Source organism: Pseudomonas sp. DrBHI1 (assembly GCF_002205115.1).
Classification (GTDB): domain Bacteria; phylum Pseudomonadota; class Gammaproteobacteria; order Pseudomonadales; family Pseudomonadaceae; genus Aquipseudomonas; species Aquipseudomonas mosselii.
The window spans coordinates 107,581-196,726 of sequence record NZ_NIBE01000143.1 but is presented as its reverse complement, the minus strand read 5'-3'; the positions used below and the strand labels follow the sequence as shown (position 1 = coordinate 196,726).

Below are 89,146 nucleotides of genomic sequence, written 5' to 3'. Positions count from 1 at the left end.
ACGGGGAGGCGATTATAGGGGGTGGATTTTGCAGCTCGACAGGCGGGCGGCTTGATAGTAATCATCAGTGGGATCGATGGGTGGCCTGGGATAGAGCGTTTGGCCATCCCTCTCAAAGTTTTTCACCTGCACAGAAGGGCATATGACAGAGGCATACCAAGGAAGCTGCCTGTGCGCAGCGGTCAGCTACGAGCTGCTCACGCCACCCAAGGCCGTGAGTCATTGTCACTGCAGCCAGTGCCGCAAAGGGCACGGGGCTGCATTCGCGTCATATGGCAGCGTGCCGCGCAGCGCACTTCGCCTACTTCGTGGGGCCGACAGCATCAAGGCCTACGCCTCTTCGCAGACAGTGTTACGCGAGTTCTGCGGGGCGTGTGGCTCGACGTTGTTCTGGTCACGAACCGAAGGTGAGTTCGCCGGCTGGATCTCGATCGCGCTGGGTACACTTGATACACCGTTCCAGCCACGCAAGCAAAAGCACGTTTACATCGATTCTGCGGTGCCCTGGTATACGCCATCCAGTAATTGTCCCGAGGCCGACTGACGGCTGGCATCGCCGGAATGGGGTATGTTCTTGCCTCTGCGCTTGCTTACTGGCCTGTCATGACTGCTTGAGTATTCGATGCTGATTTCCACGTTATCCAACGGTCGATTCATTACGCCATCGCTCCAGGCCGAACCCTGTGTGCCATGGTGGAGTTTCACCAAGACGGTGTTGGCCGCGACCGCCCTGACTCTGGTGCGCGACCGACGACTCGCCCTGGATGCCGCGCTTCCTGAAACCACGTGCACCTTGCGTCAGCTACTGCGTCACGAAGCGGGCCTCGCGGATTATGGCGAGCTACCCGAGTACCACGCGGCGGTTGCCAATCATGAAGCCGCGTGGTCCGTGGACGAGATGATGCAGCGCCTGGATGGCGCTCGGCTTCGCTATGACCCTGGAGCGGGGTGGCGTTACTCGAATGTGGGCTACATGTTGGTCGCCAGGCTTATCGAACGTGCCACAGGCCTACCGCTTGAAGATGCGATCAGCCAGCAAGTCCTGGCTCCACTCGGTATCTCGGCGGTTCGCTTGGCAACCCAACGCGCAGATCTGAACGGGGATTACCTCGGCCATTCGTTGAACTACGACCCTGGCTGGGTCTATCACGGATTGCTGATCGGCCCTGTTTCGCAGGCTGCCCTTTTCCTGGAAAGCCTGCTCGCCGGGACACTGCTTCCGGCCGACCTGCTCCAGGAAATGCAGGCAACAAAGGTGTTGGGCGGGCCAATGACTGGCCGACCGTGGATTGCGCCTGGGTATGCCCTGGGCCTGATGCGCGGGACGATCGAGGGCGGCTTGACGCTGGCCGGGCATACCGGGTGTGGCCCCGGCAGTGTGGTGGCGGTCTATCGATGCGCGGTTGGGGAGGCCGTCGCGTGTTGCGCGGTATTTTCGACGGCCTCAGATGAGGGACGTATTGAGGCGCTGGTCGCTCAGGAGGTACGCAAGGCGCTTGAGGCTGCCTGTTAATTGTTCCGCCTTGGATTCTCACAAGATCGGCGGTGCATAGACAACTTGGTCGCGCCCTCCCTGTTTGGCTGCATAAAGTGCGCTGTCGGCGCGCCGTAGTGCATCATCGATCTGCTCGCTATCGGCGACCAAAGTACATCCCACACTGAGACTCACCCTCAGCGGACCGCTGGAGAGTTGCATCGGTCTGCTGCCAACGATCAGGCGCACGCGCTCCGCGATCCGCACCAGCTCGTCACGGTCCTTTACCCGCAGCAATGCGACGAACTCCTCACCGCCCTGGCGTACCAGCAAATCCTCCGGGCGAAGGGCAGCTCGCAGACGACGCGCACACTCGCAAAGCACCTGGTCACCGTCAGCATGACCGTACTTGTCGTTTACAGACTTGAAGTGGTCAAGGTCCGCATACAGAGTACCCAACTGCAGATCTTTCTCTTTTGCCAAACGGCGTTCACGATCCTGGAAGGCGGCCAACGCGCCGCGGTTCCATAGCTGTGTTAGCGGATCAAGCAAAGCCTTGCGTTGCTCACGGTCCATTTCAAGGCGTAAGTCGTGGTTGGCCTGTATCATGCTGCGCAGTTGCAGATAACCCTCCGCGAGCGTGGCCAAGTCTCTGAAGTTGGCCTGCTGGGCCTCACTTAGCAGGCGTGGGCGAGGGTCGAACATGCATAGCGTTCCGATCGCTTTGCCGTTTCCGGCACGCAAGGGGTGACCGGCGTAGAAGCGGATGTAGGGTGCGCCAAGTACCAGCGGATTGTCGGCGAATCGAGAATCGCACTCGGCGTCGGCCACCAGCAGGGTGCCCTCACCCAGAATGGCGTAGCCGCAGAAGGACACATTGCGCGGAGTCTCGTTTACGTCTAGCCCGATCCTGGCCTTGAACCATTGCCGATCGTGATCAATCAGGCTGATCAGCACAGTATCCACGTGCGCCACTTCTTGAGTGAGCCGCACCAGCGTATCGAGGTAATGCTCAGCCGGTGTATCCAGCACATTCATTTCATCGAGGGTGCGCTGGCGCAACGTTTCGTCAGTCGGTATGGGACAAGCCGGCATGTCGTTTCTCCAGTCCATGGGGTAGCGTCTCCCAAAAGGTAAGGTTTGACGCCGAGACTGAATCTACTCTAGACAGTTGAACGGATAAGGTCGAAACCATCAGTCGCCAAGGGTTATCCCGTTTGGTACTTGTCCCAGAGCTTGTTCCGGAGTCGCCCCTCTGGATCGACTTGCGCTTTGAGTGCTAACAGACGGCGCGCGTTTGGGTAGGCCCTTGAAAACTGTTCCTGCGTTGCATGCAGTTGGTAGGGAAGATAGTAGGTACCGCCAAGCAACAGCGCAGCGTTGATGAGTTCGCGTGTCCACACGCCAACTGCCTCGCGATCATCCACCCCGACGCGCTGCCAATAATAGAGCACGAATGAAAAGACTTCTTCGCGTGCCCAGGACAGAAACGAGTCGGGGTCGGCCGGAGCGTGTCGGATGGAGATATTGACGGCGTCAACGCTGTGCGTCTGAAGGATGGCGGCCATTTGCTTCACGAACGCATTGAATTGTGTCACTGGCACAAAATATTCTTGCAACGCATAGGTACTGTTTCGGGTTGCAATGGGGCCAAGCGAAGCGACATCCGCACTGGCCTCGTAGTTGCGCCGTACGACCGGTTGATTGAGATAGCGCAGTGGATCGACCACATCCTTGCGAATCATTGGACCACCGGGAAGCTTGGTCACACTCCACATGACGGTCTGGTTGATTTTGTACGACTGCCCCGGTGCCACCAGTCGTTCTTCGACGGTCAGCGCTTTGTCCGAGGCACGCCAAGTGACGGAAGTAGCCATGTCGAAATAAGGGGGGGCCAAATCGGCATTATGCAGGATAGCCTGTTCGTTCTCGCGGACTTGGTCATTGAAAAAACGCGGGTAATCAGCAACTGGCATGCGGCGGGTCTGACGTTCAATTGTGATGTTGGACGCGAGGTCCAGCTCGACCTCAGTGATCACCCACATTGCACCATAGCCACCGATAGCAGCGTAGAACAGGTCGGAATTTGCGCTGCGGGAAGCTTCTACTACCGAACCGTCCGCAAGCACCAGTTGCAGAGAACGCACCGAGTTGATGACCGGACCTGCGCCGACATAGCGTCCATGACCATTGACTGACAGCGAACCGCCGACGGTGAAGTTGGCATAACTCTGCATGATTTTTATCGAGAGATCGTCCGGGTCTATGACCGACTGCAGGTCACGCCAACGCATCCCTGTTTGCACGCGTATGACTCTGCTCTCAGGCGAATATCGGATCACCTGATTAAACTGACGCATATCGAGGTGCAGGCTGTTTTCGGTAGCGATCTGCCCCCCCATGCTATAGCGGCCACCACCGATGCTGACTGGGCCTGACGACATCGCGAGCGCCCGCTGTATTTCGCGCGTGGTGCGAGGTGCGAGCAAACGATTGACCCAAATCGGATTGAGCATCGTCACATCGTTCACCAGGACGCCCGATGGTGCCGCCCATGATGACCACGGTGAAAGCACACTAACGGCAATCCCGGTCATCCCAGCCTGGAGTAGATGGCGCCGAGTGAGATTAGGCGACGATTCTGAAACGGCATGCTGTTGTGTACTGTCGATCAATTGCGCTCCCTCGCGGTGAATCAAAATTAACCTGCGCCTTCGGACTTCAAAGCAGACTAGTGTCCTGTCTCGGAAATACGTTCTCTTTTGGCGAGTGGCTTGGGTGTCCGGCCAAGGCGCCGCCAGAAGTGAACAGCTTAATTCCGAGACAGGACACTCGGAGCAGGCCTGGCCCACTGCGCCAGAAACTCGGCAATTCTGCGCTCAATACCACTCTCCACCGTCCGCAGCCGCAGAATGGGAAGGCCACTGGCCGCTAGAATCTCATTCTTCCTGGCGTCCCTAGCGGCCTGCACGGGGTGGTCGTGATACCCGCCATCGACCTCGATCACCCCAACCGGGGTCTTGCCTACTTTGAAATAGATGACGAAATCGCAACTGGCGCGCCTCATGAACGCCCGCTGGGTTTGCGTCCACTCGGGCTTGCTCGGCGATGCGAGCTTATCCAGGTGGATTTGCGTGTGGAACGTCAACGCATGGCACGCCGGGGCCAAGAGCGCTTCGCGCAGCAACTGCGCCACGATCTGCTCGGACTTGTAGCGTGAATCCTCGGGCCGCAGTCGGGCCTTCAGGCGTTCCAGGGACTGATCGTACTCGTGGTACAACAAGTCGAATGCCGACACCACTGGTGCACGCACGATCTGCTCGTCCTGTGCGTAATAGCTGATGTAGCGGATCAGCGCGGCAATGTGGCCATTGTTCTCGGTGAACACCTCGTCACCGGTCACCAGGGTGAAACGATGTTTGGCCCGCGACACTGCCACGTTGATCATGCGCGGGTCGTCGACGAAATCCAGGCGTCCTTGCGTCTGGTTGTAGCGCTTCTTGTCTAGCACGGTGGAAAAGACGATCTCGTCGCACTCGCGCCCTTGGAACTTGTGCACTGTGTCTTTGACGAAGTCCGCCGGCAGGTGCTTGTCGCAAAGGTTGACCTGTGCCCGGAACGGGGCGATGTAGCCGCGTCCTTCACCGTCCACTACAACAGATTGCCTCTCGTCTTCGAGCACCTTGAGCAAGGAATCCAGCTCCCGAAGGTTGGTGTTCTTGCGTGCGTGGTTTCCCTTGGCGGTCACCACCAGGCGCAGGGGCTCCTCGCCGTTGTCCACGGTCATCGGCACCAGTGCGTTGTCATAGAACTGCTGGTTGCAGAATTGGATGATCCTGGGGTGGCAGCGGTAATGCTCCTTCAGCAAGGTCCTTGGCAGTGCGTTCTGGAACACGGCAATGCACGAATCCAGCAGGCTGTAGTGCTCGCAATCGTAGGCCTCGACCGGCGCCTGCAGCCCCAGTTTCACGGGGATGTGCGGCAACTGGCGGTTGTCGCCGACGACGATCAGATTCTTGGCGCAACCCAGCGGCAGGATGCCCGGCACGATGTCCTGCAAGGAAGCTTCGTCGATGATCACGTAGTCGAGGATCGCCCCCGGCGCGATCGAGTTGACGATCGAGTGCGTGCCGCTGCCCAGGATAGGGAAACGCTGCACGAAGGCATCAAAGTCCCTGCGGTAGGTCTTGACATCGAAGCTGTCTCGCGGGGGAACCTTACCTTGTAGATGCTGCTTCAGATGGTGCATTGATGCGGTTGTCAGCTCTTTGAGCAACGCCGTGAAATTTGCGCGCGCCAAGGATTCACGGCACGCCCGCAGCTCGGTTTCCTTATCCTGCAGCGACTTGTCGTAGTAATGCATCTGCAGGGCATGGAATGCGGCCATGCGCGTCTCGCCCTCGGCGAACGGCTTGGTGCGAAAGACTCTGAATTGGAGCAGCAGCTCGATGCGGTCCTTGAGCTTCACGCGCTGCTCGCCCAAATGCGCCAGGTAGGCCATGAGGTCGGCAGTCTTGCGAGGGGTCAGCCCGTACTTGTCCAACGAGCCTGTGGCCTGCACACCGTTTTCTAGCTGCCACTGCTGCAGGTAGCGCCGCTCGATGACCAGCTCGTCCAGTTCGATCTGCAGTTGTGCCGCCCGGTTGTGGTCGTGCAGGTGCTGCTTCAGGCGGGTAAGCAAGCCCTGGATTTCTTCCTGGGACGGTGCCGGCCCGGGTGCGCTGGAGGGCCATGCAGGCATGTCGTCGAAGAAGGCTTCGCGGTTTTCCTTGTTGCCAAGCTTTGCGACCAGGTAGCCCAGGCCGCATTTCTCAAGCTTTTCGTAGACGTTTGCCACGGCCGCATTGTTGTTGGACAGCACCGCAACCGTCTGCCCGCGCAATAGGATATTGGCGAGGATGTTGAGGATGGTCTGGGTCTTGCCGGTTCCCGGTGGGCCTTCGATCACGCTGATTTGCGCGCTGAATGCCCGCTCGACGGCCTGGTACTGGCTTTCGTTCAACCCGAACGGATAAATGAGTCCCTGACCCGGGGCGAGCGTGCCGTTGCGCCCGGTGCAATAGGCTTGCAAGGCAGTGCTGGCGATGGCGGGCAGTTTTCCAAGCTGAGTTACGACATTGCTGGCTATGTCACGATCAGCCTTCGAATGCGCTTGAGCGTGTCGGGCACTCGCGACCGCAGTGAAATAACCGAAGACCGGCGTGTCCTTGATCGAGGTAGGGGCGGTGAAGACGATGCCGTCCATCTTGTGGACATAGGGCCTGGTGCCGCCCGGATAGTGCACCACGGCATATCGCTCGCCGTAGATCACCGCTTTGTCGATGGGTTTGACGATCGTGCTGCCAGGTTTAGTCAGCAGTACATTGCTCAACTCGCGGGAAGGTGATACTCGGCAGTTACTGAGCGGGCGGGTGTATTTTTTACTGGAGGGGAAATGACAGGTCAGTTCCAGTGCTTCGTACTTTTCGCTCCAGTGAATCGCCCAGTCGCTGATCTTTGCGGTCTTGTCCTCACCATCCACCTGAATCGAAGCCATATTCCCTTATTCCTGTGCGCAGGACATTCGGTTACGTCGTGTACCGGATACTGCTTTCCCTGATTGGTGCCATAGTGCCATTATTGGGTGCAGGTTCGATAGCTGGTGTGTGCGTTTTCCTGCGGGCATTGAGGTCGATGACGCCTTGGAGATGGCGGAGCAGACTGAGGTCTGAAGCGATGCGTCGCCGATTGAAGCATGACCGTCGTTATCCAATCCATGGCGGTCCCTCAACATAAGTGCCTATCGGTCAGAAGCGCTCGGTTGCTTTCATAGATGCATGAGTCTATTACGGCGGTTCACCTCTGGCTGTTTGCTGCTCTCAGCGCAGGACCGCTATGGGTCGATAGCAGCCGTTCCCGGATGACCGCTTTCGACCCATAGCGGACATTCAGCGGAAATGGATTGGGTGTCCGCGCAAATCTGAAATAGGATGGGCCATCCTCATCCACCATTGCGCACTAGCAGCAAGCTTATCCATGGAACGAAAAGCAAGCCCGTCCTGCGCTGATTGGGTCATACGCAGTGCCACGCCTGGCAGCGTGGAGCGTATTGAGGCGTGGTTTGGCGGCCATGGCTACGACCCCCATCGGCACGATACCTACTCGATAGGCCGTACCCTTGCCGGCGTGCAGAGCTTTCACTACAAAGGGGCGCTGTGCCACGGCGTGCCGGGCAACACCCTGGTGCTGCACCCGGACGAACTCCATGACGGCATGGCCGGCACGGATATCGGCTTTCGCTACCGGATGGCCTACATCGATCCTTCGCTGATCCAGAGCGTGCTCGGCGGCGAACCGTTGCCGTTCATTGCCGGCGGGCTGTCCAGCGACTCGCGCCTCTATCGCGCCAGCGAGGCCTTACTGATCGAGCAGCAGTGGAGCCCAAGGGTGGTCGCGGAAATGAACGACTACCAATTCAAGGTCGTGCGCATCGAAGGGGAATTCATCTGGCACTCGCACCCGGAGACGGATGAAGCGTTCCTGGTGCTTGCAGGCACCTTGCGTATCGATCTGCCAGAGGGCAGCGTGTATGTGCGGCCGGGTGAGCTGTATGTCGTGCCGCGTGGTGTAGCGCACAGAACAGCGGCCCAGGCGGAAACGAAACTGATGATGATCGAGCCGCGAGGCGTTCTGAATACCGGTCATGAAGGAGGGGGGCGAACTGCGGTGAATGACGTCTGGATCTGAGTTGACGATGCAGGCGATGAGGCCGGTACTCACTAAATGGCCTTGGATCGATGTGCGCCTTGAGTCGGAAGCGGGAGCTCACGAGCGGTCGTTTTCGAGCCATAGCTGCCATTCACCAACGGCAGGATTTCTAGCTTTGGCCGCTGGATGCCGCGCACTGAAACGGCCCCAGAGCAGCCTGAGCAGTTGACTCTCCCGTTATGGTCAGGCTTTACCCTGCACGCTTCATGTTCAGGATGAAGTGATGATGAGCAAACGAGTACTGGTGGTGCTGGGGCACCCGTCAAGCGAGAGTTTCTGCGCAGCGCTGACCGAGAGCTATGTCGAGGCGGCCAGAAGTGCCGGCCATGATGTCAGGGTGTTACGGCTTGATGCTTTGAGCTTTGACCCGGTATTACGCAGCGGCTACCGGCAAGCGCAGCCACTGGAACCCGATCTGCTCAGGGCCCAGGCCGACATCACCTGGGCCGAGCACCTAGTCTTTATCTACCCCATTTGGTGGGGCGGTATCCCTGCACTGATGAAAGGCTTTTTCGACCGCGTGTTCCTGCCCGGTTTCGCGTTTCAGTATAGGGCAGGCAAGGCTTTCCCCGAGCAACTGCTCAAGGGTCGTACAGCGCATCTGCTGGTGACGATGGATACACCGCCGTGGTACTACCGCTGGGTGTATCGCATGCCTGGCCTTCACCAAGTGCGCAAGACCACGTTGCAGTTCTGCGGTATCAGAACGCTGCGTACCCTGATGTTCGGGCCACTGCTCGGCTCCAGCGCGCTGCGGCGTGGAGCCTGGCTCGAACAGGCACGAGGCATCGCCAGCTGACCTGCGGCTACGTGGTTCCAGAACCGCTGGCGCCATGCAATGATGCCCCGCTCCCTGATGAAAAGGACATTCATGTATATCGGCAAAGCCGCCCAACTGTCGGGCACCACGGTCAAGACCATCCGCCACTACGAAGCGATTGGCCTGCTGCCACCGCCCAAGCGCCAAGGGCAGTACCGCGTTTACAATCAGCAGAGTGTCGAGTTGCTGACGTTCATCAAATGCGCGCAGCAGTTGGGTTTCAAACTGAAAGAACTGCAGGCCATTCTGCTGAGGCATCAGGGTGCTGATTTGCCGTGGGACTTGGCGGGCAAGGTCATTGCCGACAAGAAACGCGAAGTGCTGGGGCAAATCACTGGGCTGCAGAAGATATACGCAGGGCTCGAAGCGTTTGAAGCAAGCCTTGCAGGTGCCAGGTATCAGTGCGGGCTTAAACGTCTGCCATAAGCTCCGTGAGAGCGGCAGGGAACAGAATACGGGACCTGCGTCCAAACGGCTTCGAGAGTGTGCTTGCGGTTGACCATGTCGGCCATTGCCGTAAAATCGCGCGCCCAAAATCCAGCCGGCAGGGCGCTTCAATGCAACGGGTGATGATCATTGGCCAGCCAGGTTCTGGGAAAAGTACCTTGGCGCGCAAGCTCGGTGAGCGCACGGGCTTGCCGGTCGTGCATATCGACACGATTCACTGGCAGCCAGGGTGGGTCGAACGCAGCCGGGACGAGAAGACGCGTCTTTGCCATGAGGTCGAGGCCCGTGAGCGCTGGATTTTCGAAGGTGGGCACTCGACCACATGGAACAATCGGCTGGCCCGCGCTGACATGCTGATATGGATCGATCGCTCGGCGCCACTTCGATTCTGGCGCGTGTTCCTCAGAACGATGCTGAACCGCGGCCGATCCCGGCCTGACCTGCCGGACGACTGCCCGGAACTGCTGGCCAACTTGCCGGAGTTTCTCGGCTTCATGTGGCGGACGAAAACCTCGTCCCGGGAGGCAATCAAGCGATTCGTGGCGACAGTCCCGTCGGGATTTCGCGTGGTCTGCCTGCGGTCCAACCGGGATACCGAGGTATTTCTCGCGAGTCTGGGCACAGGCTGATCAGGCTGCGCAAGGTTATTAGATCTCGTGGCGGCAGGCGCCTGCCGTGAAGGCGTGTCAGAACGTTTTAACCTGCGCAAGGATAGCCCATGGCGCTGACCAGCAAGATCACGACCTACAACCCTGAATGGCCACAACGGTACGAGGCGGACAAAATGCTGCTCGTCTCGGCATTCGGTGATGAGCTTATCGCCATGCACCATGTGGGCAGCACGGCTGTCCCGCAACTCGCCGCCAAGCCCGAGATCGATGTGCTGATCGAGGTTTCAGAGCATTGCAATGCAGCAGCCCGAGACGAGGTGTTGCTTAGCTTGGGGTATGTACGCGGCAGTGACCTGTCCGAAGGGCACCACTTCTATCGCCGCAATATTGGCGAGGTGCGCACCCACAAGGTCCACATCTGCAGATGTGGTCACCCTTCAATCATCCAGATGCTGACCTTCAGGGAACTGCTCAGGAACGACACCTCTTTGCGCCAGCGATATCAAGACCTCAAGATCGAGCTGGAGGCCACCAATACCGGGGGGATGGCTGAATATCTGGAGAAGAAGGGGCCATTTATCATCACGGCGTTGCTTGAGGTGGGCATCAGACGGTGATGAGGGCGATTCGTTGACTCAAGCGGGGTTTACGCCCTGATCGCCTCAAGCAGCCCTGCGATGCCGAAGATGCTCATCATTCGCTTGAGGTTGTAGGTGAGCACGTGAAGGCTCATTTCAGTGCTTACCCTCGGCAGGGTTTTACTCAGGATGCGTTGCGCCATGCCCCTGTACAGGAAGGTGAGGAATAGTTTGCCCGAGGGCAATGGCACTGGTTTCAAGCTTCACACGCTCTGCTTCCAGAAAAACATACGTGGCTTGCAAGGTGGTGATCTTCGTCTGAATTTCGGCCATCTTGCTGGCGACCAAGGCCGCGCCTTGCGCGCAATTGATCGTATTACCCCGCTTGGCAGCAAGAATGTCGCCAATCTCGGCGAGCGAAAAGCCCACGCCCTGGGCACTCTGAATGAAGGCCAGGTCAACAACGGCCTGATCGCTGTAGCTGCGATAGTTGTTGGCTTGTCGATGGGCCACGATAAGCCCGAGTTGTTCGTAATAGCGCAATGCATGGCGGCCAACTCCACTACGGCGCTCCAACTCTCCAATGTTCACAGTAAAAATTCCTTGACTGTAGAGCAGACTCTACACCTTAGCCTGCCCCCATCATCCAAACAAGGATTCAGGCATGAGCGCGGAATGTTTCGTCACAGGCGGCAGTGGGTTTATCGGTCAGCATTTACTGGCTCGTCTTACTGCGACAGGGCACAAGGTCTGGGTGCTTATGCGCACCCCTGCAAACCTTGAGCGCCTCAGGGAGCAGGTAAGCCGACTGGGTGGTAACCCTGCCTGTATCCATGCCGTTGAGGGCGATATCAGCAGAGAGGGGCTTGGGCTCAGCGAGGCAGACAAGCAGCGCGTGTCGTCGGCCTCTGTGGCCTTCCACCTCGCGGCACAATTTTCCTGGGGGCTGACAATGGAGCGCGCCCGCGAAGTCAATGTGCAAGGGGCGCTGCGAGTCGCCAGGCTTGCGGCGAGCCAGCGCATCCGCTTGCTGATGGTGGGTGGCTTCATGCTGCAAAACCTTTGCCACCTGGCCAGTATCGGGGTGGACAATGAGCGCCCTGAAAACACGAACTGGCCCTCCGTCTACGCCCGTGCAGGTGGCTACGAAGGCAGCAAGCTCGAGGCTCATTTTGCGGTCATCCGTTACATGCAGGAGGTGGGCGCGGATTACACAATCGTTCACCCGGCTACGGTGTGTGGCCACAGCGAGAGCGGGCACATTGTCGAAGGACAACCTTTGGCCGAACTCATTCGAAATCTGGCACAAGGCCGGTTCAAGGCTGTCCCCGGCTCCACCAGGCACTGGTTGCCCTTAGTCAGCGTCGATTACCTGGTGACCATGATAACTTGCGCGGCGTTCGACCCCTCGATGGCCAACCAGCAGGTCCTGGCGCTTTATGAACATACACCGAACTTGCAGGAGATGCTGGGGCAGATAGCCAAAACGCTGAATATAAAGGCACCCCGTCGCCATGTAGCGATAGGGTTGCTGAGATGGCTTTTGACAATTCCCGGACTGGCGTCCCGATTCGCGATCAGCGCCGAGTCATTGAACTTTATTCAGACGCAACGCTTTGACATGCGTCATAGCCGGCAACTGGAACTGAAGTATCAGTTGACACATCCGGACATGGCGCGAGCTTTGGAAAAGACAGTGCGCTACGTCAATGGTTACTTGACCCATTGAAACACCCCCCCTCAGGCAATAGGCTGGGCCACGCCCACGCCCACGCCCACGCCCACGCCCACGCCCACGCCCATGCCATGACGCTCGCCATGCTGCCGATTACGGCCTATGGCTGCTCTTCACCAAAGGCAGCCATGGGGCGAAAACTGTCGGTTGCATCTGACCGCTATCGACCCAGGCGTATTTTCTCCAGGTGATGCTGACGCTACTGCTTCGTCATGGTGTGGTTCAAGGGCTGCGCTGGATTGAAACCGATGGCCCTGCTTCAGCACGGCGCGTGCGAACGTCAGAAGGTGTACTTGATACCCGTCATGATGTTCCTTGGAGCACCGTACATACCGTGGTCGCCGGCATAGCTGAGGTATTCGCGGTCGAACACGTTGTTCAGGTTGACTGACGCACTCAGGTGCTGGTTGAAGTCGTAGCGAGCCAGGAGGTTGGTGACGGCGTAGCTGCCCTGGGTGAAGGTGTGCAGGTCGGCACCGGTCTTGCTCTGCCAGTTCACACCACCGCCGAGGGTGACCTTGTCCAGAATGCCCGGCAGGCGATAGCTGGTGAAGGTCTTCAGACTGTGGCGGGGCAGGGTGGTAACGATACGCTGGTCGTCAGCGTCGGTGCTCACCGCATAGGCATAACCGGCGGAGGCCTGCCAGCCTTCGGCCAGCTCTCCGTCCAGGGTGAATTCAGCGCCCTTGGTGGTGGTGCCCTGTTCCGACTTGTAGGTATTGCCGCCTGGGGTATCGATCCAGATCGCCAGGTTGTCCTGCTCGATCTTGAACAGCGCGATGCTGGAGTTCAGCTTGCCGTCGAAGTGGCTGCCCTTGACACCGACTTCATAGCCGGTGCCTTCCATCGGATCCAGTGGCTTGTTGTTGATGTCGCGAACCCAGGACGACTGAGGGTTGAAGATTTTCGTATAGCTGGCATACAGCGACCACGTATCGTTGACGTCATACACCACGCCGGCATATGGAATGTAGACGCCGGTTTCCGATTCCTTGGTCTTGGTGTGTTCAGCGTTGTAGGGTTTATCCTCGATCTCGCGATGCCAGTCGATCACGCGGCTACCCAGCAAGATACTGAGATCGTCGGTGGCGTGCAGGCGCGTGGCGAGGTAGGCGGCATATTGGGTTTCGTCGACAGTGGACTTGCCCGTGACGTCGAATTGCGGTTTCACCGAGGCGCCGTTCCAGTTCAGCAGGTTGTCGATTGCGCCGGCCGGGGAGCCGGAATAGTCGTATTTCCAGCCGCCGTAGCTTGGCACATTCTCGTAATAGTTGGACAAGGTCACGCCGGCGATCAGCTCGTGCTCGCGACCCAACAGATCGAATGGGCCGGTCAGGTAGGCATCGATGTTGTTCTGGCGGGGAACACCGGAGAAGCGCACTGGCAACTGCGTGGTGCCACTTCCGTCCGGGTTGAGGCTGCCGTTGACGTAGTTGAAGACTTCGTCAAACTTGTTTTCGGAGTGGGTCAGTTCGATCTTCCCGCTCCAGCCATTGGCAAACTGCTGTTCGATCGAGGTGAAAAAGCTGGTTTGTTCATGGTCGTTGTAGGACCAGGTCTGTGCCGAATTGAGCGAGCGTTTGAGGTTGCTGCGAGAGCCGTCGGTGAAACGGGTCGGCAGTCCGGAGCGCATGGGCGAGTCGACGTCTGTGCGTTGATAACTGAAGCCCATGGTCAACAGGGTGTCCTCGGTCAGGTCGAACTCGGTAATGCCGTAGATCAGTTGCGAGTCCTGCTTGTAGCGGTCGATCCAGGACTGCTCGGTCTTGAAGTCGGCGACCAGGCGACCGCGTACGTTGCCGGTTTCGGTCAGCGGGCCAGACACATCAAAGCCGGTACCGTAGCGGTCCCAGCTGCCGGCTTCAGCGCTGACGCTGGCCTGAGCCTCGGCGGTCGGACGCTTGCGGATCAGGTTGATCGTCGCTGAAGGGCTGCCCAGGCCGCTGATCAGGCCGGTAGCACCGCGTACCACCTCCACACGGTCGTACATCGCCATGCTCTGGGTGTAATTGTCCATGCGCTTGACGGTGGGCACGCCATCGATTTCAAAGTTCTGGATCTCGAAGCCCCGGGAGAAGTAACCGTCGGATTCGGCACCCTGTCCGTCGCGCAGCACGATGATGCCCGGTGTGGCATCGAGGGTATCGCTGAGATTGGTCAGGCGCTGGTCATCCAGGCGCTGGCGGGTCATGACGGTCAGCGACTGCGGGGTTTCCTTGGGGGTCAGGTTCAAGCGGGTCGAGCTGCTGGATGAATAGGTGGTATAGAGCCCAGTGCCTTCTGTAGTCGACCCGGGAGCCTTGCCCGAAATGGAAATGCTCTGAAGCTCCAGGACGGCAGAGGCCGGTGCACGCTGGAGGGTGTATCGCCCATCCGGCTGGCGAACCGCAAGGAGTTGGCTGCCCTCAAGTAGCGCCTGTAAGGCACCGTCGACCGTGTAATCGCCACTCAAGCCAGGGCTGTTTTGCCCGGCAATCAACTCATTGGGGAACGACAACAACAAATGGGCTTGCTGGCCCAGCTGATTGAGCGCAGCGCCCAGTGGCGCCGGGGCAATTTCGTAGTGCTGCACGCGGCTATCGGTGGCTGCCCAGGCTGGCGATGAGGTGGCGAGCAGAACCGCTGCGGTGCAACCCAGGGTAGTGGCGAGCGAGGTAACGGAGTACGAGGAAAAACTGCGGTGGTGCATGTGAAGTTTCCCGATGATTTTTGATGTATGGCCTATGAGTCTCGCCAGAAATCAAAACGGCTCATCGAGGACGAAAAAATTTCAAACGTTAGCGGGCAGGGGACGCAAGTTGACCCACAGGCGAGTGAAACGCTGTACATCCAGTTTCAGTGTGTGGGCGACGGCATCGATGATTCGATCGCTGTCTGCCAGCGGGTAGGTGCCCCATACGCGCAGGTTGGCCAGGGCGGCGTCGCACCCAAGATGCCCATGGCGATACCGGCCAAGTTCGTCGAGAAACGCCTTGAGCGGTTGGCCGTTGGCGACGATCATGCCTTCGGCCCAGGCGGGAGAGGATGCTTGCATTGCCCCCTGATCGAGTATCCCGAACGGCCCGAAACGCGCCAGCTGCCCGGCTTGCAGAGTGGTCCAGAGGTTGGCTTGGGTCGGGCTTATTTCAAGCGAGCCATGATAGATCGCCAGCTGGGTTGAGCCATTGTCAAACTGCCGCATTGTGAAGCGCGCCGAGGACGCCTGCGCCCGAACCTGTGCGGTTTCGATAAACAGCGCCGGGTTCAAGGCGGTGTTGATCAGGACCTCGCCGCTGAGTAATCGAAGGTGCCAGCGCTGGTCAGCCGTGCGAGCATTTATTGCGCTACGGGTATTGAGTTCAAGCGACAGATCCGAGGCCAGCGCAACACGTCGGCGCTCGCCCACGCCCGTGGTGTAGTCGGCACTCATGCGCGACATCAACTCGCTGTCTCGACCCAGCCAGGCACCGGTACCTGCAGCCAACATCAAGGCCAGGCCCTTTATTGCCCGACGCCTGCTCAGCCCTTCCTGGGAGGGAAGCAACAGGGCCTGTCGGGCGAGGTCTGGATCGCCTTGGGTGCGCAATGAATCGAGCTGCGCCCCCAACTCCAAGGCTTTTTCCCAGGCCAGTTCATGCAAGGGGTGTTCACTACGCCATGCCATGAATGCGGCCTGTGCGGGTGAATCGAAATTGGCCTCCTGCATATCGAGCCACCACTCCATCGCCTCCTCACACATTTTCGGCGATAGCGAGGGTTCTCGGCCAAAGGCGTTTGCGGTGATAGTCATTACAGTGCTTCCGTCACCAGCATGCATCGCGCACCTGCCTTGATGATATGGCGTTTGACGGTAGCGATTGAAATACCCAGTCGCTCGGCAATATCTGCGTGGCTGAGCCCATCGAGTTGCGACCAGAGAAAAGCCTTTTTGACGGCGACATCCAGTTCGCACAGCGCTTCGTCGAGTCGAACCAGCGTCTCGAAAATAATCAGTTGGGTCGCCAGGTCCGGCAGCACGCTTTTGTCTTCGGTCTGGAGCGCATCCAGATAGGCTTTTTCCAGGCGTGCGCGGCGGTAGTGGTTGGACAGGACACTGCGTGCCACCTTGGCCAGGAAAGGCCGAGGCTGGCGGATCTCAAGCGCCTCGTTGCTGGCCAACAGGCGCATGAAGGTGTCCTGCATCAAATCAGCGGCGCGGTGTGAGCAGCTCAATTGCCGATACAGCCAACTACGCAACCAGCGGTGTTGCTGTTGGTAAAGAGCAGTGAGCTGAGCGGTATCGATAGATGCCATGAGCTGTCACGAAATTGGTGCAAATGAGACTTAGTATCATATGAGATTAATTGGGTAGCGACAAGAATGCAGGAGGGCGCGGGGCATGATTGGCCTGATGGATGAGGGGCATTTGCTTGCTTTCAACGCCGTGCGGAAAGTTGTTGCGGCGCCAGGAATGCATCGTGGAAGTAATGGTGGAACGCGTGCATCGCCGGGCTGAATTCCCGCTCGCGATGCCAGGCCAGGCCGACGCTCATGGGGGTGACCTTGTCGGTGATGGTCACCGTTTCGATGCGTTTACCTTCCAGCGACCAGGGACGGTGTACCAGGTCGGAGAGGATCGCCACGCCGCTGCCGTTGGCCACCATGCTGCGCACTGCCTCCACAGAGCTGGTGCGGATTCGCACGTTGGGCTGCTGCTGGGCATGTTCCCAGTAGCGCATGGCGCTTTGTTCGGCTTCGTCGACGGTAAGCAGGATGAACGGCTCCTGTGTGACGTCGGCAAGGCTCACAGCCGAGCGCTCGCACAGCGGGTGATGGCTGGGCAGCCACAGCCGGCGCTCGGAATTGAACAGGGTTTTCGAGACGATGTCCGGGTGGGTCAGGTTCGAGGTCAGCACCACCGCCATGTCGAATTCGCCTTCGAGCAGGCCTTGCTCGATGGCCTGGCGCTCCCGTTCGTGCACTTCGATGGCCACGTCCGGGTGCCAGTGTTCCAGGCGTTGCAGGTGATGGGGCAGGAAGTAACCGATCACCGTGTAACTGGCCGCTACCCGCAACAGGCCGGTGGCGCGAACGTCCGGCAGTGGGCTGTTGAGGGCGTCCTCGACGCTGCGCAAGATCACGTAGGCCCGATTGAGAAAGTGCCGTCCGGCATCGGTCAGGCTCATGCCCTGGGCCGAGCGCTGGAACAGTAGCGTGCCGAGCATGCCCTCCAGTTCCTTGATTGCAGTGGTCACCGCCGACTGGGAAATATTCAGATGAATCGCAGCTTGGGAGATTTGCCCGATCTCGGCCGTGGCGACGAAGTAGCGAACCTGGCGCAGGGTCAGTGACATGAACACTCCGCTTGATGAGGTATCTGATTTTCAGAAGACGCCCCCTCAGATAATAGATCTTCCCAAGGGGGTGGCTGGAACTTAACGTGCTCTGCATGAAGTCACAAGCGTCAGGAGCACGTGTCATGCAGGCAGTAGATTTCAATTCGGACATGGGCGAAGGCTTCGGTCCGTGGACGATCGGCGACGGGGTCGACAACGAACTGATGGGCTTCATCAGCTCGGCCAACATCGCCACCGGTTTCCATGCCGGCGACCCCGGCACCATGCGCCGCACGGTCGAGCAGGCCAAGCGCCTGGGCGTGGCCGTCGGTGCCCATCCGGGCTTTCGCGACCTGGTCGGGTTCGGCCGCCGCCACATCCATGCATCGGCCCAGGAGCTGGTGGACGACATGCTGTACCAGCTGGGGGCCCTGCGTGAGCTCGCCCGAGCGCAAGGCGTGGCCCTGCAGCACATCAAACCGCACGGTGCGCTGTACATGCACCTGGCCCGGGACGAAGAAGCGGCGCGCTTGCTGGTGGAAAACCTGCAGCGCCTGGAGCCTGAACTGCTGCTGTATTGCATGCCCGACTCGACGATCTGGCGTATCGCCACTGAGCTCGGCCAGCCAGTGATCCGCGAGTTCTATGCCGACCGCGAATACGACATCAGCGGCTCCATCGTCTTCACCCGCAATGTGCGTGCCTACGACCCCGCGCAGGTCGCTGCGCGGGTCCTGCGTGCCTGTCAGGAGGGCGTGGTGCGCACGGTGGAAGGTGAAGACCTGGCGATCGAGTTCGACTCCATCTGCTTGCACAGCGATACACCCGGAGCCCTGGCTCTGGTCGAGGCCACCCGCAAAGCGCTCGATGGCGCGGGGATCGAGGTGCGCGCACCGCGATAACGCCACCGAAGACACCTGGCGCACAGACGCCAGGGTTTGCTCGACACACAGATTTTTTGCCTGCCTTTCTACAACTATTCCAAGAGGAACAGACATGGCGCAGCACACCGTCATCACCCCGTTGCCGGGGACTTTCTACCGCAAAGCCACCCCGGAATCGCCGAACTACGTCGAGGCCGGTGCCAACGTCAGTGCCGACACGGTGATTGGCCTGATCGAGGTCATGAAGCAGTTTTCCGAACTGACCGCGGGTACGGCAGGGCGTCTGGACGCGTTTCTGGTCGAAGACGGTGATCCGGTGGAGCCGGGTCAGGTCATCGCGACACTCGAAGACGCGTGAGGGCACAACCATGACCCAAGGCATTGGTAAACTGCTGATCGCCAACCGTGGCGAGATCGCCGTGCGGATCATCCGTGCCGCGAAAGCGCTCGGGATTCCAACCGTGGCAGCGTGCAGCGAAGCAGACGTCGATTCCCAGGCCGCGCGCATGGCCGACGAAGTACACATCCTTGGCCCGGCCCGCGCTGACAAGAGCTACCTGAATGTCGAGGCCTTGCTCGGTGCCCTGAAGGCCACCGGGGCCACTGCGGTACACCCCGGTTACGGTTTTCTTTCGGAAAACGCCGAATTCGCCGAAGCGGTACTCGCGGCTGGGGCGATTTTCGTCGGCCCAAGCCCCGAGACCATCCGCCGCATGGGTGACAAGGCCGAAGCCCGGCGCACCGCGCAAGCGGCGGGCGTGCCGGTGGTGCCCGGTTCTGCCGATGAACTGTTCGATGTGGAGTCGGCGGTCGAGGCCGCCAAATCCGTCGGTTTCCCGTTGCTGATCAAGGCCTCGGCCGGAGGCGGTGGACGCGGCATTCGTCTGGCGGAAAACCCGCAACAGTTGCGCGAAGAATTCCCCCGTTCCCAGCGCGAAGCCCAGGCCGCCTTTGGCAATGGCGCGGTGTATCTGGAGCGCTTCATCGGCAAGGCCCGGCATATCGAAGTGCAGGTGCTGGGCGACGGCAAGCAGGCGGTGCACCTGTTCGAGCGCGAATGTTCGCTGCAACGCCGCCGCCAGAAGATCTTCGAAGAAGCGCCGTCACCGATCCTCGATGCCCAGCAGCGCGAGTCTCTGTGCGCGAGCGCCGTGCGCCTGACCGAGGCGCTGGGATACAAGGGCGCCGGCACCCTTGAGTATCTGTACGATGACGCCACCGGCGAGTTTTTCTTCATCGAGATGAACACACGGATCCAGGTAGAACACCCGGTCAGCGAGCTGATCACCGGTATCGATCTGCTCCAGGCCATGCTGCGCATTGCCGGTGGCGAGCCACTGGGACTCAAGCAGAGCGATATCGCAATCAACGGCGCGGCCCTGCAGATGCGCCTGAACGCCGAAGACCCCGCGCGGGATTTCTTCCCAAGCCCAGGGCTTGTGCAAGCGCTGAACTGGCCACAAGGCGAGGGCGTGCGGGTCGACAGTCATCTGTATGAAGGCTACCGGGTGCCGCCCTACTATGACTCGCTGCTGGCCAAGCTGATTGTTCATGGCCGTGACCGCGCCGAAGCCCTGGCCCGCGCGCGACTGGCGGTCGAGCAGACCACGCTCACCGGCATGGCCAGCACCTTGTCGTTGCATGGGGAACTGCTGGAGCAACCCTGGTTGCACACCGCCGATTTCCACACCGGCACGTTGGAAACCTGGCTGGCCGAGCGCCGCAGTGGAGGTGCAGCATGAGCAGTCCGATTCGCTACAGCTTTGGCGCCGACGAACATCTGTTTGCCGAAGTCAGCGACAGCATGTCCCTTGAGGCCTTCTTCAAGGGCATGGCGGTCACCCGCGCGGTGGAGCGTCTGGCCCTCGATGGCGTGCTCGACGTGTGCTTGGCCAACGCCTCGTTCCAGATCCGCTTTGACCCGGATCGCATCGCGCCGGCAGATCTGCTTGAAGCAGTGAAGGGGGCCGAGGCCCAGGCCGTGGCCGAGCGCACCCTGCACACCCGGATCATCGAGATCCCGGTGCTCTACAACGATCCCTGGACCCACGAAACCCTGATGCGCTTTCGCGACCGCCACCAGGACCCGAATGCCACGGACTTGGAGTACGCTGCGCGCATCAATGGCTTGGCCGACGTCGAGGCGTTCATCGCCGCCCACAGTGGCGCGCCGTGGTTCGTTTCGATGGTGGGCTTCGTGGCGGGCCTGCCGTTCATGTTCCAGATGGTCGAGCGCGAACGGCAATTGCAGGTGCCCAAGTACCTGCGACCCCGCACCGACACACCGAAACTGACCCTGGGCCATGGCGGCTGCTTCGGTTGCATTTACTCGGTACGTGGCGCCGGTGGCTACCAGATGTTTGGCGTCACTCCGGCACCGATCTACGACCCGCAGCAGAACCTGGCGTACCTGAAGGAACACATGGTGTTCTTCCGCCCCGGCGACATCGTGCAGTTCAAGCCAATGGACCGCGATGCCTATGATCACGCCGTGGCCGAGGTCGAAGCCGGGCGTTTTGATCTGCGCATCCGTCCAGTGGAGTTCTCGCTCGATGCGTTCCTCGCCGACCCGATCGGTTATCCCAAGTCTCTGCAGGAGGTGCTGGCATGATCAAAGTGCTCAAACCCGGTCTGGCCACCTCGGTGCAGGACCTCGGCCGCGAAGGCTACTACCACCTGGGTATACCGCCTTCCGGGGCGCTGGACCAGTACGCCCTGAGCGCGGCCAACCAGTTGGTGGGCAACCCGGCCAATTCGTCGGCGCTGGAGTGCACGTTACTGGGGCCGGAGCTGGAGTTTCAGCAGGACACCCTGGTGGCGGTATGTGGCGCGCAGATGACGCCGAAGGTCGATGGCGTGGACATGCACTTGGACACCGCCTTCGAAGTGAAGGCCGGACAAGTGCTGCGTTTCGATTTTCCCAAGGCTGGCGCGCGGGCTTATCTGGCGGTGGCCGGCGGTATCGATGTGCCGGTGGTGCTCGGCAGTCGTTCCACCTACGCACTGGGGGCGCTGGGTGGTTTTCAGGGGCGCAGGCTGGTGATGGGTGATGAACTGCCGATCGGCACCGCCAGCGGCAAGGGGCGTGCCGGGGCGAGTCTGCCCATGGCGTTGCGTCAGTCTCTGGGAGGGGAGATCACCCTGCGGGTGGTGCCGGGGCTGTACTACGACCGCCTGACCCTGGCGGCGGCGGACAGCTTTTTTGCCGAAGCCTGGACCGTCGGTTCGGAGGCAGATCGCATCGGCTACCGCTTCAAGGGTGGCAGCCCGCTGAGCTTCCAGCCTCGCGAGCAGCCGTTCGGCGCTGGCTCCGACCCTTCGAACATCGTCGACAGCTGCTACCCGATCGGCTCGATCCAGGTGCCGGCAGGGCTCGAGCCGATCATCCTGCACCGCGATGCGGTGTCCGGTGGCGGCTACGCGATGATCGGCACGGTGATCAGCGCCGACCTCGACCTGGTCGGCCAGATGCAACCCAACCAGAAGGCCCGCTTCGTTGCGGTGACGCTGGAAGAGGCGCTGCAAGCCCGACGTTCCTATAAGAAAAAGTTCAACTGTCTGAGCAAGCTGTTCCCTTCCTGAAAAGCCAAAAAGGCAAGCCAACGCCGCACTTCGGTGCGGGGGCGGCTGCCCGCGCTTCAACCTCTGACGTAAAGCACTAGCGACTGGCAGTCGATCTTTCTAACCAGTCAGCACGAGTCATCTCCCATACTTCGACCTCCATCCGTCCAGATACGAAATCTCCTGCCCGCACCTCTACCAAGCGCATACCCTCATGTTTCGAGACCTTGCGAGATGCGTCGTTGGCAACAGCTTTGGGAACCTGCATGACCGGACGCGACAGTGTCTCGAACCAATAGGCATTGATAATCCGGCATGCCTCGCGCATGTAGCCCTTTCCCCACCACTGTGGTGCGAGCCAGAAGCCCCTGTTGTTTCCAGGCTGATCATACAAACTGATGCTACCCAGGGTGCAGCTAGCTTCGTCGCGCATGCGGATCATCCAGTGCCATTCACGACCTGCTGCCATGGCAGGCAGGGCGATATCTCGGACATAGATCAGCGCCCCGTCTTCTGGATACGGCCATGGGACACGACGATCCAGATAGCGAACCACCTCCCAGCAGGGGAACAGCTCCTGAATAATGGGTGAATCCTCTAACTGAAGGGGGGTGAGAACCAGCCGGTCAGTGATAAGCGTCGAAAGACAGTCCATGACATTCGTTCCCGGGCATCCCTGTGAGACGTTGATTATCTGTACCGGGCTGGTTTGTGTCGACCGCTGCTGGCTGTTATCTGTGCTCCGCCAAGGGCAGCTATGGGACGAGAGCAGTTATCCGTGTCTGGCTGCTTTCGACCCGAAGCGGCCGTTCACCGAGGTCGGCAAACGGCCAATAGCAATCATTCTGGCTTCTACTCACTTATAGGCTATTCAGGTACAGTCATAGCCCCAAAAATGTGAAAAAGGACGTTCCCAGTGGTAAAGGCTTCCCTAAAGAGTTTTTTCACTATTTGTTCTGTTTTCTTAATAACGCTCGCAAACGCAAACAGCCTGAGTATATCCACCGAAGGCGATGCACTGTACTTTAAAGCACTTCCCTATCTGGAAAAGATCGACGAAATAAACAACGACATCTTCAATATTCGAAATCAGTTATCTGCCAACGAGACATTCCCTGATCAGAAAAAGAAAAAATACAGAGATGACATACAGGCGCTTGTCAAAGAGGGAGTGCCCTTACTCCAACGTTCAGCCGAGGCAGGTAATCCAGCGGCACAGTATCGTCTAGCACTGATAATGTCGACTTTTGAATCTCGTGATCAAGCCGTCGAAAACGTCTGCACCCTCCTTAGGTCCAGTCTGAGCAATGGATTCACTCCGGCGGGTTTACAAATGACCTACTACTGCTTCGACGAGGTCAAAACACCTGAATTCCGAGCACTTATCGACGCATTGCCTGAAAATGATACCCTGTATAGTAAGTACTACCCTCAACCAACGATGATGCCGAGTTGCGATCACGTCAGTCACTCTCGCAGTAATACAATCGTATTGCTCGACGAAAAAAGCTTTCGCGCCAATCTTTATATGAGTTTTTCGACTCAACTGTCGACGCGAAACCTTAGACAAGAACAGCTCTCCTATCTCAATAAAGCCGCCGAACATGGATGTGCTCGGGCAATAGAAAGGCTAAAGCTCAGCGCTGGGAGTTGAGGTACAGTTGCTTTTTTTGCGTAGCACTCCATTTCGCCCGTTTCAGTCTATCTCCAGCGTCCGCTTTGGGTCGGAAGCGGCCGGTCACGAAATGCCGCTAACGACCCATAGTTGGCCTTCGCCGCACTGTCAGAAAACGGGCAACAGCGGAAATTCGCTGGAGCGGCCTTGCATCTGTTTCAGCCAATCACTGGCGCATGCTCGGCCATCAATTCGATTATCCAGTCGATAAATACCCGAACCTTGGCGCTGACATGGCGATTCGGCGGGAAAGCCAGGTACATCGGCATTGGCGACATATGCCAGTCTTCAAACAGCGGCAGTAGCTCCCCACTGTTAAGGTGCGGTTTGGCCATGTACTGCGGCAGCCAGAGCATCCCCAAGCCAGCCAGACCGGCGGCAAGGTACGCATTGCCGTCATCGACCGTCAGTTGCGGACGGGGCTGGACCTCTATGCGCTCCTCAGCTCGCTGCATCACGTAGGGCAAGGTTTTGCCTGTTCGAAACCAGAGAAAGCCGATGGTTTTGTGCTGGCCTTCCGCTAACTCACGCGGGTGTGCCGGTGTCCCGAAGCGCTGCAAGTACCCGGGCGTGGCATAGATACCGAGTTTCAAATCGCCCACATGCCTTGCCACCAGGGACTGATCGGTGATCTCGCCGCCACGTACCACGCAGTCGATGTTTTCACCAATGATGTCGACGATGCGATCGCTCACGCCCACGGTCAGCTGGATTTCCGGATAACGTGCAAAGAATTCCGGCAAGGCGGGTATGAGCAGCATTCGCGCCAGCGGGCTGGGGACATCCACCCGCAGCCGTCCGCGTGGTGTCGTGGACGCGCTGGACAAGCTGGTCTCGGCGTCGTCCATGTCGATCAGTAGCCGAACCACGCGTTCGTAGTAGGCCGCGCCATCGGCGGTGACATTGACCTTGCGTGTGGTGCGGTTGAGCAGGCGCACGCGCAGCCTCGCTTCCAGCTGCTGAATGAGCTGCGTCACGGTGGTCTTGCTCATGTGCAGGGTGGCGGCCGCCTTGGTGAAACTGCCGGTTTCCACCACTCGGGCAAACGCCTGCATTGCATCGAATCGGTCCATTCCACGCCTCGTTCGCACCTGGATTGTTTGGAGTATACAAACAGTCCTGGCCAGAACTGCCCGTTTATCCAGGTAGGTGGCCTTTTTATAGTGGTCTCACCGTAAACACCGGGCCGCGATGACCCAGAACGAGGTAGGCAATGTCCAGTAAACGTGATGTCGGTTTTTCCACCCGATCGCCATGCTTTGTACGAGCTGCACCGCTACTCGCCGGCGATTCGCTCCAACGGGTTTCTGTTCGTATCCGGTCAGGTCGGCAGCCGTAAGGACGGCTCGGCCGAGCCTGACCTCGCTGAGCAGGTTCGCCTGGCCTTCGCCAACCTCAACGCGATCCTGGCCGAGGCCGGCAGTAGTTTCGAGGATGTGGTTGATACGACCATCTTCATGGTCGATCCCGACTCGAAGTTTGAAACCATCTGGGAAGTGGCGGCCGAGTATTGGGGCGAAGCGCCTTATCCTACGGTGACCGCTCTTGGCGTGACCTGGTTGTCCGGCTTCGATTTCGAGATCAAGGTGATCGCGAAACTACCGCAATAGAGGCGGTCAAGCTCCTGCTTCCGGTTCAAATCGAAGGGAGCGTTCGTGCTATTTCGCTGCACTCGGTATGCCCCCGCTTACCCGTCGGCCAGACGGTAATGGCGGTTCGCCTTGCGGGGGCTATCGTTGCTTGTCTGGGCGACGACTACCGACCGAGGGCGGTGCGATGAACACGAGTGATCTACTGGAACAGTTGCTCCGGGCCGGGCAGGGTTCGCAAGCACAACAAGGGCGCGGCGGCATGTCAGCGCAGGATGGCCTGGGCGGCTTGCTGGGAGGGCTGCTTGGCGGCGGCATTACCGCAGGTGGCAGTGGTGGCCTTGGTGGTTTACTGGGCGGCCTTTTGGGTGGCGGTGGTGGCAACGCCGGCGCTTCCGCTCAGGGACGCTCTGCTGGCGGCGTCAATTACGCGGCTCTGGCGTCATTGGGCATGATGGCGTTCCAGGCCTATCAAAGTTGGCAGCGCAGCCAGGCGGCCGCGCCGCAACAGGCCGTGCGTACCGTGGATCAACTGTCCGGCCCCGAGGCCGAAGATCACAGCCATGCGATCTTGCGTGCGCTGATTGCGGCAGCCAAGGCTGATGGTCGCATCGACCCGCAGGAAGAACAGTTGATCTATGCCGAAATCAAACGTCACACCAGCGACCCGCAATTGCAGCAATGGCTGGATGAGGAAGTCAGCAAACCCCTCGATGCTGCCGAAGTGGCACAGTCGGCCCAGGACTCGGGCATGGCTGCGGAAATGTATCTGGCCAGTGTGATGCTGGTGGATGACCAGCAGGATGCGGAGCGGGCCTACCTTGATGAATTGGCCAGTGCGTTGGGGATCGATCCGACGTTGCAGGTACATCTGGAACAGCAGGCGAAGGGGGCTGCCTGATCGATCCGAAGTGGACATTGACCCAAGGCGCTGTTCTCAATGCAATCTGGTTGTTGGGCTGCGTGGGAGCGGGCTGGCCCCGCGATCACCGGTAATGCCGGTGCCATACGCCGCATCGCGGGGCAAGCCCGCTCCCACGTTGGTAATGCTTGTAACGTTGTTTCCTGCACGACTGTGTAGCCCATAGGGCACGGCGATCTCCTGCAAGAGCTTGACCTGGGCTTCAGCCCACCTCCGTGAACCGACGCCGCGTCACGAACAGCCCCACGCCCAACGGCACGGCTGGGTAGAGGGGCAGGGGAGAGACCCCGCGTCGCGTCCTACAGGGATTAATCAGATTTTCCCTATTTCGAGTAGTCCGTTTCCGAAGCATGCTTTAGCCGCTTTTACGCCTTCCAACAGAGGTCTAGTCTCGCTGGGTCGCTGCAAAAAGTAGCGGCCGGGTCTGCAAGCCTGAGCGGGACAACTAGATCAGCGCCACCTATTGCCATTGGTCTCAAGCCACTGGCAGTGCGTTATGGTGGCTGCGTACGGGTGGCCTTCGGGTCAGCCGGGCTTACTCTAGTTGCCCCGGTCTTGCAGGCCCGTACGTAGCCGCCACCCTATCGCCTGCAAGCGATGGGCTGCGGTCCGATCAGCGCAACTAGAGAATTTCATCATGCTCAAGATCGTCCCGGACCCACCCCCGTCCACCGAATCCCCCCATCTCCTCGAGGACACCCTCGTCCAAGCCACCGAGTACGTCATGTGCGCGCTGGCCGTCGCCCATCAGTCGTTCAGCCACCTGCCCAAATCACCGGCCACTTTGGTGATGCTGACGATGATGCACGAGCTTGATGCCACCCGCACGCTGCTGGAGTCGGCACTGGCCCAGCTCCAGATGAGTGCGCGACCGCTGTCATACACATTGCACTGATAGAGCTGCCACAGGCCCCAGGTTCCGCGCCGCAATCAAAATTGCCGGGGCCGCTGCGCAGCCCTTTCGCGACACAAGGCCGCTCCACAGGGGTTAGCTAAATCAATGAGTCACGGTTTGTTCTACGAGAGAGGATTTCGCAAATGGACAACGAAACCCCAGCAGACCACGGCCAACTCGGCTGGACCGTCGGCAGCTGCACCTGCCTGGAAGGCGCCACCAAAGGTATGCGTCTGTTCCGCGTCGAGCCCGGCAACTGCGCAAGCCACGCCATGGAGCAGGCTTCCGTGCTGCTCGACAGCGCCCGCCGGGCTTCCTTCATTGGTGTGATGGACAACGAACCGGTGCTGGTCTGGGCATCGCACTACCTGAGCGATATGGCCAAGGCCTTGATGGATGATGCGCATATGGGGATATTGAAGAAGGTGTGAAACAGAGGCCGGTGGTCTGGGTGGGCAGCCGCGCCGACCCAGACCATGCTCGAGTGCCCTCAACGCCTTCTATCGTGGCGACAAGTCCGTATAGTGCCTAGCTCTCATCAGTCAAAGGAGTGGCCATGAATCAAGCAGCACATCGTCTGGAGAGGGGAGTCCGATGCGTATCGCAATGATCCTCGCGGCAGTCGGGACCACCTTGTCGTTGATGTCGGTGTCGCTATCGGCGTCACCCGGCCAGCCATCGTCTCCATTACCCACTGATCAGCAGCGTATCTCGGTCCAGGTCGAAGGCGAGGGCAGGGATGTGATCCTGATTCCGGGACTGGCATCGTCTCGTGAGGTATGGGCTGACCTGGCGACTCGGTTACGCCAGGACCACCGCCTTCACCTCGTGCAGCTCGCAGGCTTTGCCGGTTCGCCTGCGGTGACCGATAGCGAAGGGAAAGTGCTCGCTCCAGTGGCCGAGGCAATTGCTGATTACATCCGCACCCAGCATATCGAGGCCCCCGTGATCATCGGGCATTCGCTGGGGGGAGAGGTTGCATTGATGCTGGGGGCTCGTCATCCCGATCAGGTTGGGCGCTTGATGATCGTCGATGCGTTGCCGTTCTATACGTTGCTGATTGACCCTTTGGCCACCAGCGAAACTGCTACCGTGCAGGCTGCAGCAATGCGCAGTTCGCTGTTGGCGGCATCGCCGGAGCAGAGTGAAGCGATGCAGAAGGCATCCATCGCCCGACTCGCCAAGACCGAGGCGGTCAGACCAGGGCTGGTTTCTGCGGGGATCAGCTCCGATCGCAAGACTGTGGCGGACGCCGTATATGAATTGATGATCACCGATCTGCGTCCCGAACTCGGTCGCATCAGCGCGCCGGTCGAAGTCGTGTATGCCTACGACGCTTTTTACGGTGTGCCTGCATCCAGCGTCGATGCAACGTTCCGTCGGGCCTATGCCTCGACACCTGATATCCATTTCACCCGCATCGATGACAGTTTTCATTTCGTCATGCTCGATCAACCGGAGCGATTTGCCAGCGCTGTTGCGGCTTTCCTCGAACCGGGGGCGGAGCGCGGACAATGAGTGGTTGGCGTGCAGCCCTCTCAAGGTCTTTGGCTGCGGGGGCTATTGACCGAGTGAAGGCCTCCAGGTGTTCGCTGCAAGGCTTGCGGCGAACACCCTGAAAGACCCGACGCTTACAACGCCGATCCTGCCCCCATCAGAAACTCCCCTTGAGCGTCACCATGAAGTTGCGCGGCTCACCATAGTAGTTACCCCAGCCAGTAGCCCCCACGGTCGAGTAATAACGCTTGTCCAGCAGGTTGTTGCCGTTCAGCGCCAGGCTCCAGTGCTCGTCGAGGCGGTACTGCACGCGGCCGCTCCACAGGGTGTAACCCGCCTGCTCGATGCTCAGGTTGCCCTGGCGGCGGAAGTTGTCGCTCTGGCTGGAAACCCCGGCGCCGACGGTCCAGCGTTCGAGCGCGCCGTCCAGCTGGTAGTCACCCCAGACCTTGAGCATGTGCCGCGGGATGAAGCTGGAGGTGAAGGTCAGCTCGGTCGGGTCGGTCTGGTTGATGGTGTTCAGGTATTTGGTCTGGGTGTAGGTGTAGCCCGCCAGCAACTGCAGGCGTTCGATGGGCGAGCCGCTGACCTCGGCCTCGAAGCCCTGGGCGCGGACCTTGCCGCTGTCGGTGTAGCAGTACTGGTCGCCCGAGCCCAGGCAGGTGTCGGCGAAGTCGGTTTCGGCGCGGTGCTCCTCGACCGTGCGGAACAGGTTGAAGGCGGTGTTCAGTGCACCGCCGAACAGCTCACCCTTGATACCCAGCTCGTAGTTGGCGCCGGTCTTGGGCTGCAGGGCCTGGCCCTGGGCATTCACCAGATTGCTCTGCGGCTGGAAGATGTCGGCGTAGCTGGCGTAGACGGTCCACTCATCGTTGAGGTCGTAGAGCACGGCGGCGAAGGGCGTGACCTGGCCGTTTTCCTGGCTGCGGTTGTGTACCCAGTAGTCCCAGGCCTGGGTGTAGGAATCGCTCTTGTTGCGGTACCAGCTCACCCGCGTACCGAGCACCAGTGTCAATGGCTCGGCCAGCTTCAGGCGCAGGGTGGCGTAGGTGCCGTACTGGGTGGTGGTGGAGTCGGTGGGGACGCTACCGCCGCGGCTGGGAGCGCTCAGGAACGCGTCCTTGGACGGATGGGGGAAGGCCGGGGACGGATCGAACGGGTTCTGGGTACCGCTCAGGCCCATCAGCGCGAAGTAATCGTGGGTCTGCTGGCGGCTGGCGTTGGCGCCGACGATCAGCTCGTGCTCGAGGCCGAACGCCTCGAACTTGCCGTCGAGGTAGCTATCGAAGCCGTAGTCATCCTGGTCGTAGTCGAACCGCCCGGCATAGCGGCGGATCCCGGCGCTGCCGGCGCCCACCGGCACCGCGCCCTCGGCGTAGCCGTACTCGATGTTCTGGTTGTTGTGGGTGTAGACCGAGGCAAAGTTCAGCGTCCAGTCGTCGTTGAAACGATGCTTGAGGTCGGCGAAGCCGGTGGTGCGCTGGCTTTGCTGGTCGTTCCAGCTGGCGCCCAGGCAGGTGGAGCGCGACAGCTTCAGGTCGCTGCCGTCGGCGTAGCGGGGCAGGCCGTGGTAGCAGGGCGAGGCGTCGACGTCTTCATAGGCAAGGCCCACGCCCAGGGTGGTGTCGGGCGTCACGTCCCAGTCCAGGGCGCCGTACAGCACCTGGTCCTGGCGCTTGGCGTTGTCGTAGAAGTACTGGCGATCCTGCAGGGTGGCCACGGCGCGGCCGCGCACGGTGCCCGATTCGTTGAGCGGGCCGCCCACGTCCACCTGGCCACGGTAGTTGTCCCAGGTGCCGGCGGACAAGGTCAGCGTGGTGTGGGCCTTGTCCTGGCCGCGCTTGCGCACGAAGTTGACGCCGCCGGCGGAGGAGCCGGAGCCTTTCATCATGCCTGCGGCGCCCTTGAGGATCTCGACACGGTCGTAGAAGGCCATGTCGCTGGAGAAGCTGTTGGCCTGCACATAGTTGCCGCCCACATCCAGCGGCACGCCGTCGTACTGGTACTGGCCGTCGAGGTTGAAGCCACGGGAGTAGAAGTACTTGCCGCCCATGGGCGAGTCGTAGACGGTGATGCCAGGGGTCTTGTCCAGCACCTGCTCGAGGGTGTTGAGGTTCTGGTCGTCGAGCATCTTGCGGGTCATGACGGTTACCGACTGCGGCGTCTCCTTGAGGCTGTGCACGCCTTTGCCGATGGTCACCGCGCGCGCGGCGTAGGACTGGGTGCCCTAGCTGGTGGCATCGAGGCGGTTGGCGTCGATGGTCAACGGCCCCAGCTCCATCGCCGCGCCGTTGTCGGCCGGGACCAGCACATAGCCACCGTTGCCCTGGCGCTGGGCTTGCAGCCCGCTGCTGGCGAGCAGGCGCAGCAGGCCTTCCTCGACGCTGTAGCTGCCGTCGAGCCCGGCGGTGCTGAGGTGGCGGGTCTGCTCGGTGTCGAACGAGATGGTTACCCCCGCCTGCACGCCGAACTGGGTGATCGCATTGCCCAGGGGGCCGGCGGCGATATGGTAGGTGTTCTGGCTGCTGGCCATGGCATGGGCCGGCGCGAGCAGCGCGCAGGGCACGCTGGCGAGGGACAGGCCAAAGGCGAACCGGCGGACGGCCAGGCGCAGGCGGGCGGTGGGGTGGGGAGCGGGCATTGGGTGATCCTTGCGTGTCATGGCGGAAAGTCGCTGTCGTCGCGGCTTGTGTCATGGACGGACGAGAATCGAAATCAGCAAGATTGCGGAAAACTTTTTTTCGTGCAGGGCTCAGGCAGGCTCCACGCTGACCCAGTAGCGGCTCAGGTAGCGCACCTTCACTGGCAGGGATTTGGGCAGGTTCGCCAGGGCGATATCGGTGTCGTCGATGGCGAATGAGCCGGAGATACGCATGCCTTGGATGGACGGCGCGCAACGCAGTAGGCCAGGGCGGTAGCGGCCCAGTTCGGCGATGAAATCCCCCAGGCGCCAGTCGTTGACGCTGAGCATACCCTGGACCCAGGCCGCGGAATCAGCGGGCAGGGGCTGGGTACGGCCGATCACGTCGCGATCAAATCCGGCCTGCTGGCCGGCGTCCAGGCGCAACACTTGGTCGGGGTGGCGTTGCGGGCGTATCTCGACGGCGGACTGCAACACTGCGACCTGTGTCTGCTGCGCTGTTTGGCGCACATTGAACTGCGTGCCTAGCGCCCGCACGCTGCCGTTGTCGGTGTGCACGATGAACGGGCGGCGGGCGGCGTCACGGGCGGTACTGATAAGGATCTCGCCGCGATACAACTGGATCGCCCGCACGTGGGCGTCGAAGTGCACGTCAAGTGCGGTGTCGACGTTCAGCTCCAGTTGCGAACCGTCGTCCAGGCGCAGTGAGCGCCGCTCTCCGCTGCCGGTGCGCTGCTGAGCGAGCAGGGCGCGATACTGCACCTGTTCGCTGGCCAACCAGGTACCGCCACCGACCGCCAGCAGCAGTCCCAGTACCTTGAGCACTTCGCGGCGTTGCGCCTGAGCCGCGCCCAGGCCTGCCAGCGCAGCCTGGCGCGGCACCGTTGACCACTGGCGTTGGAGTTTCTCCACCCGCGACCAGGCTTCGGCATGCGCAGGGCTTGCGGCCAGCCATGCCTGCCAGGCCTGGGTCCGGGCAGTGTCGGCATCACCGTCATTGAGCTGCACGTACCAGGTCGCAGCCGCTTCGAGTGTCTTAATATCCACAGCCCGGCCCTCAGCTCTCGACCACGAGCAGGCAGCGGGTCATGGCCCGTATCAGATGGTTCTTCACCGTGGTCACCGAGACGTCGAAGCGTTCGGCGACCGCCGCATAGGTCAGCCCTTCCAGTTGCACCGCGAGGAAGATGTCGCGGGTCCTGGGACCGAGTTCGTCGAGCAGTGCATCGACCGCTACCAGCATCTCGATAATCGACAGGCGAATCTCCGGCGACACTTCGACCAGCTCCGGGCGCAGGGCGAGGGCCTGCAGGTAGGCCTGCTCGATGGCGCGGCGACGAACCTTGTCGATCAGCAGCGCGCGGGCGATGGCGCTGAGGTAGCTGCGCGGCTCGCGGATGGGCGTCTGGTTGCGGGCGGTCATGACCCGCAGGAAGGTGTCGTGGGCCAGGTCGGACGCATCGGCGGCATTGCCCAGGCGCGCGCGCAACCAGCTTTTCAGCCAGCCGTTGTTTTCGCTGTATAGCTGGTGAAGCGCCGAGCGGTCGAGCGTCGACATAGGGCGAGGTCCATGATGTAAATGGTAATTGCTCGCATTGTCTCGGTGTGGTGAAGGGATTGCAATAGCTGGGGCTGCAACGCAGCTCCAGTGGCTGCTGTGAAGCACAAGCTGGTTCCTGGCCCTTGATCAGCTGATGAAGATGATCTTCGAAACCAACTCCGCGCTGTTCTTGGCCTGCAACTTCTTCATCAACCGTGCCCGATGCACTTCCACCGTCCGATGCGATATCCCCAGCTGCCGCGCCACTTCCTTGCAGGTCAGCCCGTTGACAATATGCAGCGAGATCTCACGCTCCCGTGGTGTCAGTTGCACCGTCGGCGCCGGCTGTCGGTCGAGCCGTTCGAAATGCCAGATCATCAGCTTGAACGGATCGTCCACCGTCAGCGTGAAGCCCTGGGCCCTGGCCCAGAACACCTCGCCGTTGCGGTGCTGCATGAAGCGTTCGTCGGAATAGAAAGCGCCCAGCCCGTTGCGCAGCCAGTGCTCGCTGCGTTCGCCGATGCTCTGGTAGTCGGCGTGGGAGGGGTAGAGCAGCAAGGTCAGATGCCCGCGCAGTTCTTCGCGGGTATAGCCGAACAGCCGGGCGAAGGCCTCGTTGCAGTCGAGCATGCGTCGGTGGCCGGTGATCAGCTGTGGCGCGGGTGAAACCTGGAACGCCAGGCGTTCCAGGTCCGGGGAGGCGTGGGTGGGTACGGTCATCAGGCTTCCTGCCTCGGTGCTTGGGGGCATGTCCCGTACGGCTCACTACTTACTCGCGTACGTAGTTGCCCCAACTAGCGTGGGAATCGGGTACTGCCACATTGTATGCAATACCCGCTTCAAGGACAGAAGAAAACCACCATGCTCCACGATTCCATCTCCATCGTTGCCGCCGCGCACAGTCCCTTCGGCCGCCTGGATGGCCTGAACCTCGAGGACCTGATCGTCCAGGTCACCCGCGATGCCTTGCAGGATGCGGCCATCGACGCCGCCGAGATCGACGCGCTGTTCCTCGGCCACTTCAACTCGGGCCTGGTGGCCGACGGCTTCCCGGCCTCGCTGATGCTGCAGGCCGATCCGCAACTGCGCTTCAAGCCCGCCACCCGCTGCGAGAACGCCTGCGCTTCCGGTTCGGCGGCGATCCAGGCCGGGATCAACGCAATTCGCAGCGGCGCCGCCGACCTCGTGCTGGTGGTCGGCGCGGAGAAGATGACCGGCAACAGCACGGTCGAGGTCACCCGGGCCCTGGCCGGTGCCGGCTACCAGAACGCCCTGGCGGAAGCCGGGCTGAGCTTCGCCCAGCTGTTCGGCCAGGTGGCGCAGCAGTACACCGAGCGCTACCACAGCCCGCTGGCGTCGATGGCCGCCATCGCCGTGAAGAACCACGCCAATGCCATGGGCAACCCGTTGGCGCAGATGCACCGGGTGATGGACTTCGAACACTGCAACCAGGTGTCACCCAGCAATCCGCTGATCGCCGCGCCCCTGCGCCTGACCGATTGCTCGCTGATCAGCGACGGCGCGGCGGCGATCATCCTGGCCTCGCCCGAGCGTGCCCGGTCGATGCGGCGCCAGGTGGCGATCCGCTCGATGGTCCAGGTCAACGACTTCCTGCCACTGTCGCGCCGCGACATGCTGGCCTTCGAGGGGCCGCAACGGGCGATCCACGGGGCGCTGCGCGAGGCAGGGGTGACCCTGAACGACCTTAGCTTCGCCGAGGTGCACGACTGCTTCACCATCGCCGAACTGCTGATCTACGAAGCCATGGGCCTGGCGCCAAGGGGCGAAGGGCACCGAGCGCTGGACGACGGCATCGTGCGCCAGGGTGGGCGGCTGCCGGTGAACCTGTCCGGCGGGCTCAAGGCCAAGGGCCATCCGGTGGGCGCCACCGGAGTGTCGATGCATGCCCTGGGCTTCGCCCAGTTGACCGGCAAGCCCATCGGCCTGGGCGTGCCCAACGCCGAGTTCGGCTTGCTGTTCAACATGGGCGGCATGGCGGTGGCCAACTATGCCAGCGTGCTGCAAGCCGTCAGGGTCTGAGGATGAACATCGCTCATTGGCTGCAGGATGCGGCCCAGCGCTGGCCCGAGCGCCCGGCGCTGTTCGAGGGGGCGCGCCAGGTCGCCGACTACCGGACGTTCGCCGCCCGGGTTCGGGCGCGGGCGCTGGAGCTGCGTCACGCCCATGGCATCGAACCGGGCGACCGGGTGGCGCTGCTGTTGAAGAACAGCTGCGCCTACCTGGAACTGCTCTACGCCATCTGGTGGAGCGGGGCGGTGGCGGTGCCGATCAACAGCAAGCTGCATGCCCTGGAAGCGGTTTGGATCGTCGGTAACGCCGGAGCGCGCCTGATCCATACCGACGAGGGCGAGGTCTTCGCCGGCGCGCCCCTGCCGGACGGTTGCCGTGAGCTCGCCGTGCCAGCCCTGGCTGTGCCCGGCACGCTCGACAACGATGAACTGGCGCAGCCGCATCCGTGCCTGGACAACGACCTGGCCTGGCTGTTCTATACCTCCGGCACCACGGGGCGGTCGAAGGGCGTGATGCTGTCCCATGGCAACCTGATCGCCATGTCGCTGTGCTACCCGCTGGATGTCGACCCGGTGAGCGCCGGCGATGCCGTGGTCTACGCTGCGCCAATGTCCCATGGCGCCGGGTTGTACAACTTCATCCACGTGCGTTGCGGCGCCCGGCACGTGGTGCCGTTGTCCCGGGGGTTCCAGGCCGCCGAGCTGTTCGGCTTGGCGCAGACGCTGGGGCAGGTCAGCCTGTTCGCCGCGCCGACCATGGTCAAGCGCATGGTCGAGCAGGCCCGCCAGCAGGGCTATGACGGCGGGGGTATCAAGACCATCGTCTATGGCGGGGGCCCGATGTACCTGGCCGACCTCACCGAGGCCCTGGACACTTTCGGCCCGCGGCTGGTGCAGATCTACGGCCAGGGCGAATGCCCGATGACCATCAGCGCGCTGTCGCGTGAGATTATCGCCGACCGTCAGCACGCCGACTGGCCCGCCATCGCCGCTTCGGTGGGGCGGGCGCAGTCATGTGTCGAGGTGCGTGTGGTGGATGGCGCCGGCCAGCCGCAGGCGGCCGGTGAACCCGGCGAGATCAGCGTGCGTGGGCCGGTGGTGATGCAGGGGTACTGGGACAATCCGCAGGCCACCCAGGCGACACTGGTGGACGGCTGGCTGCGTACCGGCGACATCGGTTACTTCGACGAGCGCGGTTACCTGACCCTGACCGACCGCAGCAAGGACGTGATCATCTCCGGTGGCAGCAACATCTACCCGCGCGAAGTCGAGGAAGTGCTGGTCCAGCACCCCGAGGTGTTCGAGGCCTGCGTGGTGGGCGAGGCTGACGCCGAATGGGGCGAGTCGGTGGTAGCCTTCGTCGTGCCGCGCACGCCAGGCAGCCTTGATGCCCAGGCGCTCAACCAGTGGTTCCTGGCGCGCATGGCCTCGTTCAAGAAGCCGAAGAAGTACCTGTTCTGCGCCGAGCTGCCGAAGAACAGCTACGGCAAGATTCTCAAGACCCAGGTGCGCCAGTGGCTGCAGGAGCCCGACGGGGCGTTCGCCCGCCACTGACCCGCCACTTTTCATGGAAAGCACCACGACAGGAGTTCCCGACATGGGCATGTCACCCGGCAACACCCAGCGCCAGCGGCGCCGCGCCTTTATCGGCGCCACCACCGGCCACTTGATCGAGTGGTACGACTACGGCGTCTACGGCTTCCTGGCCTTGTATATCGGCAAGGCCTTCTTCGTCTCCGACGACCCCACCAGCAGCCTGCTGGCGAGCTTCGCGGCCTTCGCCCTGAGCTTCTTCATCCGCCCGCTGGGCGGGTTGTTCTTCGGTCCGCTGGCGGACAAGATCGGCCGCCGCCGCACGCTGATCACGGTGCTGGTGATGATGGCCGGCTCTACCTTCCTGCTCGGTCTGCTGCCGACTTACGCCAGCATCGGCATCGCCGCACCGGTGATCCTGGTGCTGATCCGCTGCGTGCAGGGTTTTTCCGCCGGGGGGGAGATCGGCACCATCACCAGCTTCATCTCCGAGTACGCCGGCCCTGGTCGCCGCGGCTTCGCCACCTGCTGGCTGATGGTCACCGCGGTGCTTGGCCTGCTGCTGGGCGGCGCCGTGGCCAATGGCATGACCTGGGCGCTGGGCGCCGAACTGATGCAGGACTGGGGTTGGCGGATTCCGTTCCTGATTGCCGGCCCCCTGGGTTTCATTTCGCTGTACATTCGCCTCAAGCTCGAGGACAGCCCGGAGTTCCTCGCCCTGGTGGAAGCCGGGCAGACTTCCAAGGCGCCGCTGCGCGAGGTGTGGCAGTGGAAGCGCTCGATCGCCCTGGTGTTCTTCATCATCACCCTGCACAGCTCGATCTTCTACCTGGTGCTGACCTTCGCCTCGACCTACATGTCCAACACCTTGAAGTTCGACAGCGGCACCACCTTGCTCTACGTGTTCGTCGCCAGCCTGTCGGCGGCGCTGGTGATGCCATTCGGCGGCGCCTTTACCGACCGCTACGGGCGCAAGCCATTCCTGATGGTGATCGGTACACTGGCGACCCTGGCCATGTACTGGTTCTTCAAGACCGCGCCCGGCGCCACCCCGGCCACCTTGTTCTGGCCGTTGATGGCGGTGGCGATCTTGTTCGGGCTGTACGCTTCGTCGACCTACGCGCTGATGAGCGAGCTGCTGCCGACGCGCATCCGTTCCACCGGCATCGCCATGGCCTACAACATTCCGGTGGCGGTATTCGGCGGCAGCGCGCCGCTGATCTCCACCTGGCTGATCAAGGTGACCGGAGATATCACCGCGCCGTGGTATTTCTACGTGGGCACCGGCGTGGCGTCGCTGGTGGCGCTGGTGGTGTTGCGTCAGGAGGATTTCGTGGCCTGTAGCATTGATGCGCAACAGCGGGGCGGGGACGCCACGGGCCGATCCCCAGCCTTGAGCTGACACACGAAACACCTGTCCTTCGCCTTTCCGCTGGGCGCAGCATCCTGTTACAGTCGCCGCCTCACGCTATCGGTCCGAGGATGTACAAGGAGTCGCTTCACGATTGGTTCGGTTTTGTCGTTGTCTCGATGCTGGTGACCCTGTCGCCAGGTCCCGGGGTCATCATGGCCCTGTCCAATTCGTTGTCCCACGGGCCGAGGCGGGCGATGCTCGGTTCACTTGGCAACGCCTTCGGCCTGCTGGTGGTCTCAACCGCCACCAGTGCCGGCCTTGGGGTGCTTCTGCAGTCATCGGCCACGGCCTTCCTGCTGCTCAAGGTGCTGGGCGCGAGCTACCTGATCTACCTGGGCATCAAGCAGTGGAAGAGCCGCAGCAGCGCCTTCGACCAGCTGGAGCAGCCGGCCAAGGCTATCGCCAGCAATCGCCGGCTGCTGCTCAATGGCGTGACGGTGGCGCTGACCAATCCGAAAGCGATCCTGTTCTTCGCCGCTTTCCTGCCGCAGTTCATGCGCACCGGCCACGGCGCCGAGGGCCAGCTCGCCCTGTTGGTAGTCACCTTCGCCCTGTGCTCGATGCTGTCCCACGCTTTCTACGTCACCCTGGCCCAGGCCTTGAAAAACCAGCTGGCCGCACCAAGCCGCGCGCGCTTGATGAATCGCCTGTTCGGCGTCTCGTTCATGACGCTGGGTGCCAGCCTGTTCACCGTTCAGGCCAAGACGGCCTGAATTCAACCTTTCCAATAGGTAGATCTCCATGGCACAAGCCACCGACCAGGCTTTCTACGACCGCGCCGACGCGCATATCGAACTGGCCAACCAGCAGATCGAAAAGCTTGAGGATCTTGGCAAGGTCAGCGCTTCGCTGACCTTCGCCGCCAGTCGCTTCAATGCCTGGATGACCGCGCGCAGCTTCAAGTCCGCACAGGAAATGGCCGCTGCGCGGGAGGAACTGCTGAAGTACTTCTGCGAGCAGTACCGGATGATGCTCGAGGACAACCTCGATGAGCATATCCAGCACTTCGACCGCTACGTGCTGGGCCAGGACAGCTGAGTCATCCGTCGCCAGGCCGTGCAGCGCTTCGCCGGCGCCGCGAGGGCTGAAGTCGGTTACTGCAGCGCGCCCTGTTCCTGCGCCGGTACACCAAACGAGACGTAGTAGGCCAGGCCGACAAAGATCGCGCCACCCACGGCGTTGCCCAGGAATACCGCCGCCAGGTTTTCCAGCAACTGTCCCCAGCTCAGGTAACCGGCAAAGATTGCCGCCGGGATCAGGAACATGTTGGCCACCACGTGCTGGAAACCGATGGCGACGAAGGCCATGATCGGGAACCAGATGCCGAGGATCTTGCCGCTCATTTCACGGCTGGCGTACGAAAGCCACACCGCCAGGCACACCAGCCAGTTGCAGCCGATGCCGGAGACGAAGGCATGAAGGAAGTCGGCGCTGACCTTGCTGGTCGCGCCCGCCAGGGTCTTGCCCAGGTACGCTCCCTCGGTCAGCCCGAGCAGATGACCGAAGCAATAGGCGACGAACAGCGCGCCCAGCAAGTTCGCCAGGGTCACCAGGGCCCAGTTGCGCGCGACCGCCCACAGGCGGATACGCCCGGCAAACATCGCCAGGGGCAGGCTCATCATGTTGCCGGTGAGCAGTTCACCTCCGGCCAGGATCACCAGGATCAGGCCGATGGGGAACACCGCGGCGCCCAGCAGGGTGCCGAACGAGGCCCATGGCGTGGGGATCATGGTGCTGACGTGGATTGCCAGCAGGAAGCCCAGGGAAATGAATGCCCCGGCCAGGAATCCGAGGATCAGGGTGGTGCGGGTGGGCAGATGGGCTTTGCGGGTGCCGGCTTCTATGACCAGCTCGGTGATCCGGGAGGGGGTATTCACAGACATTATCAACAACTCGAACGCAAGGACGGTGGCTCAGGCCGCGGGTCGGGGTTTGGCAGCAGGGGGGTAGCTGCGAAGCGGGCGGCACGTTAGCTGAGGCAATTTGACGCGGTCAAATCGATAGGCTGGATGAGGTGATAGATCTCATCTATGAGGGCTGGGTATCCAAGCGGATTGCTATCGACGCGCTTGAAAAGGCACTGTGGAGCAGGCAGTATTCACCGAAATTACATGGTACATTCCATGGTATGTAACGGTGGAGTGAGCAATGGCGCGTATAGGCATCGACAAGGCAGCTGTTTACCAAGCACGGCAAGCGCTGATGGCCCGGGGTGAACACCCTAGTATCGATGCGGTACGTATCGAACTGGGTAATACCGGGTCCAAGACCACCATTCACCGCTACCTGAAAGAGCTTGATCGCCAGCCGGCGCAAATGCTAGGCAGCACGGCGGCGCTAAGTGAGCCCCTGGGGCGATTGGTCGAGCGACTGGCGGCGCAATTGCAGGAAGAAGGACAGGCGCGCATCGACGCCGCTGAGGCCGCCGCAGAGGCCCGTTGCGCGGCGATGCAGGCTGAGTTGCAACTGGCTCAGCGTGACCTGGCCAACGCGTTGCGCCAGGTGGAGCGCTTGAGTGGTGCGCTGCACGCCGAGTCAGAACGCCTGTCCTGCTGCCAGGCCAGCCTGCAAACCGAACAACTGCGCAGTGCTGGTCTGAGCCAGTCCCAGGGCGAATTGCAAGCGCGCTTGGCAGACAAGGACGAGCAACTGCGCGCCAGCCTCGAACAGCGTCAGCAGGAGCAACGCCGGAACGAGACCCAGGTGCGACAGTTGCAGGGACAATTGCAGACCTTGCAACAGGGGGCCATCGCTCGTCAGGACGAGGTGACCCGCCTGCACCGCGACAATGAGCGCCTGCTCGCCGAGCAGCGCCAGGCAACGGCCCAGAGCCGGTTGCTGGACGAACAACTGCAGCAGCGTGACGCCCAGGTGCAGGGCTTGCGAGCGATACTGGCGCAGGCCCAGGGCGCCAATGACGAGATGCGCCGTCAGTTGGCGACGCGAAAAGGCGAATGATCGCAGGCTGCCTGCTGGCCTGAGGCAGCGGATGCGCCGTTCGTTCAAGCGCCTGATTCAGTTGCCGGGCAACACTGGGGCTCCATCCATGTTCGGAGCCTTCCATGCGCATCCTCTATGCCCCATGCTTTTTCCTCGGGTTCATCGCCACCGCCGTATGGCTGATCAACCTCGGTGCCGACATCCTCTGGCTGTTGCCCCTGCTCGGCGTTGCCATCTTGCTGTCATTCACCTGCGAAGCGCTGTACCCCTACAAGCCCGCCTGGAGCGAGGCCGGCGGGGAGGGCGGACGCGATGGCCTGCACGCGCTGGTCAACGAAACGCTCAATGTCGCCAGTATCGCCGTCATTCCTCTGTTTGCCGGCTGGCTGCCGGCCAGCAGCCTGTGGCCCAGCCACTGGCCGGTAATGTGGCAATTGCTCCTGGCGCTGCCACTGGCCGACCTGGGCATCACCCTTGTGCACTACGCCAGCCACCGCAGCGCGTTACTCTGGCGCCTGCACGCGGTGCATCACAGCGTGACCCGGCTGTACGGTTTCAATGGCCTGATGAAGCATCCGCTGCACCAGTTGGCCGAGGCCCTGGGCGGTGTGGTGCCATTGTTGCTGCTGGGTTTGCCACAGGATGTCGCGGCGCTGCTGGCTTTCAGTATCTCGGTGCAGTTGCTGCTGCAGCACAGCAATGTCGACATGCGCATCGGTGGCCTGCGCCATCTGTTCGCCTGGGCGCCCGTGCACCGGCTGCACCACCTGAAGTACGGCAGGCTGGGCGACGTCAATTTCGCCCTGTTCTTCCCGCTGTGGGATCGCCTGCTGGGGACCGCGCTGCACCTGCCGGACTATGGGCTGGCCGATGACGACATGGGTATCGGCGATCGCCCGGACTACCCGCAAACCTACCTGGCACAGCTGTGTGAGCCGTTTCGACCGGCGGCCACGGCGCAGCCGCCAGCGCCGCTGCCACGCGGCCTGCGCCAGGCCCTAGATCAGCGCGTCTGAACGCAGGTGGCGCAGGGCGTCGCTGGCGCGAATACCGAACTGCTGACGCAGGCTGCGGGAGAGGTGCGCCGAGTCGGAAAAGCCCGCGGCCATGGCCGCCTCGGTCAGGGAGGCACCGGCCAGCGCCTGGCGCAGGGCTTGGCGCAGACGCTGCCACAGCACCAGGCGTCGTACCGACAGGCCGAGGCTGCCGCTGAACAGGCGCTCCAGTTGGCTGATCGACAGTGCGGCTTCCTGAGCCAGTGCCGTGGCTGGCAGACGCTGCTCGTCCAACGCCCGGATCCGCGCAAGGGATCGTGCCAGACGCGGGTCCAATGGGCGGCGCGGCGCCTGACGCAACGCCTGGGCGAGACCGGGGATATCACGCGGCGCCTGTTGGCAGACGTCGAGCAAGGTTTCCAGGGTAAACGCCAGGGGCTCGGCAAACAGAGTGATGCAGGGCGCCTGACGCTCGGGGATGGCGTGGGGCTGCAGCGACTCGATGGCCAGCGAACGGCCGCAGCGCTTTTCGCCGGCGATTTCTACGCACAGCTCGCCCTCGAGGGACAGCAGCACCTGATGGGCATAATGGGCGTGGACGCTGGTTCGGCCCGGCGTGCCGAGCAACAGGCAGTGGTCATCGGCCAGCCAGAGTCGACCTCGCCAAGCGCTGTCCTGTCGTTCGTTCATCCCAGGCTTCCTATCCGTATTGGTCCATAAGCACTCATGCGAGTGGATATCGTTCAAAGGCCGATTATGCTTGAAGTGACTTGCCGCGATTCGGGGCCGATGCCTCGTCGTGTTTCGCGCAGCCTGTAATGCCCTTGGGCCTGGGTGCGTGCTTTGGGATCTGATGGAGCACTCCGGTCTACCCCAACCAGACGGAGGCGACCCATGGCGGTCCTTGACAGCGCATCCACGGGCAGTAGCGCGCCCCAACGTGGCATCACCCGGGAGGAGCGCAAAGTCATCTTTGCCTCTTCCCTTGGTACCGTGTTCGAATGGTACGACTTCTACCTCTACGGATCACTGGCGGCGATCATCGCCAAGCACTTCTTCGCCGGGGTCAACGAAACCACCTCGTTCATCTTCGCCTTGCTCGCCTTCGCCGCCGGCTTTGCCGTGCGGCCGTTCGGCGCCATCGTGTTCGGCCGCCTGGGCGACATGATCGGGCGCAAGTACACCTTCCTCATCACCATCGTGATCATGGGCCTGTCCACCGCCGTGGTGGGGCTGTTGCCCAGCTACGCGACCATCGGCGTGGCCGCGCCGGTGATCCTCATCACCCTGCGCCTGTTGCAGGGGTTGGCGCTGGGCGGCGAGTACGGCGGCGCCGCCACCTATGTGGCGGAGCATGCACCCAAGGGCAAGCGCGGCTTCTTCACCGCGTGGATCCAGACCACCGCGACCCTCGGGCTGTTCCTGTCGCTGCTGGTGATCCTGGCCTGCCGCACTGCCCTGGGCACCGAGGCGTTCGAGGCCTGGGGCTGGCGCATCCCGTTCCTGCTGTCGATCCTGCTGCTGGCGATCTCGGTGTACATCCGCCTGCAGCTCAACGAGTCGCCGGTGTTCATGAAGATGAAGGCCGAAGGCAAGGCGTCGAAGGCGCCGCTGACCGAGTCGTTCGCCCGCTGGGACAACCTGAAGGTGGTGATCATGGCGTTGCTCGGCGGTACCGCCGGGCAGGCGGTGGTGTGGTACACCGGGCAGTTCTACGCGCTGTTCTTCCTGCTGCAGACCCTGAAGATCGACCCGCAGACCGCCAACCTGCTGATTGCCGGCTCGCTGCTGATCGGCACGCCGTTCTTCATTGTCTTCGGCAGTCTGTCCGACCGCATCGGGCGCAAGAAGATCATCATGGCCGGCTGCATCATCGCCGCGCTGACCTACTTCCCGATCTTCAAGGCGTTGACCGAGTACGGCAACCCGGACGTGTTCGTCGCCCAGGAGCAGAACCCGGTGGTGGTGGTGGCCGACCCCGGGCAGTGCGCGTTCCAGTTCGATCCGGTGGGCAAGGCCCGGTTCACCAGCTCCTGCGATATCGCCAAGAGCCTGCTGGCCAAGCGGGCGATCCCGTACGAGAACGAGAAGGCCGAGCCCGGCAGCGTGGCGCAGATCCGCATCGGTGAGCGGGTGATTCCGAGTTTCGAGGGCAGCAGCCTGGCCGCGGCGGACCTGAAAACCCAAAGCGATGCCTTCACCGCCACCCTGACGGCGGCCCTGAAGGAGGCCGGCTACCCCGAGAAGGCCGACCCGGCGAAGATCCACTACCCGATGGTGTTGCTGCTGCTGAGCATCCTGGTGATCTACGTGACCATGGTCTATGGCCCGATCGCCGCCTGGCTGGTGGAGCTGTTCCCGGCGCGGATCCGCTACACCTCCATGTCGCTGCCGTACCACATCGGTAACGGCTGGTTCGGCGGTTTCCTGCCAACGGTGGCTTTCGCCATGGTCGCGGCGACCGGGGATATCTACTACGGGCTGTGGTACCCGATCGTGATCGCGGTGATGACGGCGGTGCTGGGGATCTTCTTCCTGCCGGAGACCAAGGATCGCGACATCAACCACACCTGACTGCCTGCTGGCCCGCTCCCCGCATACGCGGAGCGGGCTTGTCGGTCAGTCGAAGTATCCACGCAAGGTATACCGGTACCCGACATCCACCGCCGAGGTCTGCGGTTTGGCATACGCCTTCTTGAGCACGAACTCGAACGCCGGTTCATACAATCCATCGCGCACCACGGCACCCGCCAGTACTTCCACCGTGTACCAGCCGTTGTCCAGCTCGATGATCGGTCGCCCCGGCTCCTGGTAGCGTGCCAGCAGGTCGCCCAAGGCCTTGTTGGTGAAGTGCTGCAGGATGCGCCAGGTGAACAGCATCAGCGCACGGTTCTCGATCCGCAGCACATACCCTGCGCGCCGATGTTTGAGGCGACTGCCGGGCTCCAGCAGTGCCGGCGTGGGCTCGTCGAGGGTGAACAGGATGCGGTAGGGCAGGTTGTCGATTCCGGCCAGGGGCAGGATTACCCCCTGCGCCACCGCCAGGTCGCCACTGTCGCCGCGGGTGAAGGCGCGGGCGAGGTCGTCGGGCAGGTCGTGGTCTTCCTTGAACTGTTCGAGCAACTGGATATCGCCGAGCAGGAAATAGTCGATCAGGTCGTTGAGTACTTCGCTGAATTCGAAGCGCATGGGTTGTCCTTGTTCTGGCTGCGCCGGGTTAGTTCAGCAATGTAGCAGTCCACGTGGAAAACCACGCGAGTATAAGGTGCGGGCCTGCCGGCTAATGCCGCTGGGCGATCTGGATCAGGTTGCCGCAGGTGTCGTCGAACACGGCCACGGTGACCGGGCCCATGGCCGTGGGCGGCTGGGTGAACTGCACGCCGGCCTTGCACAGCCGCTCATACTCGGCCTGGATATCGCGCACGCCGAAGGAGGTGGCGGGAATGCCGTCCTGCTTGAGCGCGGCCTTGTAGATTTTTGCCGCGGGATGGGCGTCGGGTTCGAGCAGCAGCTCGACGCCGTTGGGGTCGTTGGGGGAGGTGAGTGTGAGCCAGCGGTGCTTGCCCATGGGGATATCGTGCTTGGGTTCGAAACCCAGGACATGGTGGTAGAAGGCATGGGCCCTGGCCTGATCGTCGACGAGGATGCTGGTGACCACGATCTTCATGTGTATCCCTCTGAAGGGGCAGCATCGCGCTGCGGGTACCTGGGGATTATAGAAGGGCCGTCTGCACCGGGTGGATTGGTTCGCAGACTTTCAACCGGAGATCGCTGAGCCTTGTGGTGTGTCGGCACGTCACCAGGTCGAACAGCAAGCGCATTGCCCGTGTCGCCATGCGCCGCATCACCGGCGCCTGCAGGCGTTGTGCCGCTATGGCGCCAGGCCTTCGAAACCGACCTGCTGGGCACGGTCGGTATGGTGACGGCGGCGCTGCCCTGGCTCAAGGCCGCGCTGAATCACTATGGCAAGACACTTCGCTTGGACGCATGGCTCGGCCGGAGGAGGTCGCCCGGGCTCGACTGGTAGGTGTTGAGGCCTCGGGCAGACAGACGGTACAAATGCATAATCCAAAAGTGATATCAGATCGCTTGCATGGTGCTTGGGCCGATCTATGCTCAGGACATCCCGTGGATACAGGAGCCCCGGCCCATGTTCGAATACCATCGCAAGTCCGATCTGGTCGAAATCCAGCGCGCCCGGCAAGCCCTGGCGGGCATGGAGGCGAAGCTGGCGGCGATCAGCCGTTCCATGGCGATGATCGAGTTCGCGCCGGATGGCACGATCCTCGAAGCGAACGAGCACTTCTGCAAGACCATGGGCTACAGTGCCGATGAGATACGTGGCAAGCACCACCGGATCTTCTGTGACCCGACCTACGCCAAGAGTGCCGAGTATCAGCAACTCTGGCGTGAGCTGGGTCAGGGCAAGGCCATCAGCGGTACCTTCGAGCGCCTGGACAAGGCGGGCCGCGAAGTATGGCTGGAGGCGAGCTACATGCCGGTGATCGACGAGCGCCAGCAGGTCACCAGCGTGATCAAGGTGGCCTCCGACATCACCCGCCATGTGATCGAGGAGCATGAGAGCGAAAGCCTGCTCAAGGCCATCGGCCGCTCCATGGCGGTAATCGAGTTCACCCCGGCCGGGCGGGTAATCAAGGCCAACCAGAATTTCCTCGATACCATGGGCTATCGCCTGGAGGAAGTAGTCGGGCGCCACCATGGGCTGTTCTGCCTGCCCCATGAGCGCGAGTCGGCCGAGTACCGCGACTTCTGGGCCTCGCTCAACCGCGGCGAGTACCACTCGCACCGCTTCGAACGCATCAACAAGCAGGGCCAAACCGTGTACCTGGAGGCGTCCTACAACCCGATCTTCGACAACAAGGGCCGGTTGTACAAGGTGGTGAAGTTCGCCAGCGACATCACCCGGCAGATCAGCACCCAGCAGACCGCCGCCGATGCTGCCCATGCCAGTTCGATGCAGACCGACGCCTGCGCGCGCAAGGGCACCCAGGTGGTGCAGCAGGCGGTGGAGGTGATCGAGCAGATTTCCTCCGAGTTGAACGACGCCGCCCGTACCATCGATGCGGTGAGCAAGCAGTCCGAGGTGATCGGGCAGATCGTCCTCACTATCCGCGGCATCGCCGACCAGACCAACCTGCTGGCGCTCAATGCCGCTATCGAGGCGGCCCGGGCCGGCGAGCATGGCCGAGGCTTCGCCGTGGTCGCCGACGAAGTACGCAACCTGGCGGCGCGCACCAGTAAGGCGACCCTGGAGATCGTCGAGGTGGTGCGGCAGAATCACGACCTGTCACTGACCGCGGTGGCCAGCATGCAGTCGAGCCTGACCCGCACGGGGTTGGGCGTGGAGCTGGCCAACGAGGCCGGCACGGTGATCATGGAGATCCAGCAGGGATCACGGCACGTGGTGGACGCCATCAGTCAGATCAGTTCGACCCTTCAATTGCACTGAGGCTCTGGCGAAGCTCCAGCTCCAGGCCTTGCAGGCTCGCCCGCAACCGGGCGAGTAATTGATCCACGGGCAGGCCTAGGGCGATGGCTTGCTCCAAGGCTTCGCAGTCCTGTCTGACACCTCTGACCTTGAGCATTTTCGCGCCACCTTTGACCCGATGGACAACGGGCACCAGGGCCTCGGGTGACGGATCTGCGCCGAGCGCATGCAATGCCTGCAGGTCCTCGGCACTGCTTTGCGCCAGTTGTTCCAGCAGGCGCCGGGTCAACTGAGTGTCGTCCTGGGTGAGGTGGCGCAGTTCGGCCAGGTCGAAGCCGCTGGGCCGTGGCATCATGTCGACCTGATCGGGCAGGGTGGTGGCCAGTGGCAGGCATGCCCTGAGCGCCTGCAGGCCGATCGGTTTGAACAGGCATTCGTCCATGCCGCTGTCCAGGCAGCGTTGACGCTCTTCGGCCTGGGCGTTGGCGGTGACGCCGATGATGCGACAGGCCGGTGATCGAGCCTCGCGTTCCTCGGCACGGATGCTGCGGGCCAGCGTATGGCCATCCATGACCGGCATGCTGCAATCGGTGATCACCACGTCGAAACGACCGACTTGCCAGAGTGCCAGCGCCGTCTTGCCGTGATCGGCGAGAGTCACCTGGTGGCCCAGCGAACGCAGTTGCTTGTCGAGTAGCAGCAGGTTGGCCGGATAATCGTCGACCACCAGGACGCGCAGGGGGCCGCTGCCGGTTTCGATCGAGGCGCGGTCGAGCGACTCCCGGGTGGCGGGTTCGGCAGCGGGCAGGGTGAGGTGGACATCGACCTGGGTCCCCAGGCCTTCGATGCTGTGCAAGCGCAGCTCGCCGCCCATGAGCTCGCACAGCTCGCGGCTGATCACCAGTCCCAGCCCTGCGCCTTGGCGCGCCTGGCGGCCATCGACCTGGGAGAAGGTGGTGAACAGCCGTGTCTGGTCGCTGGAGCTGATGCCTACACCGCTGTCCTTGATCTGCAGCGTGACGTGCTGCAGGTCGCCGTCGAGCGGGGTCACCACCAATGACACATCGACCTGGCCCTGGTCGGTAAACTTGATCGCATTGCTCAGCAGGTTCGACAGTACCTGCTTGAGGCGCAACGGATCGGCAAGCGCCCAGGCGCAGGTATCGGGCAGTACAGCACGCAGGTTGAGCCCCTTGAGACGGGCGTTGCCTTCGAAGACCCTCAGGGTGGTGCGCACGATCTCGACCAGGTCGGTGGCCACCGGTTGCAAGGTCATGTGGCCGGCCTCGATGCGTGAGATGTCCAGTACATCGCCGATCAGTTCGAGCAGGCCGATCGCTGAATCGTGGGCCGCCTCCAGCGCCTGGCGGTCGCTGTGGCCGTGGCGGCTGTCCTCCAGGGCCATTTCGAGCAGCCCGATGACGGCGTTCATCGGTGTGCGGATCTCATGGCTCATGACCGCCAAAAAGGTGCTTTTTGCCCGGCTGGCCTGCTCGGCGTCGTCCTTGGCCTGACGCAGCTGTTCGAGCAGCCCGCGGCTGAGCGTAAGCTGTTCTTGCAGGGCACGCTGGGCCTCGCTGCGTTGCTGGATCAGTTTACGCAGGTAGCTGTTCCAGAACACCACGCCGGCCAGCAGCAGCGTGGCCAGCACCAGGACCTGCAGCGCCAGCGTGCGGTAATTGCGCCAGGGGCTGTCACTGGCCACTGCGTTGGTGCGCCAGCGATTGACCAGTTGTTCCAGCTCATCAGGTGGGATACTCAGCAACGCCTTGTCGAGGATCGCCTGCAGTTGTGGTAGCGCGGGGCTGACGGCGAAGGTCGCCAGGGCGGGTTCATCGCCCAGTAACCCGGCGATTTTGAGGCGACCACTGAAAGCCTGGTTGATGAAGTAGGCGGCATTGACGTGCGAGTTGATGGCGACGTCGGCATCACCGTTGGCCACCGCCTCCATGAGCTGCAAGGGATTTTCGACCTCCACGGTACGCAGGCCGACGACCTGGCGTTCCAGGTCGTCGAGCAATGGCGAGCCGCGCAGCAGTGCCACGCGCAACCCCTGCAGCGGCTGCTTGGTGTCTAGTGGCGGTGCATTCTGGCGGGTGACCAGCACTCGCGGGCTGATCATGTAGGGGCGTGTGTAGCGCAGGCGTTGGGCACGATGCACGCCGTAGCCGATAGCGCCGATCATGTCCACCTTGCCTTGGGCGACTTGCTCGACCATGTCCTCGAATGACTCCGACTCGACGATCTGGAATTGCAGGCCGGTGCGCAGGCCGATGCGCTCCAGCAAATCCAGGGCAATCCCCCGTGCTTGCTGCTGGGCGTCGGTGAAACTCAGGGGGGCGAGGGTGGTGTTGATCATCACCTTGACCTGCCGGTGCCGGGCGATCCACTCGCGTTCTTCGTGGGTCAGGGCGTCGAGGCGGCGGTCGAGCAGGAAGCTGGTGCTGCCGCCCGTCCAGCGCCGAAGGATGTTCAGCCGTTCGCTGTCGGAGATGCGGCCGAGGGCGAGGTCGACCAGTTGCAGCAAGCGCGGGTTGTCTCGAGCCAGGGCAAACGCGAAAGTGCTGGCCGGCATCTGGACGAAATGATCGACCTTGACCCTTTCCTGGAAGCCCTTGGCGATCACGTAGTCGGCGCTGATGGCATCACCCAGGTAGACATCGGCTTGCCCCAGCGCCACCGCGGTCACACCGGCGAGCGTGGAGCGGTAGAGGCTGAGCTGAGCGTGGGGGTAGAGTTGCTGCACTGTGCGAATGGGCAGGTAATGGTCGACCATGGCCAGGCGCAGACCCTCAAGCTTGTCCTCTACGCGCAGGCTTCGGTTCTGCCGGGACACGATAACCGGCAAGTCGTCGGCATAGGGCAGGCTCAGCGTAAGGTCAGCATCGTTGGCCTCGAAGGCATTGGAGCTGCCCAGCAGGTCGATCTCGCCGGCACGCAAGGCATCGAGCGCCTGGGCGCGGCTGGCATAGCGTCGCACCTCGATGGGTAGCCCGAGCTGTTCGCCGATCAGGCCGGCATAGTCGGCGCTGAGGCCTTCGTAGTCAGCCTGGCTGATGTTGATGTCGAAGGGTGGATAGTCCGGGCGCGAGCTGCCCAGCACCAGGCGCTTGCGTTGGTTCAGCCACTGTCGGTCGGTCGCTGCCAACGCCAGCGGTGGCGCCGCGCTCAGGGCACGGGCAAGCAGGTGGCGGGGCTCGCTGTGCACCTCGCTCAGTGCGGATGGCGACAGCAACGCGACCAGCAGCAGGCACAGTGATGCCCCCTTAGTCATGGTTCAGGCCACGTTGTTGCGTTTGGCGAGGTCCACCATTTCTACCAGCGACTCGACCTTGAGCTTCTCCATGATCCGGCCGCGGTAGGTGCTGATGGTCTTGGCGCTGAGGTTCATCTGCTCGCCGATCAGCTTGTTGCTCTGGCCGGCGCTGAGCCGGCGCAGCACTTCCATTTCCCGGTTGGACAGCAGTGCCAGGCGCTCGGTCTCGCTTTCCAGGGTGTTGCTGTTGACCGCCATCTGCGGGAAGGTCGAGTAACCCTTGACCAGTGCCTTGAGGGCGAAGACCAGGGCATCGAGGTCTTCGTCCTTGTTGACGAAGGCCGAGATGCCAGCGTCCATGCAGCGCCGCACGTAGAGGTCGGCGGGCTGGCCGGTGAGGGCCATGATCCGGGGCGGTGGGTCGATCAGCTTGAGCCGCTTGATCACCTCCATGCCGTCGAGGTCCGGCAGGCCGATGTCGAGGATGACCACGTCCGCCTTGGTCTGCTCGGCCAGGCGAGCAGCCTCCTTGCCTTTACCGGTTTCCCCCACGACGGTGAAGCGTTCGCGTTCGAGCAGCATGCGTACGGCGAGTCGAACAATGTGGTGGTCATCGACCAACAGCACGGATGTCATTCAGGTAGCTCCTGTCAAAGTGCAGCCCGCTTCCAGCCTATGATCAAAGGCGCTGAGCAGCGGACTTGCTGGGCAGCGCGCACCTTACGGATATTCAGGAGCCTTGGTAATAGGCGAGTATAGGTGTGTTGAAAAACCTGCACAAACCTGTAGAAAAGTCCTACAAACGAGGTTCAGGCGCAGGGCGCGTGCGGCTTGTGCACACGCTGTGTCGAGGCGGGATTGTTGTCCAGCACCTTGCCGGCGCGGGAGGGGCGGGCAACCAGCTGGCCGCCGCAGTTCGGGCAGCGGTGGTGGAAGTGCCGGTCGTTGCAGGCTCGGCAGAAGGTGCACTCGAACGAGCAGATCAGCGCATCTGGGCTTTCGGCCGGCAGGTCGGCGTCGCAGCATTCGCAGTTGGGGCGCAATTCGAGCATGGTCTTGGTTTCCTTCCAGTTGGAAAAACCAGTGTGCTACGCCGCGCCCCGGTCGGCAATCGCTTCACGTGCCTGGACGGTAAAGGTGGGCGTGACCAGCGCGGTACAGGGCCGAGTCGGCGAATGGCGCGTCTCCCAGCACATGACCGACCAGGATCAGCGCGGTACGCCGAAAATCCTTGGCGGCAACGCGCTCGCAGATATCGGCCAGCGTGCCCTTGACCCAGTCCTGGTCCGGCCAGGTGGCGCGATGGACCACCGCTATCGGGCAGTCGACGCCATAGTGTGGCAGCAGCTCCTGGACGATGCGGGCCAGGTGGCGCACCCCCAGATGGATGGCCAGGGTACTGCCGTGGCGGGCCAGGTCGGCCAGTTGCTCACCGGCCGGCATTGGCGAACGGTCGCCAAAGCGGGTGAGGATCACGGTCTGCGCCACATCGGGCAAGGTCAGCTCGCAGCCGAGCAGCGCGGCACTGGCGGCGGTGGCGGTGACGCCGGGGACGATCTGGTAGTCGATATCCAGTTCGCGCAAGTGGCGGATCTGTTCGCCGATGGCGCCATAAAGGCTGGGGTCGCCGCTGTGCACGCGCGCCACGTCCTCGCCGTTGGCGTGAGCCTGGCGCATCGCCTCGACGATCTGCTCCAGGTGCAGTTCGGCGCTGTTGATTACCGTGTGCGCCTGGTGACCTTCCAGCACGGCGGCGGGGACCAGGGAGCCGGCATAGACGATCACTGGGCACTGGCGGATCAGGCGCTGGCCCTTGACCGTGATCAGCTCGGGATCGCCGGGGCCGGCGCCGATGAAATAGACCGTCATGGGGGTTCCTTGTATAGAAGAGTGGCGGATTATCCGCCGATGGCCAGGGCCAGGGTAGCGCTGCCGAGGACCTGCCTCGGCACGTGCAGGCGGCCGTTATCGCCGGCCAGGGCCAGTGCGGCGCTTTCGGCGACGCCCCAGCAGCCGGTCTGCGCGTACGCCGTGGGCGAACGCTGGCTGAGCTGCGCTTCGAAAACCAGTAGATGCGCGGCATCGAAACAGATGTACGGCAGCCCCAGGCGTTCGGCCAGTGCCAGCAGGCCGGGCTCGCGGGCCTTGGGCTCGATGCTGGCAATGCCGCGCAGGGCCGAGAGGGGCAGGGCGTTGCGGGTGAGGGTCTGGCGCAGCAATACCGCAAGGGTCTCGACCGGGCAGCCGCGGCGACAGCCAAAGCCGGCGTACAACGCCGGCTGAGCAGGCAGATCGCGCATCAGGCCTGGCTGGAGCGACGGTACAGCCAGGCGCTGAGCAGGCCCAGGGCCAGCCAGAACGCGGCGTTGGTCAGCCAGGAAGCGATCTTGAACTGGGTCTCGAGGGCTTGCGGCGCCAGGCTTTCATGCACGGCCGGCTGTGGCGCGCCGATCAGGTGCGGGATCACCAGCAGAGCGGCACCCAGCGCCTTGAGCAGCCAGTGCCGGGCGAACACCAACAACGCCAGGCCGGCGGCGGTGGCCGCTGCGGTGCCGATCCACCAGGTCTGGCGCTGACCGAGGTCGGCGGCGGCGGTGCCGGGCAGTTCCGGTGGCAGGCCCAGGGTCGGCGCCAGGCAGAACACGGCAAAGCCGGCCAGGCCCCACAGCGCGCCGGTGGCCACGCGGTTCGGTTCACGCAGGCCGTAGAGAGCGACCAGGATCAGGGCGAAACCGACGGCGACCACCAGGTTGCCACCGGTGGTGGACAGCACGCGCTGCCAGCCGTCTTCCGGCGACCAGGCTTCGGCGCTGTGCTCATGCTCGTGGGGCGCGGTGGCGTCGCCGTGTTCATGGTGTTCGGCGACCGGGGCGGCGGACTCGTAGGTTTCCGCCTGGAGAATCAGTGGGGTGACCCAGAAGCTTTGCAGCAGGGTCAGCAGCAGGGCCGCGAGCAGGCCGCTGAAGCCCGCGGTACGGGCGATGCGCGTAATCATGCGGGTTTACTCAGTGGCAAGGGAAGGCGGCGCTGTGGCGGGTATCGTGGGCAGCGTTGTGCACTGCCTCGATGTGCGAGAAACCGGCGAAGTACACCAGGCACAGGCCCAGCAGGCTGGCGCCGACCGCGACGATCAGTCGCTGGCTGAGGCTGACGGGGGTGGCGATACTGTGTTTGGCGCTGGTGATGGGCATGACGCGTTCCTCTGCTGCTTTTGTTGTGGCAACGGACATGCGCGACGACCCCGGGCACGATTGGCCCAGGTGATACGACGACGCCCGCCCACCGCGGGGTGTACTGTGAGCACGTGTCAGGCCGGTCTCCGGGCTGGCGAGGTGGAGCAGGACTCCGTGGGGCGTCACCTTCCCATGCCTTACTGTTGGCACAGTGGTTCGGACGCTTCTCTCGCTTACCGTTGCGGGGGCAGCACCGGCCTTGTCGGCTCCTTAGCAATGGAGGCGCGACGCACCGGTTTCCCGTTTCACCCCCGTCGGGGGCACCTGAACGCAATGCGCTAGCAAATCACGGGGCCGGGCCCGCGTCAATCGCCATGGCGGTTGACCGCCAGGCAGGCACTGCGTAGCCTTGCCGCTGCGAGGTTCTCGGGCGTTGGCCCGAGCTAAGACGGGAACGCGGTACAAGCCGCGGCTGCCCCCGCAACTGTAAGCACTGAAGGGTTCGGCACAGCCACTGCGCAGGCGCGCGGGAAGGCGCCGGCCCACCGGCCAGCGAGCCGCAGCGGTGCGAGCCAGGAGACCTGCCTCGTGACGTTTTCGACTTTCAACCGGGCGGGGTGATCCGGTGGCGAACGCGCCAGGCCGGCAGGGCCGTGGCTGTCGTCCTGCATGCCCGCGCCATTGCTGCCAAGGGCATCGCGACATGAAAACACTGGCCAAGCTTCCCGTCACCATCGTTACCGGCTTCCTCGGCTCGGGCAAGACCACCTTGCTGCGCCATATGCTCGACAACGCCCAGGGCCGCCGCATCGCGGTGATCGTCAACGAATTCGGCGAGCTGGGCATCGACGGCGAGATCCTCAAGCAGTGCAGCATCGGCTGCACCGAGGAAGAGGCCAACGGCCGCGTCTATGAGCTGGCCAACGGTTGTCTGTGCTGCACCGTGCAGGAAGAGTTCTTCCCGGTGATGCGCGAGCTGGTGGCCCGTCGCGGCGACCTCGACCACATCCTTATCGAGACCAGCGGCCTGGCCTTGCCCAAACCGCTGGTACAGGCCTTCCAATGGCCGGAAATCCGCAACGCCTGCACCGTCGACGCGGTGATCACCGTGGTCGACAGCCCGGCCGTGGCCGCCGGCACCTTTGCCGCCTACCCGGAGCAGGTCGATGCCCAGCGCAAGCTCGACCCCAACCTCGACCACGAGTCGCCGCTGCACGAGCTGTTCGCCGACCAGCTGGCCAGTGCCGACCTGGTGGTGCTGAACAAGGCCGACCTGATCGACGCCGAGGGCCTGGCCAAGGTCCGTGCCGAGGTGGCCGAGGAGCTGCCGCCGGCGGTCAAGGTGATCGAGGCCAGCAGCGGCCGCCTGCCGCTGGAAGTGCTGCTGGGCGTGGGCGCCGAGTCCGAGGTGCATATCGATGGTCGCCGTACCCATCACGACTCGCATCACGACGGCGATGACCATGACGACCATGACCACGACGCCTTCGACTCGATCTCCATCGATCTGCCCGAGTCCGACGAGAGCCTGCTGCTCGACGCCCTGACCCAGCTGGTCACCGAGTTCGGCATCCTGCGCGCCAAGGGCTTCGCCGCGATTCCCGGCAAGCCGATGCGTCTGCTGATCCAGGGGGTGGGCACCCGCTTCGACAAGCATTTCGACCGCGCCTGGCGTAGCGATGAACCACGGATCACCCGCCTGGTGCTGATCGGCCAGGCGCTGGACGCCGCACAGCTGGAAGCGCGCCTGCGCCAGGCCCTGGGCGCCTGATCCATGCACCTGCTGCGGACCCAACCCGGCGGCTTCGTGCCGGACGACAGCATCGCCGACCTCGGCCAGACCCCCGCCGACCTGGTGATCCTCTGCAGCGGTGATTCACACTTGGCGCTGCTCGCCGAAACCGCCGAGCAGCTGCCGGCGCACTTTCCCAGCGTGCGCCTGGCCAACCCGATGCAGGTGCAGAACCATGCCTCGGTCGACGTGTATGTCGACCAGGTGCTGCGCCATGCCAAGGTGATCCTGGTGTCGCTGCATGGCGGCGTCGGCTACTGGCGCTATGGTGTCGAGCAACTGGTCGAACTGGCGGAGCGTGGGGTCGAGCTGATCCTGGTGCCCGGCGACGACCGCCCCGATCCTGAGCTTACCGACCTGGGCACGGTCCGCGGCGAACAGGCCGAGCGCCTCTGGCACTTCCTGCGCCAGGGCGGCAAGGCCAACGCCGTTAACCTGTTCAACTGCCTGGCCAGCCAATGGCTGGGTTGTGATTACCCATGGGATGAGCCGCAGCCCTTGCCGCGCACGGCGGTCTATCACCCGGCCAAGGCCACGGCGCGCCTGGAGGACTGGTACGCCGAGTGGAATCCGGAGCATCCGGTGGCGCCGTTGCTGTTCTACCGTTCGCACCTGCAGGCGGCCAACACGGCGTTCATCGATGTGTTCTGCCAGCGCCTGCAGGCCTGCGGGCTGAATCCATTGCCCATTGCCGTGGCCAGCCTGAAGGAACGCGCCTGCCTGGACCAGGTCGAGGCTTGGCTCGACGAGGTGCAGGCCGAGGTGGTGATCAACACCACAGGCTTCGCCCTGTCCAGCCCCGAGCAACCCAACCTGCGTCCGCTGCGCCGCGATGTGCCGGTGCTGCAGGCGATCTGCGCCCAGGACAACCAACCTGGCTGGGAGCAGAGCGAGCAGGGCCTGGGCGCCCGCGACCTGGCGATGCACATCGCCTTGCCGGAACTGGACGGGCGTATCATCACCCGGCCGGTGAGTTTCAAGGACCTGGCCTGGCGCAGCGAGCGCAGCCAGTCCGATGTGGTCTGCTACCGGGCCCACCCCGAACGCATGGACTTCGTCGCCGAACTGGCACGGCGCTGGGTGACCCTGGCGCGCCTGGACAACCAGGAAAAGCGCGTGGCCCTGGTGCTGGCCAACTACCCGACCCGCGACGGGCGCATCGGCAATGGCGTCGGCCTGGACACGCCGGGCGCGGCGCTCAATATCCTTGAGGCCCTGCAGGCGCAGGGTTACCCAGTGGCTGGCCTGCCTGAAACCGGCACTGAGCTGATTCACCAGTTGCTCGGCGGGGTCACCAACGACCTCGACCATCTCGACCAGCGCCCCTGCGCCCAGAGCCTGGCCCTGGCCGACTACCAGCGCGCCTTTGCCGCCTTGCCCGAGACCAACCAACGCGCGGTGCTGGAGCGCTGGGGGCCACCCGAGCAGGACCCGATGTTCCGCAGTGGGCGCATGATGGTTGCCGGCCTGCGCTACGGCCTGATCTTCGTCGGCATCCAGCCGGCGCGGGGCTACCAGGTGGACCACAGCGCCGTATACCACGACCCGGACCTGGTGCCGCCCCATGGCTACCTGGCGTTTCACTTCTGGCTGCGCAACGGCTATGCCGCCGACGCGGTGATTCATGTGGGCAAGCATGGCAACCTGGAATGGCTGCCGGGCAAGGGCGTGGGCCTGTCCGCCGAGTGCTGGCCGGATGCCTTGCTCGGCCCGTTGCCCAACATCTACCCATTCATCGTCAACGACCCGGGCGAGGGCGCCCAGGCCAAGCGCCGCACCCAGGCGGTCATCATCGACCACCTGATGCCGCCGTTGACCCGTGCCGAGACCTACGGCCCGCTGCGCCACCTGGAGCAACTGGCCGATGAATACTACGAGGCGCAGTTGCTCGACCCACGCCGTGCCCGCGAGCTGCAACGTGACATCCTCGAACTGGTCAAGACCCACCATATCGACCGCGAACTGCAGCTCGAAGGCCAGATGGAGGACGCGGCGGTCTGGCTGCCGCGGCTGGACACCTACCTGTGCGACCTGAAGGAATCGCAGATCCGCGACGGCCTGCACGTGTTCGGCCAGTCGCCGCAGGGGCGTTTGCGCAGCGATACGCTGCTGGCGTTGCTGCGGGTGGCGCGGGGCGATGGCAGGGGCGGTAACGCCAGCCTGATCCGCGAGCTGGCCAAGGCGTTGGCGCTGGGCTTCGATCCGCTGGATTGCGACCTGGGGCAGGCCTGGGAAGGGCCGCGCCCGGACCTGCTGACGCAACTCGACGCCAGCCTCTGGCGAACCTGTGGCGATACTCGCGAGCGCCTGGAGTTGCTGGCGTTGTCATTGATTGAGCAGGCCCAGATGGGCACGGTGGCGCTGCCGGACGAGGCGCAATGGGAGGCGGTGCGCGCGGTGCTGCGCACGCTCATCGAGCAGGTCGCGCCCGACCTCGATGCCTGCGGCGGCGCCGAGATCGATGGCCTGCTGGCGGCCCTGGCCGGGCGTTTCGTCCCGGCCGGGCCCAGCGGCGCGCCCAGCCGCGGCCGCCTGGACGTGCTGCCCACCGGGCGCAACTTCTATACCGTCGATGTGCGCAACCTGCCCACCGCCACGGCCTGGCGCCTGGGGTTCGCTTCGGCCAACCTGATCCTCGAGCGCCACCTGCAGGATCACGGCGATCACCTGCGCCAGCTGGGCCTGTCGGTGTGGGGCACGGCGACCATGCGCACCGGCGGCGACGATATCGCCCAGGCCATGGCGCTGATGGGCGTGCGCCCGGTGTGGGCCACCGGCAGCCAACGGGTCGATGACTTCGAGATCCTGCCGCTGAGCCTGCTCGACCGGCCGCGGGTGGACGTGACGCTGCGGGTATCGGGCTTTTTCCGCGATGCCTTCGGCAACCTGATCCGCCTGTTCGACGCCGCCGTGCAGGCGGTGGCGGCGCTGGACGAACCGGACGACCAGAATCCACTGGCCGCGCGGGTGCGCGCCGAGCGCCAAGCGCTGCTCAAGGCCGGAGTCGAGGCCGAGCAGGCAGCGCGACAGGCCGGTTGGCGGGTGTTTGGTGCCAAACCTGGCGCTTATGGGGCGGGTGTGCAGAACGCTATCGATGGTCGCCTGTGGCACAGTCGCGACGATCTGGCCGAGGTCTACCTCAACCATGGTGGCTACGCCTACGGCGTCGCTGACGAAGGCACCCCGGCCCGCGCCGCGTTCGTCCAGCGCCTGGCCCAGGTCCAGGCGGTGCTGCAGAACCAGGACAACCACGAGCACGACCTGCTTGACTCCAACGATTACTACCAGTTTCAAGGCGGCATGCTGGCGGCTGCCGAAACCCTGGCCGGCACCTCGCGGGCCAGCTACCACGGCGACCACAGCCAGGCCGACCGGCCCCGGGTGCGCACCCTCAAGGAAGAACTCAACCGGGTGATCCGTGCCCGGGCGCTCAACCCCAAGTGGATCGACGGTGCCAAGCGTCACGGCTATAAAGGCGCGTTCGAGCTGGCGGCCACGGTCGACAACCTGTTCGCCTTCGACGCCACCACCCACCTGATCGACGATCATCATTACCAAGGGCTGGCCGATGCCTATGTGCTCGACCCGACCACCCGCGATTTCATGCGCGAGCACAACCCCGAAGCCCTGCGCGACCTCACCGAACGCCTGCTGGAAGCCCAGCAGCGCGGGTTGTGGCAGGAGCCGGGCGACTATCGTGAAAGCCTCGAGCAACAGTTGCTCGCCGGCGAGGAAGACAGCTGAACATGAGTGAACCCGTGCAATTCCCCCTGGCCGCCGTGGTTGGCGCCGACGACCTCAAGCTGGCCCTGTGCCTGACCGCCATCGACCCGAAGATCGGCGGCGTGCTGATCGAAGGCCCGCGTGGCATGGCCAAGAGCACCCTGGCCCGGGGCTTGGCCGATCTGCTTGGCGACGGTCCGTTCGTGACCCTGCCGCTGGGAGCCACCGAGGAGCGCCTGGTTGGCACCCTCGACCTGGATGCCGCCCTCGGCCAGGGCCAGGCACGGTTCTCGCCGGGCGTGCTGGCCCATGCTGACGGTGGGGTGTTGTACGTCGATGAAGTCAACCTGTTGCCCGATCCCTTGGTGGACCTGCTGCTGGATGTGGCCGCCAGCGGCACCAACCGCATCGAGCGCGACGGCATTTCCCATCGGCATGCCGCCCGCTTCGTGCTGATCGGCACCATGAACCCGGAGGAGGGCGAGCTGCGTCCGCAGTTGCTCGACCGTTTTGGCCTCAACGTGGCCCTGGAAGGTTTGCCAGCGCCGCAGGCGCGTCAGCAGATCATTCGGCGCCGGCTGGCCTTCGACAGCGATCCGCAGGCGTTCTGCGAACTGTGGGCCGAGCAGCAGGCGGCGTTGCGCGAGCGCTGTCGGTCGGCGCGTGAGCGCTTGGCATCGATCGCCCTGGACGACCAGGCCCTGGCCTGGATTACCGAACGCTGCTTCGCCGCTGGCGTGGACGGCCTGCGCGCCGACCTGGTCTGGTTGCGCGCAGCGCGGGCCCATGCCGCCTGGCGGGGTAACGCGGTGATCGAGGAGGTGGATGTGCAGGCGGTTGCCGAGTTTGCCCTGCGTCATCGGCGCCGCACCGAGGCGCCGCCACCCCAGGCCACTTCGGCTGGCGGGCAGGCGAGTGCGCAGGAGGCGCCGGGCGGTCAGGGCGACTGGGGGGCATTGCCTGCCCAGCCGGTGGCCACGGGGGCTCGGCGCGAGGTGCCGAACTGGGCAAAAAAGCCCTGAGCATCCGCTCGCGCCATGATCGGGTGGCGGATGCCAGGCCTCGCGTCGGCCATTTGACGGGGTCTTCCCGGGGCCGCCCGCGCACCAGCGATAGCGGGCGTATCGCCTGGTTGGCGACTTTGCTCAAGGGCCGGCCACGCCAGCGCCGCGACCTGTGTTGGCAGCAGCGCCAAGCCCAGGCGCCGGAATTGTGGCTGGTGATCGTCGATGCCTCGGCGTCGACCCGGCGCAATCAGGCACTGGCCCAGGCCAAGGGGCTGCTGGCCGGGTTGTTCGATGAGGCCTACCGTCAGCGTGCACGGCTGGCCTTGCTGACAGCCAGTGGCAACCGACCGCAATGGCAACGCCATGGCCTGAAAGCCTCGGCGGCGTTACAGCCCTGGTTGCAGGCGCTGGGGGCGGGCGGTGGTACACCGTTGCCGGCGGCACTGGAGGAGGCACGTCAGTGGTTGTTGGCCCGGCGCAAGCGCTTTCCCCATGAAACCCAGCGCTGCCTGGTGTTGACCGATGGCCGCCTGCAACAGGGTGCGGCGTTGCAACCGCTACCTTGCAGCACATTGCTGGTGGATATGGAAACAGCGGCGGTGCGCATTGGCCGGGCACGCCAACTTGCCGAACAACTGCAGGCCGACTATCGGCATATCGAGCAGTTCGCGGTGATCAAATAAGGATGTAACTGCGACAGGATGTCGCAATTGACCAAGTTATCCCCGAATGTGGGGAAACTTGCACAAGTGCGTGGTGGCCACGCACTTGCAGTACCGTGCTCTTTTACTTCGGCATCGACCAGGGTTGCAGGTCGTAACCTTTGCCGGACAGTTCGGCGCGCACTTCCTCGATCAGGCTGGCCCATTGCGCGGGGTCGGAATAGACGCGCGAGGACACTTGCTTGCTGCCGATACGGGTGCTGGTCCGGTCGATCACTGCCAGGCTCAGTTCACCAGTACCGTTAGGGGCATCCCAGGCTACGCACTGGAAGGGTTCGAAGGCGTGGTCGGCGATCAGCAGTGCTTCGTTGACACGGAGCGGGGCGTTCATGGTTCGGTCTCTCTCATGGTCCCAAACAGCGAAATAAAGTGCCGCGGTGTTATTCCACAAAAGTGTACAGCGCGGGGTTATTCGTACTGATGCTCCAGGTCAGGGTTCAAGTCACATGACCGTTGAAAATTTTTTAAATCGGCGATGTTTCCCTGCCTGTCCATCGCGCCTAAGACGGTAATCGAGTTGGAAAATTCCCGGCGTGGCATGCGCAGTTCTTACCGGGCTGACCAACGGTAGTGGGGAGCGTCAAGTTCATTGCTACTGTTAATTCGGGCGTCGCAACTGACTGTTTATAGTTAAAAAACCAAAATCTGGCGCCAAGGAAAGGTCATGCCCGATACCGCATCCCTGCGCCGCTTGCTGATCGTCGACCCCTGCGATGATTGCCACCGCCTCTTGCCGGGCCTGCGCAGCGTCGGCTGGGATGTGCGAAGTTGCACGCTCGAGGCTGCGATGGAGCAGCCCTGCGATGTGGGCCTGGTACGACTGCAAGCCTCGCACCTGTTGCACCCCGAGGCGGTCAAGGACCTGATCAAGCGCAGCAACACCGAATGGATCGCCGTGCTCAGCGCCGAAGAATTGCGCCTGCAGAATGTCGGCGATTTCGTCTGCGAGTGGTTTTTCGATTTCCACACCCTGCCGTTCGACGTCTCGCGAGTGCAGGTTACCCTGGGCCGCGCCTTCGGCATGGCGCGGCTGCGCGGCAAGGGCACGGTGCGGGTGGACGAGCCCGAACACGAACTGCTTGGAGAGAGCCGGCCGATCCGTGAGCTGCGCAAGTTGCTGGGCAAGCTGGCGCCGACCGAATCGCCGGTGTTGATCCGGGGCGAAAGCGGCACGGGTAAGGAATTGGTGGCGCGTACCTTGCATCGGCAATCGCAACGGCGCGACAAACCGTTCATCGCCATCAACTGCGGGGCCATCCCCGAGCACCTGATCCAGTCCGAGTTGTTCGGCCATGAAAAAGGCGCGTTCACCGGGGCGCACCAGCGCAAGGTGGGGCGTATCGAGGCGGCCAATGGTGGCACCCTGTTCCTTGATGAGATCGGTGACCTGCCGTTGGAGTTGCAGGCCAATCTCCTGCGATTTCTACAGGAGAAGCACATCGAGCGGGTAGGGGGCAATCAGCCCATCGCGGTGGACGTCAGGGTATTGGCGGCGACGCACGTGGACTTGGAGAAGGCCATTGCGCTGGCACGCTTTCGCGAGGACCTGTACTACCGGCTCAATGTCCTGCAGGTGGTGACCGCGCCGCTACGTGACCGGCATGGCGACCTGTCGATGCTGGCGAGCCATTTTTCCCAGTTCTACAGCGCCGAGACGGGGCGCCGGCCGCGCTCGTTCAGCGAGGGCGCCTTGGCGGCCATGGGGCGCCACGATTGGCCCGGCAATGTTCGTGAGCTGGCCAACCGGGTGCGCCGCGGCCTGGTGCTGGCCGAGGGCCGGCAGATCGAGGCGCAGGACCTGGGCCTGCAGGAGCTGCAGGAGCAGGACCAGCCGCTGGGCACGCTGGAGGACTACAAGCATCGGGCCGAGCGCCAGGCGCTGTGCGATGTGCTGAACCGGCACAGCGACAACCTGAGCATCGCGGCCAAGGTGTTGGGCGTTTCCAGGCCAACGTTCTATCGGCTGTTGCACAAGCACCAGATTCGCTAGCTGACCTCAGCTCGACTGGGCAAGATGCCCGTCCGCCAGCTCATCCACCATCTCCGGCTCATCTGGCAGCGCGGTAATCACGCTGAAATCGCTGACTTCCACCTCGCCCCCGCCATACCCCAGCAGATGGAAGGAAAACGCCTTGCGCACGGTTGGGTTGTCGAAGTCGAACGCCATTTCCAACGGTTCATCAGCCGTCACGCGGATCTCTTCGGGCAGCCCGAGCTGCACGTCCTGCTCCAGTTCCTTGGCCTTGAGGCGGATATACGCCGCATGCCGGGGATCCAGCGCCCGCACCTTCAGTCGCACACGGGTACGCGACCCCTCGGGCATCTCCAGGTATTGCGCGCCGATCAGGTTGTCCGCCCAGTCATCCTTGATGCGCTCAGCCAAGGCGATGGGCGAGGGCCCACCGAACTGGTAGCGCAGGTTGAGCGGGGTCTGCAGCAGCGACTGGTCGAGGTTGGCGGCCAGCAGATTGAGTTGCGGCCCTAGGCTGTCCTCGCCACGGCCGAGGAACTGGGCCTGGTCCGCAATGAATCCACTGCTGGCATAGCGCCGACAGCGTTGCTGGAAGTCGCACTCGCTGAGGGTGCCCAGGCCGTCGTGGTAGCGCAGCATGCCATTGGTGTAGGAGATCATCTCGCGGCCGCTGTCGTAGTCGCGGTACAGCGAGCGTCCGCCCAGAGCTGCCGGAATCGGCAGGGCGAAATAGTCGAGCAGGGAGGTGCTCAGGTCAATGTGGCCGTAGGTGCCCTGCTTGAGCCTGGGTAGCTGGGCTTGCTCCGGCGCCAGTGTGAGGTTGAAGCCCCAGGCCGAGGCCAGGCGCACGCCATCGATGCCGTGCGACTCGTCCGAGGTGACGATCACCAGGGTGTCTTGCAGCACGCCCTGTTTCTCGAGGCTGTCGAGGAAGCCGCCCAGTGCATCGTCAAGGTAGGCCACTGCGGCCTGCTTGGGCGTATCGAAGCGTTGCAGATAGGCATCAGGCGCCGAGTAGGGCTGGTGAGTACCGACCGTGAGCAGGGTGAGCATCCAGGGTTGTGGTTGCTTGCGCAGCTCGCCGACATAGTCGACCGCGCCTTCGAAAAAGGCGCGGTCGTCCTTGCCCCAGGGGAATTCCAGGTAGTTGTCGTTGGCGAACCACTCTTGGCCATGCACCGCGTCGAAGCCGATATGCGGCATGATTCGGTCCTTGGCCATGAAGCGCAGCCCAGCGCCCTGCAGGTAATGGGTGGCGAAGCCGGCCTCGCGCAGTTGGGCCGGCAGGCACGCCTGGTTGCGCTGCTGCTGGGTCAGCAGTTCGACGCCCTTGGGCGTGCCGTTGGCCAGCTTGTCGTAGTCGCCGCAGAGCATCGCGTAGAGACCGCGAATTGTCTGGTGGGTGTGCAACACATAGTCAGGGGTGTTCATGCCGCGCTCGGCCCACTGGCTGAGCCGCGGCATCAGTTCCTGTTGGAAGCGGCTGCCGAGTGCCTCGCGGTTGGGGCGCAGGTAGGCGCCGGGGATACCCTCGACGGTGATGATCAGCAGGTTGCGCGCCTTGCCCGGGGCGTCCAGCAGCTTGACGCCATTGAGATCGGACTGGGTCAGACCGGCAGTGGGCAGCGCCGTGACCGCCGGCACATGGCCCAGGCCGCTCAAGGCCTGGTGCTGGAACTTGCCCACCGCCGCCGACAGCGCTTGGTGGGTGAGACCGTACTGACGCCATTGGTCGGCGTCCGAGGGGGCCAACTGCTGGCCGCCCCAGTGCAGCCCGAACAACGCCAGGGGCACGGCCCAGAGTCGCCGTGGCAATGGCGTGCCGACGGGGGATCGCCATACGCTCGCCAGCCAGGCGCCAAGACCGGCGACCAGCAGGGCGGGCAGCCAGGCATGGGCCAGGGCGCCGGCGGTGGAGTTCTCCATGAACTGCGGGTCGACCAGATAGGCCAGGTCGTCGACCGTGGGCAATCGGCCGACGGCACTGACCAGCTCGGCGGATGCCACCCACAGGCCACCCCAGGCCAACAGCAGCGGCAAGGCTAGCCACCAGGAGCGACGATGGGCGAGCAGCAACAGCAGGCTGCCGATGGCGAGGTCCGATAGGTAGCCGAAGGGGTTGGACCAGCCCAGCAGGGCGCGCGCGGTCAGCGGAATCACCAGCACCAGGATTGCCAGCGTGGCAAGGCGGGCGCGAGGGTGACCGAGCAGGTTGTTCACGAAACTTTCCTTATTGCCATTAAATCGTCACAAAACTGTGCGCGATGATAACAGGCCGATGCCAGGAAAGTGGGTCGCTACAAAACCGGTAACCAAATCCCGGGCCCTGGATCGGGCCCGGTTGGTGGCTCAGAAGTAGTAGGGGAATTTCAGGCTGAACGAAAAGTCGGGCGCATCCTCGGTCAGTCCGATGGACAGGTTGGGGACGATGGTCAGGTTGTCGGTGGCGGCGAAGGTCAGGCCGATGTTGAAGTTGGCGGCGTTGTAGTCGCTGTTGGTGATCGATTGCCAGTCGCCGCCGTCCGGCTTGATCTTGCTCTTGCTGGCGAACTGGTCGGTGACCGAGAACGACATGCTCATGCGTTCGTTCAGGGCAAAGGCGATACCGCCGCCGATCTGCCAGGAGTCGCCCAGTTTCACATCACCCTTGACCTTGCTGTTGACCTGGGGGCTGATGTCGCTGAACGAATCCTGCATGTTGTAGGTGTAGGACAGGCTGGCGAACAGTACGGCGGGGTCGAAGGTCTTGACCAGCGAGATGCCCGGCGTGATCGCCCAGACACCGTTGCCGGTCGGCAGGCTCTCGGGCACCGACAGGTTGTTGTTGGTCGGGTCCTCGACCAGCTTGATGCCATAGGGGTCCTTGCCGGTAGGCGCCTTGACCCGCAGGGTGAGCACCGCGTCGGGCCAGTTCTCCGATTCGTCGAGGAACTTGTAGGCCACGCCGACGTTGACGTCGCCGATGGTCGGATCGCGTGTGACCGACGCATCGGAGGTGACCGGTCCGGCACCACCGGCGCCACCGGAGGAATAGGTCGATTCGCGATAAACGATGGGTACGTTTATATCGAACTGCCAGCGTTGATCCATGTTGTAGCGGGCGGTCAGGTCCAGGGTCCAGTTGTCCGCCTTGATCCGGTCAAGGTTGATGTTGCCGAGGAAGATCGAGTCGAGGGCGAGGAAACCATTGAGTGTCAGGGCGCGGGTATCGTAGTGCGTGTAGGTGATGCCGGTCTCGACGCTGAACTTGCCGCCGCCGAAGAAGCCGCTGGCCTCGTCATACAGGTTGGAAACGCTTTGCGCGGGCTCCGAATCGTCCTTGAGCGACTGGCCGTAGGAGCTGCCAGTGCTGCCCGGGGCGCCGGATGCCACGGTCTGCGCGCCTTTGGCCGGTGTCGAGGGGGACTTGGTCAGGCGCTTGGGCGGTGGGGCTGCAGGGGTTTCCTCGACCTGGCGCACGCGCTGCTCAAGCACCATCAGGGCATTCTGCTGGGCTTCGTAGCGTTGTTTCAGTTCGCGCAATTCCTGCTTCAGTGCCTCGACCTGAGGGTCCGGAGCCGCATACAGCATTGTCGCAGGGGCCAATGTACTCAAGCAGACTACAGCTCTGAACGTCAACGATCGTTGCATGGGTTAGCCGTCCCTTCTGACTACATACGATGAGACTGAGCGTAGATCAGTATCCGAGTGCGCGAAGACCTTTGAGCTGGTCAAGATTGCCGTTCAGCGCGGCGGCGGGCACATGGTCGCGCAGCACGACGTTGAGCGAGGTGAGGTTGCTGACCTGGTTGCCGCTGCCGAGCAGCGTGGCGTTTTGCATCAAGCCGCCTTGGGCGATCTGCTGCAGGGTGCTGCCCTGGTTGTTGTTGGCCACCACGTTCAGCTGCACGCCCGTTCCGCTCGCAGAGACGCTCAGGGAGCCGGCAGCGTTGCTGCCGACCAGTGTGGAACCGGCGGCAAGCAGTTGGCCTTGCTGCGGCGTTTCGGGCACCTGGTTGGCCTTGGTGACGCTGATGTCGACGTTGTTGTTGGCCGTGTTGTTGTCCCCGGCCGCGCGCACGACCTGGGTTACGCCGACGGTGGTGTCCAGGCCTGCGCCACCGGTAATGGTGCCGGTGCCCTTGGCGCTGGACGAGCCGGTGCCTTTCTCGTCGATCATGGACACATAGAACTGCGGCTTGATGGTCGACTGTTGCACCTGCATCGAGGTCCTGGCGCCGATGACATCGCCGTTGGCGTTCTGCCAAGTGCTGGTCATCACCACGCCGAAGCTGATGATGCGCCCTGGCAACACATAGCGACCGCGCAGGTTCGCCAACTCCTGATCCTTCAGTTCAATGGGCTTGAACGTCTCTGCCTGGATGGGCAAGGCGGTGGCCAGGCAGATCAGGGTAAGCCAGGCTGCAGTCTTCATGGGATGCTCCCGACGCGTTGCGCTCGATTATCGTTAGAAGAAGTCGCTGCGAATGAAGCCGAAGTCCATCAGTTCGGCGTCCTTGACCGGGGTGAAGGAATTGATGCGATCCTTGGCGCTCAGTGGCAGGGGCGGGTCGAGCAAGGCATTGGTCTTGTCGTAGCCCTGGCCGATCACGGCGAAGATGATGCCGTTCCAGCCCTTGAGGAAGTCTTCGACCTTGTAGCGTTTGTGGCCGAGGACCGGGTCACCGATGTAGACCCAGCCCTTGTCGACCCGTTGCATGACCACGAAGTGCTTGTAGCCACGGATGTCCATCAACACCACCACGGGGATGCGCACGCTGCTCAGGGTGTCGGCGGCGACCCGGTAGCCGCGGGCACGCATGCCGAGGCTTTCCACGTAGCGTTTCATGTCGAGCATCGAGAAACCCTGGACCTTGACCAGGTCCTGGTCGGCGTGGGCCAGCATGCCCTCGATGATCGTGTGTTCGTCCACGTCCAGCCAGTAGGCCTGGCGCAGGATGGTTGCCAGCGCCGCGGCGCCGCAACTGAAATCGGTCTTCTGTTGCACCAGGTCTGCGAACTTGCGCTCGCGGATGCTTTGGATGGGCTTGTAGATCACCGCGCCCCCCGGCAAAACCGAAAGCGGCATCTGCGCCGCTTCGCTGTAACTGGCCATGCACAGCAAAAACGCCAAGGCGATCATACGCATGGTCGTGCCCCCCGATCCTGTTGAGGAAAAGGCCCCCCGAAGGGGGCCTCAAGGTCACAGCTGTCAGAACGAGGTGTTGGAGATGGCCAGCGAGTTGCTCTGCTGGTTGCCCACACCGGCTGCCACGTTGACACCGAGGTTGCCGCTGCCGCCATTCACCGAGCCACTCAGGGTGGCGGTGTTGGTTACAGGGTTGGCCCAGCCAGTAGGCGTCAGCACCTGGAAGGACACGGTGTTGCTCAGGTCGTACGAGCTGGACTCGCTGAAGCTCTTCGAGCCGGATTTGGCGTACTCGGAGGCATTGCTACCCGATTTTTCGTACGAAGAGTCGTAGGCCTTCTCGAACGAAGAGTCGTAAGCCTTCTCGAACGAGGAGCTGGAAGACTTCTCGTGCGACTTGTCATACGAAGCGTCGATCGAGGCGTTCAGCGACGCATCGAACGAGTCGGTGCGGCTGCGCTCGTGGCGGCCATAGTCGGTGGAGTGGGTCACACTGCCGCTTGCCGAGGCATCCAGCGAAGCGCTCAGAGAACCACTGGCCGAGGAGCTCGACTCATGGCTCCGCGAACCGCTGGCGTTCGAGCTCTTCGAGCCACTGGCGCTCCAGCTGTTGGCACCGGCGGCCTCCCAGCTCGACGAGGAGCTGCCTTCTTTGCTGTAGCTGGAGTCCTTGTTGTGGGAGGCGCTGCCACTTTTCGTGGTGGTGAAGGTGAGCGTATCGACCCGGTAGGTGCGATCGGCTTGGTTGTTCACGACCAGGCCAGGGCCGTTCTGGTCGGCGGAGGCGGTGGCGGTGGCGTTACCCAGGGGCGCATTGGAGTTGGCAATGGCCATGGTGTTTTTCTGCTGGTTCAGGTCGCCACCGGCAATGTTGATGCCCATGTTGCCGCTGCCGTTGTTGCCCGAGCCGCTCATGATGCCGGAGTTGGTGGTGCCGTAGTTGTTGACCTTGTTGTTGTTGCTGTACTGACGCACATCGGCGGTGGCCGAGGCGGAGCCGAACACGAAACTGTTGTCCAGGCTCGAATCGGCACCGGCATTGGCGATGGCGGCGGCGTTGTCCTGCTGGTTGCCGGCGCCGGCTGCCACGTTGACACCGACGTTGCCGCTGGTGCCGGAGGCCGAGCTGCTCATTTCGGCTTCGTTGACGGTGCCTTCATTGTTGATGCGGTTGTTGGTGCTGCTTTGCTTGTCCCAGGCATTGGCGGTGGCATACACCGGGATCTTGGTAGGAGGAGGGGTGTGATGACCGTTGTTGTGGCCGTGGCCATTATTGTGTCCATGGCCACGCGGATCATTCTGCCCAGCTTGTACAGCCACAGCCATGATCGCAGCAATTGCGAAAACCAGAGGCTTGAGTGCCATCGAGGGTTTCATGGTGGTTCTCCGTACTTTATTTTAGGTTAAGTGTTGTTGTTGCCTGTTTGGGTCAATCCGCGACCCGGATGCTCAGGGTGTTGGCCGTTCGGTTTCCCACCCCTGCACTCTGATTCAACTGCACCACGCCACGGCTACCGGTGAATGCCTGGTCGCTGATGCTGACCTGGCGATGGCCGGGTGTCTGGGCAGTTGGATCCGAGTTGTTGATCAGCGCCACGTTCTGTTGCAGAAGGACGCTGTCGTCGATGCTTTGCGGCTGGGCACTGACGCTGATGCGCAGTGCGTTGGCTTGCTGGTTGCTGGCGCCGGCACTCTGGTTGACACCGAGGATGCCGTTGCCGTGACTGAAGGCCGTGCCCTGGATGCTGGACTGCGCGTCCATCGAAGGATCGACCTGGGTGCGCAGGCGCTGGCGGATCTGCGTGCTGGCGTTGGCGTCGTGGCCAATGGCGATGGCCCGGGCGTTGACCTGTTGCTGTTGGTCGCCGGCCGCCTGGTTGACCCCAAGGTTGCCTTGGTATTGCGTGCCTGAGCTGTCAATGGTGGCGTTGTTGATCACGGGGGATTGGGCTAAGGCCGAAGCACTGCACAGCGTGGCCAGGATCAGCAGCGAATGCCTCATGTTACTGGCCCCCGTTGAGGATCTTCAGGGCGCCCAGGCCTTGCTGGACGTTCGAATTGACCATGTTGGCGATACCGTTGCCGCCCGAGCCCGAGCCACGTCCGCCGGCGATGTTGGGCAACTGGGTCTGGTTGCCGATGTTGGCGCCGATGGTATTGGTCTGCTGGGTGATCAGCGAGTTGATCCCGGCACCGCTGGTGATACCGGCGAAATCGCCATCGCTCAGCTCGCTGGTCTGCTTGAGGATGTGCGCGGACGGGTTGGTATTGACGGTGACCGGGTTGGGGTCGGGCATTACCGGAGCGCGTATCGCGCTGCGGGTCTGCACTTCGCGGGTGATGACGACGATGCCGTTGTCTGCCTGGGCGGGCAGGCTGAAGCTGGATCCCAAAGCGCAGCCAAGCAACAGGAGGTGACAGATCTTGCCTTTTTCTGGTTTCCCCACGATGGCAATTCCTTCTTCGGCGTTTGGGCCAGGGGCCGCGTTGCCAGAAGAAGAGCAGAAGCTGTGCCGGTTTTGGTTATTGCTTAAGAATCAGGATATTGGGTGGGAAGTGCTGGTGCGTCAGAGAATTGTTGTATCAGGGCTGAGACAGATCTCGGGTGAGGAGAGGGTCAAACCCTGCAATACTGGGCTTCGAGGGGAATTCGCCGCAGGTGTATCAACGGTGTGACACTGCCCCCGAAACTGTGGGATTACGCGCAAATCCGGGGGCTATGGCCGTTCGATGTGTATCAGCGGCTTAACATTCAGTGGGGAAAACCGGTGCTTTTCCGTCAAGCAAGCGTTGCACCGAGCTCAGCACCTTGGCGCTACGTTGCGGCCAGTCACCGTCGATGACCTGTAGATTCTGCCGGTGACCTTGCAACCAGGCCAGGCTGTCGTCGAAAAACGCCTGGCGTTCTTCCAGTCGTGGTTGGCAGCGTTGTCCATCACCGACCCATTCGACGCCTTCGGGGCGTAGCAGCAGGTGCAGGTCGTAGTGGCGCGCCTTCAGTGCCTCCTCGATCCAGGCAGGGCAGTCGCCAAACAGTGCCCGGCTCCAGAGGATGTTGCTGAGCAGGTGAGTATCGAGAATCAGCAGTTCCGGCGCTTGCTCTCGGCCCTGGTCTTCCCAAGCCAGCTGACCGCGGGCGATGGCGGGGATGTCGGCGTAGCAGGTGTCACGTTGCTCACAGTCCATGAAGTGGCGGACATATTCCCCCACCAGCACGCCGCCGAAATGCGCCTGGATCTCGCCGCTCAGCCAGCTCTTGCCGCTGGACTCCGGGCCGCACAGCACCAGGACCTTCATGCCGCCGCCAGCGCCGGATCGCGGCGCCACTCCAGCCAGCCGCGCACGGCGATCAGGGTGAACAGGGCATAGAGCGCGGCGGTGAGGTACAGGCCCTTGTACAGGAACAGGCCGACGAAGATCACGTCCACCACCACCCACAACGCCCAGCATTGCAGACGCTTCTGCGCCATCCACAGCTGCGCCACCAGGCTGAAACCTGTGAGGGCGGCGTCCAGCCAGGGCTGGGCGGCGTCGGTCCAGTGCGCCATGCCCGCGCCCAGCAGCAGGCTGGTCAGCAGGCCGGCCGCCAGGCCTTTGAGCATTGGCGCGGGGGCCAGGCGGGTCACCTGGCGGGCGTCCTCGATGCGGTCCGGCCGGGTCCACTGCCACCAGCCGTACAGCTGCAGCACCGCGTAGACCAGTTGCAGGAGCATGTCCGAGTACAGCTTCACCTCGTAGAAGATCCAGCTGTACAGCACCACCATCACCAGGCCGATCGGCCAGCACCAGGGGTTCTGCTTGACGGTGAGCCAGACGGCGATGACGCCGAGCGCGGCGGCGAAGAGTTCGAGGCCGGACATCGGCGATCCTTGGGCGGGGAAAGGCAGGATGCTAACCGCTTCGAGCGGGACGCTTCAAGCAGCGGGCGGACGTATCTGCCCGCCGCTTGCCGCCGCTAGACCCTGAACTGGCGCAACAGTTGCTCCAGCTCTTCGCTCAGCCGCGCCAGGGCCACCCCGGCGTCGCTGGACTGGCGCGCCGCCTCGGCGGTCTGCTGCGATAGGTCGGCTGTTTCGGTGACGTTGCGGTTGATTTCCTCGACCACATGGGACTGCTGCAGGGTGGCGCTGGCGATCGAGGCGTTGAGCGCGCCCAGGTTGCCCAGCGCCTGGCTGATGGCATCCAGGCTGCTGCCGGCCTCGCGGGCCTGCTCAACGGTCTGGCGCGAAGCTTCGCTGCTGGTGTCGATGGCTCGTACCGCGGCCTCCGACTGCCCTTGCAGATGCTCGATCATGGTCTGGATCTCGGCGGTCGACTGGGCGGTGCGCTGGGCCAGCAGGCGCACCTCGTCGGCGACCACGGCGAAACCACGGCCCTGTTCACCGGCGCGAGCGGCCTCGATGGCGGCGTTGAGCGCCAGCAGGTTGGTCTGTTCGGCGATCGAGCGGATCACCTCGAGAACACCTCCGATCTTCGTACTGTGGCTGGCCAGTTCGCGGATCACCTGCACCGCCTGCTCGATGGTCGCCGAGAGCCGGTCGATCTGCTGCAGGCTGCCGTGGATCGCCTGCTGGCCGTGGCCGACCTGGGTCTGGGCGTTGCGCATCTCGCTGGAGGCCTGTTCGGCGTGCTTGGCCACGTCGTGCACAGCGTAGGAAACCTCGTTGATGGCGGTGGCCACCTGGTCCATTTGCAGCGATTGCTGGGTGCTGCGGGCCTGGGCCGCGCCTGCGTTGTCGCCGACATGGCCGGCCGACTCGGCCAGGGCATGGGCGGCGCCCTGCAACTGGCCGATTACGCCCTGCAACTTGCCGTTGAAGCGGTTGAAGTGCTCGCCCAGGTGAGTGATTTCATCACGCCCATGGGTGTCCAGGCGTCGGGTCAGGTCGCTTTCGCCGCTGGCGATGTTGCCCATGGCCTGCACGGCTTCCTGCAGCGGACGGGCGATGCTGCGGGCGATCAGCATCACCAGCAGGGCCATCAGCAGGGCAATGCCCAGGCCCAACAGCGAGGCGTCACGCAGCTGGCGGGCGAACTCGGCCTGCACGTCGTCGATGTACACCCCCGAGCCGATGATCCAGCCCCAGGGCTTGAACAACTGGATATAGGACGTTTTCTCCACCGGTTCGCTGGCGCCCGGTTTGGGCCAGCGATAGTCGACCGGCCCCGCGCCCTGGCTGCGGGCCAGGGCGACCATTTCGTTGAACACGGCAAAGCCATCCGGGTCGCGGATGGCCGAGAGGTCCTGGCCATCGAGCTTGGGGTTGGCCGGGTGCATGATCATCTTCGGTTGCAGGTCGTTGATCCAGAAATAGTCGTTCTGGTCGTAGCGCAGGCCGCGCACCACTTGCAGGGCTTGTTGCTGCGCGGCTTCGCGGGTGAGCGTGCCGGCGGCCTCCAGGCCCTGGTAATACGTCAGGATGCCGGCGGCGGTCTGCACCACGTGGCGGGTCTTTTCGGCCTTGGCCTGGTACAGGTCGCCGTGGAGCTGGCGCAGCATCAGCAGGCCCAGCACCAGCAGCATGGCCACGGCCACCAGCAGGATCAGCCACAGGCGGCGGCTGATCGACATCGACCTCAGGGTCTTCATGATGCGTTACTCCAGTCTTTGTTCTTTTTATCCAGGGCATCCAAGCATGCTTTGCCGCCGGCCCCCACTCGACCAACGGCTAATGAGTCTTTCTTGACATCCCGTGTAGCAGCTAACGCAAGCCTTGAAACACAGGCTCTGCTAGGATTTCGGCCGCGTCAGATGAAACCTTTAGGCAACCGCGTTTTTCAGCTGGCCTTGGCAGCTACAGTCACTGTAAAAAGCACGCGCCGCGTGCGGCATCATTGAGTCAATCAAAACAAGCGGCCTGCCATGCGCAGCGTCGCACTTGGGGGAAGGATGGATTTTTGGAGTGCCTTGCAGGCAATCATCTTGGGCGTGGTCGAGGGGCTGACGGAGTTCCTGCCCATTTCGAGCACCGGGCACCAGATCATCGTTGCCGACGTGATCGGCTTTGGCGGCGAACGCGCCATGGCGTTCAACATCATCATTCAGCTGGGGGCCATCCTGGCGGTGGTGTGGGAGTTCCGGCGCAAGATCCTCGACGTGGTACTGGGCCTGCCCACGCAGGTGCCGGCGCGGCGCTTCACCGCCAACCTGCTGATCGCGTTCTTCCCGGCGGTGGTGTTGGGCGTGCTGTTCGCCGACCTGATCCACGAGTACCTGTTCAACCCCGTTACCGTCGCCGCCGCGCTGGTGGTGGGCGGGGTGATCATGCTGTGGGCCGAGCGTCGCCAGCACCGCGTGGAGGTCGACCATGTCGACGAGATGCGCTGGAGCCATGCGCTGAAGATCGGTTTCGTCCAGTGCCTGGCAATGATCCCCGGCACCTCTCGGTCGGGCTCGACCATTATCGGTGGCCTGTTGTTCGGCCTGTCGCGCAAGGCGGCCACCGAGTTCTCGTTCTTCCTGGCGATGCCCACCATGGTCGGTGCGGCAGTGTATTCGGGGTACAAGTACCGTGAGTTGTTCCAGCCGGGTGACTTGCCGGTGTTCGCGCTCGGTTTCGTGGTGTCGTTCATTTTCGCCATGATCGCTGTGCGCGGGCTGCTCAAGTTCATCGCCAACCACAGCTATGCGGTGTTTGCCTGGTACCGGATCGCCTTCGGCCTGCTGATCCTGGCGACCTGGGAATTCGGCTGGGTCGATTGGTCGACGGCGCACGGCTGACATGGCGCGCAGGCATAACGCGCCCACGGGCAAGGCGGGCATACGCCATTTACGCCTGAAAATGCTGATGCTGGTGGTACTATGCCTGTTGCCGCTTTTCGGCGGTGTGCAAATGGGCCTGGGCGGCCGAACATGGCTGCCCTTGGCAATGTACCTGGCGGCGAGCCTGGTCAGCCTGTTGTTGTACTGGCAGGACAAACAGCAAGCCCGCAGCCAGGCTTGGCGTACCCCCGAGAAGGTGCTGCACGCCAGTGAGCTGCTGGGCGGCTGGCCGGGCGCGCTGGTGGCGCAGCAGCTGTTTCGGCACAAGACCCGGAAGGTCTCCTACCAGGTGGTGTTCTGGGGGATCGTCCTGCTGCACCAGGTGTTCTGGGTCGACTACCTGTTCCTGGCGGGGCGTTGGAGCAAGGTCGTGATATGAGGGATTTTCCGATCAATCACACTGTCGCTGCATCCGTTCGATCAGATCCCACAACCGCGGATCATCATACGTCTCGATCACCAGGCTAGCCCCAGCCTCCATCAGCCGTTCGGCAGGCTGGGTGGTCGCCAGCCCCACGGTGAAGATTCCGGCATCGACGGCGGCCTTGACCCCCGGCAGCGAATCCTCGAACGCCAGCGCCTGCCCGGCCTTGGCTCCCAGGCGCTGCAGCCCGGTGAGGTAGGGCAGGGGATCGGGCTTGGGTCGGGCCAGTTCGTCCGCTACCAGCACATGCTCGAAACGTGCGCCCAGGCTCATGGCCCCGAGCATGTGTTCGGCGTTCAGGCGCGGCGCGTTGGTCACCACGCACATGCCGATTCCCTGTCGTTCGGCGTGGTCCAGCAGGCGCAGCAGGCCGGGCATCGGCGCCAGTGTCGGTGACAGCTCACGGAACAGTGCTTCCTTGCGCTCGGCCAAGGCCTGGCGGCTGGCGGCATCGGCCTGTGGGAACAGTTCGGCGAACAACAGGCCGTTGGCGCGGCCGCTGACCTGAGTGTTGAACTGCTCCTGCGTCAGCTCGCGACCGTCATGGTCGAACAGCAGCTTGCGGAAGGCTTGCAGGTGCAAGGTGTCGGTATCGGTGAGGGTCCCATCGAGGTCGAACAGCAGGGCGGTCAGCATTGGGCATCCTGAGGCTGGAGAAACCATTCAGCATCATAAGGGATCAGGGTTGGAAAATGTACTTGGCGGGCAGTGCGGGGGTAAGTCAAGGTGCCAGCCGTTTTACCGTGTGCGTTAGTATGGCCTGCCAGGCATTCCTAGCACGGAGCACCCAACGCCATGCCTTTTGTCACCACCCGCAAGATCCTGTTCGGCGACTGCGACCCCGCCGGGATCGTCTATACACCGCGTATCTCCTATTTCGTCATCGAGGCGGTCCACGAGTTTCTCTCCCACTGCCTGGGCGGCGAAGGCCTGCGCAGGTTGTTCGCCATGGGCGTGATGCCGCCGGCGCGGGCCCTGTCCATCGAGTTCCTGGCACCCATGGCTTGGGATGATCTGATCAGCGTGCAGGTCAGCAGTGGCGAGCCGGGTACCACTTCGTTCAGTTTTGCCGTCGAGGCGCGCGGCGCCGGTGGCGAAGTCTGCTTTCGCGCCAGCATGACCCAGGTGTGCGTCTGCCCTGAGAGCAAGCAGCCGGTTGCAGTGCCCGAGGCATTACGCCAGGCATTGTGCAAGCACATGGACTAGCGGAGCACCGCGACGAATAGTTTTTCAATAAAAGAACAAACGTTTCAGCATCAATTGAATATAAAGTCCGAACGTGACCGGTTATTCAGTTGGCGTTTTTCGAGTAATTAAGGTGTTGGCCTCTGGTTGCTCCCGGTGAAAGCTGTTAGTTTCGCCACCGCTGAGAGGCAAACAAGCAGGCCTGCAATGCGCCGCTTGCAGCCAACCGATTAATCAACGGTTGGTTGAACAGGGAACGATAATAAAAAATCCTAGGGAGGGATAACCGGATGAACCTTTACATCCGCCTGTTGCTGGCTGTTCTGCGTGGTTTCTTCAAGCCGCCCATGGCCCTGACCGACACGCTGCACCGCACGTTGCGGGTCTGGCCGAACGATATCGACATCAACAAGCACATGAACAATGGCCGTTACATGACCATCGCCGATTTGTTCATGCTGGAACTTTGTCTGCGCGCGAAAATCCTCATTCCAGCCTTAAAGTTGGGCTGGAAGCCGATGCTCGGCGGCAACTTGGTCGTCTACAAGAAGCAACTTTCAATGTTCGAGAAGTACACAGCTGAATTCAGCATCTGCTGCCTCGACGAGAACTGGACTTACTTCCAGTACAGCTTCTTCAACAGCGCAGGCGACGTGGTCGTGACTGGCTACTCCAAAGGCGCCTGGGTTGGCCGCAAGGGCTTGGTCGCCAACGCAGTGATCGCCGAGAAGCTCAAGGTCCAGCCCACCACCGCGGCGATGCCCGAAGCCGTAAGGAAGTGGCTGGAGGCTGAAGCCCACGTCCTCGGCAAGGCCTGAGCCAGGCCGCATTGCGGCCCTCTTGCCAGCCACCTGATACCTGCAACGCCTGTCCATTGCTCCACCGTCCCCGGCCTCTGGCCCGGGCGTGCGCGGCAGGCTTTGCCGTGCCCGGCGTTCACGCCGCGTGTCGATCCATGAATGAGTAGGGAAACACCTCATGCCGAACACCTTGTTGTTGATGCTGGCCTTTTTTGCCGCCTTCCTGCTGGTCGCCGAGCTGTTCAGGCGCTACCGCCTGGTGGGCCTGACCTTCTTCGTGCTGTCGCTGCCGGCGCTGCTGGTGCCCAACGCCAACCTGTTCATGCGCATCAAGACCATCAGCGTGCTGCTGCCCATGTGTTTCCTGGCCTATGCCCGCTACAAGCCAAGGATCGAAGGCTTCATCTACAAGCTGATCTACCTGGTGATCGTGCTGAACATCATCGAGGCCTCTGTGATCGACTGGCAGACCGGCAACATCCTCAACATCGCCGCCGCCGTGGGGCTGATCGTCTGCCTGCCGTACTCGCGCAAGCATTGGGAGGTTTCCGGGCGACACAGTGATTTCGTGGTGCATGTCCCGGCCTACTGGCCCTACCTCTACACCACCTGGAACCTGTGTTTCCTGTACTCGGCGCGGATCACCACCTTCGGCTACGCCCTGCCGCTGTTGCTGGCGCCGGTGGCCTACGCCTTGCTGCTGCGCCGCTCGGACCTGTACTTCCAGGCCCGTGCCTACACCTTCGGTTTCTACCTGTTCGTGCGCACGCTGGCCGGCGACACACCCCTGATGAACCTGCCGGCCTTCGACCTGACGGGCTGGTACGGCCCTGACGCGGCGCTCGCCTGGAGCATCGTCAACGTGATTTTTACAGGCGCCTGCCTGTACAGCTACGGCGCAAGCCGCAACAAGAACAAAGCGATCGAACAAGGAGTTTGAAGCATGCTGGAAGTCATCCTGCTGGCGTTTTTCATCACCGTCAGCCCCGTGATCATACTGATGAGCAAGACCCGCGCCGAGCCGTTGAAGCATGTGTACGTGGGCCTGTACTACGTGAAGTTCGTACCGCTGCTGCTGGCGTTGTACGCGGTCAATCTCGGCACCAGCTTCCTGGCCTGGAAGTGGGTTCAGCTGAAATGGCTGCTGCCTCGTTACTTCGGCTATCGCCACTACAACCGCGATTCCATCTCGATGGAAAGCACGCCGATCCCGGGCACCGACTACCACATGGGCTACATCCCCAAGAAGCTGCCCGCCGAGCTGGTCTACCGCTGGAGAAAGGACAAGGTCTACCACAACTACATCCAGTCGATCATCAAGGCCAACCGCGACTACTACAAGGTACCGCTGGGTCAGTTTCCACAGCCGACGGCCATCTCGGACGAGGACCTGCGGGTGTTCCTGATGTCGTCGCAGATCACCCACTACCTGCAGACGGTCGATGGCGTGTCGACCTTCGACATGCGTGGCTTCACCCGGGAGATCCGCCTGTCCAGCTCGGTGTTCGACGTGGCCAGCATCGCCATCGCCGAGGATTTTGCCGCCGACAGCATGCGCATCACCCTGCGCGACGGCTTCAGCGTCGGCCCGGGCGAGCCGGACTGGGACCTGGCCAAGGTGTACTTCATGTCCAACACCATGGTGTTCTTCATCCTTGGCGCGCACCTGCACCACCATCTGTTCTTCGCCGAAATGGGCGCGGCGTTCCTGTTCAACCTGGTGCCCAAGGATTGCAACTTCCACAAACTGATGGACCCGCACACCGCCTATATCCTGATGCTCAATCACCAGTTCAAGGAGTCGCCGCTGTCGCTGCGCGAAACCACCGGCATCGCCGACAAGTTCCTCTATAGCTGCATCGGCTACTACTCGGCGCAGACCTTCTACAAGGTCGGCTATGAAAACGCCCTGAACATGTACAACAAACGCCAGACCGAGGACCAGGCGCTGACCCAGAAATTCGAGATCAGGTTCGCCATACCGTTCGACCAGTACCTCAATGGCCAGCACGCGCTCAATGCCCAGTACCGCGACTACTACGCGGCGGTGCTGAAGTTCGTCTCGGCCAGCTACGACGACCTGCTGCGTGACGGCTCCGAGCCCTACATCAACAACTGGGTTGCCGAGCTGTGCCGTTACGTCAACCTGCCGTGCCAGTCCGGCGACAGGGACTTCAACATCGAAGTGATCGCCACCTATATCTGGTACGTGTCGTTCGTCCACTCCCTGGAGCACTACCAGTTCCACAAGTACAAGATGAACTACTGCCTGCTGACCCGGGTGCCGTTCTCGGTTGCCAGGCACCTGCCGCGGGACCAGGTGTTCAGCCAGTACGACATCTGGAAGTCCAAGCACATCGTGCACACCTTCGGCAAGAACCACCTCAATGCCGGCGTATCGGAAAGCTATGCCGACCTGGACTACAAGTTCCGCGACCTGGCGCTGATCGACAGGCAGGAGCAGTTGAAGAAGGACGTGCTGGGGCTGCTGGAAAAACACCAGACGCCGAGCGAGGCGATCGCCCTGTCCATTCGCTACTGAGGCAGGGTGGGGAGGGCCGGCGACGAAGGGAGCTGTTCAGTGTTATGAAAAAAGAGTACAAATGTGCTCCATGGACACTTTATCCCCCAAACGCCGCGCCATCCTCGCGTTCATCCGCGAGCGCATCACCGATCAAGGTCAGCCACCGTCGCTGGCCGATATCGCCGAGCGCTTCGGTTTCGCCTCGCGCAGCGTGGCGCGCAAGCACATCACCGCCCTGAGCCAGGCCGGGTTCATCGACGTCACGCCCAACCAGGCGCGTGGCATCCGCCTGGCCGAGCCCCTGCGCCGGCCCGAGATCCTCGAGGTGCCGGTGCTTGGCCAGGTCGCCGCCGGTGCGCCGATCGGCCCCGACCTCGATATCCACGAGCAACTGCTGCTCGACCCCAGCCTGTTTCGACGCACCCCCGACTACCTGCTCAAGGTGCGCGGCGACTCGATGGTCGACGACGGCATCTTCGACGGCGACCTGGTCGGCATTCGCCAGCAGGGCGAGGCCCGTGACGGGCAGATCGTGGTCGCCCGGCTCGACGGCGAAGTCACCATCAAGCGCCTGCAGCGCACCCGTGATGGCTATCGCCTGCTGCCCCGCAACCCGGCCTATGCCCCCATCGACGTGACCCCAGGGCACGAATTCTTCATCGAAGGCGTGTTCTGCGGCCTGCTGAGGCGTGACTGATGGGCGCCGTGGTCGACCTCGACCGTTTGCTCGACCAGCGCCAGGTATGGCGCGGGCGGCAGGCCCAGGCACGTCCGCAGGGCCTGCAGCCCACCGGGCATGCCGGCCTCGACCAGCGCCTGCCGGAAGGCGGCTGGCCGGCGGCGGCGCTGAGCGAACTGCTGCTGGCCAGCCCCGGTTGCGGCGAACTGCAGCTGCTCTGGCCGACGCTAGCCCGGCTGACGGGCGAGGGGCAGCGGGTGGTGCTGGTGGCGCCGCCGTTCATCCCCTATGCGCCGGCCTGGCAGGCCGCCGGGGTGGACCTGCGCTGGCTGGTGCAGGTCGACGCCGAGGCGATCGATGCCTTGTGGGCCGCCGAGCAGTGCCTGCGCTCGGGCAGTTGCGCCGCCGTGCTGTGCTGGCCAGAGCGTGCCGACGACCGTGCCCTGCGGCGCCTGCAGGTGGCTGCGGAGACCGGCGATGCGCTGGCGTTCGCCTGTCGCTCGCACCAGGCCGCGCTGAACCCTTCGCCCGCCGCCCTGCGCATTGCCCTCGACCTGCGTCCGGCGCAGTGGCGCGTGCTCAAGTGCCGGGGCGGCCTGGCGCCGGTCACGCCCATCGCCTGCCCGGGGCGGGAGTAATGCGCCATGCTCTGGGCCTGCATCCTGTTGCCACAGCTGGCGCTGGACACCGTCCTGCGCGAACGCGACGACCCCGAGGCGCCGCTGGTGCTGCTGGGCGGTCCGCCCCAGCGCCGTGTGCTGCGGGCGGTCAACCCGGCGGCCAGTGAGCTGGGGCTGCGCGCAGGGCAGACGCTGACCGCCGCCCGCGCCCTGGCCGACGGTTTCACCTGCGTCGAGGTCGAGCCGGCGCGTATCGAGCAGTTGCAGCAGTTGCTGGCGGCCTGGGCCTACCGTTTCAGCGCCCAAGTCAGTCTTTACTATCCCCGTGCGTTGCTGCTGGAGGTGGGCTCGAGCCTGCAACTGTTCGGCCCCTGGCCGCTGTTCGAGGCGCGCTTGCGCCAGGAACTGGCGGCGCTGGGGCTGCGCCAGCGCATTGTCGTGGCCAGCAACCCGGTGGCGGCGAGGATGCTCGCCAACGGCCATGACGGCCTGGCGCTGACCTGCCCGCAGGCGACCCGCGCCGCCTTGCTGGAGATGCCCGTCAACCGTGTCGGCCTGCCGGTCGACGCAGTCGAGGCCTTCGCCCGCATGGGGCTGCACCGGCTCGAGCAGGTGCTGGCGCTGCCGCGCGATGCCTTGGCCAGGCGCTTCAGCGCCCAGGTGCAGTTGCACCTGGACCAGCTACTCGGCCTGCGCAACCTGGGGCTGGACTTCTACCAGCCGCCCGATCGTTTCGAGGCGCGGCTGGAGCTGAACTTCGATGTCGAGTCGCATCAGGCGCTGCTGTTCCCCTTGCGTCGCCTCATCAGTGACCTGGCGGCCTTCCTCGCCGGGCGCGACTGCGGCGTGCAGCGTTTCGAGTTGCACCTGGAGCACGCCCAAGGCGCGGACACCGTGCTCAAGGTCGGCCTGCTGGCCGCCGAGCGCGACGCTTCGCTGCTGTTCGAGCTGGCCCGTGGCCGCTTGGAGCCGCTGCGTATCCCGGCGCCGGTGCGCAACCTGCGCCTGCTGGCCGCCGACCTGCCGCCCTTCGTGCCTCAACGCCAGGCGCTGTTCGACCCGCGCGCACAGCAGGTCCAGCCCTGGGAGCAGTTGCGTGAACGGCTGCGGGCGCGGCTCGGTGACGAGGCGGTCAGGGGGCTGCGCGCCGAAGCCGACCATCGCCCCGAGCGCGCCTGGCAAGGCGTGGATCAGGGCGCCGAAGGCCAACGGGTGATGGCCCCTGGTCGTCGTCCCGGTTGGCTGCTGCCCACGCCCCAGCTCTTGAGCGAGGCCGGCCTGCAACTGCTGGGGGCCGCCGAACGCATCGAGTCCGGTTGGTGGGACGGTGGCGACGTGCGCCGTGACTACTACCGCATCGAGACCCGCGATGGCCTGTGCGGCTGGGCCTTCCGCGACCTGGCGGCCCCGGGGCCACTGTGGTTGCAGGGCTGGTTCGCATGAACGGTCCGGCGTATGCGGAACTGCACTGTCTGTCGAACTTCAGTTTCCAGCGCGGTGCTTCCAGTGCCGACGAACTGTTTCGCCGCGCCCGCGAGCAGGGCTACCAGGCCCTGGCGATCACCGACGAATGCACGCTGGCGGGGATTGTCCGGGCCTGGCAGGCGTCGAAGCAGCATCAGTTGAAGCTGATCGTCGGCAGCGAGGTGCGGGTGCACCAGGGGCCGAAGCTGGTGCTGCTGGTGGAAGACCTTGTCGGCTACCAGAATCTCTGCGCGCTGATCACTCGCGCCCGGCGGCGCTCGGAGAAGGGCAGCTACCAGTTGCTCGTCGAGGACCTCGAGGCCCATCACCAGGGCTTGCTGGCGCTGTGGGTGGCCGAGCCCGACGACGGCGACGCGGCCTGGTTGCGGCCGCTGTTCGGCGAGCGCCTGTGGCTGGCGGTGCACCTGCATCGCGGGGCCGACGACACCCGGCGTCTGGCACAGCTGCGCGCGCTTGGGACTCGGCTGGAGATCCCGCTGGTGGCCTGCGGCGATGTGCACATGCATGTGCGCGGGCGGCGTGCGCTGCAGGACTGCATGACCGCCATCCGCGAACAGTGCGCGGTCGCCGAGGCGGGACGTTTCCTGTTCGCCAACGGCGAGCGTCACCTGCGCTCGCTCGACCAGTTGCGCGAACTGTACCCGGACGATCTGCTCGCGCCGACCCTGCGGATTGCCGGGCGCTGCACCTTCGACCTGTCCCAGCTGAACTACCAGTACCCACGGGAACTGGTGCCCGCAGGGCAGACCCCGGCCAGCTGGTTGCGCGAACTGTGCCGGCGCGGCCTGCCCGAACGCTGGCCCCAGGGCCCGAGCGACAAGGTGCGCACGGTGCTGGAACGGGAGCTGGCATTGATCGAGGAGCTGGGCTACGAGAGTTACTTCCTGACTGTCCACGACATCGTCGCCTTCGCCCGCCGCCAGCGTATCCTCTGCCAGGGGCGCGGTTCGGCGGCCAACTCGGTGGTGTGTTTCGTGCTCGGCATCACCGAGCTCGACCCCATGGAGCACCGCCTTTTGTTCGAGCGCTTCCTCTCCCGCGAGCGCAACGAGCCGCCGGACATCGACGTGGACTTCGAGCATGATCGCCGCGAAGAGGTGATCCAGTACGTGTTCCGCCGTTACGGCCGACACCGGGCGGCACTCACTGCGGTGGTCAGCAGCTACCATGCCGCCGGCGCGGTGCGCGATGTGGCCCGGGTGCTTGGCCTGCCAGCTGACCAGGTGGATGCCTTGGCCAAGTGCTGCGGACGCTGGAGCGATCGCATTCCCGATGCCGGGCGCCTGGCCGAGGCCGGCTTTGATGCGCACAGTCCCTCGCTGCGGCGCATCCTGGTGCTGGCGGGGGAACTGATCGGCTTTCCCCGGCACCTGTCGCAGCATCCCGGTGGTTTCGTCATCTCCGAGCAGCCGCTGGACCGGTTGGTGCCGGTGGAGAACGCGGCAATGGCCGAGCGCACGGTGATCCAGTGGGACAAGGATGACCTGGACATGGTCGGCCTGCTCAAGGTCGATGTGCTGGCGCTGGGCATGCTCAGCGCGCTGCGCCGCTGCTTCGACCTGATCACCCGGCACCGGGGACGCGAGTACACGCTGGCGACCCTGCCCAAGGAGGACCCGGCCACCTACGCCATGATCGGCCGCGCCGAGACCATGGGCGTGTTCCAGATCGAGTCGCGGGCACAAATGGCCATGCTGCCCCGGCTCAAGCCGGTGAAGTTCTACGACCTGGTGATCGAGGTGGCCATCGTCCGTCCCGGGCCGATCCAGGGCGACATGGTTCACCCGTACCTGCGGCGCCGGCTCAAGCAGGAGCCGGTCACCTATCCATCGGAAAAACTCCAGGCCGTCTTCGAGCGCACCCTGGGGGTACCGTTGTTCCAGGAGCAGGTGATGGAGCTGGCCATGGTCGCCGCCGACTACAGCCCGGGCGAGGCCGACCAGCTGCGCCGCAGCATGGCCGCCTGGAAGCGCCATGGCGGGCTGGAGCCGCACCGCGAGCGGCTGATCGCGGGCATGCTGCGCAATGGCTACGAACTGGCCTTTGCCGAGCGCATCTTCGAGCAGATCAAGGGCTTTGGCAGCTACGGTTTCCCCGAGTCCCACGCCGCCAGTTTCGCCCTGCTGTGCTATGCCAGCAGTTGGCTCAAGTGCCATGAGCCGGCGATCTTCACCTGCGCACTGGTCAACAGCTGGCCGATGGGCTTCTACAGTCCCGACCAGTTGTTGCAGGAGGCCCGCCGCCAAGGGATCGAGGTGCGCCCGGTGGATGTGTTCCACAGCGACTGGGACTGCACCCTGGAGGCCGTGGGCGAGGGGGCGTTGGCCATCCGCCTGGGGTTGCGCCAGATCCGTGGCTTTGGTGAAGACGATGCCTGCCGCCTGGCACAGGCGCGGGCACAGCGCCCGTGGCGCGACGTCGAGGACCTGTGCCTGCGCGCCGGGCTCGATGCTCGTGCCCGTGCGCGCCTGGCGGATGCCGGGGCGTTGCGCGGGCTGGTCGGTGACCGTCACCAGGCACGTTGGCAGGTGGCGGCGGTGCAATCGCAGTTGCCGTTGTTCGCCGGGCTCGAGCCGGTGTCCGAGCAGGCGGTGGCGTTGCCGGTGCCGAGTGTCGCCGAGGACCTGGCCGCTGACTACGGCACCCTGGGCACCACCCTCGGGCCGCATCCTTTGACCCTGCTGCGCTCACGCTTGCGGGCACTGGGCTGTCGCAGCTCGACGGAGCTGGCGGGGGTCGAGCATGGCGACACTGTCGCCGTGGCCGGCATCGTGGTCGGGCGCCAGCGCCCGCAGACCGCCAGCGGTGTGACCTTCGTCACCCTCGAGGATGAGCACGGGATGGTCAATGTGGTGGTCTGGCGCGACCTGGCCGAGCGCCAGCGGCGGGCACTGGTGGGTTCGAAGTTGCTCAAGGTGAGCGGGCGCCTGGAGCAGGAGAGCGGGGTACGGCACCTGATCGCCCGGCGCCTCGAGGACATCAGCCCCCTGTTGCAGGGGCTGGATGTGCGCAGCCGGGACTTCCACTAGTCATTGGCACTTGGCTTGAAGGTGGCACGGTCGGTGTGGGAGCCGGCTTGCCTACGATAGGGCCGCGGCGCGGCCCCTCGTGCAGGCAACTCAGACCATCGCCAGGCGCTGCTTGCGTGTCGGAGCGGGGAATGCCTGCTCGATGTCTTGCAGGTCTTCTTCGGCAAGCACCAGGTCGGCCGCCGCCGCATTCAGGCGCACATGCTCTGGATTGACCGCCTTGGGAATCGCGATTACCCCTTCACCCCGCGTCACCCAGGCCAGGCTCACCTGGGCCGGCGTAGCACCGTGGCGCTCAGCGACCTGCGTCATCACCGGATGGCGCAGCAGGCGCCCGGCCTGGGCCAGCGGGCAGTAGGCCATGGTCGGCAAGCCCTGCTGGCGGCTCCACGGCAGCAGGTCGAACTCGATGCCGCGCTCGGCTGGGTTGTACAGCACCTGGTTGGTGGCGCAGGCGGGGGTGTCGAGCTCGCGCAGGTCGTCAAGGTCGAAGTTGGACACGCCCCAGCGACGGATCTTGCCTTGCTCGACCAGGCGCTCGAACGCTTCGACGGTCTCCTCCAGCGGATACTGGCCGCGCCAGTGCAGCAGGTACAGGTCGATGCAGTCGGTGCCCAGGCGCCGGAGGCTGCGCTCGCAGGCGGCCGGCACAGCGCGTCGGCTGGCATTGTGCGGGTAGACCTTGCTGACCAGGAACACCTGGTCGCGACGCCCGGAGATGGCCTGGCCGACCACCTGCTCGGCGCCGCCCTCGGCGTACATTTCAGCAGTGTCGATCAGGCCCAGGCCCAGCTCGATACCCTGTTGCAGCGCCGCCACCTCGGCGGCCCTGCGGCCCGGATCTTCGCCCATGTACCAGGTACCCTGGCCGATGGCCGGAACGCGGGAACCCGCCAGATTCACGTAACGCATGTCACCTCCTGTGGATGGGTATGGGTCAGCAGCACATCGAGCAGCGCCTCGGCGGCCTTGGACAGTTTGTGATCGCCCAGGGCGATCACGCCGATGCGCCGCTCCACGGTCGGTTCGACCAACGGCACGCAACGGGCGCCGAGCTCCTGCATCTGCCCGATGCACAGCGCCGGCACCGCGCTGACGCCCAGGCCGCTGGCGACCATGCGACCGATGGTCGACAGTTGGTGGCTTTCGAAGGCCACCGCCAGCTTGCCATGGTTGGCGGCCAGGTGCTGCTCAAGCAGCAGGCGCACCGCCGAAGGCCGTTGCAGGGCGATGAAATCCTCGGCCAGCAGCTCCTGCCAACGCACCTGAGGCTGGTGGGCAAGGGGCGAGTCGGCCGGTACCACGGCGACGAAGCGGTCCATGTACAGCGGGTGAAAGCGCAGCGCCTCGCTGCTTTCAGGCTCGAAGCCGATGCCCAGTTCGACGCGACGGTGGCGTACCAGTTCCAGCACCTGCTCGTTGATCACATCGTGCACGGTGACGTTGACCTTGGGGTAGCGCTGGCGGAACACCTTGAGCGACTGCGGCAGCAGGTTGCCGGCGAAGGCCGGCATGGCCGCCACCGAGACCCGCCCCAGCTGCAGGGTAAAACGCTGTCGCAGCATCTCCTCGGTGTCGTCCCAGTCGGCCAGCAGGCGCCGGGCCAGGGGCAGCAGCACCTCGCCCTCGGGAGTCAGGCTGACGCTGCGGGTGGTGCGGGTGAGCAGGGCGCCGCCCAGGTTGTCTTCCAAGGCCTTGATGGTCAGGCTCAGGGCCGGTTGCGAGACGTGCAGATGCTCGCCGGCCTGGGCGAAGCTCTGGTACTTGGCCACGGTGACGAAGGCGCGCAGCTGCTTGACGTTCATGAGGAGTGGCCTTTTGTTTTGTAAAAATTATCAATCGATGACGAAAACAAAATTAACAAATCAGTCGACTACAGTGAAGATGACCGTACGGTTCCAACAACTACAAAAGGCGACTGAGCATGGCCGGACTGGACAAGCGTGTAGCAACTTATGAAGAGGCCCTGGCGGGCCTGACCGACGACATGACCGTGCTGGCCGGCGGCTTTGGCCTGTGCGGCATCCCCGAGAACCTCATCGCCGAGATCAAGCGCCGCGGCGTCAAGGGCCTGACCGTGGTGTCCAACAACTGCGGCGTCGACGGCTTCGGCCTGGGCGTGCTGCTCGAGGACCGGCAGATCCGCAAGATGATCGCCTCCTACGTCGGCGAGAACGCCGAGTTCGAACGCCAGTTGCTCAGCGGCGAACTGGAAGTGGAACTCACCCCGCAAGGCACCCTGGCCGAGAAGATGCGTGCCGGCGGCGCCGGCATCCCGGCCTTCTTCACCGCCACCGGTTACGGCACCCCGGTTGCCGAAGGCAAGGAAGTACGCGAGTTCAACGGCCGCAAATACATCCTCGAAGAATCCATCACCGGCGACTTCGCCATTGTCAAAGGCTGGAAGGCTGACCACTACGGCAACGTGGTGTACCGCAACACCGCGCAGAACTTCAACCCGCTGGCCGCCACTGCCGGCAAGATCACCGTGGTCGAGGTCGAAGAGATCGTCGAGCCCGGCGTGCTGCTGCCCAGCGAGATCCACACCCCGGGCATCTATGTCGACCGGGTCATCGTCGGCACCTTCGAGAAGCGCATCGAAAAGCGCACCGTCAAGGCCTGAGCGCCGCCCTCAAGAACAACAAAGAGATCCTGACCATGGCATTGACCCGCGAACAAATGGCGCAACGCGTCGCCCGTGAACTGAAGGACGGCTACTACGTCAACCTCGGCATCGGCATCCCCACCCTGGTGGCCAACTACGTGCCCGACGGCATGGAAGTGATGCTGCAGTCGGAGAACGGCCTGCTGGGCATGGGCGAGTTCCCCACCGAAGCCACGATCGACGCTGACATGATCAACGCCGGCAAGCAGACGGTCACCGCCCGCCGTGGCGCGTCGATCTTCGATTCGGCGCAATCCTTCGCCATGATCCGTGGTGGCCATGTCGACCTCACCGTGCTTGGCGCCTTCGAGGTGGACGTGGAAGGCAACATCGCCTCTTGGATGATCCCCGGCAAGCTGGTCAAGGGCATGGGCGGCGCCATGGACCTGGTGGCCGGTGCCGACAACATCATCGTCACCATGACCCACGCCTCCAAGGACGGTGAGTCCAAGCTGCTGCCCAAGTGCAGCCTGCCGCTGACCGGCGCCGGCTGCATCCGCAAGGTGCTGACCGACCTGGCCTACCTTGAGATCGAAAACGGCGCCTTCATCCTGCGCGAGACCGCCCCGGGCGTGAGCATCGAGGAAATCATCGAGAAGACCGCCGGCAAGCTGATCGTGCCGGACGATGTGCAGGAAATGACTTTCTAAGCAGCACCGTTGCAAGCGCCCCATCGCGGGGCAAGCCCGCTCCCACGAAGGACCACGCATCCCTCGTGGGAGCGGGCTTGCCCCGCGATGGGGCGACGCCGTTTCATTCCTATAAAAATCAGAAAAAGGAAAACATCGTGGCCGCTGATATCCAAGACAGCCGCTCCGCCCGCTTTGCCCTGCGCTGCTCCAACTGGGCCGAACGCTGGTTCCCCGACTCCTGGGTGTTCGCCGCCCTGGCGGTGATGCTGGTGTCCCTCGGCGCCCTGGCCATGGGC

The 89,146-nt window shown here is 63.2% G+C and carries 84 protein-coding genes, 3 pseudogenes and 2 riboswitches; of the genes and pseudogenes, 47 read left to right on the top strand and 40 right to left on the bottom strand.

Going from position 1 to position 89,146, the window contains the following annotated elements; genetic code table 11:
* Window positions 1-142 precede the first annotated feature (142 nt).
* Both CC207_RS26375 and CC207_RS26370 read left to right on the top strand, forming a co-directional pair.
* Window positions 143-544, top strand: a complete 402-nt coding sequence (locus CC207_RS26375) for a GFA family protein (RefSeq protein ID WP_081791567.1) — start codon at window positions 143-145, stop codon at window positions 542-544.
* Window positions 545-622: 78 nt separating this feature from the next.
* Entirely contained in the window at window positions 623-1,513 is an 891-nt protein-coding gene (locus CC207_RS26370; RefSeq protein WP_088853070.1) for a serine hydrolase, read from the top strand.
* A gap of 18 nt (window positions 1,514-1,531) precedes the next feature.
* On the opposite strand, the gene CC207_RS26365 is transcribed toward CC207_RS26370, so the two are convergent.
* From CC207_RS26365 to CC207_RS26355, 3 genes are all read right to left on the bottom strand, one after another.
* Complete coding sequence (locus CC207_RS26365) at window positions 1,532-2,569, bottom strand: sensor domain-containing diguanylate cyclase (protein ID WP_088853069.1); 1,038 nt, start codon at window positions 2,567-2,569, stop codon at window positions 1,532-1,534.
* A gap of 113 nt (window positions 2,570-2,682) precedes the next feature.
* Window positions 2,683-3,990 (bottom strand): FAD-binding protein, encoded by a 1,308-nt coding sequence (locus CC207_RS26360; protein ID WP_256582369.1) that lies wholly within the window; start codon window positions 3,988-3,990, stop codon window positions 2,683-2,685.
* 296 nt (window positions 3,991-4,286) lie between these two features.
* On the bottom strand, window positions 4,287-7,010 hold the full coding sequence (locus tag CC207_RS26355) for an AAA domain-containing protein (RefSeq protein ID WP_088853067.1): 2,724 nt from the start codon (window positions 7,008-7,010) through the stop codon (window positions 4,287-4,289).
* A 479-nt stretch (window positions 7,011-7,489) separates the two neighbouring features.
* Here CC207_RS26355 and CC207_RS26350 point away from each other — a divergent pair, with 479 nt between their 5' ends.
* The 5 genes from CC207_RS26350 to CC207_RS26330 all read left to right on the top strand — a co-directional run bounded on the left by CC207_RS26350 (window position 7,490) and on the right by CC207_RS26330 (window position 10,716).
* A complete protein-coding gene (locus CC207_RS26350) occupies window positions 7,490-8,200 on the top strand; it encodes an AraC family ligand binding domain-containing protein (RefSeq protein WP_088853066.1) in 711 nt (236 codons plus the stop codon).
* A 244-nt stretch (window positions 8,201-8,444) separates the two neighbouring features.
* Window positions 8,445-9,020, top strand: a complete 576-nt coding sequence (locus tag CC207_RS26345) for an NAD(P)H-dependent oxidoreductase (protein WP_036986114.1) — start codon at window positions 8,445-8,447, stop codon at window positions 9,018-9,020.
* 72 nt (window positions 9,021-9,092) lie between these two features.
* Entirely contained in the window at window positions 9,093-9,467 is a 375-nt protein-coding gene (locus CC207_RS26340; RefSeq protein ID WP_028690755.1) for a MerR family transcriptional regulator, read from the top strand.
* Window positions 9,468-9,598: 131 nt separating this feature from the next.
* Complete coding sequence (locus tag CC207_RS26335) at window positions 9,599-10,117, top strand: AAA family ATPase (RefSeq protein WP_028690756.1); 519 nt, start codon at window positions 9,599-9,601, stop codon at window positions 10,115-10,117.
* A gap of 89 nt (window positions 10,118-10,206) precedes the next feature.
* Window positions 10,207-10,716, top strand: coding sequence for a GrpB family protein (locus CC207_RS26330; protein ID WP_088853065.1), 510 nt, complete (start codon window positions 10,207-10,209; stop codon window positions 10,714-10,716).
* Between the two features lie 141 nt (window positions 10,717-10,857).
* Here the strand turns inward: CC207_RS26330 and CC207_RS26325 are convergent, their stop codons facing one another.
* Window positions 10,858-11,268 carry a MerR family transcriptional regulator gene (locus tag CC207_RS26325; protein ID WP_028690758.1) on the bottom strand — a complete coding sequence of 137 codons (411 nt, stop codon included), beginning with the start codon at window positions 11,266-11,268 and terminating at the stop codon, window positions 10,858-10,860.
* A gap of 73 nt (window positions 11,269-11,341) precedes the next feature.
* On the opposite strand from CC207_RS26325, the gene CC207_RS26320 reads away from it, so the two are divergent.
* Window positions 11,342-12,406: an SDR family oxidoreductase gene (locus CC207_RS26320; protein WP_088853064.1), complete on the top strand. Its 1,065-nt coding sequence runs from the start codon at window positions 11,342-11,344 to the stop codon at window positions 12,404-12,406.
* A gap of 286 nt (window positions 12,407-12,692) precedes the next feature.
* Here the strand turns inward: CC207_RS26320 and CC207_RS26315 are convergent, their stop codons facing one another.
* The 4 genes from CC207_RS26315 to CC207_RS26300 form a co-directional block, all read right to left on the bottom strand.
* The gene (locus CC207_RS26315; RefSeq protein ID WP_088853063.1) at window positions 12,693-15,101 is read right to left on the bottom strand and encodes a TonB-dependent receptor; all 2,409 of its coding nucleotides are present in this window, start codon (window positions 15,099-15,101) and stop codon (window positions 12,693-12,695) included.
* A gap of 81 nt (window positions 15,102-15,182) precedes the next feature.
* Window positions 15,183-16,181 (bottom strand): FecR domain-containing protein, encoded by a 999-nt coding sequence (locus CC207_RS26310; protein ID WP_158216156.1) that lies wholly within the window; start codon window positions 16,179-16,181, stop codon window positions 15,183-15,185.
* Complete coding sequence (locus tag CC207_RS26305) at window positions 16,181-16,684, bottom strand: sigma-70 family RNA polymerase sigma factor (protein WP_062360365.1); 504 nt, start codon at window positions 16,682-16,684, stop codon at window positions 16,181-16,183. The genes CC207_RS26310 and CC207_RS26305 overlap by 1 nt, the downstream gene beginning before the upstream one ends.
* Before the next feature lie 122 nt (window positions 16,685-16,806).
* On the bottom strand, window positions 16,807-17,724 hold the full coding sequence (locus CC207_RS26300; RefSeq protein ID WP_028690762.1) for a LysR family transcriptional regulator: 918 nt from the start codon (window positions 17,722-17,724) through the stop codon (window positions 16,807-16,809).
* 125 nt (window positions 17,725-17,849) lie between these two features.
* Between CC207_RS26300 and CC207_RS26295 the strand changes: the two genes are divergently transcribed.
* From CC207_RS26295 to CC207_RS26275, 5 genes are all read left to right on the top strand, one after another.
* Window positions 17,850-18,608: a 5-oxoprolinase subunit PxpA gene (locus tag CC207_RS26295; RefSeq protein WP_028690763.1), complete on the top strand. Its 759-nt coding sequence runs from the start codon at window positions 17,850-17,852 to the stop codon at window positions 18,606-18,608.
* 94 nt (window positions 18,609-18,702) lie between these two features.
* A complete protein-coding gene (locus CC207_RS26290; RefSeq protein ID WP_023629552.1) occupies window positions 18,703-18,948 on the top strand; it encodes an acetyl-CoA carboxylase in 246 nt (81 codons plus the stop codon).
* A gap of 10 nt (window positions 18,949-18,958) precedes the next feature.
* Window positions 18,959-20,332 carry an acetyl-CoA carboxylase biotin carboxylase subunit gene (locus CC207_RS26285; protein ID WP_088853061.1) on the top strand — a complete coding sequence of 458 codons (1,374 nt, stop codon included), beginning with the start codon at window positions 18,959-18,961 and terminating at the stop codon, window positions 20,330-20,332.
* Window positions 20,329-21,201 carry an allophanate hydrolase subunit 1 gene (locus tag CC207_RS26280; RefSeq protein ID WP_028690765.1) on the top strand — a complete coding sequence of 291 codons (873 nt, stop codon included), beginning with the start codon at window positions 20,329-20,331 and terminating at the stop codon, window positions 21,199-21,201. Before CC207_RS26285 ends, CC207_RS26280 begins: the two co-directional genes overlap by 4 nt.
* Entirely contained in the window at window positions 21,198-22,172 is a 975-nt protein-coding gene (locus tag CC207_RS26275; protein ID WP_088853060.1) for a biotin-dependent carboxyltransferase family protein, read from the top strand. The genes CC207_RS26280 and CC207_RS26275 overlap by 4 nt, the downstream gene beginning before the upstream one ends.
* Before the next feature lie 76 nt (window positions 22,173-22,248).
* Here CC207_RS26275 and CC207_RS26270 read toward each other — a convergent pair whose 3' ends face one another.
* Window positions 22,249-22,806 carry a GNAT family N-acetyltransferase gene (locus CC207_RS26270; RefSeq protein ID WP_088853059.1) on the bottom strand — a complete coding sequence of 186 codons (558 nt, stop codon included), beginning with the start codon at window positions 22,804-22,806 and terminating at the stop codon, window positions 22,249-22,251.
* A 261-nt stretch (window positions 22,807-23,067) separates the two neighbouring features.
* Between CC207_RS26270 and CC207_RS26265 the strand changes: the two genes are divergently transcribed.
* Window positions 23,068-23,805: a hypothetical protein gene (locus CC207_RS26265; protein WP_236179876.1), complete on the top strand. Its 738-nt coding sequence runs from the start codon at window positions 23,068-23,070 to the stop codon at window positions 23,803-23,805.
* A gap of 179 nt (window positions 23,806-23,984) precedes the next feature.
* On the opposite strand, the gene CC207_RS26260 is transcribed toward CC207_RS26265, so the two are convergent.
* Entirely contained in the window at window positions 23,985-24,899 is a 915-nt protein-coding gene (locus CC207_RS26260; RefSeq protein ID WP_088853058.1) for a LysR family transcriptional regulator, read from the bottom strand.
* A 156-nt stretch (window positions 24,900-25,055) separates the two neighbouring features.
* Here CC207_RS26260 and CC207_RS26255 point away from each other — a divergent pair, with 156 nt between their 5' ends.
* From CC207_RS26255 to CC207_RS26235, 5 genes are all read left to right on the top strand, one after another.
* The gene (locus CC207_RS26255; RefSeq protein WP_143496182.1) at window positions 25,056-25,436 is read left to right on the top strand and encodes a RidA family protein; all 381 of its coding nucleotides are present in this window, start codon (window positions 25,056-25,058) and stop codon (window positions 25,434-25,436) included.
* A 166-nt stretch (window positions 25,437-25,602) separates the two neighbouring features.
* The gene (locus CC207_RS26250; protein ID WP_028690772.1) at window positions 25,603-26,316 is read left to right on the top strand and encodes a tellurite resistance TerB family protein; all 714 of its coding nucleotides are present in this window, start codon (window positions 25,603-25,605) and stop codon (window positions 26,314-26,316) included.
* 658 nt (window positions 26,317-26,974) lie between these two features.
* The gene (locus tag CC207_RS26245) at window positions 26,975-27,232 is read left to right on the top strand and encodes a hypothetical protein (protein ID WP_028690773.1); all 258 of its coding nucleotides are present in this window, start codon (window positions 26,975-26,977) and stop codon (window positions 27,230-27,232) included.
* Between the two features lie 143 nt (window positions 27,233-27,375).
* Window positions 27,376-27,663: a DUF3077 domain-containing protein gene (locus CC207_RS26240; RefSeq protein ID WP_088853057.1), complete on the top strand. Its 288-nt coding sequence runs from the start codon at window positions 27,376-27,378 to the stop codon at window positions 27,661-27,663.
* A 163-nt stretch (window positions 27,664-27,826) separates the two neighbouring features.
* Entirely contained in the window at window positions 27,827-28,750 is a 924-nt protein-coding gene (locus CC207_RS26235) for an alpha/beta fold hydrolase (protein WP_062360342.1), read from the top strand.
* 136 nt (window positions 28,751-28,886) lie between these two features.
* Here the strand turns inward: CC207_RS26235 and CC207_RS26230 are convergent.
* From CC207_RS26230 to CC207_RS26215, 4 genes and pseudogenes are all read right to left on the bottom strand, one after another.
* Window positions 28,887-31,370, bottom strand: a pseudogene (locus tag CC207_RS26230) (TonB-dependent siderophore receptor).
* Window positions 31,371-31,481: 111 nt separating this feature from the next.
* On the bottom strand, window positions 31,482-32,417 hold the full coding sequence (locus tag CC207_RS26225) for a FecR domain-containing protein (RefSeq protein ID WP_088853056.1): 936 nt from the start codon (window positions 32,415-32,417) through the stop codon (window positions 31,482-31,484).
* Window positions 32,418-32,427: 10 nt separating this feature from the next.
* Window positions 32,428-32,928, bottom strand: coding sequence for a sigma-70 family RNA polymerase sigma factor (locus tag CC207_RS26220; protein ID WP_088853055.1), 501 nt, complete (start codon window positions 32,926-32,928; stop codon window positions 32,428-32,430).
* 129 nt (window positions 32,929-33,057) lie between these two features.
* The gene (locus tag CC207_RS26215) at window positions 33,058-33,630 is read right to left on the bottom strand and encodes a LuxR C-terminal-related transcriptional regulator (RefSeq protein ID WP_028690779.1); all 573 of its coding nucleotides are present in this window, start codon (window positions 33,628-33,630) and stop codon (window positions 33,058-33,060) included.
* Between the two features lie 141 nt (window positions 33,631-33,771).
* On the opposite strand from CC207_RS26215, the gene CC207_RS26210 reads away from it, so the two are divergent.
* The 5 genes from CC207_RS26210 to CC207_RS26190 all read left to right on the top strand — a co-directional run bounded on the left by CC207_RS26210 (window position 33,772) and on the right by CC207_RS26190 (window position 38,925).
* Window positions 33,772-34,950, top strand: coding sequence for an acetyl-CoA acetyltransferase (locus CC207_RS26210; protein WP_069016596.1), 1,179 nt, complete (start codon window positions 33,772-33,774; stop codon window positions 34,948-34,950).
* 2 nt (window positions 34,951-34,952) lie between these two features.
* Complete coding sequence (locus tag CC207_RS26205; protein ID WP_088853054.1) at window positions 34,953-36,494, top strand: class I adenylate-forming enzyme family protein; 1,542 nt, start codon at window positions 34,953-34,955, stop codon at window positions 36,492-36,494.
* A gap of 43 nt (window positions 36,495-36,537) precedes the next feature.
* A complete protein-coding gene (locus CC207_RS26200; protein WP_051555681.1) occupies window positions 36,538-37,875 on the top strand; it encodes an MFS transporter in 1,338 nt (445 codons plus the stop codon).
* An 80-nt stretch (window positions 37,876-37,955) separates the two neighbouring features.
* Window positions 37,956-38,600, top strand: coding sequence for a LysE family translocator (locus tag CC207_RS26195; RefSeq protein ID WP_088853053.1), 645 nt, complete (start codon window positions 37,956-37,958; stop codon window positions 38,598-38,600).
* A 28-nt stretch (window positions 38,601-38,628) separates the two neighbouring features.
* Window positions 38,629-38,925 carry a DUF3144 domain-containing protein gene (locus tag CC207_RS26190; RefSeq protein WP_028690783.1) on the top strand — a complete coding sequence of 99 codons (297 nt, stop codon included), beginning with the start codon at window positions 38,629-38,631 and terminating at the stop codon, window positions 38,923-38,925.
* A 56-nt stretch (window positions 38,926-38,981) separates the two neighbouring features.
* On the opposite strand, the gene CC207_RS26185 is transcribed toward CC207_RS26190, so the two are convergent.
* Window positions 38,982-39,770: a formate/nitrite transporter family protein gene (locus CC207_RS26185; RefSeq protein ID WP_088853052.1), complete on the bottom strand. Its 789-nt coding sequence runs from the start codon at window positions 39,768-39,770 to the stop codon at window positions 38,982-38,984.
* A 265-nt stretch (window positions 39,771-40,035) separates the two neighbouring features.
* On the opposite strand from CC207_RS26185, the gene CC207_RS26180 reads away from it, so the two are divergent.
* Entirely contained in the window at window positions 40,036-40,845 is an 810-nt protein-coding gene (locus CC207_RS26180; RefSeq protein WP_088853051.1) for a DNA-binding protein, read from the top strand.
* A gap of 104 nt (window positions 40,846-40,949) precedes the next feature.
* Window positions 40,950-41,843, top strand: coding sequence for a sterol desaturase family protein (locus CC207_RS26175; RefSeq protein ID WP_028690785.1), 894 nt, complete (start codon window positions 40,950-40,952; stop codon window positions 41,841-41,843).
* On the opposite strand, the gene CC207_RS26170 is transcribed toward CC207_RS26175, so the two are convergent.
* Window positions 41,826-42,512 (bottom strand): AraC family transcriptional regulator, encoded by a 687-nt coding sequence (locus CC207_RS26170; protein WP_069016600.1) that lies wholly within the window; start codon window positions 42,510-42,512, stop codon window positions 41,826-41,828. The genes CC207_RS26175 and CC207_RS26170 overlap by 18 nt on opposite strands.
* 204 nt (window positions 42,513-42,716) lie before the next feature.
* Between CC207_RS26170 and CC207_RS26165 the strand changes: the two genes are divergently transcribed.
* Window positions 42,717-44,396, top strand: a complete 1,680-nt coding sequence (locus tag CC207_RS26165; protein WP_088853050.1) for an MFS transporter — start codon at window positions 42,717-42,719, stop codon at window positions 44,394-44,396.
* Window positions 44,397-44,441: 45 nt separating this feature from the next.
* Here CC207_RS26165 and CC207_RS26160 read toward each other — a convergent pair whose 3' ends face one another.
* The gene (locus CC207_RS26160) at window positions 44,442-45,011 is read right to left on the bottom strand and encodes a hypothetical protein (RefSeq protein WP_028690788.1); all 570 of its coding nucleotides are present in this window, start codon (window positions 45,009-45,011) and stop codon (window positions 44,442-44,444) included.
* Window positions 45,012-45,102: 91 nt separating this feature from the next.
* Window positions 45,103-45,489, bottom strand: a complete 387-nt coding sequence (locus CC207_RS26155) for a VOC family protein (protein WP_062360327.1) — start codon at window positions 45,487-45,489, stop codon at window positions 45,103-45,105.
* Between the two features lie 426 nt (window positions 45,490-45,915).
* Between CC207_RS26155 and CC207_RS28485 the strand changes: the two are divergent.
* Together CC207_RS28485 and CC207_RS28480 are read left to right on the top strand one after the other, a co-directional pair.
* Window positions 45,916-46,755: pseudogene (locus tag CC207_RS28485) on the top strand (PAS domain-containing protein); the annotation flags it as partial.
* A 42-nt stretch (window positions 46,756-46,797) separates the two neighbouring features.
* Entirely contained in the window at window positions 46,798-47,292 is a 495-nt protein-coding gene (locus tag CC207_RS28480; protein WP_371349979.1) for a methyl-accepting chemotaxis protein, read from the top strand.
* Here the strand turns inward: CC207_RS28480 and CC207_RS26145 are convergent.
* The 7 genes from CC207_RS26145 to CC207_RS26115 form a co-directional block, all read right to left on the bottom strand.
* Window positions 47,267-50,545 (bottom strand): transporter substrate-binding domain-containing protein, encoded by a 3,279-nt coding sequence (locus tag CC207_RS26145; protein WP_062360325.1) that lies wholly within the window; start codon window positions 50,543-50,545, stop codon window positions 47,267-47,269. The two genes, CC207_RS28480 and CC207_RS26145, sit on opposite strands and share 26 nt — an antisense overlap.
* 3 nt (window positions 50,546-50,548) lie before the next feature.
* Window positions 50,549-51,163: a response regulator transcription factor gene (locus CC207_RS26140; protein WP_028690792.1), complete on the bottom strand. Its 615-nt coding sequence runs from the start codon at window positions 51,161-51,163 to the stop codon at window positions 50,549-50,551.
* Window positions 51,164-51,336: 173 nt separating this feature from the next.
* Complete coding sequence (locus CC207_RS26135; RefSeq protein WP_028690793.1) at window positions 51,337-51,579, bottom strand: DUF1272 domain-containing protein; 243 nt, start codon at window positions 51,577-51,579, stop codon at window positions 51,337-51,339.
* Window positions 51,580-51,643: 64 nt separating this feature from the next.
* Window positions 51,644-52,396, bottom strand: coding sequence for a precorrin-4 C(11)-methyltransferase (gene cobM, locus CC207_RS26130; RefSeq protein WP_028690794.1), 753 nt, complete (start codon window positions 52,394-52,396; stop codon window positions 51,644-51,646).
* Window positions 52,397-52,425: 29 nt separating this feature from the next.
* Window positions 52,426-52,827, bottom strand: coding sequence for a cobalamin biosynthesis protein (locus tag CC207_RS26125; RefSeq protein ID WP_062360324.1), 402 nt, complete (start codon window positions 52,825-52,827; stop codon window positions 52,426-52,428).
* Window positions 52,827-53,522 (bottom strand): CbtA family protein, encoded by a 696-nt coding sequence (locus CC207_RS26120; protein WP_062360322.1) that lies wholly within the window; start codon window positions 53,520-53,522, stop codon window positions 52,827-52,829. The genes CC207_RS26125 and CC207_RS26120 overlap by 1 nt, the downstream gene beginning before the upstream one ends.
* Before the next feature lie 10 nt (window positions 53,523-53,532).
* Window positions 53,533-53,718: a CbtB domain-containing protein gene (locus tag CC207_RS26115; protein WP_028690797.1), complete on the bottom strand. Its 186-nt coding sequence runs from the start codon at window positions 53,716-53,718 to the stop codon at window positions 53,533-53,535.
* Window positions 53,719-53,819: 101 nt separating this feature from the next.
* Window positions 53,820-54,043: riboswitch (cobalamin riboswitch) on the bottom strand.
* Between the two features lie 60 nt (window positions 54,044-54,103).
* Window positions 54,104-54,304, top strand: a riboswitch (cobalamin riboswitch).
* A gap of 99 nt (window positions 54,305-54,403) precedes the next feature.
* On the opposite strand from CC207_RS26115, the gene cobW reads away from it, so the two are divergent.
* From cobW to CC207_RS26095, 4 genes are all read left to right on the top strand, one after another.
* Window positions 54,404-55,471: a cobalamin biosynthesis protein CobW gene (gene cobW, locus CC207_RS26110; protein WP_028690798.1), complete on the top strand. Its 1,068-nt coding sequence runs from the start codon at window positions 54,404-54,406 to the stop codon at window positions 55,469-55,471.
* Window positions 55,472-55,474: 3 nt separating this feature from the next.
* Complete coding sequence (gene cobN, locus CC207_RS26105) at window positions 55,475-59,236, top strand: cobaltochelatase subunit CobN (RefSeq protein ID WP_088853049.1); 3,762 nt, start codon at window positions 55,475-55,477, stop codon at window positions 59,234-59,236.
* A 2-nt stretch (window positions 59,237-59,238) separates the two neighbouring features.
* Entirely contained in the window at window positions 59,239-60,237 is a 999-nt protein-coding gene (locus CC207_RS26100) for an ATP-binding protein (RefSeq protein ID WP_088853048.1), read from the top strand.
* Window positions 60,238-60,338: 101 nt separating this feature from the next.
* Entirely contained in the window at window positions 60,339-60,905 is a 567-nt protein-coding gene (locus CC207_RS26095) for a VWA domain-containing protein (RefSeq protein WP_088853077.1), read from the top strand.
* Between the two features lie 103 nt (window positions 60,906-61,008).
* Here the strand turns inward: CC207_RS26095 and CC207_RS26090 are convergent, their stop codons facing one another.
* Window positions 61,009-61,275, bottom strand: a complete 267-nt coding sequence (locus tag CC207_RS26090; RefSeq protein WP_028690802.1) for a hypothetical protein — start codon at window positions 61,273-61,275, stop codon at window positions 61,009-61,011.
* A 333-nt stretch (window positions 61,276-61,608) separates the two neighbouring features.
* Here CC207_RS26090 and CC207_RS26085 point away from each other — a divergent pair, with 333 nt between their 5' ends.
* Window positions 61,609-62,934 carry a sigma-54 dependent transcriptional regulator gene (locus CC207_RS26085; protein ID WP_062574247.1) on the top strand — a complete coding sequence of 442 codons (1,326 nt, stop codon included), beginning with the start codon at window positions 61,609-61,611 and terminating at the stop codon, window positions 62,932-62,934.
* 6 nt (window positions 62,935-62,940) lie between these two features.
* On the opposite strand, the gene CC207_RS26080 is transcribed toward CC207_RS26085, so the two are convergent.
* The 11 genes and pseudogenes from CC207_RS26080 to CC207_RS28470 all read right to left on the bottom strand — a co-directional run.
* Window positions 62,941-65,136 carry an LTA synthase family protein gene (locus CC207_RS26080; RefSeq protein ID WP_088853047.1) on the bottom strand — a complete coding sequence of 732 codons (2,196 nt, stop codon included), beginning with the start codon at window positions 65,134-65,136 and terminating at the stop codon, window positions 62,941-62,943.
* Window positions 65,137-65,265: 129 nt separating this feature from the next.
* Window positions 65,266-66,546 (bottom strand): hypothetical protein, encoded by a 1,281-nt coding sequence (locus tag CC207_RS26075; protein ID WP_069016606.1) that lies wholly within the window; start codon window positions 66,544-66,546, stop codon window positions 65,266-65,268.
* A gap of 46 nt (window positions 66,547-66,592) precedes the next feature.
* Window positions 66,593-67,330, bottom strand: a complete 738-nt coding sequence (locus tag CC207_RS26070) for a hypothetical protein (protein ID WP_062574244.1) — start codon at window positions 67,328-67,330, stop codon at window positions 66,593-66,595.
* A gap of 33 nt (window positions 67,331-67,363) precedes the next feature.
* Entirely contained in the window at window positions 67,364-68,044 is a 681-nt protein-coding gene (locus CC207_RS26065) for a C39 family peptidase (RefSeq protein ID WP_028690807.1), read from the bottom strand.
* 63 nt (window positions 68,045-68,107) lie between these two features.
* Window positions 68,108-69,421, bottom strand: a complete 1,314-nt coding sequence (locus CC207_RS26060) for a heme utilization protein (RefSeq protein ID WP_088853046.1) — start codon at window positions 69,419-69,421, stop codon at window positions 68,108-68,110.
* A 52-nt stretch (window positions 69,422-69,473) separates the two neighbouring features.
* Complete coding sequence (locus CC207_RS26055) at window positions 69,474-70,046, bottom strand: adhesin (protein WP_088853045.1); 573 nt, start codon at window positions 70,044-70,046, stop codon at window positions 69,474-69,476.
* Between the two features lies 1 nt (window position 70,047).
* Window positions 70,048-70,491 carry a hypothetical protein gene (locus CC207_RS26050; RefSeq protein WP_069016609.1) on the bottom strand — a complete coding sequence of 148 codons (444 nt, stop codon included), beginning with the start codon at window positions 70,489-70,491 and terminating at the stop codon, window positions 70,048-70,050.
* A gap of 298 nt (window positions 70,492-70,789) precedes the next feature.
* Complete coding sequence (locus tag CC207_RS26045; protein WP_028691554.1) at window positions 70,790-71,341, bottom strand: AAA family ATPase; 552 nt, start codon at window positions 71,339-71,341, stop codon at window positions 70,790-70,792.
* Window positions 71,338-71,904, bottom strand: a complete 567-nt coding sequence (gene pnuC / locus CC207_RS26040) for a nicotinamide riboside transporter PnuC (protein ID WP_088853044.1) — start codon at window positions 71,902-71,904, stop codon at window positions 71,338-71,340. Before pnuC ends, CC207_RS26045 begins: the two co-directional genes overlap by 4 nt.
* A gap of 95 nt (window positions 71,905-71,999) precedes the next feature.
* Window positions 72,000-72,734 carry a methyl-accepting chemotaxis protein gene (locus CC207_RS28475; protein ID WP_371877800.1) on the bottom strand — a complete coding sequence of 245 codons (735 nt, stop codon included), beginning with the start codon at window positions 72,732-72,734 and terminating at the stop codon, window positions 72,000-72,002.
* A gap of 138 nt (window positions 72,735-72,872) precedes the next feature.
* Window positions 72,873-73,544, bottom strand: a pseudogene (locus tag CC207_RS28470) (cache domain-containing protein); the annotation flags it as partial.
* A 390-nt stretch (window positions 73,545-73,934) separates the two neighbouring features.
* On the opposite strand from CC207_RS28470, the gene CC207_RS26030 reads away from it, so the two are divergent.
* On the top strand, window positions 73,935-74,765 hold the full coding sequence (locus CC207_RS26030) for an undecaprenyl-diphosphate phosphatase (RefSeq protein WP_069016612.1): 831 nt from the start codon (window positions 73,935-73,937) through the stop codon (window positions 74,763-74,765).
* Between the two features lies 1 nt (window position 74,766).
* A complete protein-coding gene (locus tag CC207_RS26025; protein WP_088853042.1) occupies window positions 74,767-75,186 on the top strand; it encodes a DUF1294 domain-containing protein in 420 nt (139 codons plus the stop codon).
* A 12-nt stretch (window positions 75,187-75,198) separates the two neighbouring features.
* Here CC207_RS26025 and CC207_RS26020 read toward each other — a convergent pair whose 3' ends face one another.
* A complete protein-coding gene (locus CC207_RS26020) occupies window positions 75,199-75,867 on the bottom strand; it encodes an HAD family phosphatase (protein ID WP_028691549.1) in 669 nt (222 codons plus the stop codon).
* A gap of 159 nt (window positions 75,868-76,026) precedes the next feature.
* Here CC207_RS26020 and CC207_RS26015 point away from each other — a divergent pair, with 159 nt between their 5' ends.
* From CC207_RS26015 to CC207_RS25980, 8 genes are all read left to right on the top strand, one after another.
* A complete protein-coding gene (locus CC207_RS26015; protein ID WP_028691548.1) occupies window positions 76,027-76,437 on the top strand; it encodes a thioesterase family protein in 411 nt (136 codons plus the stop codon).
* 269 nt (window positions 76,438-76,706) lie between these two features.
* Window positions 76,707-77,234 (top strand): thioesterase family protein, encoded by a 528-nt coding sequence (locus tag CC207_RS26010; protein WP_069016614.1) that lies wholly within the window; start codon window positions 76,707-76,709, stop codon window positions 77,232-77,234.
* A 160-nt stretch (window positions 77,235-77,394) separates the two neighbouring features.
* Window positions 77,395-78,156 (top strand): hypothetical protein, encoded by a 762-nt coding sequence (locus CC207_RS26005; RefSeq protein WP_088853041.1) that lies wholly within the window; start codon window positions 77,395-77,397, stop codon window positions 78,154-78,156.
* A gap of 3 nt (window positions 78,157-78,159) precedes the next feature.
* A complete protein-coding gene (locus CC207_RS26000; RefSeq protein WP_088853040.1) occupies window positions 78,160-79,758 on the top strand; it encodes a hypothetical protein in 1,599 nt (532 codons plus the stop codon).
* A 61-nt stretch (window positions 79,759-79,819) separates the two neighbouring features.
* Window positions 79,820-80,437: a transcriptional repressor LexA gene (lexA, locus tag CC207_RS25995; protein WP_028691545.1), complete on the top strand. Its 618-nt coding sequence runs from the start codon at window positions 79,820-79,822 to the stop codon at window positions 80,435-80,437.
* A complete protein-coding gene (gene imuA / locus CC207_RS25990; RefSeq protein ID WP_088853039.1) occupies window positions 80,437-81,057 on the top strand; it encodes a translesion DNA synthesis-associated protein ImuA in 621 nt (206 codons plus the stop codon). Before lexA ends, imuA begins: the two co-directional genes overlap by 1 nt.
* A gap of 6 nt (window positions 81,058-81,063) precedes the next feature.
* Window positions 81,064-82,482, top strand: coding sequence for a DNA polymerase Y family protein (locus tag CC207_RS25985; RefSeq protein ID WP_088853038.1), 1,419 nt, complete (start codon window positions 81,064-81,066; stop codon window positions 82,480-82,482).
* Window positions 82,479-85,553 (top strand): error-prone DNA polymerase, encoded by a 3,075-nt coding sequence (locus CC207_RS25980; RefSeq protein ID WP_088853037.1) that lies wholly within the window; start codon window positions 82,479-82,481, stop codon window positions 85,551-85,553. Before CC207_RS25985 ends, CC207_RS25980 begins: the two co-directional genes overlap by 4 nt.
* Before the next feature lie 90 nt (window positions 85,554-85,643).
* Here the strand turns inward: CC207_RS25980 and CC207_RS25975 are convergent, their stop codons facing one another.
* Entirely contained in the window at window positions 85,644-86,465 is an 822-nt protein-coding gene (locus CC207_RS25975) for an aldo/keto reductase (RefSeq protein ID WP_088853036.1), read from the bottom strand.
* Window positions 86,453-87,358, bottom strand: a complete 906-nt coding sequence (locus CC207_RS25970; protein WP_028691540.1) for a LysR family transcriptional regulator — start codon at window positions 87,356-87,358, stop codon at window positions 86,453-86,455. Before CC207_RS25970 ends, CC207_RS25975 begins: the two co-directional genes overlap by 13 nt.
* Before the next feature lie 119 nt (window positions 87,359-87,477).
* Here CC207_RS25970 and CC207_RS25965 point away from each other — a divergent pair, with 119 nt between their 5' ends.
* The 3 genes from CC207_RS25965 to CC207_RS28165 form a co-directional block, all read left to right on the top strand.
* A complete protein-coding gene (locus CC207_RS25965; RefSeq protein ID WP_023632552.1) occupies window positions 87,478-88,176 on the top strand; it encodes a CoA transferase subunit A in 699 nt (232 codons plus the stop codon).
* Between the two features lie 35 nt (window positions 88,177-88,211).
* A complete protein-coding gene (locus tag CC207_RS25960) occupies window positions 88,212-88,868 on the top strand; it encodes a CoA transferase subunit B (RefSeq protein WP_028691538.1) in 657 nt (218 codons plus the stop codon).
* A 137-nt stretch (window positions 88,869-89,005) separates the two neighbouring features.
* Window positions 89,006-89,146 (top strand): hypothetical protein (locus CC207_RS28165; protein ID WP_256582372.1); only part of this gene is annotated, 141 nt, incomplete at its 3' end.

Coding starts and splice junctions, on each gene's coding strand:
- CC207_RS25970 (WP_028691540.1), bottom strand. CDS start 87,358: ATGAACGTCAAGCAGCTGCGCGCCTTCGTCACCGTGGCCAAGTACCAG.
- CC207_RS25960 (WP_028691538.1), top strand. CDS start 88,212: ATGGCATTGACCCGCGAACAAATGGCGCAACGCGTCGCCCGTGAACTG.
- CC207_RS26305 (WP_062360365.1), bottom strand. CDS start 16,684: ATGGCATCTATCGATACCGCTCAGCTCACTGCTCTTTACCAACAGCAA.
- pnuC (WP_088853044.1), bottom strand. CDS start 71,904: ATGTCCGGCCTCGAACTCTTCGCCGCCGCGCTCGGCGTCATCGCCGTC.
- CC207_RS26300 (WP_028690762.1), bottom strand. CDS start 17,724: ATGTCACTGACCCTGCGCCAGGTTCGCTACTTCGTCGCCACGGCCGAG.
- CC207_RS26185 (WP_088853052.1), bottom strand. CDS start 39,770: ATGTCTGTGAATACCCCCTCCCGGATCACCGAGCTGGTCATAGAAGCC.
- CC207_RS26015 (WP_028691548.1), top strand. CDS start 76,027: ATGCCTTTTGTCACCACCCGCAAGATCCTGTTCGGCGACTGCGACCCC.
- CC207_RS26175 (WP_028690785.1), top strand. CDS start 40,950: ATGCGCATCCTCTATGCCCCATGCTTTTTCCTCGGGTTCATCGCCACC.
- CC207_RS26295 (WP_028690763.1), top strand. CDS start 17,850: ATGCAGGCAGTAGATTTCAATTCGGACATGGGCGAAGGCTTCGGTCCG.
- CC207_RS26320 (WP_088853064.1), top strand. CDS start 11,342: ATGAGCGCGGAATGTTTCGTCACAGGCGGCAGTGGGTTTATCGGTCAG.
- CC207_RS26170 (WP_069016600.1), bottom strand. CDS start 42,512: ATGAACGAACGACAGGACAGCGCTTGGCGAGGTCGACTCTGGCTGGCC.
- CC207_RS26030 (WP_069016612.1), top strand. CDS start 73,935: ATGGATTTTTGGAGTGCCTTGCAGGCAATCATCTTGGGCGTGGTCGAG.
- CC207_RS26365 (WP_088853069.1), bottom strand. CDS start 2,569: ATGCCGGCTTGTCCCATACCGACTGACGAAACGTTGCGCCAGCGCACC.
- CC207_RS26065 (WP_028690807.1), bottom strand. CDS start 68,044: ATGCGTATGATCGCCTTGGCGTTTTTGCTGTGCATGGCCAGTTACAGC.
- CC207_RS25980 (WP_088853037.1), top strand. CDS start 82,479: ATGAACGGTCCGGCGTATGCGGAACTGCACTGTCTGTCGAACTTCAGT.
- CC207_RS26045 (WP_028691554.1), bottom strand. CDS start 71,341: ATGAAGGTCCTGGTGCTGTGCGGCCCGGAGTCCAGCGGCAAGAGCTGG.
- CC207_RS26335 (WP_028690756.1), top strand. CDS start 9,599: ATGCAACGGGTGATGATCATTGGCCAGCCAGGTTCTGGGAAAAGTACC.
- CC207_RS26180 (WP_088853051.1), top strand. CDS start 40,036: ATGGCGCGTATAGGCATCGACAAGGCAGCTGTTTACCAAGCACGGCAA.
- CC207_RS26120 (WP_062360322.1), bottom strand. CDS start 53,522: ATGATTACGCGCATCGCCCGTACCGCGGGCTTCAGCGGCCTGCTCGCG.
- CC207_RS26055 (WP_088853045.1), bottom strand. CDS start 70,046: ATGAGGCATTCGCTGCTGATCCTGGCCACGCTGTGCAGTGCTTCGGCC.
- CC207_RS26010 (WP_069016614.1), top strand. CDS start 76,707: ATGAACCTTTACATCCGCCTGTTGCTGGCTGTTCTGCGTGGTTTCTTC.
- CC207_RS26250 (WP_028690772.1), top strand. CDS start 25,603: ATGAACACGAGTGATCTACTGGAACAGTTGCTCCGGGCCGGGCAGGGT.
- CC207_RS26330 (WP_088853065.1), top strand. CDS start 10,207: ATGGCGCTGACCAGCAAGATCACGACCTACAACCCTGAATGGCCACAA.
- CC207_RS26085 (WP_062574247.1), top strand. CDS start 61,609: ATGCCCGATACCGCATCCCTGCGCCGCTTGCTGATCGTCGACCCCTGC.
- CC207_RS25965 (WP_023632552.1), top strand. CDS start 87,478: ATGGCCGGACTGGACAAGCGTGTAGCAACTTATGAAGAGGCCCTGGCG.
- CC207_RS26270 (WP_088853059.1), bottom strand. CDS start 22,806: ATGGACTGTCTTTCGACGCTTATCACTGACCGGCTGGTTCTCACCCCC.
- imuA (WP_088853039.1), top strand. CDS start 80,437: ATGGGCGCCGTGGTCGACCTCGACCGTTTGCTCGACCAGCGCCAGGTA.
- CC207_RS26020 (WP_028691549.1), bottom strand. CDS start 75,867: ATGCTGACCGCCCTGCTGTTCGACCTCGATGGGACCCTCACCGATACC.
- CC207_RS26090 (WP_028690802.1), bottom strand. CDS start 61,275: ATGAACGCCCCGCTCCGTGTCAACGAAGCACTGCTGATCGCCGACCAC.
- CC207_RS26215 (WP_028690779.1), bottom strand. CDS start 33,630: ATGACCGTACCCACCCACGCCTCCCCGGACCTGGAACGCCTGGCGTTC.
- CC207_RS26140 (WP_028690792.1), bottom strand. CDS start 51,163: ATGACATCCGTGCTGTTGGTCGATGACCACCACATTGTTCGACTCGCC.
- CC207_RS26350 (WP_088853066.1), top strand. CDS start 7,490: ATGGAACGAAAAGCAAGCCCGTCCTGCGCTGATTGGGTCATACGCAGT.
- CC207_RS25975 (WP_088853036.1), bottom strand. CDS start 86,465: ATGCGTTACGTGAATCTGGCGGGTTCCCGCGTTCCGGCCATCGGCCAG.
- CC207_RS26070 (WP_062574244.1), bottom strand. CDS start 67,330: ATGAAGACTGCAGCCTGGCTTACCCTGATCTGCCTGGCCACCGCCTTG.
- lexA (WP_028691545.1), top strand. CDS start 79,820: ATGTGCTCCATGGACACTTTATCCCCCAAACGCCGCGCCATCCTCGCG.
- CC207_RS26060 (WP_088853046.1), bottom strand. CDS start 69,421: ATGAAACCCTCGATGGCACTCAAGCCTCTGGTTTTCGCAATTGCTGCG.
- CC207_RS26240 (WP_088853057.1), top strand. CDS start 27,376: ATGGACAACGAAACCCCAGCAGACCACGGCCAACTCGGCTGGACCGTC.
- CC207_RS26100 (WP_088853048.1), top strand. CDS start 59,239: ATGAGTGAACCCGTGCAATTCCCCCTGGCCGCCGTGGTTGGCGCCGAC.
- CC207_RS26275 (WP_088853060.1), top strand. CDS start 21,198: ATGATCAAAGTGCTCAAACCCGGTCTGGCCACCTCGGTGCAGGACCTC.
- CC207_RS26025 (WP_088853042.1), top strand. CDS start 74,767: ATGGCGCGCAGGCATAACGCGCCCACGGGCAAGGCGGGCATACGCCAT.
- CC207_RS26375 (WP_081791567.1), top strand. CDS start 143: ATGACAGAGGCATACCAAGGAAGCTGCCTGTGCGCAGCGGTCAGCTAC.
- CC207_RS26245 (WP_028690773.1), top strand. CDS start 26,975: ATGCTCAAGATCGTCCCGGACCCACCCCCGTCCACCGAATCCCCCCAT.
- CC207_RS25985 (WP_088853038.1), top strand. CDS start 81,064: ATGCTCTGGGCCTGCATCCTGTTGCCACAGCTGGCGCTGGACACCGTC.
- CC207_RS26195 (WP_088853053.1), top strand. CDS start 37,956: ATGTACAAGGAGTCGCTTCACGATTGGTTCGGTTTTGTCGTTGTCTCG.
- CC207_RS26345 (WP_036986114.1), top strand. CDS start 8,445: ATGATGAGCAAACGAGTACTGGTGGTGCTGGGGCACCCGTCAAGCGAG.
- CC207_RS26200 (WP_051555681.1), top strand. CDS start 36,538: ATGGGCATGTCACCCGGCAACACCCAGCGCCAGCGGCGCCGCGCCTTT.
- CC207_RS26220 (WP_088853055.1), bottom strand. CDS start 32,928: ATGTCGACGCTCGACCGCTCGGCGCTTCACCAGCTATACAGCGAAAAC.
- CC207_RS26160 (WP_028690788.1), bottom strand. CDS start 45,011: ATGCGCTTCGAATTCAGCGAAGTACTCAACGACCTGATCGACTATTTC.
- CC207_RS26235 (WP_062360342.1), top strand. CDS start 27,827: ATGCGTATCGCAATGATCCTCGCGGCAGTCGGGACCACCTTGTCGTTG.
- cobM (WP_028690794.1), bottom strand. CDS start 52,396: ATGACGGTCTATTTCATCGGCGCCGGCCCCGGCGATCCCGAGCTGATC.
- CC207_RS26370 (WP_088853070.1), top strand. CDS start 623: ATGCTGATTTCCACGTTATCCAACGGTCGATTCATTACGCCATCGCTC.
- CC207_RS26355 (WP_088853067.1), bottom strand. CDS start 7,010: ATGGCTTCGATTCAGGTGGATGGTGAGGACAAGACCGCAAAGATCAGC.
- CC207_RS26205 (WP_088853054.1), top strand. CDS start 34,953: ATGAACATCGCTCATTGGCTGCAGGATGCGGCCCAGCGCTGGCCCGAG.
- CC207_RS26165 (WP_088853050.1), top strand. CDS start 42,717: ATGGCGGTCCTTGACAGCGCATCCACGGGCAGTAGCGCGCCCCAACGT.
- CC207_RS26340 (WP_028690755.1), top strand. CDS start 9,093: ATGTATATCGGCAAAGCCGCCCAACTGTCGGGCACCACGGTCAAGACC.
- CC207_RS26190 (WP_028690783.1), top strand. CDS start 38,629: ATGGCACAAGCCACCGACCAGGCTTTCTACGACCGCGCCGACGCGCAT.
- CC207_RS26285 (WP_088853061.1), top strand. CDS start 18,959: ATGACCCAAGGCATTGGTAAACTGCTGATCGCCAACCGTGGCGAGATC.
- CC207_RS26000 (WP_088853040.1), top strand. CDS start 78,160: ATGCTGGAAGTCATCCTGCTGGCGTTTTTCATCACCGTCAGCCCCGTG.
- CC207_RS26125 (WP_062360324.1), bottom strand. CDS start 52,827: ATGCGCGATCTGCCTGCTCAGCCGGCGTTGTACGCCGGCTTTGGCTGT.
- CC207_RS26315 (WP_088853063.1), bottom strand. CDS start 15,101: ATGCACCACCGCAGTTTTTCCTCGTACTCCGTTACCTCGCTCGCCACT.
- CC207_RS26260 (WP_088853058.1), bottom strand. CDS start 24,899: ATGGACCGATTCGATGCAATGCAGGCGTTTGCCCGAGTGGTGGAAACC.
- CC207_RS28475 (WP_371877800.1), bottom strand. CDS start 72,734: ATGGACCAGGTGGCCACCGCCATCAACGAGGTTTCCTACGCTGTGCAC.
- CC207_RS26115 (WP_028690797.1), bottom strand. CDS start 53,718: ATGCCCATCACCAGCGCCAAACACAGTATCGCCACCCCCGTCAGCCTC.
- cobW (WP_028690798.1), top strand. CDS start 54,404: ATGAAAACACTGGCCAAGCTTCCCGTCACCATCGTTACCGGCTTCCTC.
- CC207_RS26155 (WP_062360327.1), bottom strand. CDS start 45,489: ATGAAGATCGTGGTCACCAGCATCCTCGTCGACGATCAGGCCAGGGCC.
- CC207_RS26005 (WP_088853041.1), top strand. CDS start 77,395: ATGCCGAACACCTTGTTGTTGATGCTGGCCTTTTTTGCCGCCTTCCTG.
- CC207_RS26210 (WP_069016596.1), top strand. CDS start 33,772: ATGCTCCACGATTCCATCTCCATCGTTGCCGCCGCGCACAGTCCCTTC.
- CC207_RS26360 (WP_256582369.1), bottom strand. CDS start 3,990: ATGCTCAATCCGATTTGGGTCAATCGTTTGCTCGCACCTCGCACCACG.
- CC207_RS26280 (WP_028690765.1), top strand. CDS start 20,329: ATGAGCAGTCCGATTCGCTACAGCTTTGGCGCCGACGAACATCTGTTT.
- CC207_RS26290 (WP_023629552.1), top strand. CDS start 18,703: ATGGCGCAGCACACCGTCATCACCCCGTTGCCGGGGACTTTCTACCGC.
- cobN (WP_088853049.1), top strand. CDS start 55,475: ATGCACCTGCTGCGGACCCAACCCGGCGGCTTCGTGCCGGACGACAGC.
- CC207_RS26145 (WP_062360325.1), bottom strand. CDS start 50,545: ATGACTAAGGGGGCATCACTGTGCCTGCTGCTGGTCGCGTTGCTGTCG.
- CC207_RS26075 (WP_069016606.1), bottom strand. CDS start 66,546: ATGCAACGATCGTTGACGTTCAGAGCTGTAGTCTGCTTGAGTACATTG.
- CC207_RS28480 (WP_371349979.1), top strand. CDS start 46,798: ATGCAGACCGACGCCTGCGCGCGCAAGGGCACCCAGGTGGTGCAGCAG.
- CC207_RS26255 (WP_143496182.1), top strand. CDS start 25,056: ATGTCGGTTTTTCCACCCGATCGCCATGCTTTGTACGAGCTGCACCGC.
- CC207_RS26310 (WP_158216156.1), bottom strand. CDS start 16,181: ATGACTATCACCGCAAACGCCTTTGGCCGAGAACCCTCGCTATCGCCG.
- CC207_RS26135 (WP_028690793.1), bottom strand. CDS start 51,579: ATGCTCGAATTGCGCCCCAACTGCGAATGCTGCGACGCCGACCTGCCG.